We start from the raw sequence: 113,632 nt of genomic DNA on the forward strand, positions 1-113,632 counted from the left end.
AGACCGGGCCGGAGCCCCTTCAGGATCTAGTTGCGCGCTCGCACGCAACGTGCCAGGCTGCTCGTTGCCGCACTCGTCGGCCCCCTGAGCCCCATAAGCCCCACCGGCCCCATGGACGCCCCGGTGGCCCCGGCCCGTGGAGAAACCTCTTGTTCCCGTCCGACCCGTCCCCCTGGCAGGCCTCCGCCGCGTGCGCCGGCCTCTCCCCCTCCGTCGTCTTCGCCCGTCGGCCCAAGGACGCGGCCCCGGCGCTGCGGGCCTGCGCCGACTGCCCCGTCCGCCGCGAGTGCGAGGCGGCCGTGGCCCCGGCCGAGAGCTACTTCGACGGCGTCTGCGCGGGCCGCCTGTGGCGCAACGGCCGCCCGGCGGACGCCCAGCGCGTCGCGAAGGCGGTCGCACTGGCGGGGAGTCGCCACCGTGGCTGACCTCACCGACCGCACGAAGGGCACCGACCGCGCGAACGCCGCCGGCGGCACGAACGTCACCGTCGCGCCCGTGCTGCGGGACATCGCCCTCTGGGCCGCCTCCCTCGTACGGCAGTTCCCCGAGCTGTCCGAGGAGCTCGCCCCCGGGCGGCGCTCCCCCACCGGCACCGCCCCCGCCGCCCCGCACCCCGGCCGCGACGAGCTCATCCGCGAGGAGCGGCGCGAGGCCCTGCTGCTCGAACAGCGGCACGGCCTCTCCGTTCCCGGGCACGGCGCCGCCCCGATCCGGCTCCACATCTCCGACGCCATCCGGGACATCACCGACGGCGTGGTGGAGCTGGAGGAGGCGGTCTGCGCCCGGCTCGCCCTGCCCCGGCCGCCCCGCGCCGGGGTGATCGAGCGGCTGCGGCGGATCGTCGGCCTGCTCGACGCCGTCTCCGCCCACCCGGTCCTCGCCCGGCACGTGCGGGACGAGATCCGGCGGATGGCCCGCCGGTGCGCCCGGACCCTCGGTGACGCGGAGACGATCGTCCGGGTCTCGGGGCGCTGCCCGTGGTGCGACTCGGTGTCGCTGCGGGCCTTCCCCGACCGGCGCGCGGTCCTGTGCGTGAACCCGGCGTGCGTGTGCACGGACCCGGCGTGCGGCTGTCAGGACGACCCCGCGTACCGGCATCTGTGGCCCGAGGACGCGTGGGCCGGACTGACGGAGGCGTCGGGGACCCGCGCCGAGGAGATCGAGGCGGCGATGGACGACACGAAGGAGACCTCGTGCTGAGCTCACCCGCGATGCCGGGACTTCCCCCGCTGCCCGCGCTGATCCCCGGGCCGCTCGCCGCCGAGGAGGCGGGGGTCGCCCCCGCGACGATCCGCAAGTGGGTCCAGCTGGGACACCTGCGGGCCGCGGGCAAGGCGGGTCGCGCCCAGCTGTTCCGCCTGGAGGACGTCTTCGCGGCGGAGCGGCTGGCCCGCCGCCGTACCCGTACGGCCTGATCGTTCGTCACGGAAGCCCTCCACCCGAGCGCCCCGAGTCCGGATCCGGACTCGGGGCGCTTCGTCATGCCGTGAGGAAGGCGCAGAGGGAGCGGACCAGGGCGTCGGCGAAGCGTTCGCGCACCGGCTCGGCGACACGGTCGAGGGAGAGGTACGGGTTGAGGTCCTCCAGCTCGACGAGGAGCAGTTCGCCGCCGGGGGCGCGGCAGGCGTCGACGCGCTGGACCCCGTGGTCGAGGGTGTTCCAGTCGACGAGGCGGCGCGCGAAGGCGAGGTCGTCCTCGGTGGGCTCGTACGGCTCCAGGACCCAGCGGCGTTCGGGGTCGGGGGCGTACAGGGCGTACTGGAAGAGGTCGTCGACGAAGTAGAAGGAGACCTCGTACCGGAAGTCGATGCGGGGCTGGACGAGGAGCTCGCCGTAGGTGAGGCCGGCGAGCTCCTCGTACGGGAGGAAACGTAGTCCTATGGAGTCCGCCCCGGCCTTGGGCTTCACCGCGTACTCCCCGGCGGCGGGCAGCCGGTGGAGGTCCTCGGGGCGGTCGGCGGTGGGGATGACGGGGTAACCGGCGGCGGTGAGGTCGAGCAGGTACTGCTTTCCGGCCATGTCACCACGGCCGTGGAGCGGGTTGTAGACGCGGGTGCCGAGGGCCAGGGCCCGCTCGCGGAACGCCTCGTACTCCTTCTGGTACGCGAGCACCGGGCCGCTGTTGCGCACGACGACGGCGTCGAAGCCCTCCATGAGGGCGGCGGCGTCGAGCGGGTGGCAGAGGGCGAGGGCGAAGTCCTCGCGCAGCCGCGCGGCGAGGTGGATGTCCTCGTCGCCGTAGCGCCGCCCCCTGGCCGGGTAGGTCAGGTCGGTCACGTAGAGCAGGCGGGGGCGGTCGGCGGGCACGGGGGCTCCCTCGGTCGGGTGACGGTCAACCTATCGGCCGGTTGGTGCGCGGACGGATGCGGATCCCCGCCCGTTCTAGTTGCGTGCGCGCACGATCGCTGTCACAGTTGGTGCAGCGGCGGAGCTGCGCCCCCAGGACGGGACGCGGCTCCGCCGTCCGCCGTCCGGGCGCGCTGCCGCGCCCCGCCCCCTCCCGCCGGAGCGCCCCGGGCGGCTCCCCGTCCCGCCATCCCTCCCCTCACCCGAGGAGAACCGTCATGACCACTCCCCCGAGTGCGTTCCCGGACGTCGAGAAGCTGGTCGTCGACGTCCTCAAGGCCGACCCCGCCCTGGCCGGCGCGACCATCGCGGTCAACGCGCCGACCGGCTTCGACGGCACCCAGAGCGCGGTCCTGGTGAACCGCCGCGGCGGCGCCTGGATCGGCGACCTGCACCTCGACATGCCGCTGATCGAGTTCGAGGTGTACGGGCCGAGCAAGAACGCCGCCCACCTCCTCGCCAACGGCGCCCGCCGGGCCCTGCTCGCCACCATCGGCAAGCAGATCGGCGCCGGCAACGTCGTCCAGGACGTGGAGGAGCAGGACGGGCCGCGCTGGCTGCCCGACTACCTGTACCGGGGCGCCAACCGCTACCTCTGCGTCATCCGCCTCTCCCTGAGCGTCTTCTAGACGCCCCCCGAGCGCCCTTCGGACCCCGCTCGGTCCCCCAGACCAGGCCCTGCCGTCCGGCGGGGCCTTTGCCGTACCCGGGTCCCACGCCCGGGGCGGCGCCCTCACCCCATCACAAGGAGAAATCCACCATGGCAGGAAACAACTCGGCCGAGATCCGCGTCGCAGGCAGCGGCAAGCTCTACGTGGCCGCCGCCGGCGCCGCCGCCCCGACCACCTTCGGGACCGACGCCGCGGCCGACTGGACCGGCGCGGGCTGGAAGGACCTCGGCTTCACGACCGGCGACGGCGTGACCTTCGCCAAGAAGGACAAGCTGGAGCCGATCGACTCCTGGCAGTCGGTCTCCCCGGTGCACTTCATCTACTCCAGCCGTGACCTCTCGCTGAAGTTCTCCATGCTCCAGTTCAACGAGCTGACGCTGCCCTTCTTCATGGGCGGCGGCAAGGTCGAGGCCGAGCCGGCCGCGGCCACGGAGACCTACAAGTACGAGATCGCCGAGCGTCCGTTCGCGGACGTGCGCGCCCTCGGCCTGGAGTTCACCGACGTCAAGGCCGGTGGCGCCACCGCGGTCACCTACCGCTTCATCATCCCGCGCGGCCAGGTCACCGCGTCCGACGACATCAAGCTGGCCCGCAAGGCCGCGTCCCAGCTGGGGGTGACCTTCACGGCCATGTCGCAGGGCGACGGCAAGCCGCTGGCGACCTTCCTCATGAAGGACAGCCAGTACGGCACCGCCGCCGTCTGATCCCTCTCCACCCGGGGCGGGACGGCCGGCCGCCGTCCCGCCCCACCCTTCTCCTCTTCTTCTCACCCGAACAAGGAGTACGCGTCACCATGGCCCGTTTCGACGTCAACGCCGCCCGCGCCCAGCGACAGGAGGCCCACGGCCGCAAGTGGTCCTTCGAGCTGGACGGCGAGTCCTACACCCTTCCGACGGAGCTGAGCCGCGCCACCGCCAAGGGGCTGCGCAAGCTCGACGACAACGACGTCGACGGCCTGCTCGCGCTCCTGATGGGTGAGGAGCAGTTCAGCCGCTTCGAACAGCACGACGTCACCATGCAGGACATCGCCGCCATCCTGGAGGCCTACGGCAAGGAGACCGGGCTCGGCCTGGGGGAAGACTGAGCCTCGTCGCGTTCGTCGAAGAACACGCCGAGGCCCTCGAGGCCGACTTCATCCGCTACTACGGGCTCGATCTCCTCGACTGGCACCGCGAGGAGCTCTCCAGCCGGCGGGTGCTGGCTCTGATCAAGCACCTGCCACGGGACAGCGCCCTGCAGCGCGAGCTCCACGGCGAGGCCGCGGAGTGGTCGGTCACCGACCACCTGCTCGCGGCGACGGTGGACCATCTGGCGGTCGCCAACTGGATGTTCCAGTGCGTCAACGCGTCCGAGGACGGTGACCAGCCCGATCCGCCCCAGCCCGTTCCCCGGCCGGTCGCCAAGGACGAGGACCGGGACGGGGACGAGGAGACCGGGGAGCAGGACGAGCGCGACCCCGGAACGGAGACCCCCGAGATCTCCCCCGGGCAGCTCGCCCGGTTCTTCGGCTGAAGCCACCTCCCCGCGGCCCCCGGAGCCCGTTCCCGTCAGGGAGCGGACTCCGGGGGCGCTTCCTGTGCTCACGGGGCCCGTTCCCGTCAGGGAGCGGACTCCGGGGGCGCTTCCTGTGCTCGCCCGGAGGTCAGCTCATCCTCCAGGGCCCTGGCCCGATCGGAGAGCCGGCGCCCCCGGCCCGCGCGTGATTCCGGGTCGGCAGGCTCGCCGCCCCGGCGGTCGCCGCCGTGGGTGGACTGGGCGGGCACCCCGAGGGGCGGCACGATAGGGCGGCCGCCCTTGCCGCGGACCACCTTCCGTACCGGCTGGGCGTTCCTGCGGGTACGGCTCTCCTGCGCGGTGACGAGGACGTCCGGCTCCGCATCGGGCGCCGGCTCCTTCTGGTGCTCGGGCTCGGGCTCCCTGTGGTGCTCGGGCGCGGCGTCCTTGTGGTGCTCGGGCTCGGCTTCCCGGTCGCGTTCGGGGTCGGGGGCGGATGCCGGGTCGGGGTCGGATGCCGGGTCGCGTTCGGGTTCGGGTGCCGGTTCGGGTTCGGGCCGCTGTTCGAACAGCTCGCGTTCCCTGCGTACGCGGTCCTCGGCCTCGACGACGGAGGCCGGCGGTTCGAGGAGACGGGCGAAGGGCAGCGGGATGACCCGGGCGCCGTCCTGTCCGCCGTCCGCGCGGCGCTGGGGGCGGCGGACTCCACGCGCGTCACCCTGGCCCTGCGTGTAGGCGTCGGCCACACGCCGCTCGTACTCCCTGCGGATGCGCGGGAGTTCGCCCGACACCGCCTCGGCCCAGCCGGAGGTGAAGGCGGTCGTCTCGCGGCGGTCCATCTCGTCCCTCGGCATCACGACGAGGTCCTCGGTGGCGTATCCGTGGACGAGGACGAGCTCGGAGAGGCGTGCGAAGAGATGCGGCAGATCGGGGTGGGACGCGAGCCAGTCGACGACTCGCTCCCGCCGGTCGGCTTCCGGCTCGGTGTCCATGCGTCAGTACTGCCTTCCAGCCCCCTGGGGTCCCCGCGCGCCCCTCGCGCCCCTGGTCCCCCGGAGTGGTCGGCCCGAGGAACGCGTCCTCCAGGTTACCCGGTCGAACAGAAGCCCCGATCAGCCGCCAACCCGTTCGGGAAACCGGCCAGAAGACACGCCGTCAGATGTTTCCCGCTCGACAAACACCGAACAGGTGTTCCACACTCTGTTCGCACAGTAGTTCGAACACGTGGTGCCCCCGCTCCTCACTCCGCGGCGCCGCCACGCACGCACGGGCAAGCAACCGGAAGGCAGGCGTCCATGACTCAGCAGGCCGAGGCATCGCGACCGCACATCTCGCTCCAGGACCGCCTCCGCCAGCTCCTCGACGGACCCGTCGCCCTCGACAAGAGAGCGCTGCTCGGCACGCTGTACGCCGAGGTCACCCGCTGCGAGACCCTCGCGTACGCGGCCGGCTGGAACGACGCCCTCGCGGCGGCACGGCGCGGATCCCGCCGGGACGAGGGCGCCTAGCCGCGCCCGCTGCCCTCAGACGAAGGAGCCCCTGCCGGGACCGGCGGGGGCTTTTCGGCGCTTGGCCCTCACGGGCCGGAAGCGGAGCAACTCATGGCAAAGAGCCTCGACGACCTCTCCAAAGAGATCACCGACCTCACGGATGTCCTCCTCAAAGCCACCACGGAGGTCACTCACAAGGTCCCCAACCCGACCCCGGACGAAGCGGAGAAGGAGAAGACCCCCTTCGTCGACGGCACGTCAACGGTCTCCAAGCTCAAGAAATCCCTTATCGGCGAAGCCCCCAGGATCCTCACGGAGGAGAACGCGGCGCCGTTCATCAAGGAGATCACCGACATCCACGAGGAGGTGGTGAAGGCCCCTCTGACGGAGTGGCTCGAAGCCGCCGGCCTCGACGGCGTGGCGGCCGGCGTCGAGAAGATCTACGAGGGGAAGGACAACTGGTGGACCTACTTCATCGCCGCCTTCATCGGCCTCGCCGTCCCGGCCATCGGCCTCCTCCTCGTCTCCAAGTTCACCGACTGGTCCCGTTTTCTCCAGTCGAAGATCTTCAACGGACAGGCGTACGCCCGTAACGAGGGCGGCACGTGGAGCCGGCAGGACGTCCAGGCCGTCACCGACCGTGAGACCAGGGTCTTCAACGGCGGCGGAATCGGCGCCATCCCGACCGAGGAAAGCCTCAGCGGCGTCCGCCAGGAACTCGAGAAGCTGATCGAGAAGATCACGGTCTTCAACCGCAAGGCCGGCGGGTTCCGCACCAAGTTCAACAAGATGCCTTCGGCGCGCGCGATCAAGCAGTCGGCCAAGGGGATCGAGGCCATCGCCGACGCTCTCGACAGGGTCACCATCGCGGACGTCGGGGCGATGGCCACGAAGGCCGACGAGCTCAAGAAGGCCATGGCGGACTTCAAGCCCGGCAAGATCCCCCAGGACCTCCAGACGACCCGAACCGAGACCCGAAACCTCGGCAGGACCGTCGACGAGCTGAAGGCCTCGTTCCAGAAGCTCAAGGACGAGGCCGTTCTCGTCACCAGGGTCCTCGCCTGACCCCCACCCACCACGAAAGGAGGTAACCCATGTCTCTCGTCAGAAACCTGAAGAACGCGTCCACCTCGCTCGGTAGCTTCAAGACCCAGGCCTCCACCGCCGGCACCTCGGTCAAGAAGGTCGGCGACGCCGGCAGGTCGGCGTCGGGGCAGCTCAAGACGCTCCGTACCAACGCCCAGGGCTCCACCACCCAGCTCAAGAACCTGAAGACCGCGTCGGACCAGGCCGAGCGCGCCATGAAGAAGGCCGGCGACACCGCCCAGTCGGCCGGCGGCAAGCTGTCCAAGTACGAGTCCGGCGCCGGCAAGGCGGCCAAGGGCCAGGACAAGCTCAACAAGTCCATGAAGGGCAACTTCCTGGTCCGCCTGCTCGAACTCTTCATGCCGCTCATCGAGGCGATCGTCGACATGGCGCTTCGCTCGAAGACGATGCAGACGGTCCTGAAGAAGGCGTTCAGCGCGATCAAGAGCGTGATCAGTTCCGTCATGAAGGCCGTCGGGCCGATCATGAAGAAGGCCGGCGACCTGATCAAGTCGGTCTGGAACGGCATCAAGAAGGCCATCTCCACCGTGGTCAAGGCCGTCGCCACCGTCATCAAGACCTACGTGAAGATCTGGAAGACGGTCATCACCACGGTCATGAAGGCGATCAGGACCGTGATCAGCTCGGTCTGGAACGGCATCAAGGCCGTCATCACGCCGGTGGTCAACTGGATCAAGAGCGCGATCCCGAAGGCCTTCAGCGCCGTCAAGGACAAGATGTCGTCCGTCTGGAACGGCCTCAAGGACATCGCGTCCCGGGCGTTCGACGGCATCAAGAGCGGGGTGAAGGGCCCGATCAACGCCGTCATCGGCCTCATCAACTCGATGATCGGCAGCCTCAACCGCGTCAAGGTGAGCGTCCCCGGCTGGGTCCCGGTCGTCGGCGGCAAGACCTTCGGCGTCAACCTGCCGACCATCCCCATGCTCGCCACCGGCGGTGTCGTCATGCCCCGCACCGGCGGTGTCCCGGCGATCCTCGCCGAGGCCGGCGAGGCCGAGGCCGTCCTGCCGCTCTCCAAGCTGGACCGGCTGCTCGCCACCACCGCCCGCCGTGCCCGTACGGCGGGCGGCCCCCAGGCGGCCGGTGCCGGAGCCGGAGCCGGGCTGCACATCGAGCACTACCACGCGGCCCGCAACAGTGACCCGCACACCACCGCCGCCGCGCTCATGTACCTCGTGAAGGCGCGTGGAGCACGCGTATGAGTACCGCGCTCGCCGCCTCTCCGAACTTCCGGGTGGCCCTCGCGCCGATGGCCGGCCTGCGGCAGGGGCTGGGCGGAGCGAGCAGTTCGCTGAAGAGCCTCCGCGAGGGCGTCCAGCGGGCGTCGACCGGTGTCGGCGCCCTCGCCACCGCCTCCCGTGACGCCGGAACCACCCTCCGCGCCCTCGGTCAGAACGCCTCCGGCGCCGCCACAGCCATGACCAGGATCCGCCGCTCCACCGCCCCCGCGGGCGTCAGGCGGATCGGCGCCGCCGCCGGCAAGTCCCGTACCGCCGTCCGCAGGATCGGGACCGGCGCCGGAGCCGTCGTCGGCATGCTCCTGCCGCTGCTGCCCGTCACGGACGTCATCACCGGACTGATGGGCACCTTCGGCACCGTCATGACCATCGCCTCGGTCGCCATGACAGGCGTCAACGTCGCCATGCGGGCCAACCCGCTCGGCTTCCTCGTCGGCCTGATCGTGCCCATCGCCGCGTACCTGATCGAACTGGCCGTCAACTCCGAGACCGGGCAGCGGATCATCCGGCAGGTCCTCCAGCAGGCCCTCAAGGGCTTCCAGTCGGTCTGGAAGTTCATCCAGCCGTTCATGAAGCTCCTCGGCGAGGCCGTGGGCACGTACGTCAAGGCGTACCTGACCGTCTTCAGGACCGCGCTCAGGATCGTCGGATCGGCCATCGGCGGGATCTCGAAGATCGGCTCCGCGGTCCGCTCCGCCAGCAACGCGCTGCGCGGCATCGCCTCCCGCACCATCGGTGGCATCAAGAGCGCCGTCCAGCCGGTCCTGCGCTGGATCACCGACAAGATCCCCGGCTTCTTCCGGACCGCCAAGGACGCGGTGAGCAGGTCGCTGCGCGGCATCGGCGACCTGATCAAGGGCGCGCTGAGCGCCGTGCTCGGCGTGGTCAAGGGACCGGTCAACGGTCTCATCGCCTTCGCCAACTGGATCATCGACGGGCTCAACAAGCTCAGCTTCGAGATCCCGCTCACCGGCAAGAAGTTCGGCGTCGAACTGGACAAGCTCCCCCTGCTCGCCGAGGGCGGCATCGTCTCCCCCGGCACCGCGGACGACTACCGCATCGACTCGCTCTCGCAGCTGGAGAACCGCCGCGTCCCGGCCCTCACCGAGCCGCTGCCACGGCCGCACCGCATCCGGGACTTCCACGAGGAGCCCGGCGCCGGTCCCCGGTCGACGGCCGAGGACCTGCTCTTCCTCGCGACCGCCCACCGCTGACCGGCGCCCCCGGCGACCCCCGCCCCCGGCCGACGGCCGACCGCTCGGAACCGACCGCGCACCGTCGGCCGCACACCGCCGACCGCCCGGAACCGATCCGCGCACCGCCGGCCGCACACCGTCAACCGCCCGGGGCCGATCCGCGCACCGCCGACCGCCCACAGCCTGACCGCCGACCGCCGACCCCATCCCAAGTGAGGTGACGGCCCCATGGCCGAGACCACGACCCCGTACGCCGGAAACTCCTACCTCGCCGACCTCGCGCCCGGCTCGCTCATCACCCAGGACGGGCAGATGCAGTGGGCCGGGCTCCTCATAGGCCCCGGCACCCCCTTCGCCGTCGACAAGTCCGGCCTGTCGGGCTGGGAGGACCTGCCCGAGTACGACTCCTCCGACGCCGACCGGCCCACCTCCCACGGCGCCTGGCCGGGCGCCCGGTACGCCAAGCCGCGCAAGGTCGGCGGCACGATCGTGCTGATGCCGGAGTACGGCGGCACCGCGGGTGCCGTCCGCGCCCTGCGGCAGTCGCTCGCCCTCCTCGACGAGGAGCGGTGGCTCACCGTCCGGCTGCACGGCGAGCTCCTCACCGTCCGCGCCCGCATCGCCCAGCGCGTGGTCCCGGCCGACCAGGGCTTCGCCACCCAGGGCAGCTCCCGCATGTCGGTCCAGTGGCTGGCCACCGACCCGCGCCGGTACGCCGTCAACGAGCAGGTCGCCACGACCACTCCCCCGCAGCCGGAGTCCGGCCTCACCTGGCCGCTGACCTGGCCGCTCACCTGGGGCCAGGCCAAGAGCACCGGTGACGCCGTCGTCGAGAACACCGGTTCGGCCCCGGTCCACCCGGTCATCGTCTTCCGCGGCCCGTGCTCCATGCCGACCGTCACCGAGCGGGTCAGCCGGCGCCGGCTGCGGTACGCGATCGACCTGACCGCCGGTGACGAACTCACCGTCGACACGCGCGCGGGCACGGTCATGCTCAACAACTCCGCCTCCCGCCTGCACACCGCGATGGCCGACTCCACCCCGGAAGAGCTGTTCGTGCTCGACCCCGGTCGCACCGACCTGTCCTTCCGCCCCGAAGAGGGCACCGAGGACGCGCTGATGACCGTGCGCTGGCGCAGCGCCGAGTGGTGACCGGGACGCGCCGACCGTCCCCCGCCGGCCGCGCGGCGCCCTCGGGCGCCGGTGGTCGGCGGCTCCTCCCCGCCGACCACCCCGATCCGACCCCTCCCGGAGAGGCGACCCCATGACCGTACGCGCCGCTTGGCTCCAGTCCACCGGCCAGACCCGTGACGACACCCGCCTGACCCTCGCCGCCCTGCTGACGCCCAGCGGCCAGAGTGCCGAGGAGACCCCGCTCCGCTCGCGCGCGGGCATCGTGCCGGGTGGTTTCGTCCTGACCGGCAGCGCGCCCATGCAGGTCACCATCGGCACAGGCCGCGCGATCGTCCAGGGCAACGACACCGCCCAGGGCGCCTACCTCGTCGCGGCCACCGCGCCGGAGAGCTTCACGCTCGCGGACGGCGACCCGCAGTACGACCGCGTCGACCTGATCGAACTGGCCGTGTTGGACGACGTCTACGACCGTACGGGCACCACCGAGGCGGTCGTACGGGTGGTCAAGGGCACCCCCCAGGTCACGCCCGCCGTCCCGCCGACCGGGCCGGGCAGCACGATCCCGCTCTACACGGTCCGGGTACCGAAGGGCACCTCGGCCGGCACCGGCGGCATCGCCTGGGCCACCGCCGTCACCACCACGCACTGGCCGGTCGTCGCGCTCGGCGGCATCATGCCGGCCAGCGGCTTCAAGGGCGCCTACGTCGGCCAGTACCGGGACACGGCGGGCCTCCTCCAGCGCTGGGACGGCACGACCTGGGTCTCGTACCCCAAGGCCCTCGGCGGCATCGCCCCCAGCACCACGGCCGCCGGCGGCTACACCGGCCAGTACCGGGACAACGGAGGCGGACTGCAGCGCTGGAACGGGTCCGCCTGGCAGTACGTCCAGGGCGCCTCGACCCTGCTGCTCAGCGCCACGCAGTGGCTGACCACCCAGGCCCAGAGCATCGCCCCCAACACCTGGACCGTACTCAGCCTGCCCACCGTCGAGGTCGACGACGCCGCCGCCTGGACCTCGAACACGACGTACATCGTGCCGCGCACCGGCTGGTGGCGGGTCTCCGCGCACGCCACCTGGGCCAACGACGCCCAGACCGGCATGCGCGGCGCCCGCGTCATGGTCTCCGGCGCCGGACAGTCCCGGCTGACCTGGCTCACCCCCGCCGGCAACGGCGCCGTCTCCGTGGGCGGCGGCGGCGTGCTCAGGCTCGTGGCCGGCGAGACCCTCCAGCTGGCCGGCTTCCACAACCACAGCGCGGCGATCAAGACCCTCGGCGGCTCGGGCTACGCCTGCAACCTCACCGCCGAGTGGGTCAGGTCCTGACGCCCCCGACCGCCGAACCGTCCCTCGACCCCTCGAACGGAGAAACCCCATGAACCTGCGCAGCAGCTGGGTCGCCGAGACCGGCCAGACCCGCGAGGACACCCGGCTCACCCAGACCGGTGTCACCACCATGACCAACCCCGTCCAGGTCCGCTCCGGCGTCCTGCCCGGCTCCTACGGCGGCCAGTACCGGCTCTCCGGCTTCTGGACCTTCGGCTCCGCCGCCATGTCGGCGACCGTCTCCGAGGGCCGGGCCGTCATCCAGGGCGAGATCTCCGAAGGGGTCTTCCCGGTGACGCTGACGGCCTCCGAGGTCGTGACCTTCGCGCCGGGCAACGCCCAGTACAGCCGCATCGACCTGCTCGTCCTGAAGATCTACGACAGGCTCTACGACGGCGGGCAGCGCAGCGAGGCCACCATCGAGATCATCCAGGGCGCGGCCGCGCAGGACCCGAAGGCCCCGGCGGTCCCGCCGCGCTCCCTCCCGCTGTACGAGGTGACCGTCCCCGCCGGTGCCAGCGCGGGCAACGGCGGCATCCCCTGGAACAGCTCGCTCAAGGACCTGCGCACCCCGGTCGTCGCCCTCGGCGGCATCCTCCCGGTCGAGGGCGCGTCCCTGCCGGGCGCCTACCCCGGCCAGTACCAGGACGCGGGCGGCGCGCTCCAGCGCTGGGACGGCGGCGCCTGGGTCTCGTACCCGGCGGCGCTCGGCGGCATCATCCCGTCCTCCGCGTCCACCACACCGGCCAGCTACACCGGCCAGTACCGCGACTCGTCCGACGGACGGTTCCAGCGCTGGAACGGTTCCGCCTGGGTCCCGGCGGTGCCGGGCCCTTACTTCGTGGACAACCGTGACTACGGCGACACCACGTCGACCACGTACACGTCGACGCTCGCGGGCCGCACCAACAACCCGCTCTCGCTCTCCTTCGTCGCCCCGCCGTCGAAGGCGGTCGTCATCGGCTTCGGCTGCAAGATGAAGTCGCTGAGCCCCGACCACTACGCGTTCATGGCGCTCCGGCTCACCCAGGGCGCCAACGTCATCAGCGACCTCGAGGACGACTACGCGGTGCTCGCCGCCAGCCAGCACATGGTCTCGGTGTCCACCATGACCCGCCAGTCGGGCCTGACTCCCGGGGCGACGTACACGCTCACGGCCTACTTCCGGGTCATCGTCAACAACCTCGGTCTCAAGGCCGGTTTCGACAACACGTTCATCAGGGTCGACCCGCTGCCGTAGTCCGGCCCCCTTACGACAGGAGAAGAACCATGGCATTGCGCAGCGGCTGGCTTCCGCCGACCGGGCAGACCCGTGTCACCACCCGTCTCACCGCCCACGGCGCCACCACCCCGGTCAACCCGATGGCCTCGCGCTCCGGCATCCTGCCCGGCACGGCCGACGGCAAGTACCGGGTCGGCGGCCTCTGGCTGAGCGGCAGCGGCCCCATGAGCGCGACCGTCTACGCCGGGCGCGCCGTCGTCCAGGGCCCGAACGCCCAGGGCGCCTACCCCGTCACCCTCGACGCGGACACCGTCCTCACCTTCGGCGACGGCGATCCGATCAACCCGCGCGTCGACCTCGTCGTCCTGCGCGTGTACGACGACGAGTTCGACAACCTGACCAGGAGCGAAGCCGCCCTGGAGATCATCAAGGGCGAGCCGAAGGCACAGCCGACCGTCCCGAACGCACCCCCGCTCTCCCTGCCCCTCTTCTCCATCAGGGTGGAGAAGTCGGCCTCGGCCGGCACCGGCGGCATCGCCTGGGCGGGCGGGGCCGTCACCGACCTTCGGACCACCCTCGTCGGCGTGGGCGGCATCCTGCCCGTCTACAACAACGCCGGTGTGCCCGGCTCCTACCCCGGCCAGTACCAGGACAACGACAACGCCCACTGCCTCCAGCGCTGGGACGGCAACGGCTGGATGTCCTACCCGAAGGAGATCGGCGGCATAGCCCCCGCCGGCACGGTCTCCACCGGCGGCTACACCGGCCAGTTCCGCGAGCACAACGGCACCCTCCAGCGGTGGAACGGCAACTCCTGGGCCAACTACCAGCCGCCGGTGGAGGTGGAGACCGCCACCAGTGGCGTGACCCCGCTGACCGGCTGGACGGTGGTGGCGTTCTCCGCCCGACGCACCCGGGGCCTCGCGACCGTCCTCGTCACCGTCACCCGCAACGGCGCCACCGTCAACGTCGACAGCGCCGGCAACATCGCCGACGAGCCGCTGTGCACCCTGCCCGCCGGATGGCGGCCGGCCATCGACTTCGAGGCCTCCGCCTGCGACGGCTTCGGCGACGGCGGCGCTTACATCTCGCCCAGCGGACAGGTCAACCTGCGCACCTGGTCGTCCAACGGCGCCCTCGTGGCCGGCCGGAACATCCGCGTCTCCGCGACCTACGTCCTGTAAGGGGGCTGCTGCATGGCACTCGACACGCCCTACCGGGCCATCTTCTGCGACCTCGTGAGCGACACGACCCTCGACATCCTGCCGCTGCGGGACGTCTCGTTCGAGGACTACATCGGCCGGGCCGGCTCCCTGTCCGGCACCGTCCCCGTCCCCGACCGCGCCATCGCCGAACGGGCCCACAAGATCAAGCCGGGCCGCACCACCGTCTATCTGGAGCGCGGCGGAGACCTGTGGTGGGGCGGCATCGTCTGGACCACCAACCTGCAGTCCAGTGACCGGGGCGTGGTGACCCTGGGCATCCAGGCCTCCACCTTCGACTCGTACGCGAGCCGACGGCGTATCCGCACGGACGAGTTCGAGACCCGGTTCACCCAGCCGACCGACCAGTTCGTCATCGCCCGCAGCCTCTGGAAGAGCCTGTCGGACGGCCTCGGCCACAGCACGATCGACGTCGGTGACGGGACGGAGGAGTCCGGCGTCCTGCGGACGGCCTCCTGGCGGTACGGCGACGAGACCGTCTACCAGGAGGCGCTGGACCAGCTCGGCGCCCAGGAGAAGGGCTTCGAGTACCAGATCCTGGTGTACCGCGACCCGGCCGACGGCAAGCGAATCCGCCAGCTCCGGCTCGGTTCGCCCATCCGCACCGGCGCCACCGACATGATCTTCGACCGGCCCGGCGCGATCCTGTCGTACTCCCTTCCGGACGACGCCACCCGCGGCGGGACCGTCGCCCTGGCCCGCGGCGCCTCGACCAACAGCAACGCCGGCGCCGAGTCCCGGCCGACCGTGTCCGACCTCGCCTGGCCGAGGCCGCCGCTCCCGGACCTCTGGCCCCAGCTCGACCTGTCCTCGGACCACAACGACGTCAGCGACAAGGCCACGCTGAACTCGCTCGCCCAGGCCGCCGTCGACGGGGAGGCGGGCCACGTGCAGATCCCCGAGATCAGCATCCGGCTCGGCGGGATCGTCCCCCCGGCGCTCCTCGGGCGCACCGCCCGTGTCCGCATCACCGACGAATGGCATCCGACGGGCCTCGACGCCCGCTACCGCATCGTCGGCGTCAAGGTCCGGCCGGCCGAGCGAGGCCGCCCCGACACCGCCGAACTCGCACTCGAGGGGGCCTGATGGCACTGCTGCCCGAGGACATCGTCGACCGGCTGATCCAGATGGAGCGCCGGATCCAGGCGTTGTCCACAGCGGTCAACACCCGTCCTCCCTTCAACGAGATCCGTCCCGACCGGCCCTCCGGCAAGCCGGTCATCCGGATCTACGACGGCTACAACCACGAGCTGTTCGCCGACGACATGGCGACCGGCGGCCTCGCCAGGCCGTGGCTCCAGCTGATGCCGCCGGTGGACCACCTCAAGGAGGCGAAGTGGCCGTCCACCACGAGCACGACCTTCACCGCCATCGCCCAGTCCTTCAATCCGGTCTGGCAGCCCAAGATGCGGCTCGCGATGTACACGAGGGTGTCCAGCGGCGCGGCCGGCCAGGTGAAGGTCATGGTCGACGGCCAGCAGTTCGGCCCGACCGTCACCGCCGGGCAGACCTTCGACCACACCGGTCTGCTCCCGGTCGACCTGGCGACCAAGTTCGGCAAGGTGATGACCGTCGAGATCCACGCCGTGGTCACCAGTGGCACGGGCACGGTCTACGCCCAGCCCGTCAGCATGTACGGCACCCAGACCTGAGCCCGCGAGGAGCACACACCGTGAACATCGACCCCACCCAGCCCTGGGGCCTGGTCATCGACTACGCCGGGCGCGCCACCGTCACCGAGAACGGCCACACCCTCTCCGTACGCGTCTACGACAACGGCCTCGGATACGCCCTGGAGCGGGATCCCTTCACCGGCCAGTACCCGTCGGTGTACGTGAGCGCGGAGTTCGCCAGGACCGGCGCGGGTGACGCCACCCTGCGCGGCTTCGGCCTGGCCGTCGTCGAGGCGAGGGACGGCGTTCCCGCCGTGGCCGACCCGACCGCCGTCCAGCGGGCCGTCGCCGCCGCGCTCGCCGACTTCGAGGCCCGCCGCGCGGCCTACGCCTCGCTCTGCGCCACCTGGGACCCGGGCGACGAGCCCGCCACGGAGCCCGAGCCGGAAGACCAGCCGGGCCCGAGCCCGGCCACGGCCCCGAGCGCGACGAGCGCGACGAGCCCGACCCCGAACCCGACGAGCCCGGCCCCGAACCCGTAACCCCGCCGCGGCCCCCGTCCCCGCCGCCCCGCCCGCCCCGTACGCCCGCCCCCGCGCGGGCCTTTTTCATGTCCGGAGGACATCAGATGGCCACTCCCCTCCCCGCGGACCGGCTCGTCGCCGCGCTCCGCGCCGAAGGCGTCACCGTCGTCGAACACCCCGGCTGGCGCTCCCACCACCGCAACCACACCGGCGCCTGGGGCCCGGTCACCGGCGTGATGATCCACCACACCGTCAGCACCGGCACCGCCTCCTCCGTCGAGCTCTGCTTCAACGGCTACGACGGCCTGCCAGGACCGCTCTGCCACGGCGTCATCGCCAAGGACGGCACCGTCCACCTCGTCGGCAACGGCCGCGCCAACCACGCCGGCGCCGGCGACCCGTCCGTCCTCCAGGCCGTGATCACCGAGACGTACGGCGACCGGCCCCCGGCGCCGCGCGTCCACCAGGGCAGCCCCGGAACCGTCGACGGCAACTCCCGCTTCTACGGCTTCGAGTGCGTCAACCTCGGCAACGGCCGCGACCCCTGGCCGGCCGCCCAGCTCGACGCCGTCGAACGGGTGTCCGCCGCCCTGTGCCGGGCCCACGGCTGGGGCGCCAGGTCCGTCATCGGCCACCTGGAGTGGTCCGACTGGAAGAGCGACCCCAGGGGCTTCGGCATGCCGGACCTCCGCGGCCGCGTCCAGACCCGGCTCGCCAAGGCCCCCGCCAGGAACACCCCGGGCAGCGGCAAACCGGCCGCGCCCCGCCTCCAGCCGTTCCCTGGCACCTCGTTCTTCCGCAAGGAGACGAGCTCCCCGGTCATCACGGCCATGGGCCGCCGTCTCGTCGCCGAGGGCTGCTCCGCGTACGCGGTCGGCCCCGGCCCCCGCTGGAGCGAGGCCGACCGGCTCGGCTACGCGAAGTGGCAGCGCAAGCTCGGCTTCCGCGGCTCCGACGCGGACGGCATCCCCGGCGCCGCCTCCTGGAGCGCGCTGAAGGTCCCGTACACGAAGTCCCCGTAACTCCCACAGGAAGGCGAACGTCCCGATGTCCGACGCCGCCAAACGCACGGCCCGCACCGTCCTCCAGTCCGCCGTCGGCATCGCCGTCGTGCTCCCCGCCGTCGTCGACGCCTCCGGCATCCCCGCGACCCTCCCCTGGGTCGCCGGGGCGCTGGTCGTCGCCGGTGGTCTCACCCGGGTGATGGCCCTCGACGCGGTGCAGCAGCTGCTGCCGTCCTGGCTCCGCAGCACCCCCGCGCAGGGCGGTGCCGATGACCGAGTCTGACCCGAACGACCCCGTGGCCGTCGCCCTCGAACTGGAACGGCTCCGCGGCACCCTGGAGGCCGGCTTCGCCCGCGTCGACGGCGCGCTCGCGCTGCTCGTCCAGCGCAGCGACCAGTCCGACCGCCAGCTCGCCGACCACGAGGCCCGTCTCGACGCACTGGAACGCGGCCGCTGGCCGCTGACCAGCATCCTCGCGCTCGCCGCGAGCGCCGGAGCGCTCGTCGCCGTGTGGGAGCTGACCGCCAGGTGATCCCCTGGTGATTCCCTGGTGATCCCCTGGTGAGCGAACGCCGAAGGGCGGCCACCCCATGGGGTGACCGCCCTTCGGTCTCGCACTACTTACTGGTTGTACGGACCGTAGTCGTAGTCCTCCAGCGGAACGGCCTGGCCGGAGCCCGAGCCGAACGGCGAGTAGTCGATGTCGTCGTAGCCGACGGCCGAGTACATCGCGGCCTTGGCCTCTTCGGTCGGCTCGACCCGGATGTTGCGGTAACGGGACAGACCCGTACCGGCCGGGATGAGCTTACCGATGATGACGTTCTCCTTGAGGCCGATGAGGCTGTCGGACTTGGCGTTGATCGCCGCATCCGTCAGGACTCGGGTCGTCTCCTGGAAGGAGGCGGCCGACAGCCAGGATTCCGTCGCCAGCGAGGCCTTGGTGATACCCATCAGCTGCGGACGGCCGGAGGCGGGGTGACCGCCCTCGGTGACCACACGACGGTTCTCGGTCTCGAACTTCGAGCGCTCGACGAGCTCGCCCGGCAGCAGCTCCGCGTCGCCGGACTCGATGATCGTCACACGGCGCAGCATCTGCCGGATGATGATCTCGATGTGCTTGTCGTGGATCGACACGCCCTGCGAGTTGTAGACCTTCTGGACCTCGGCGACCAGGTGGATCTGGACCGCGCGCTGACCCAGGATCCGCAGCACGTCGTGCGGGTTGGTGGCACCCACGGTGAGCTTCTGGCCCACCTCGACGTGGTCGCCCTCGCCCACGAGCAGACGGGCCCGCTTCGAGATCGGGAACGCCGTCTCGTCGGAGCCGTCGTCCGGGGTGACGACGAGCTTCTTGGTCTTCTCGGTCTCCTCGATACGGACGCGGCCGGCCGCCTCCGAGATCGGGGCGACACCCTTGGGCTGACGAGCCTCGAAGAGCTCGACGACACGGGGCAGACCCTGGGTGATGTCGTCACCGGCCACACCACCGGTGTGGAAGGTACGCATCGTCAGCTGGGTACCGGGCTCACCGATGGACTGGGCGGCGATGATGCCGACCGCCTCACCGATGTCGACGAGCTTGCCGGTGGCGAGCGAACGGCCGTAGCAGAACGCACAGGTACCGACGGCGGACTCACAGGTCAGGACCGAACGGGTCTTGACCTCCTCGACGCCCGCGTTGAGGAGGGCGTCGATGAGCACGTCACCCAGGTCGACGTTGGCCGGCGCGATGACCTTGCCGTCGATGACGACGTCCTCGGCGAGCATCCGGGCGTACACGGAGGTCTCGACGTCGTCCGTCTTGCGCAGGACACCGTCGGCGCCGCGCTCGGCGATCCGCAGCTTCAGACCGCGCTCGGTGCCGCAGTCCTCCTCGCGGATGATCACGTCCTGCGAGACGTCCACCAGACGACGGGTCAGGTAACCCGAGTCGGCGGTACGCAGGGCGGTGTCCGCCAGACCCTTACGGGCACCGTGCGTGGAGATGAAGTACTCCAGGACGGTGAGGCCCTCACGGAAGGACGCCTTGATGGGACGCGGGATCGTCTCGTTCTTGGCGTTCGACACCAGACCACGCATACCCGCGATCTGACGCATCTGCATCATGTTTCCTCGGGCACCCGAGTCGACCATCATGAAGATGGGGTTCGTCTTCGGGAAGTTCGCGTTCATCGCCTCGGCGACCTCGTTGGTCGCCTTGGTCCAGATCGCGATGAGCTCCTGAGTGCGCTCTTCCTTGGTGATCAGACCGCGCTCGTACTGCTTCTGGACCTTCTCGTCCTGCTCCTCGTAGCCCTTGACGATGGCCTTCTTGGCCTCGGGCACGACGACGTCGGAGATGGCCACGGTGACACCGGACCGGGTCGCCCAGTAGAAGCCCGCCGCCTTCAGGTTGTCGAGCGTCGCCGCCACGATGACCTTGGGGTAGCGCTCGGCGAGGTCGTTGACGATCTCGGAGAGCTGCTTCTTGCCGACGGAGTAGTCGACGAACGGGTAGTCCTCGGGCAGCAGCTCGTTGAAGAGCGCGCGGCCCAGCGAGGTGCGCAGACGGAACGAGTCACCCTGCTGCCACTCCGGCTCGCCCTCCTCCGTGACCGGGGGGACCCAGCCACGCGGAGCGACGGTGCCCACGGGGAAGCGGATGTCGATCTGCGACTGCAGCGCGAGCTCGCCGGCGTCGAACGCCATGATCGCCTCGGCCGTGGAGCCGAACGCGCGGCCCTCGCCCTTGGTGTCACGGAGCTCACCGTCGGTGGTCAGGAAGAACAGACCGAGGACCATGTCCTGGGTCGGCATCGTGACCGGACGGCCGTCGGCGGGCTTCAGGATGTTGTTCGAGGACAGCATCAGGATGCGGGCCTCGGCCTGCGCCTCCGCGGAGAGCGGAAGGTGCACGGCCATCTGGTCACCGTCGAAGTCCGCGTTGAACGCGGTGCAGACGAGCGGGTGGATCTGGATGGCCTTGCCCTCGACCAGCTGGGGCTCGAAGGCCTGGATGCCGAGGCGGTGCAGCGTGGGCGCACGGTTCAGCAGGACCGGGTGCTCGGCGATGACCTCTTCGAGGACGTCGTACACGACCGTGCGGCCGCGCTCGACCATCCGCTTGGCGCTCTTGATGTTCTGCGCGTGGTTCAGGTCGACCAGGCGCTTCATCACGAACGGCTTGAAGAGCTCCAGCGCCATGGCCTTGGGCAGACCGCACTGGTGCAGCTTCAGCTGCGGACCGACGACGATGACGGAACGCGCGGAGTAGTCCACACGCTTGCCGAGCAGGTTCTGGCGGAATCGGCCCTGCTTGCCCTTCAGCATGTCGCTGAGGGACTTCAGGGGACGGTTACCGGGACCGGTCACCGGACGACCACGACGACCGTTGTCGAAGAGGGCGTCCACGGCCTCCTGAAGCATGCGCTTCTCGTTGTTCACGATGATCTCGGGCGCGCCGAGGTCGAGAAGTCGCTTCAGACGGTTGTTGCGGTTGATCACGCGGCGGTACAGGTCGTTCAGGTCGGAGGTCGCGAAGCGGCCACCGTCCAGCTGCACCATCGGACGCAGGTCCGGCGGGATGACCGGCACGCAGTCGAGAACCATGCCCTTGGGGCTGTTCGCGGTCTGCAGGAACGCGGAGACGACCTTGAGGCGCTTGAGCGCACGGGTCTTCTTCTGGCCCTTGCCGGTGCGGATGATCTCGCGGAGCCTCTCGGCCTCCTCCTCGAGATCGAACGACTCGAGGCGCTTCTGCAGAGCGGCCGCACCCATCGAACCGTCGAAGTACATGCCGAAGCGGTCACGCAGTTCGCGGTAGAGGAGCTCGTCGCCCTCCAGGTCCTGGACCTTGAGGTTCTTGAAGCGCGACCAGACCTCGTCCAGACGGTCGATCTCGCGCTGCGCACGGTCGCGCAGCTGCTTCATCTCACGCTCGGCGCCCTCGCGCACCTTGCGGCGCACATCGGCCTTCGCGCCCTCGGCCTCCAGCTCGCCGAGGTCGTTCTCGAGCTTCTTGGCGCGGGCCTCCAGGTCGGAGTCGCGACGGTTCTCGATCTGCTGACGCTCGACGGAGACGTGCGCCTCCAGCGAGGGCAGGTCACGCGTACGACGCTCGTCGTCGACGTACGTGATCATGTACGCCGCGAAGTAGATGACCTTCTCGAGGTCCTTCGGGGCGAGGTCGAGCAGGTAGCCAAGACGCGACGGGACGCCCTTGAAGTACCAGATGTGGGTGACGGGAGCGGCGAGCTCGATGTGGCCCATCCGCTCACGGCGCACCTTCGCGCGGGTGACCTCGACGCCACACCGCTCACAGATGATGCCCTTGAAGCGGACACGCTTGTACTTGCCGCAGTAGCACTCCCAGTCCCGGGTCGGACCGAAGATCTTCTCGCAGAAGAGTCCGTCCTTCTCGGGCTTGAGCGTGCGGTAGTTGATGGTCTCCGGCTTCTTGACCTCGCCGTGGCTCCACTGACGGATGTCGTCAGCGGTGGCCAGACCGATCCGGAGCTCGTCGAAGAAGTTGACGTCGAGCACTATGCGTCAATCCCTCTCAGGGTTGTAAGGCTTGGGGTCTGATACGGGGGTCCTGGGGCCGGCGGGGGGACCGTGACTGGTCCCCCCGGCCGGACTCCCGTCAGACCTCTTCGACGCTGCTCGGCTCGCGCCGGGACAGGTCGATGCCGAGCTCCTCCGCTGCGCGGAAGACGTCCTCGTCGGTGTCGCGCATCTCGATGGACATGCCGTCCGAGGACAGCACCTCCACGTTGAGGCACAGGGACTGCATCTCCTTGATGAGCACCTTGAAGGACTCGGGGATGCCGGGCTCAGGGATGTTCTCGCCCTTGACGATGGCCTCGTAGACCTTCACGCGGCCGGTCACATCGTCGGACTTGATCGTCAGCAGCTCCTGGAGGGCGTACGCGGCGCCGTATGCCTCCAGCGCCCACACCTCCATCTCACCGAAGCGCTGGCCACCGAACTGGGCCTTACCACCCAGCGGCTGCTGGGTGATCATCGAGTACGGACCGGTCGAACGCGCGTGGAGCTTGTCGTCGACCAGGTGGTGGAGCTTGAGGATGTACATGTAACCGACCGAGATCGGTTCCGGGAACGGCTCGCCGGAGCGGCCGTCGAACAGCCTCGCCTTACCGGTCGGGAGCACCATGCGCTCGCCGTCGCGGTTCGGGATGGTGTGGTTCAGCAGACCCGCGAGCTCGTCCTCACGCGCACCGTCGAAGACGGGGGTGGCGACGTTGGTGCCCGGGGCGACCTGGTCGGCGCCGATCGCCTGGAGGCGCTGCGCCCACTCGTCCGCGAGGCCGGAGACGTCCCAGCCGCGGCTGGCGAGCCAGCCGAGGTGGATCTCCAGGACCTGTCCCGGGTTCATTCGGGACGGGACACCCAGCGGGTTGAGGATGATGTCGACCGGGGTGCCGTCCTCGAGGAACGGCATGTCCTCGATGGGCAGGATCTTGGAGATGACGCCCTTGTTGCCGTGACGACCGGCGAGCTTGTCACCGTCGGTGATCTTGCGCTTCTGGGCGACGTAGACGCGGACCAGCTGGTTCACGCCCGGGGGAAGCTCGTCGCCCTCCTCGCGGTCGAAGACGCGGACGCCGATGATCTTGCCGATCTCGCCGTGCGGCACCTTCAGCGAGGTGTCACGGACCTCACGGGCCTTCTCACCGAAGATCGCGCGGAGCAGGCGCTCCTCCGGGGTCAGCTCGGTCTCGCCCTTGGGCGTGACCTTGCCGACGAGGATGTCGCCGGCGACGACCTCGGCACCGATACGGATGATGCCGCGCTCGTCGAGGTCGGCGAGGACCTCCTCGGAGACGTTCGGGATGTCCCGGGTGATCTCCTCCGGGCCGAGCTTGGTGTCACGGGCGTCGACCTCGTGCTCCTCGATGTGGATCGAGGAGAGGACGTCGTCCTGCACGAGGCGCTGCGACAGGATGATCGCGTCCTCGTAGTTGTGACCCTCCCACGGCATGAACGCCACGAGCAGGTTCTTGCCGAGGGCCATCTCGCCGTCTTCGGTGGCGGGACCGTCGGCGAGGACCTGGCCCTCGATGACGCGGTCGCCCTCGTCCACGACGACCTTCTGGTTCACAGAGGTGCCCTGGTTGGAGCGGGAGAACTTGTGCAGGCGGTACGTGATGTACGTGCCGTCGTCGTTGGCGACCGTGATGTAGTCGGCCGACAGCTCCTGGACGACACCGTCCTTCTCGGCCTTGAGCACGTCACCGGCGTCGGTGGCGCAGCGGTACTCCATGCCGGTGCCGACGAGCGGGGCCTCCGACTTGATGAGCGGCACCGCCTGCCGCATCATGTTCGCGCCCATGAGGGCGCGGTTGGCGTCGTCGTGCTCGAGGAACGGGATCATGGCGGTCGCGACCGACACCATCTGGCGCGGCGAGACGTCCATGTAGTCGACCTCGGACGGCAGGACGTAGTCGACCTCGCCGCCACGCTTGCGCACCAGGACGCGGTTCTCGGTGAGCCGCATGTCGTCGTTGAGCGCGGCGTTGGCCTGCGCGATGACGAAGCGGTCCTCCTCGTCGGCGGTGACGTAGTCGACCTCGTCGGTGACCTGGCCGTCGATGACCTTGCGGTACGGCGTCTCGATGAAGCCGAACGCGTTGACGCGGCCGTACGAGGCGAGCGAACCGATCAGACCGATGTTCGGGCCTTCGGGGGTCTCGATCGGGCACATGCGTCCGTAGTGGGACGGGTGCACGTCTCGGACCTCGAAGCCGGCCCGCTCACGGGACAGACCACCAGGGCCCAGCGCCGAGAGACGACGCTTGTGCGTCAGACCCGACAGCGGGTTGTTCTGGTCCATGAACTGGGACAGCTGGCTGGTGCCGAAGAACTCCTTGATGGAGGCGACGACCGGCCGGATGTTGATCAGGGTCTGCGGCGTGATCGCCTCGACGTCCTGGGTGGTCATGCGCTCGCGCACGACGCGCTCCATACGAGCCAGACCCGTGCGGACCTGGTTCTGGATGAGCTCGCCGACGTTGCGCAGACGACGGTTGCCGAAGTGGTCGATGTCGTCGGTCTCGACGACGATCTCGTTGCCGTTCTCGCCGATCGTCTCGGTCTCGCCCGCGTGGAGCTTGACCAGGTACTTGATCGTGGCGATGACGTCGTCGGTGGTGAGCACGCCGGCGTCCAGCGGCTCGTCGGCGCCGAGCTTCTTGTTCACCTTGTAGCGGCCGACCTTGGCGAGGTCGTAGCGCTTCGGGTTGAAGTAGAGGTTCTCGAGCAGCGTCTGAGCGGCCTCACGGGTCGGCGGCTCGCCCGGACGGAGCTTGCGGTAGATGTCGAGCAGCGCGTCGTCCTGGCCCTGGGTGTGGTCCTTCTCCAGGGTGGCGCGCATGGACTCGTACTCGCCGAACTCCTGCAGGATCTGCTCGGTGGTCCAGCCGAGAGCCTTGAGGAGGACGGTGACGGACTGCTTGCGCTTGCGGTCGATGCGGACACCGACCAGGTCGCGCTTGTCGATCTCCATCTCCAGCCAGGCACCCCGGGACGGGATGATCTTGGCGGAGAAGATGTCCTTGTCGGACGTCTTGTCGATGGAGGAGTCGAAGTAGACACCCGGCGAACGGACCAGCTGCGACACCACGACACGCTCGGTGCCGTTGATGACGAAGGTGCCCTTGTTCGTCATGAGCGGGAAATCGCCCATGAAGACGGTCTGGGACTTGATCTCGCCGGTCTCGTTGTTGGTGAACTCGGCGGTGACGAAGAGCGGGGCGCCGTACGTGAAGTCACGGTCCTTGCACTCGTCGATCGAGTTCTTCGGCGGCTCGAAGCGGTGGTCGCGGAAGGTCAGCGACATCGACCCGGAGAAGTCCTCGATCGGCGAGATCTCCTCGAAGATCTCTTCCAGGCCGGACTTCGTGGGGACGTCCTGTCCCGACTCAAGGGCAGCCTCGACGCGAGCCTTCCAGGCGGCGTTGCCGAGCAGCCAGTCAAAACTCTCGGTCTGCAGCGCGAGGAGGTTCGGAACCTCGAGGGGCTCCTTGATCTTTGCAAAGGAGATGCGCAGCGGGGCGGTGCTTGCGCCGTTGTTCGTATTGGTCGAGGCGTTGCGCGAGGCGGCCAAGAGGGGGTCCTTCCGAGGGCTCGGACTCACTACGCGCGTACCGGTCCCCTGCATCGCTTCACGGCAGACTTTTCCTGACATGACCGAAAGGCCAGTTCAGACGGGGTCGGTCCACGAAGCGGATGCGAAGGTATGCCCCTGGTGACGGGCAGGGGGCAGCTAACAGGCAGCGCAAAGGGTCAGTGTAGCCACTTGGCTCACTGATGTCCAGGGCGAGTTCCTCGCGACCCTCGTTGCTCTCAACTCCGCGCTACTCGCGCCGTGCGGCGCACCTCGATACTGCCCGTTCAGTCGTCGATCCATGCCTCGGAAACGGATCGTTGTGACGACGCGTCCTGAGAATTGCGCGCTGCGTGCGGTTCGTCAAGGCCCCCCGGTGTGCGGGGCGCACGGCGAAGATCACCATACTCCGCTCCCCGCGGCCCCCAGGGGCCCCGCCACGCCCTTCCCGGGGAACGCCGAGAGGCGACCACCCACAAGGGTGATCGCCTCTCGGTGCTCCCGCGTTACACGGGGGCAGGAGTCAGCTCAGCGAGCCGAAACGGTCTTACTTGACCGTGACGGAGGCGCCGGCGGCCTTGAGGGACTCGGCAGCCTTCTCGGCGGCCTCCTTCGCGACCTTCTCGAGGACCGGCTTCGGGGTGCCGTCGACGAGGTCCTTGGCCTCCTTGAGGCCCAGGGAGGTGAGCTCGCGCACGACCTTGATGACCTGGATCTTCTTGTCGCCGGCACCCTCGAGGATGACGTCGAACTCGTCCTGCTCCTCGACGGCCTCGGCACCGGCGGCCGGGGCGCCCGGGCCGGCAACGGCGACGGCCGCGGCGGCGGTGACGTCGAACTTGTCCTCGAACGCCTTCACGAACTCGGAGAGCTCGATGAGGGTCATCTCCTCGAACTGGGCGAGGAGGTCGTCCTGAGAGAGCTTCGCCATGATGGGCGATCCTTCCACTAATTCGGCAGGTGCCGGATGTATGTAGAGGCGGGCGTAACGGCCCGCTGTGACCCGCGCACTAGGCGGCGCGGATCAATGCGCGAGCCGAGTTACTCGGCACCGCCCTGCTCGGCGAGCTTGACGCGAAGCGCCTCCGCGGTGCGGACGAACTTCGACGGCAGCGCCTGGAAGAGCGAGGCAGCCTGAGACTGCTTGCCCTTGAACGCGCCGGCCAGCTTGCTGAGCAGAACCTCACGGGACTCGAGGTCCGCGAGCTTCTTGATCTCATCGGCGGAGAGCGCCTTGCCGTCAAGGACACCGCCCTTGATGATGAGATTCGGGTTCTCCTTGGCGAAGTCACGCAGGCTCTTCGCCGACTCCACCGGGTCACCGGTGATGAAGGCGACCGCGGTCGGACCAGCGAAGTGCTCGTCCAGCGCGGTGATCCCGGCCTGGTTGGCCGCAATCTTGGTCAGCGTGTTCTTCACCACGGCGTACTGGGCGTTCTCACCGAGCGAACGACGCAGCGTCTTGAGCTGCGCCACGGTGAGACCCCGGTACTCGGTCAGCACAGCGGCGTTCGAGCTGCGGAACTGGTCCTCAAGCTCGGCTACCGCGGCAGCCTTGTCGGGCCTTGCCATAGAGCGTCGGCCTCCTTCCGGGTGATGAGGACCGCTCAGAAGGGGCTGACAAAACAAAACGCCCCGGCGCAAGCGCTCGGGGCTCAGCTCAACCGCATCACGAAGATCCGGGAACTCTTCCACAAACACCTGCGCGGGTCGTTCGCGTCTCAGCGAATCCTTCGGCCACCGCACCCTGGGGGCGCAGTAACGACCAGCGGTCTTTGGCTTCTGTGGAAGAGTACGTGACCGTGTCGGCAAAGGGCAAATCAGGCCTTCCCGAGGCCCTTCAGCATCTCGAAGAGGTCCAGCGTGTCCTTGGCCGGCGGCGCCTGGACGGCGGCCTGGGTGCCGTAGTCGCTGTAGTCGGCCCGGATCTGCATCGTGCCCTCGGCCATCGTCATGCCGATGTCCATGCGCGCCGGGTAGCCGTCCTCGTTGACCCAGACCTCGGTGTCGTAGCCCTTGAGGCCCGCCTTCTTCACGTTGGCGATGAGGGTGTCGTAGTCCTCCTTGGAGAGCGCCTTGGAGGTGTTGTTGGCCTGGAGCATCTGCTCGAAGGTCAGCGTGCCCTTGTAGTGCTGCGTCTCCATGCCGTTGATCTTCTCGGCGCCGACGTGCTTGAGGTTCGGGGAGTCGAGGAGCAGCGCGAGCTGCTGGGCCGGGTCCTGGTTCATGCTGTCCAGGCCGCCGGTCAGCTGCTTCTGGAGTGCCTTGTCGCCGGAGGCGTCCGCGGCGGCCTTCAGGTCCAGCTTCATCCAGCGCTTGCCGTCCATCTCGGCGGCCTGCTTCACGCCCATGTCCATGTACATGACGTTGTCGAGCATCACCATGCGCATCTGCTCGGGGGCGCCGGAAGCGGCCGCGCCGCTCAGCATGGAGCCCTTCATGGTGATGTCCATCACCGCGGGGTCCCAGCCCTGGACGCCGGTCAGCTCGGCGGTGCCCGAGTCCGCCCCGGCCCCGGACATGCTCATCGTCATCCTGACCTTGGCGGCCTTGGCCGCGGAGGTCTTCTCGTACGCGGCCTGGATGACCTTCGTGACGTCGCCCGGGCTCTGGGTCTTCGGGGCGTCGGACGCCTTGCCCGTGCCGTCCTGACAGCCCGCGACACCCAGCGAGAGTGCCATCGCCGTGACGGCGACGCCCGCGCGCTTCCCTGCTGACCTGTTCATGAGAGTTCCCCACCCCTTGATCGACGTCTTCGCTCTCCCTGCACCGTAACAAGGAACAGGCCCCCGCCTCTCCGAGGAGAGGCGGGGGCCTGTCGACCACTCAGTGAACCGATGGGGTTCAGACCGCGGCCGGGTCCTCCTCGACGAGGAGGTTGCGGGTGCGGTTGGAGTCCAGCGGGATGCCGGGGCCCATCGTCGTCGTCAGGGTCGCCTTCTTGATGTAGCGGCCCTTGGCGGCGGACGGCTTCAGACGGAGGATCTCGTCCAGAGCCGCGGCGTAGTTCTCGACCAGCTTCGTCTCGTCGAAGGAGACCTTGCCGATGATGAAGTGCAGGTTCGAGTGCTTGTCGACGCGGAACTCGATCTTGCCGCCCTTGATGTCGTTGACAGCCTTCGCGACATCGGGGGTGACGGTGCCGACCTTGGGGTTCGGCATGAGACCACGCGGGCCGAGGACGCGGCCGAGGCGGCCGACCTTGCCCATGAGGTCCGGGGTGGCCACCACGGCGTCGAACTCGTTCAGGCGGTTGCCCTTGGAGATCTCGTCGATGAGCTCGTCGGAGCCGACGATGTCGGCGCCGGCGGCGATCGCGGCCTCGGCACGGTCACCGGTCGCGAAGACCAGGACCCGGGCGGTCTTACCGGTGCCGTGCGGGAGGTTCACGGTGCCGCGGACCATCTGGTCGGCCTTGCGCGGGTCGACACCCAGGCGGAAGGCGACCTCGACGGTGCCGTCGAACTTCGTGGTGGCGGTGTCCTTGGCGAGACGGACGGCCTCGAGGGGGGCGTAGTTCCGCTCCCGGTCGATCTTGGCGTCCGCGCTGCGGAGAGCCTTGCTGCGCTTCACTTCTGCTCCTGTTGGTTCAGGTACGGAGTCGTGGTGCGGGCCGCGCCGGCCCTACCACTAGGTCACGAGGGGGGTGATCAGCCCTCGACCGTGATGCCCATGGAACGGGCGGTGCCGGCGATGATCTTCGACGCGGCGTCGAGGTCGTTGGCGTTCAGGTCGGGGAGCTTGACCGTGGCGATCTCGCGGACCTGGGCGGCCGTGAGCTTCGCGACCTTGGTCTTGTGCGGCTCGCCGGAGCCCTTGTCCACACCCGCGGCCTTGAGGATCAGCTTGGCGGCCGGCGGAGTCTTGGTGATGAAGGTGAAGGAGCGGTCGTCGTAGACCGTGATCTCCACCGGCACGACCATGCCACGCTGCGACTCGGTCGCGGCGTTGTAGGCCTTGCAGAACTCCATGATGTTGACGCCGTGCTGGCCCAGTGCGGGACCGACCGGCGGGGCCGGGTTCGCCGCACCGGCGTTGATCTGGAGCTTGATAAGCCCCGTGACCTTCTTCTTCTTGGGAGGCATTGCTCTCTCCGGGTCCTAGTGAGAGTGTTCAGCCCGCCGTCCGGTCATCCGGATGGAGGCATACCGCACAACGATAACGGGTATAGGCGCGCGGCTAAAAACCGAGCAGGTCAGAGCAGCTGCGAGAGCCACTCTGACCTGGTCGGAAACCTATGAGATCAGTTCTTCTGGATCTGGTCGAAGCTGAGCTCGACCGGGGTCTCGCGACCGAAGATCTCGACGAGGCCCTTGACCTTCTTCGAGTCGGGGTTGATCTCGTTGATCGTGGCCTGGAGGGTCGCGAAGGGACCGTCCGTGACCGTGACCGAGTCGCCGACCTCGAAGTCCAGGACCTGGACCTCCAGCTTGCGGGACGGAGCCGGCTTGCCCTCGGCCTCGGCGGCCTCGCGGGCGGCCTTCTCCTCGGCCTCCGGGGCGAGCATCTTGACGATCTCGTCCAGGGTCAGCGGGTACGGGTCGTAGGCGTTGCCCACGAAGCCGGTGACGCCGGGGGTGTTGCGGACGACGCCCCAGGACTCGTTCGTCAGGTCCATGCGGACGAGAACGTAGCCGGGAAGCTTGTTCTGCTTGACGTTCTTCCGCTCGCCGCCCTTGATCTGGACGATCTCTTCCTCGGGGACCTCGGCCTGGTAGATGAAGTCCTCGACGTTGAGCGAGACGGCGCGCTGCTCGAGGTTCGCCTTCACGCGCTTCTCGTAGCCCGCGTAGGTGTGGATGACGTACCACTCGCCGGGGAGGGTGCGCAGCTCCTCGCGGAGCGCGGCGACCGGGTCGACCGGGGCGGCCGGCTCGGCCTCTTCCTCGGTCTCGTCGTCGGCGTCCTCGACGTCGGCGGTCTCGACGGTCTCGTCCTCGTCGCTCTCGGCGGCGTCGACGGTCTCGTCCTCGTCGCTCTCGGCGGCGTCGACGTCCTCGTCGGTCTCCTGCTCGTCCTCGTCCTCGACGTGGACGGCGGCTTCCTCGGCGGCGTCGCCGGCAACGTCGTCAGCAGCGTCCGCCTGGTCCTCGTCGGCCGCCTCGACGATGTCCTGCTCGTCCTCGACGGACTCGGACTCGAAGGCGTCGTTCAGGTTCGCGTCAGACACGGTGGCTGCTTCTTCCTGCGATACAGATGGGGTGGAACAAAAAGTCAGCCGAAGACGTACTTGACTGCTTCCTGGAAGCCATAGTCAATCACGGTGACAAGGCCGATCATGATGACGACGAAGATGATCACCACAGTGGTGTACGTCGACAGCTGGCTGCGCGTGGGCCAGACGACCTTGCGGAGCTCGGCGACGATCTGGCGGTAGAAGAGCGCGAGACGGCCCAGAGGGCCCTTCTTTCCGCGCTTGCCGCCCTTGCGGGACTTCTTCTTCTCGGCCTCGTCATCGGCATCAGGCATGTCGATGGAGCCTACGGCGTCCGTCACGATCTCTCACCTGATTCCGGGTCGGCCGTGCCGCGCCCGGGTGGAGCCGCACGGCGGTGCAATGAAGTACGTACATGCGCACAACACCTGGCGGTGTGTGTAGCAGGGCCGGAGGGACTTGAACCCCCAACCGCCGGTTTTGGAGACCGGTGCTCTACCAATTGAGCTACGACCCTTTGTTGGTGTCCCCAACCTACCGCATCGTGAGATGTGGTCGGTGCGGGCCAACGAGCAGTGAGCATACGTGGTCAGAGGGCTTCACGTCGAACAGAAACCACGGGCGACCTCCCGTCGGACGCGCGTACGACCGGGAATGACCGTTCCTGTCCGGTCCGTGAAACCTGTGTGTCGGGCCCTGAGGCGGTCTGGGACGATGGGCCGTATGAGCGCTGCTACCCCTCCCACCGAGCGTCGGGTCTCCGCCCGCGTCGGTGCGATCTCCGAGTCCGCCACCCTCGCCGTCGACGCCAAGGCCAAGGCCCTCAAGGCCGCCGGGCGCCCGGTGATCGGTTTCGGCGCGGGTGAGCCCGACTTCCCGACTCCGGACTACATCGTCGACGCGGCCATCGAGGCCTGCAAGAACCCCAAGTTCCACCGCTACACGCCCGCCGGCGGCCTCCCCGAGCTGAAGGCCGCCATCGCCGCCAAGACGCTCCGCGACTCCGGCTACGAGGTCGACGCCTCCCAGGTCCTGGTGACCAACGGCGGCAAGCAGGCGATCTACGAGGCCTTCGCCGCGATCCTCGACCCGGGCGACGAGGTCATCGTCCCGGCGCCGTACTGGACGACGTACCCCGAGTCGATCCGTCTCGCGGGCGGTGTCCCGGTGGAGGTCGTGGCCGACGAGACCACCGGCTACCGGGTCTCGGTGGAGCAGCTGGAGGCGGCGCGTACGGAGAGGACCAAGGTCGTCCTCTTCGTCTCCCCGTCGAACCCGACCGGCGCCGTCTACAGCGAGGCCGAGACCGAGGCGATCGGCCGCTGGGCCGTCGAGCACGGTCTGTGGGTGCTGACGGACGAGATCTACGAGCACCTGGTGTACGGCGACGCGTCCGCGGTCTCGCTGCCGTCGGTCATGCCGGAGCTGCGCGACAAGTGCATCGTCGTCAACGGTGTCGCCAAGACGTACGCGATGACCGGCTGGCGCGTGGGATGGATCATCGGCCCGAAGGACGTCGTGAAGGCCGCGACCAACCTGCAGTCGCACGCCACGTCCAACGTGAGCAACGTGGCGCAGATGGCCGCGCTCGCCGCCGTGTCGGGCAACCTGGACGCGGTCGCCGAGATGGGCCGCGCCTTCGACCGGCGCCGCCAGACGATCGTGCGGATGCTCAACGAGATCGACGGCGTGTTCTGCCCCAACCCGGAGGGCGCGTTCTACGTGTACCCGTCGGTGAAGGCGCTGCTCGGCAAGGAGATCCGCGGCAAGCGCCCGCAGACCTCGGTCGAGCTCGCGGCCCTGATCCTGGACGAGGCCGAGGTCGCGGTCGTCCCGGGTGAGGCCTTCGGCACGCCGGGCTACCTGCGTCTGTCGTACGCGCTGGGTGACGAGGACCTGGTGGAGGGCGTGTCCCGGATGCAGAAGCTGCTCGCCGAGGCCACCGTCTGATCGACGGCCCCGTGCCCTGCGGGCCCCCGGTTCTTCGGAGCCGGGGGCCCGTTTTTGCGTTCTAGCGAGGTCCCGATCGGGGAAACCGGGTGTCCTGCTCCGTTCGGGTGCGGCAGGATCGATCGATGCTGGCCTCTTCAGGGGGACACCCCCCGTACCCCCCGCACGGACACCGCGACATCAGCCTGCTGCCCAAGGCGCATCTGCATCTGCACTTCACCGGTTCGATGCGGCCCACGACGCTCATCGAGCTGGCCGACAAGTACGGTGTGCACCTTCCCGAGGCGCTGAGCAGCGGTACGCCTCCGAAGCTGCGGGCGACCGACGAGCGCGGCTGGTTCCGCTTCCAGCGGCTCTACGACATCGCCCGCTCCTGCCTGCGGACGCCCGAGGACATCCAGCGGCTGGTGCGCGAGGCGGCCGAGGAGGACGTCAGGGACGGTTCCGGGTGGCTGGAGATCCAGGTCGACCCCACCTCGTACGCGCCGCATCTCGGCGGGCTCATCCCGGCCCTGGAGGTCATCCTCGACGCGGTGGAGTCGGCGGCGCGGGAGACCGGGCTCGGGATGCGGGTGCTGGTCGCGGCGAACCGGATGAAGCACCCCCTGGAGGCGCGGACGCTCGCCCGGCTCGCGGTGCGGTTCGCGGACCGGGGCGTGGTGGGCTTCGGACTCTCCAACGACGAACGGCGGGGCCTGGCCCGGGACTTCGACCGGGCCTTCGCCATCGCGCGGGACGGCGGCCTCCTCGCGGCCCCGCACGGCGGCGAGCTGGCGGGTCCCGCGTCCGTACGCGACTGCCTGGACGATCTGCGGGCGACACGGGTGGGGCACGGGGTGCGGTCGGCGGAGGACCCGCGGCTGCTGCGGAAGCTCGCGGAGCGGGGTGTGACCTGCGAGGTCTGCCCGGCGTCCAATGTGGCGCTCGGGGTGTACGAGAAGCACGAGGACGTGCCGCTGCGGACCCTCTTCGAGGCGGGGGTGCCGATGGCGCTCGGCGCGGACGACCCGCTGCTCTTCGGCTCGCGGCTGGCCGACCAGTACGAGATCGCGCGCCGGCACCACGGGTTCACGGACGCGGAGCTGGCGGAGCTGGCACGGCAGTCGGTGCGCGGCTCGGCGGCCCCGGAGGGCGTACGGACGAAGCTGCTCGCGGGGATCGACGACTGGATCGCCGGCTGAGTATCCCGGGCGGCGCGCGGGCGTGGCGCCCTAGAGGGCCACGCCCACCGTGACGGGCTCGTTGACCAGGGTGATCCCGAAGGCCTCCCGGACCCCCGCGACGACCTCGCGGGCGAGCGCGAGCAGGTCCTCGGTGGTCGCCTCGCCCCGGTTGGTGAGGGCGAGCGTGTGCTTGGTGGAGATCCGCGCGGGCCCGGAGCCGTACCCCTTGGTGAATCCGGCCCTGTCGATCAGCCAGGCGGCGGAGGTCTTGGTGAAGCCGTCGCCGGCGGGGAAGGCCGGCGGGGTGACGTCCGCGCCGAGCCGCTCGGTCACGCGCGCGTGGAAGGCGGCGTACTCCTCGTCCGTGAGGATCGGGTTGGTGAAGAACGACCCGGCGGACCAGGTGTCGTGGTCCTCGGGGTCCAGGACCATGCCCTTGCCGGCGCGCAGCCGCAGGACGGTCTCGCGGGCCCGTGCGAGCGGCACCCGGTCCCCCGCCTCGACACCGAGGGCGCGCGCGGTCTCCGGGTACTTGATCGGCGCCGACATCCCGTCCGCGTCCTCGAGCTCGAAGCGGACCCGCAGCACCACGTACCGCTCGGGGTGGTCCTTGAAGAGGCTGTGCCGGTACGAGAAGGCGCACTCGGCGTTGGTGAGGGTGACCGTCTCGTCGGCGCGCCGGTCGTAGGCGACGACCTCGGTCACGGTGGCGGAGACGTCCTGCCCGTACGCGCCGACGTTCTGGATCGGGGTCGCGCCGGCCGAGCCGGGAATGCCGGCGAGGCACTCGATCCCGGCGAGCCCGGCCTCGACGGTCCGGGCGACGGCGTCCGTCCAGACCTCGCCGGCGGCGAGTTCGAGGCGGGTCCCGTCGAGGGAGAAGCCGGTGGTGGCGATCCGCAGCGCGGTGCCGTCGAAGCCCTTGTCCCCGATGACCAGGTTGGATCCGCCGCCGATGACGAGCAGCGGCGTCCCCGAGGCGTCGGCCTCGCGGACCGCGGCGACGACCTCGTCGTCGGTGGTGGCGGTGACCAGCCGAGCGGCGGGACCGCCGAGGCGGAAGGTGGTCAGGGGGGCGAGGGGGGCGTCGTGGAGAAGCTGCACGGGCCCAAGGGTACGTTCCCACCGCGGCTGGAAGGTCTCACCCGCGGTGGGAACACCGGCCGTCAGGCGAGCCGGACCACGGCCCGGCTCATCCCCAGCACCTTCTGCCCGGCGCACATCGCGGTGAGGTCCACCCGCACCCGCTGGTCGTCCAGCTTGGCGGCGACCTTGGCGCTGACCTCCACGAGGGCGCCCTCGTCGTCGTCGGGGACGACGACCGGCTTGGTGAAGCGGACGCCGTACTCGACGACGGCGGCGGGGTCGCCGGTCCAGTCGGTGACGACGCGGATCGCCTCGGCCATGGTGAACATGCCGTGGGCGATGACGTCGGGGAGGCCGACCTCCACCGCGAACCTCTCGTTCCAGTGGATGGGGTTGAAGTCCCCGGAGGCGCCGGCGTACCGGACGAGCGTGGCGCGCGTCACGGGGAAGGTCTGCGCGGGCAGTTCGGTGCCGACCTCGACCTCGTCGTAGCTGATCTTCGCGGTCATGGTCAGGCCCCCTCGGGTGCGCGGGAGACGAGCTTGGTCCAGGCGGTGACGACGTGCTCGCCGGAGGCGTCGTGGACCTCGCCGCGGATGTCCACGATGTCGTTGCCGGCGAGGGACTTGATCGCCTCGATGGTGGAGGTGACCGAGAGCCGGTCGCCGGCGTGTACGGGCCGGGTGTAGGCGAACTTCTGGTCGCCGTGGACGACCCGGCTGTAGTCGAGGCCCAGCTGCGGGTCCTCGATGACCGCTCCGGCCGCCTTGAACGTGATGGCGAACACGAAGGTGGGCGGGGCGATCACCTCGGGGTGGCCGAGCGCCTTGGCCGCCTCGGTGTCGGTGTACGCGGGATTGGCGTCCCCGATCGCCTCGGCGAACTCGCGGATCTTCTCGCGGCCGACCTCGTAGGGCGGGGTGGGCGGATAGGTCCGGCCCACGAAGGACTGGTCGAGCGCCATGGACTCGATACCTCCTGGATCTGTTGCCGACAAACGACACGAGGCCGCCCCCGAATGGGGACGGCCTCGTGTACGAGCCTGGTTAACGCGTCTCGCGGTGCGCGGTGTGCGAGTTGCAGCGAGGGCAGTGCTTCTTCATCTCAAGACGGTCCGGGTTGTTACGCCGGTTCTTCTTGGTGATGTAGTTCCGCTCCTTGCACTCCACGCAGGCCAGCGTGATCTTCGGGCGGACGTCGGTGGCAGCCACGTGAGTGCTCCTTGGACGGACGGTGGACGGATGAACGCATAAAAGAGTAGCCGATCGAAGGACCGACCCCACAATCGGCTACCGTGTGTAGCGGTGACCGGACTTGAACCGGTGACACAGCGATTATGAGCCGCTTGCTCTACCGACTGAGCTACACCGCTTTGATGATCCGGATCCCGTCCGAGGACGGGTTCCTTCTCACCAGAGCCCCAATACGGAATCGAACCGTAGACCTTCTCCTTACCATGGAGACGCTCTACCGACTGAGCTATTGGGGCGAGCGAGGAAGACATTACACGGTCTCCGGCCCATCACCCAAATCCGTTTCGCGGCCCCCGTGCGACGGTCCTCACCAGGGGTCACGTACGCCACTCGTGGCCTCATCGGTACGACTATTGCGCTCCTCCTCGAAGCTCGCGGCGAGCGCCCCTAGGCTCGGCCCCCACGCTTCGTGATCTTGATCTTGAGGAGCCTTGAGGAGCCCCGATGTCAGCCGAAAGCAAGCAGCCCCAGCCGCCCGACGACGGGGCCGCCACCACCGCCGACTCGACCTCGCTCCTGCTCTCCCACGCGCGGCTCACCGACGGACGGACCGTGGACGTCCGGCTCGTCGGCGGCCGGATCGAGGCCGTCGGCACGGCCGGGAGCCTGGCCGCCGTGGGCGCGCGCGTGGACCTGGCCGGCTATCTGCTGCTGCCCGCCGCCGCCGAGCCCCACGCCCACGCCGACACGGCGCTGTCCGCCGACTCCCCCGGCCCCGTCTCGTACGCGCCGGAGGACGTGCAGCGCCGCGCCACCGAGGCCGCGCTGCTCCAGCTCGGCCACGGCGCGACCGCGCTCCGCGCGCACGTGCGGATCGGTGACGTGCACGCGCTCGGGCCGCTCGAAGCGGTGCTCCAGGCCCGCCGCTCGCTGCGCGGCCTCGCCGACCTGACCGCCGTGGCCGTGCCCCGGCTGCTCACCGGGGTGGCCGGCGCGGACGGTCTCGCGATGCTGCGGGACGCGGTGAAGATGGGCGCGGGGGTGGTCGGCGGCTGTCCGGACCTCGACCCGGACCCGGCCGGCTACGTGGAGGCGGTCCTGGAGGTCGCGGCCGAGCACGGGGTGCCGGTCGACCTGCACACCGACGGGGACGACCCGGCCCGGCTGGCGCGGCTGGCGGCGATGGCCGGGGGGCTGCGGCCCGGGGTGACGATCGGTCCGTGCGCGGGGCTCGGCGGGCTCCCCGCCGACGCGGTGCGCAGGGCGGCGGACCAGCTGGCGGCGGCCGGGGTGACGGTGGTGTGCCTCCCGCAGGGCGGCTGTGGCGGTACGGAACGGCGCGGGGCGGCGCCCGTACGGCTGCTGCGGGCCGCCGGGGTGCGGGTCGCGGCGGGCAGCGGGGCGCTGCGGGACGTGTCCAACCCGGTGGGGCGGGGGGACCCGCTGGAGGCCGCGTACCTGCTGGCCTCGCTCGGCGGGCTGCCGGCCGAGGAGGCGTACGCGGCGGTGAGCGCGGAGGCGCGGGACGTGATGGGGCTGCCGGAGGTGCGGGTCGAGGCCGGCTTCCCGGCGGAGCTGCTTGCGGTGCGCGGTGAGCGTCTGTCGGGCGTGCTGTCCCTCGCGTACAGCCGGATCGTGGTGCACCGGGGGCGGGTGGTGGCGCGGACGAGCGCGGTGCGGGAGTACTGCGACTCGGCGGCGGCGCTCGATCTGCCGCGGCAGGCGCGTCCGGAGCGTCCGCCGGAGCCGGGGAGCCCTCCGGCCGGTCCCGTCGTACGGTCGTGAGTATGCGCATCGTCATCGCTGGAGGACACGGACAGATCGCCCTGCGCCTGGAGAGGCTGCTGTCGGCGGGCGGGCACGAGGTCGCGGGGATCATCCGCGACCCGGGACAGGGCGGAGACCTGAGGGACGCGGGGGCCGAGCCCGTGGTCCTGGACCTGGAGTCGGCGTCGGTGGAGATGGTCGCGGCGGTCCTCCAGGGCGCCGACGCGGCCGTCTTCGCGGCGGGCGCGGGGCCGGGCAGCGGCGCGGACCGCAAGGACACGGTGGACCGCGCGGCGGCGGTGCTCTTCGCGGACGCCGCGGAACGGGCGGGCGTGCGGCGCTACGTCGTCGTGTCGTCGATGGGCGCGGACGCGTCCCACCCGGGCGACGAGATCTTCGACGCGTACCTCCGCGCCAAGGGGTCCGCCGACGACGAGGTCCGCGCGCGGACGGCGCTGGACTGGACGATCCTGCGCCCGGGCACGCTGACGAACGACGCGGGGACGGGCATGGTCCGGCTCGAGGCCCGCACGGGCCGCGGCCCGGTCCCCCGCGACGACGTGGCGGCGACCCTCGCGGAGATCCTCGACACCCCGGCGACGGCCGGCCTCACCCTGGAACTGATCGCGGGTTCGACCCCGCTGTCGGTCGCGGTGAAGGACGTGGCCGGAAACTGACCCCCGGAAACGAGGAAAGGTCCCCGGTGCAAGCACCGGGGACCTTTCGTATCGCGTGGCGACGCCAGGATTCGAACCTGGGTAGGCTAAGCCGACGGATTTACAGTCCGCTCCCATTGGCCACTCGGGCACATCGCCATGAGATCGCTGCCGTGGAGCCGCTTTTCGGCGGTGTTCCGTGGCAACGACGTAAACGATACCTGATCCCCGGGGGTGGTTCGCCACCGGATTGATCAGCGGTCGGGGCCCTGGCACACCCCCTAGGCTTTGCGCTGTACCCCAAGCATCCGAGCAAGGAGCCACGAGTCATGGCCGACTCCAGTTTCGACATCGTCTCCAAGGTCGAGCGGCAGGAGGTCGACAACGCCCTCAACCAGGCCGTGAAGGAGATCTCCCAGCGCTACGACTTCAAGGGGACCAACGCCTCGATCTCCTGGTCCGGCGAGAAGATCCTGATGCAGGCGAACGGCGAGGAGCGTGTCCTGGCCATCCTCGACATCTTCCAGACCAAGCTGATCAAGCGGGGGATCTCGCTGAAGTCGCTGGACGTCGAGGGCGATCCGCAGCTGTCCGGCAAGGAGTACAAGCTCTTCGCGTCGGTCACCGAGGGCATCTCGCAGGAGAACGCCAAGAAGGTCGCGAAGACCATCCGGGACGAGGGCCCCAAGGGCGTCAAGGCGCAGGTGCAGGGCGACGAGCTGCGGGTCAGCTCGAAGAGCCGGGACGACCTGCAGGCCGTCCAGACGCTGCTCAAGGGCAAGGACTTCGACTTCGCGATCCAGTTCGTGAACTACCGCTGACCCGGCCGCCCGGTCGACGCTCGCGTCCGAATACCGCCAGCCCGTGGCTCGGCGGCCCCGCACACTGGAACGTGGAAGGCCCGTGCGGGGAGAGGAACCAGCCATGACCGTGTACGCGTACGTCGACGGCCCCCTGGGCGAGATGCTGCTCGTCGGGCAGCTCGCCGGAGGGGGCCGTGCCGTGCTGCGCTCGCTGTCCCTGCCGGGGCAGAAGGGGGCCGTCGCGGTCGAGGACGGCTGGGCGTCGGCGCCCGGGGCGTTCGACGAGGTCGCCGGGCAGTTGGGTGAGTACTTCGCCGGACGCCGGGACCGGTTCGACCTGCCCCTCGCGAGCGACGTCGGGACCCTGTTCCAGCGGCGCGTCTGGGGGGCCGTCGAGGAGATCCCGTACGGCACGACCGTCTCGTACGGGGAGATCGCGCGGCGGGTCGGTTCCTCCGGCGCCGGGGTCCGGGCCGTGGGGACGGCGATCGGGCGCAATCCGCTGCTTCTGGTGCGTCCCTGTCACCGGGTGATCGGGGCCGACGGGAGTCTGCGCGGGTACGCCGCCGGGCTCGACCGGAAGGAGCGGCTCCTCGCCCTCGAAGGGGTCCTCGTGTGACCGAGGGGCTCTTTCCCCGCGAGCGGGCCGAGATCGCCCCCGGCGCCGTGCACGTGCCCGCGTGGCTCCCGTTCGCTCGGCAGCGGGAGCTGGTGGAGGACTGCCGGGAGTGGGGGCGCGGACCCGTGCCGTACCGGCGGACCGTGCTGCCCGGCGGGGGTGTCATGTCGGTGCGGACGCTGTGCCTGGGCCGGCAGTGGGTGCCGTACCGCTATCTCGACACCGTGGGCGTCGAACTGCCCGACCGGCTCGTGGCCCTGGGCCGGGAGGCGCTCGTGGAGGCGTACGGCGACGACGGCGGTTTCACCCCCGACACCGCGCTCGTGAACTTCTACGCGCCGGGGGCGCGGATGGGCATGCACCAGGACCGGGAGGAGCGTTCGGGCGCGCCGGTGGTGTCGCTGAGCCTCGGGGACCGGTGTGTGTTCCGCTTCGGGAACGAGGAGAACCGGGGGCGGCCGTACCAGGACGTCGAGCTGGCGTCCGGCGATCTCTTCGTCTTCGGCGGGGCCTCGCGGTGGGTTCATCACGGGGTGCCCAAGGTGTATCCGGGGACGGCCGAACCGGCGCTCGGCCTCGTCGGACGCCTCAACATCACGCTGCGGGAGACCGGGCTCTAGGCTGCCGCGCATGAGTCCAGAGTTGCGCCGGTCCCTCGGTGTCTTCGACGCGGTCGTGATCGGCCTCGGCGCCATGGTGGGGGCCGGGATCTTCGTCGCGCTCGGGCCCGCCGCCGGGGCGGCCGGGTCGGGGCGCGGGGTGCTCGGGGCGCTCGCGGTCGCCGCCGTCGTCGCGTACTGCAACGCGATGGCGTCGGCCCGGCTCGCGGCCCGCCACCCCAGCTCCGGCGGCACCTACGTGTACGGTCGCGAACGCCTCGGGTCCTTCTGGGGCTATCTGGCCGGCTGGGCCTTCGTGGTGGGCAAGACGGCCTCGTGCGCGGCGATGGCCCTGACGGTCGGGGCGTACGTGTGGCCGGGGCACGCGCACACGGTGGCGGTGGCCGCCGTGGTGGCCCTGACCGCCGTCAACTACGGGGGAGTTCAGAAGTCGGCGCTGCTCACGCGGGTCATCGTGGCCCTGGTCCTCGCCGTCCTCGCCGCCGTCTGCGTGGTGTCCCTCGGGGCCGGTGGGACGGTGCCGCTCGCGTCCGGGGACGAGCTCACGGCGGGCGGTGTGCTCCAGGCCGCGGGTTTGCTCTTCTTCGCATTCGCGGGGTACGCGCGGATCGCCACGCTCGGCGAGGAGGTCCGTGATCCGGCCCGGACGATCCCCCGGGCGGTGCCGGTGGCGCTCGGGATCGCCCTCGTCGTGTACGTGCTCGTCGCGGTGAGCGTGCTGACCGTCCTCGGTCCCGCGGCCCTCGCCGCCTCCCCCGTCCCGCTCGTCGACGCGGCCCGCGCGGCGGGCGCCGCCTGGCTCGTACCGGTGGTGACCGCGGGCGCGGCGGTCGCCGCGCTCGGCTCGCTGCTGTCACTGATCCTCGGGGTGTCCCGCACGACCCTCGCGATGGCGCGGGACGGGTACCTGCCGACCGCGCTCGCCGCCGTGCACCCCCGCTTCCAGGTGCCGCACCGGGCGGAGCTGGCGGTGGGCGCGGTGGTGGCCGTGGTGGCGGCGACGGCGGACGTACGGGACGCGATCGGCTTCTCGTCGTTCGGGGTGCTCGTCTACTACGGGATCGCGAACGCCTCCGCGTGGACCCTGGGCGGGCGGGCCCGGCCGCTCGCCGCGCTCGGTCTCGCCGGGTGCGGGGCGCTCGCGTTCGCGCTGCCGCTGGGGTCGGTCCTGGCGGGGGCGGGGGTCGTCGCGGTCGGCGTGGTGGCGTGGGCCGTCGGTCGAGGACGGCCTGTGCCTCCCGGGGCCTGACCGACGGGCGGACCTCCCGGGGCCTGACCGAGGGGCGGACCCTAGCGGCCCGCGTACCCGTGTGCCTCGTCCGTGGGGACGATGTCCTTGCCGAGGGGCAGCAGGGACACCGGGATCAGCTTGAAGTTCGCGATGCCCAGCGGGATGCCGATGATCGTGATGCACAGGGCGATGCCGGTGGTGATGTGGCCGAGGGCGAGCCACCAGCCGGCGAGGATCAGCCACAGGACGTTGCCGATGAGGGAGGGGGCGCCCGCGTCGCGGCGGTCGACGACCGTGTGCCCGAAGGGCCACAGGGCGTAGATCCCGATGCGGAACGCGGCGAGCCCGAAGGGGATGCCGATGATCGTGATGCAGAGCAGGGCGCCCGCGAGCATGTAGCCCAGGAACATCCAGAATCCGCACAGGATCAGCCAAATGACGTTGAGGATCGTCTTCACGGGCGGTGACCTGCCATCTGTTCGAGCCGGGCGATGCGCTCGGCCATCGGCGGATGGGTGGAGAACATCCTGGACATGCCCTGACCGGGCCGGAACGGGTTCGCGATCATCATGTGGCTCGCGGTCTCGATCCGGGGCTCCGCGGGCAGCGGCAGTTGCTTGGTGCCTGCGTCCAGCTTCCGCAGGGCGCTGGCCAGGGCGAGCGGGTCGCCGGTGAGCTGGGCGCCCGAGGCGTCGGCCTCGTACTCGCGGGAGCGGGAGATGGCGAGCTGGATGACCGAGGCGGCGACGGGGCCGAGGATCATGATCAGGAGCATCCCGAGCAGTCCGGGGCCGTCGTCGTCGTTGGAGCGGCCGACGGGGATCAGCCAGGCGAAGTTGACCAGGAACAGGATCACGGAGGCCAGCGCTCCGGCGACCGAGGAGATGAGGATGTCCCGGTTGTAGACGTGGCTGAGCTCATGGCCGATGACCCCGCGCAGCTCCCGCTCGTCGAGGAGGGCGAGGATGCCCTCGGTGCAGCAGACGGCGGCGTTGCGCGGATTCCGGCCGGTCGCGAAGGCGTTCGGCGCCTGGGTCGGCGAGATGTAGAGCCGGGGCATGGGCTGGCGCGCCTGCGTGGAGAGCTCCCGCACCAGCCGGTAGAGCGCGGGCGCCTCGAACTCGCTGACCGGACGGGCGCGCATGGCCCGCAGTGCCAGCTTGTCGCTGTTCCAGTACGCGTACGCGTTGGTGCCGAGCGCCACGAGGACCGCGACGAGCAGCCCCGTACGTCCGAAGAAGCTGCCGATGACGATGATGAGGGCGGAGAGCCCTCCGAGGAGTACGGCGGTCCTCAGCCCGTTGTGCCGGCGGTGCACGGTACGCCCTCCAAGTCGTGCGGCAGGGGAACCCTTCGCTGCGTGGTCGTCCACTGGTCCAGTGGACCCTTCCGTACTGGTCAACGCCAGGCGGGAGGTTCGGGTTCCCCCGGCCGCACCGGGGGCGCTGTGCGCCGTTCGGGTCGGAGGGGTGTCGGAGGGGCTGCCGGAGGGCTCGGAGAGGGGGCTGAGAGAGGGGCTGTCAGCGGCGGGCGGCAGCGGCCGCTGTCAGAAGAGGCTGTTCGCGGCGAAGCGGAGGGCGAACTGCGGGTAGCCCGAAAGGACGGCTGCGGCGGCGGCGGTCAGCGCGATCGCCAGCGTGATCGGCACGGGGGTCCTGCGGGCGGCCCGCGCCGTCGGCTTCTCGGCGGTCCCTTCCGGCGCCCGGAACAGCACGGCCGTCCAGCGGAGGTAGTAGTACAGGGCGATCACGACGTTGATGCCCATGATCACGGCCAGCCAGCCGAGGCCCGCGTCGACGGCCGCCGAGAAGACGGTCACCTTGGCGAAGAGGCCGATGACGCCCGGGGGCAGGCCGGCCAGGTTCAGCAGGAAGAAGGCGAGCGCGAGGGCGGCGGCGGGACTCGTCGCGTACAGGCCGCGGTAGTCCGCGATCCGGTTCCCGGGGTGGCGGCGCGCGACGAGCGCGACCACCGCGAACGCGCCGAGGTTCACCACGGCGTACATCAGGGCGTACGCGACGGTGGCGCCGATCTGGTCGTCGCTGGAGTACGCGGCGGCGGCGATCGGCACCAGGAGGTAGCCCGCCTGGGCGACGGAGGACCAGGCGAGCAGCCGGACCGCGCTCCACGCGCGCGTGGAGACCTGGCGCAGGGCGGCGACGTTGCCCGCGGTCATGGTGAGCGCGGCGAGGACGGCGAGCGCCGGGCCCCACACGTCCGCGTACGACGGGAACGCGACGACCGTCACCAGGATGAGCCCGGTGAAGCCGACGGCCTTGCCGACCACCGAGAGGTACGCGGCGACGGGCAGCGGGGCGCCGACGTACGTGTCGGGCACCCAGAAGTGGAAGGGGACGGCGGCCGTCTTGAAGGCGAAGCCGACGAGGGTGAGGGCCACGCCCGCCTCGGCGAGCGTCTGGAGCTGGCCGGGGACGTCGTCGAGGCGCTGGGCGAGCTCCGTGAGGTGGAGGGTGCCGGTCGCCGCGTACACGAAGCTGGCCCCGAGGAGGGTGACGGCGGTCGCGGTCACGGAGGAGAGGAAGAACTTGAGCGCCGCCTCCCCCGACCGGCGGTCACCGCGCTTGAGGCCGACGAGCGCGAAGGCGGGCAGCGAGGCCACCTCCAGGGCGACGACGAGGGTCGCGAGGTCGCGGGAGGCGGGCAGCAGGGCGGCGCCCGCGGCCGAGGACAGCAGCAGGAACCAGAACTCGCCGGCCGGCAGTTTCTCCGGGGCCCCTGTCGGCGTGCCGCGCCCGAGCGGGCCGCTCGTCTCGGTGAGCGAGAGCAGCGCCGTCAGGAGCGCGCCGCCGAGGACGAGCAGCTGGATGACCAGGGTGAAGTGGTCGGCGGTGTAGCTGCACGCCCTGACCTGGGTGTCCGCGGTGAGGCAGAAGGTGGAGCGGTCGCCGGCCCGCAGGGGCACGAGGAGGGCGAGGGCGGCGACGAGGCCGCCGATCGCGGTCCAGCCGAGGAGCCGCTTGCGCTCCTCGGGGACGAACAGGTCGGCGACGAGGACGACGAGGGCGATCACGGCCGTCAGGGTGGGGGGCGCGATCGTGAGCCAGTCGACGGACTGGACGAGCGACGTCACTGGGTGCCTCCGGCGAGGAGCTTCTGGACGGCCGGGTCGGTGAGGCCGAGGAGGACGGCGGGCCAGAGTCCGGCGAGGACGGTGAGGGCGACGAGCGGGGTCCAGGCGGCGAACTCGTACCCCTGGATGTCGGCGATCGGCGTCTCCCCGGCGGGTCGGGGGCCGCCCATGCAGACACGGCGGACGACGAGGAGGAGGTACGCGGCGGTGAGGAGGGTGCCGAAGGCGCCGATCGCCATGAAGGTGAGGAAGGCGGGGCGGCTGAGGCCCTCGGCCGGCTCGAACGCGCCGAACAGGGCCAGCATCTCGCCCCAGAAGCCGGCCAGGCCCGGCAGGCCGAGGGAGGCGACGGCGGCGAAGGCGAGGAACGCGCCGAGGCGGGGAGCGCGACCGTAGAGGGCGGCGCCCGTGGCGCCCGCGAGGGTGTCGAGGTCGGCGGTGCCGTACCGGTCCTTGACCGCGCCGACCAGGAAGAAGAGAAGCCCGGTGACGAGGCCGTGGGCGACGTTGGCGAAGAGGGCGCCGTTGACCCCGGTGGGGGTCATGGTGGCGATGCCGAGGAGGACGAAGCCCATGTGGCCGACGGAGGAGTACGCGATGAGGCGCTTGAGGTCGCCCTTGTTGCCGGGCCTGGCGAGGGCGAGGCAGGCGAGCGATCCGTAGATGATCCCGGCGACGGCGAAGGCGCCGAGGTACGGGGCGAAGGTCCGCATGCCGTCGGGGGTGACCGGCAGCAGGATCCGGACGAAGCCGTAGGTGCCCATCTTGAGCAGGACACCGGCGAGGAGGACCGAGCCGACGGTCGGGGCGGCGGTGTGGGCGTCCGGGAGCCAGCTGTGCAGCGGCCACATCGGGGTCTTCACCGCGAGTCCGATCCCGATCGCGAGAACGGCGATGACCTGCACGGACGTGGTCAGTCCACGGCCGTTGTCAGCGGCGAGTGCCACCATGTCGAACGTGCCCGCCTTCACACCGATGAGGAGCAGGCCGAGCAGCATGACGACGGAGCCGAGCAGCGTGTAGAGGATGAACTTCCAGGCGGCGGCCTGCCTGCCCTCGCCGCCCCAGCGGGTGATGAGGAAGTACATCGGGATGAGGACCATCTCGAAGGCCAGGAAGAACAGGACGAGGTCGAGGACGGCGAAGGTGGCGAGGGTGCCGGACTCCAGGACGAGGAGGAGCGCGACGAAGCCCTTGGGGGACGTGCCCGGAGCCCGCGGCGTCAGCCGCTGATGTTGCTCCGTGAAGTAGCTGTACAGCGCGCAGAGGAAGCTCAGGAGCGCGGTGAGGACGAGGAGGGGGAGGGAAATGCCGTCGACACCGAGGTGGATGCGCACGTCGAGTGCCCTGATCCAGCTGATGTCCGTCGTGGCCTGCATCCTCGACGGCTGGTCGTGGTCGAAACCGAGGGTGAGGACGATCGCGGCGAGGAGGGTCACGCCGGTCACGGTCACACCGTGGCGGAGCACGGCCTGGTCCGGGGACTTCCCCTTCAGCCCGGGCGGGGCCGGGAGGAGCGCGGCGGCCGCGCCGAGAAGCGGCCCGGCCACGATGAACGCGAGAAGGAACTGCATCACGGATTCGCTGATATCGATCACGGCTCACGCTCCGGCGACGGCGTTGGCGAGGGCGACTGCGGCGATCACCAGGACGACGGAGCCGGCGAGCAGGGCGCTCAGGTAGGTCTGGACGTTGCCGGTCTGGGCGCGGCGGACGAGCCAGCCGAGCCCCTTGGCGGAATCGGCCGCGGCCCGGACGTAGGTGTCGACGACCTCGCGGTCCAGGAAGCGGACCAGGGAGGCGGCGGCGAGGACGGGCCGGACGAACGCCGTCCGGTAGACGGCGTCCAGGTGGAAGCCGTCACCGGCGGGGCCGTGAAGCGGCCCGAGGAGTACGCGGCCGGGGTCGGCCGGGTCCTCCGCCGGGTGCGGCAGGCGCAGCGCCTCCGCCTCCACCAGGCCCGCGTCGGCGTCAGGGTGGGCGACGTGGGGCGCGGGGGCGGCGACCGGGGTCCTGGCGGCGAGGGCGCGCCAGACGGCATAGGTGACGGCCGCTCCGGCGGCGGCGAGGCCCGTGCCCACGACGGCGGTGGTGACGGTCGGGGTGAGGGCGTGGCCGTCGAACCAGTCGTCGAGGTACGTGACGGTCAGACCGAAGCCGAGGGAGGGGATCGCGAGGACCCACAGGACGGTGGTCATGGCGAGCGGCTGGCGGCCGTGCTCCGGGGCTTCGGCGCCCCGGCCGCGGAAGGTCCGCAGCCAGAGGCGGAGCGCGTAGGCGGCGGTGAGCAGCGCGGTCAGCAGGCCCGCGACGATGACGGTCCAGCCGGCCCCCGCGGGGGCGACGGTCCGGTCCCCCAGCGCGGTGTGCTCGGCGGCCACGAGGACGGCCTCCTTGGAGAAGAAGCCGGCGAAGGGCGGGATCGCGGCGAGCGCGAGGAGGGCGACGGTCATCGTCCAGTACGCGTCGGGGATGCGCTTGGCGAGGCCGCTCATGCGGGACATGGCGGTCAGCGAGTTCGTCCCGGCGGCGTGGATGACGGCGCCGGCGGCGAGGAAGAGCAGCGCCTTGAACGCGGCGTGCGAGACGAGGTGGAAGACGGCGGCCCCCCGGTCGCCGACGGCGAGGGCACCGGCCATGTAGCCGAGCTGGCCGATCGTCGAGTAGGCGAGGACCCGTTTGATGTCGTCCTGGGCGAGCGCGGCGAGCGCCGAGCCGACCATCGTGACCGCGGCCATCACGGCGAGCACGGTCATCGCGGCGCCGGAGGCGGCGAAGACGGGCAGCAGCCGGGCCGTGAAGTAGATACCGGCGGCGACCATCGTCGCCGCGTGGATGAGCGCGGAGACGGGGGTGGGGCCGGCCATGGCGTCGGGGAGCCAGGTGTGCAGGGGGAACTGCGCCGACTTGCCCGCCACACCGGCGAGCAGCAGCAGCGCGATGAGGGTGGGGTGGTCGAGGCCGCCGCCGGCGACGGCGCCGAGGACGCCCGTGATCCGGAAGGTGCCCGCGTCGGCGGCGAGCGCGAAGAGACCGATGAGGAAGGGGACGTCGCCGAGCTTGGTGACGAGGAAGGCCTTCAGGGAGGCGGCCCGCGCCTCGGGGGTCTCCCAGTAGTGGCCGACGAGGAAGTACGAGCAGATGCCCATGATCTCCCAGCCGACCAGGAGCACCATCAGGTCGCCGGAGTAGACGACGAGCAGCATCGCGGAGGTGAAGAGGGAGACGAGCGCGGCGTACGAGGGGTAGCGGGGGTCCTCGCGGAGGTAGCCGGTCGAGTAGATCTGCACACAGGTCGCGACGACGCCGACGAGGACGGCGACGAGGGCCGCGAAGCCGTCGATGTGGAGGGCCAGGTCGATGGGGACCGAGCCGGTGGGGGTGAGCTGGGTGGCGGCGTCGATCGCCTTGCCTCCGCCCTGCCGGGCGGCGACCCACACGGCCAGGACGGCGGCGGCGAGCGTCGGCAGCACGGCGAGCGGGCGGACGAGGCCCGGCGCGGTGCGGCCGAGCAGGAGTCCGGCGACGGAGCCGAGGAACGGCAGGAGGGGGACGAGGACGGCGAGGGTCGTGGTGGTCACGCGGTGGCCTCGGCCTTCTCGCCTGTAGGCGTGTCGCCGGCGGACGTGTCCTGTGCGGGCATGTCGTCTGCGGACGGGTCTTCTGCGGTGTCACGGAGGCGGTCGACGTCCGCGGTGCCCTTGTTGCGGTGGACCATCAGGACGATCGCGAGACCGATGCCGATCTCCGCCGCGGCGATCGCGATGATGAAGAGGGTGAGGGCCTGGCCGGCGTGGAGGGTGTCGCGGAGCCAGACGTCGAACGCGACCAGGTTGAGGTTGACGGCGTTGAGCATCAGCTCGACGGACATCAGGACCAGGATCGCGTTGCGGCGGGCGAGGACGCCGTACACGCCGATGGCGAAGAGGAGGGCGGCGAGGACGGCCGGGTAGGCGAGATGCATCAGCGCTCCCCCTCCTTCTTCTTCCGGGAGAGCACGATGGCGCCGACGAGGGCCGCCAGGAGGAGGACGGACAGCGCCTCGAACGGCAGCACCCAGTGCCGGAACAGGATCGCGCCGGTCACCTCGGTGGAGCCCTGCACGGCTCCGTCCAGGTCGATCCAGGTCGTACGGAACGCGTCGACGACGACCCAGACGAGCGCGGCCGCGGCGGCCAGGGCGACCGCGAGGGCGACGGGCCGGTTGCGGGAGTCGGCGTCCGGGGAGCGGCCGATGGGGGCCTTGGTGAGCATGAGGCCGAAGAGGAGGAGGACGACGACGGAGCCCACGTAGATCAGGACCTGGACCCAGGCGATGAACTCGGCGGTCAGGAGCAGGTACTCCACGGCGAGTCCACCGAGCGCCACGACCAGCCAGAGCGCGGCGTGGACGAGCTGGCGGGTGGTGACCGTGACGAGGGCCGCGCCGAGGGTGACGAGGCCGACGAGGACGAAGGCGATCTCGACGCCGGTCGGGGAGAGGAAGCCGTGGGTCTGCTGTGCTGCGGCGGCGAGGGTCACTGCTGCTCCTCCGGGGCCTCGGCCTGGGCGGCTGCGGTGGCGGCGGCCCGGGCCTCCGCCTCGGCCTGGGCGGCTGCGGCGGCCGCGGCCTTCTCGGCGGCCTTGCGGGCCGCCGCGATCTCCTTCGGTTCCTCGGCCGCCGGGTCGAGCGCGGGCGGTTCCGGGACCGTCCACATCCACTCGCGGAGCTTGTCGCGCTCGTGGGTGAGCTCGTGGATGTCGGTCTCCGCGTACTCGAACTCGGGCGACCAGAACAGCGCGTCGAACGGGCAGACCTCGATGCAGATACCGCAGTACATGCAGAGCGAGAAGTCGATGGCGAAGCGGTCGAGGACGTTCCGGCTGCGCTCGCGGCCGCCGGGGGCGGCAGCCGGCACCGTCTCCTTGTGGGAGTCGATGTAGATGCACCAGTCGGGGCACTCGCGGGCGCAGAGCATGCAGACCGTGCAGTTCTCCTCGAACAGCCCGATGACCCCGCGGGTGCGGGGCGGCAGCTCGGGCTGGACGTCCGGGTACTGCGCGGTGACGGTCCTCCTCGTCATCGTGCGGAGGGTGACGGCGAGGCCCTTGGCGAGGCCGGAGCCGGGGATCGGAGCCATCTAGTTGATCGCCACCTTCACGATGCCGGTCAGCGCGATCTGCGCGAGGGCGAGCGGGACGAGCGTCGTCCAGGCCAGCTTCTGGAGCTGGTCCTCCCGCAGGCGCGGGTAGCTCACCCGCAGCCAGATCACGACGAACGCGAGGACGGCGGTCTTGAGGAGGGTCCAGACCCAGCCGAGACCGTCCGCGCCGAGAGGGCCGTGCCATCCGCCGAGGAACAGGACGGTGGTGAGACCGCAGAGCACGACGATGCCGGCGTACTCGGCGAGCAGGAAGAGGGCGAAGCGGAGACCGGTGTACTCGGTGTACGCGCCGAAGATGATCTCCGAGTCGGCGACCGGCATGTCGAACGGGGGCCGTTGGAGCTCCGCGAGGCCCGCCACGAAGAAGACGAGGGCGCCGACGATCTGCCAGGGCACCCACCACCACGCGAAGGCGTCGAGGATGCCGGGGAGGGAGACGGTGCCGGCGGCCATGGCGACGGAGGCGGCGGCGAGGAGCATCGGGAGTTCGTACGCGAGGAGCTGCGCGGCGGTACGGAGGCCGCCGAGCAGCGAGAACTTGTTCGCGGACGCCCAGCCGGCCATGAGGCTGCCGAGGACGCCGACGCCCATCACGGCCAGCACGAAGAAGATGCCCGCGTCGACGACCTGGCCGACGGCCCCTTCGCTCGGGCCGATCGGGATCGCGACGAGGACGAGGAGGTACGGGAGGAGGGCGACGGCCGGCGCGAGCTGGAAGACCCGGCGGTCGGCGTCCTTCGGAACCACGTCCTCCTTCTGCGCGAACTTCACGCCGTCGGCGACGAGCTGGGCCCAGCCGTGGAAACCACCGGCGTACATGGGGCCGAGGCGGCCCTGCATGTGTGCCATGACCTTGTGCTCGGTCTGGCCGACGACGAGGGGCAGCACGAGGAAGACGGCGAAGACGACGAGCAGCCGGAGGGCGACGTCGAGTACGTCGTTCACGCGGGATCGCCTCCGGCGGGGGTGGTGGGTTCGGTGCCGTTGCCCTGCGGGGCGGGGCCGTGCGGGGCGGGGCCCCGGGGGGCGGGCGGGTCGTCGGGCTCTGCGGGCTCGGATGCCGGTTCCTCGGCCTGCGGTCCGGGGCCGGGCTCGTCCGGGGTGTCCGGGGTGTCCGGGGTCGGCCGGGTATCCGGTTCGGCCGGGGCCTCCGGGGGCTCCGGGGTCGGCCCGGCCGTCGGCCCGGCCGGGGTCTCCGGCGTCGGCGCGGCCGTCGGCTCTGGCGTCGGCTTAGCCGTCGGCTCCGGCTCAGGCGTCCTCGGCTCCTCGTCGAAGGCCGGGCGGGCGTGGTGCCAGGGGGCGTCCGAGCTGCGGGTACGCGAACGGGCCGGACCGGCGGACGGCTCCGCAGCCGCGTCGGCAGCGGCGGGCGACTGGCTCGCCGAGCCGTCGGACGCCGAGCGCGAGCGGCGGGGCCGGGACGCGGGGGCCCCGGCGCCCGGCGTGGCCGGTTCCGGGGTCGGCCGGGACGCGGGGGCCCCGGCGCCCGGCGTGGCCGGTTCCGGGGTCGGCCGGGACGCGGGGGCCTCGGCGCGAGTCGTGCCCGGTTGCGGCGTCGGCCGGGTTGCCGGGGCCCCGGCGCCCGGCGTGCCCGGTTCCGACGCCGCGTCGGCAGCAGCGGGCGGCCGGGACGCCGAGGCTCCGGCGCCCGGCGTGCCCGGTTCCGGCGTCGGCCGGTTCGTCAGGGTGCCGGCGCCCGGCGTGCCCGGTTCCGGCGTCGGCCGGTTCGTCAGGGTGCCGGCGCCCGGCGTACCCGGTTCCGGGGGCGCCTCCGGGGTGGGCGGTCGGCTCGTCGAGCCCTCCGGTGCCGAGCGGGTGCGGCGGGGCGTCGGGGGGGCGGTGGGGGCGTCCGGTGCGGGGGTCTGGCTCGCCGAGCCCTCTCCCACCGAGCGGGTGCGGCGGACCGGGCGGTCGCCTGTCGCCGCTCGGGCCGGGCGGTCTCCCGTCGCTCGGGCCGGGCGGGTCGGGGCCGGGGGGAGCTGACCCTTCAGGGGGCCCCACTCGTTGGGGTCCGGGACGCCCGGGGGGAGCATCTGGCGGCGCTTCGGGCCGCCGCCGTCGTGCGACTCGCCCGGTTCCTTCGCACCCGGCCACGCCTTGGCGACCCGGGCCGCCAGGACGAAGTCCTTGCGGAGCGGGTGGCCCTCGAAGTTCTCCGGGAGGAGGAGGGGGACGAGGTGCGGGTGGCCCGTGAAGTCCACGCCGAACATCTCGTGGGTCTCGCGCTCGTGCCACCCCGCGCCCGCGTACACCCCGATCGCCGTGGGGAGGGCGGGGGCGGAGTGCGGCACCGTCGTACGGAGGAGGAGGCGGCGCGGCCTGCCCTCCGCGAGCGCCACGACGTGCGCGCAGACCCGGAAGCCCGTGCCCGGCTCGTCGACCGCGCTCAGCCAGTCGAAGTACGTGCAGCCCAGTGCGTCGCGGGCGGTGGTGAGCGCCGCGATCCAGGACGCCGGCGGGACGTCGACGGTCAGCAGGTCGTAGGCCCGCTCGGCCGTCGCCTCCTCGCCGAAGACGTCCGTGACGGAGTCGGGGAGCGTGTCGTAGGCGGTCATGCCGTGCCCTCCGGCCGCGGGACCAGGGGGCTGGTCAGCTGGGAGACCGAGGCGGCCGTCGCGTAGCGGTCCGCCAGGCTCTCCCGCGCGATCTTCTCCTGGAGCTTGAGGATGCCCTGGAGGAGCGCCTCGGGGCGGGGCGGGCAGCCGGGAACGTAGACGTCGACCGGGATGATCTGGTCGACGCCCTTGGTCACCGCGTACGAGTCCCAGTAGGGGCCGCCGCAGTTCGAGCAGGCGCCGAAGGAGATGACGTACTTCGGTTCCGGCATCTGCTCGTACAGGCGCTTCACCGCCGGCGCCATCTTGTCCGTCACCGTGCCCGAGACGATCATCAGGTCGGCCTGGCGGGGGCCCGGCGCGAAGGGGATGACGCCGAGGCGGATGAAGTCGTGCCGGGCCATCGACGCGGCGATGAACTCGATCGCGCAGCAGGCGAGCCCGAAGTTGAAGACCCACAGGCTGTAGCGGCGGCCCCAGTTCAGGACCACCTTCATCGGCTCGGGGGCCAGACGGGCGAGCGGCCCCAGCGTGGGAGCGGGCAGGGGTGTCACATCCATGCCAGGACGCCCTTCTTGTACGCGTAGAGCAGCCCCACGGCCAGGAAGCCGAGGAAGACGAACATCTCGACCAGGGTCGTGGCGCCGTATCCGGGCGCCGCGAAGACCGTGGCCCAGGGGAAGAGGAAGATCGAGTCGACGGCGAAGACGACGTAGAGGAAGGCGTACACGTAGTAGCGGACCTGGGTGTGCGCCCAGCCCTCCCCCACGGGGTCGACACCGCACTCGTAGGTGAGGAGTTTCTCGGGCGTCGGCACGACGGGCCGCAGCAGCCGGCCCGCGCCGAACGCCACGGCGACGAAGAGCACGCCGACGGCGGCGAGCAGGCCGACGACGGAGTACGTCTGGAAGTAGTCCGCCGCGTCGGCCGCGACAACGGTCGGTTCCCGCACGTCCGCCCCTCGGTCTCGGTGTCTCATGAGTCACTTCTGTACGGACGCGAGTCTAGGCCCTGCTAAAGGGACCGTAAGCAGTCGCGTGGGCGCTGCCGGTGGGGATATCCCCCCTGCCGCTCACCCACCTCCCCCATGGCGTCGCACGGTGCCCGACCGGCAGTCTGGGGAGCATGACCGCTGATCTTGACTCCGCCGGGGCCTCCGGCTCCACCGTCGCCCCGCATCCGCCCCGGCGTACCGCCTACGGCAAGGAGACCTGGAAGGAGATCGCCTTCCTCCTCTCCAACCTGTTCACGGCCGTGGTCGGCTTCGTCTACGCGGTGGTGAGCGTGGTCCTCGGCGTGGGGCTCTCGGTCACCGTGATCGGTCTTCCGCTGCTCGCCCTCGGCCTCGGCGGCGCCCGCCTGATCGGCCGGTCGGAGCGGGCGCGGGCGCGCGGGCTGCTCGGGGTCGAGGTCGCGGAGCCGTCCCCGCTGCCCTCGCGGGGCGGTTTCTTCGGCTGGCTGTGGTCCAGGCTGAAGGACCCGGTGGCGTGGCGGACGCAGTTGTACGGGCTGATCCGGCTGCCCTGGGGGATCGTGACCTTCACGGTCGGCCTCGTCTCGCTGGTCCTGCTCTGGCCCGTGCTGCCCTTCATCTCCCGGCACCTGGCCGGCGCCGACCGGGGCATGGTCCGGGGCCTCCTGTCGCCCTCCGACGAGCTGGAGCGGCGGATCGCCGAGCTGGAGTCGGACCGGGGCGTGGTCGTGGACACCGCCGCGGCGGACCTGCGGCGCATCGAGCGGGACCTGCACGACGGGGCGCAGGCCCGGCTCGTCGCCCTGGCGATGGGGCTCGGCCTGGCGAAGGAGAAGCTCCTCGACGACCCGGACGCGGCCGCGGTCATGGTCGACGAGGCGCACGGCGAGGTGAAGCTCGCGCTCCAGGAGCTGCGGGACCTCGCGCGGGGCATCCACCCGGCGGTCCTCACCGACCGGGGGCTGAGTGCCGCGCTCTCCTCCGTCTCGGCGCGCTGCACGGTGCCGGTGAAGGTGACGGTGGACCTGACGGAGCGGCCGGCGGAGGCCATCGAGGGCATCGCGTACTTCACGGTGTCGGAGCTGCTCCAGAACGTGTCCAAGCACGCGCGTGCCCGGTCCGCGTCCGTGGAGGTGTGGCGGGCGAAGGACCGGCTGCTGCTCCAGGTACGGGACGACGGGGCGGGCGGGGCGCGCTTCGACGGCGGTACGGGGCTCGCGGGGCTCGCGGAACGGCTCGGCTCGGTGGACGGGCTCCTCGTCCTGGACTCGCCGGAAGGCGGCCCGACGACGGTCACGGCGGAACTGCCGTGGCGGTCGCGACAGGAGCGGTGACGGCCGGAGCGGTGCCGGCCGGGTGGGTGACGGCCGGGACGGTGACCGCCGAGGCGGTGGCTGCCCGGCGGTGGCGCGAACGGCGGTGGCTGGCCGGCAGTGGCGCGGTCGGCGGTGGCGCGGACGGCCTGATCCGGCCGTCCTCGCGGGCGGCCCTCACGCCCCCCGTAGGCCGCCGGTAGGGAAAACCCCCGGCCATAGACGCCCACCCGCCTCATGGTCCGGCCGGCCCCGGGACGGAATTCTGGAACACGTACGCACCTCACTCACCGAAGGACCCCCGCCATGGCCTCCGCCCGACTTCCCGCCGCGATCCGCGCGCCGTTCGAGGCCCGCACCTGGCGCGCCCTCCTCCATGTGCTCATCGGGCTGCCGCTGAGCGTCTGCTGGTTCGCGCTCTCCGTCGCCTTCGTCTCGGCCGGGGCCGGGCTGCTCATCACCTTCCTCGGCGTGCCGATCCTGGCCGGGGCGCTTGCCATGTGCCGGGGCTTCGGCGCGGTGGAACGGGCGCGGGCGCGCGCGCTGCTCGACTTCGACGTGCGGGCCCCGGAGCCGGTGCGGGGCAAGACCGGTGGGGCGTTCTCGTGGATGGGGGCCATGTTGAAGAGCGGGGCGTCGTGGCGGCACCTGCTGTACGCGGTGGTGCACATGCCGTGGGCGGTGTTCTCGTTCTCCGTGACGGTGGCGTTCTGGTCGTGGGGCTGGGGCCTCTTCACGTATCCGCTGTGGCGGTGGGTGTTCCCCGCTTACCTGGGGCAGGACGGGATCCAGCTGTACGGGGACGGTTCCCGCGACCTGTACCTCGACTCCCCCTTCGAGGTCGCCGTGACCAGTCTGGTCGGGCTGCTGTTCGTGCTGATGGGGCCGTGGCTGCTGCGCGGTTTCGTCGCCGTCGACCGGCTCCTGGTCTCCGGGCTCCTCGGTCCCTCGCGGCTCGCCACCCGGGTGACGGAGCTGGAGTCGGACCGGGGCATGGTCGTCGACACCGCCGCGGCCGACCTGCGGCGCATCGAGCGGGACCTGCACGACGGGGCGCAGGCGCGGCTGGCCGCGCTCGCCATGGACCTGGGTCTCGCGAAGGAGAAGCTGGCGGAGGACCCGCAGGCGGCGGCGGTGCTCGTCGGCGAGGCGCACGGCGAGGTGAAGCTCGCGCTCCAGGAGCTGCGGGACCTGGCCCGGGGCATCCACCCGGCCGTCCTCACCGACCGGGGGCTCGACGCGGCGCTGTCGGCGGTGGCCTCCCGGTGCGCGGTGCCGGTGTCGGTGGACGTGGACCTGCCGGCCAGGCCGGTCCCGGCGATCGAGGGCATCGCGTACTTCACGGTCTCGGAGCTGCTGCGGAACGTGACGGCGCACGCGAGGGCGCGGCGGGCGTGGGTGGACGTGTGGCGGACGGGCGACCGGCTGATGCTCCAGGTGCGGGACGACGGGGTGGGCGGGGCGGAGCCGGTGGCGGGGCGGAGTCTGGCGGGGCTCGCGGAGCGGGTAGGGGCGGTGGACGGGGTGCTCGCGGTGGACTCGCCGTCGGGGGGGCCGACGACGGTGACGGCGGAGCTGCCCTGGCGCTCCTGACGGCACCGGTGGGGAGCGGAGGGGGACGTCCCTGTCGGGGCGCCCCCCTCCCCGCCTTCCGCGTGTCCCGGGCGGGCGTCCCCCTGTGCGTGTCCCGGTCTGGGCGTCCCTCCAGGCCGTCCCGCCGGGGCGACCCACTCCGTGCGTCGCGGTCGGGCGCCCCTTCCGGGCTGCCCCGGGCGGAGCATCGCTCACCGGGCGTCCCGTCGGGGCATTGCTCACCGGTGGGGGCCGCGCAGTGCCATGCTGGTGGCCGCATCCGGCGATACGAAACATGGGGGCTGTGCGGCGTGGGTGGGCAAGACGGTGCGGTGCGGGTGGTCATCGCGGAGGACTCGGTGCTGCTCAGGGAGGGCCTGACCCGGCTCCTGACGGATCTGGGGCATGACGTCGTCGCCGGGGTCGGGGACGGGGAGGCGCTCGTCAAGACGGTGGCGGAGCTGGCGGACGAGGGCGCGTTGCCGGACGTCGTCGTGGCGGACGTGCGGATGCCGCCGACGCACACGGACGAGGGCGTGCGCGCGGCGGTGCGGCTGCGCAAGGAGTATCCGGGGCTGGGGGTCCTGGTCCTCTCGCAGTACGTGGAGGAGCAGTACGCCACCGAACTCCTCGCCGGTTCGAGCCGGGGTGTGGGGTACCTGCTGAAGGACCGGGTCGCGGAGGTCCGCGAGTTCGTGGACGCGGTCGTGCGGGTCGCCGGGGGCGGTACGGCCCTGGATCCGGAGGTCGTGCAGCAGCTGCTGGGCCGGAGCCGTCAGCAGGACGTGCTGGCGAACCTGACGCCGCGCGAGCGGGAGGTCCTCGGTCTGATGGCGGAGGGCCGGACGAACTCGGCGATCGCGAAGGCGCTGGTGGTGAGCGACGGCGCGGTGGAGAAGCACATCAGCAACATTTTCCTGAAGCTGGGTCTTTCCCCGAGTGACGGCGATCATCGACGGGTACTCGCAGTGTTGACGTATCTGCGGTCCTGATGGTCTGACACTCTGCCAGGTACCACTGTCCGGTACCGCCGCCGGGTACCGCTCGAAGCCCCGGACCCACGGGATGGGACGGAATCCGACATTCCGGAACCTTCGGGTGGCGACAGAACGTGACGATCCAGGGCAAGAGGGCGTCTCAAAAAGAAGTCCATGATGCGAGAAGTCCCGGGAGGGCCCGCCCTGCCGTCGTAGGGTGGGCCACGGGGACGGACGGTGATCGGCCGACCGCGCCCCGAGCTCTCTCCCGCCTCCGGCGGAGAGTCCCCTTGCCGCGAGGGAGGTCCAGTTCAGTGACCAGTCAGGTCGACAGCGAGGCCGGTGAGGCCCTGCTCGGGGAGCAGCGCAGCGCCCCGGCGAAGCCCCATGAGGGCGCCGGGAAGGAAGTGCGCCGTCTCGACCGCGTGATCATCCGTTTCGCGGGTGACTCCGGTGACGGTATGCAACTGACGGGTGACCGTTTCACCTCGGAGACGGCGTCCTTCGGGAACGACCTCTCCACGCTGCCGAACTTCCCGGCCGAGATCCGGGCGCCCGCCGGCACCCTGCCGGGTGTCTCGTCCTTCCAGCTCCACTTCGCCGACCACGACATCCTGACCCCGGGCGACGCCCCGAACGTGCTGGTCGCGATGAACCCGGCCGCCCTCAAGGCCAACCTCGGGGACGTGCCACGCGGCGGCGAGATCATCGTCAACACCGACGAGTTCGCGCCCCGGGCGATGAAGAAGATCGGCTGGGACGTCTCCCCCCTCGAAGACGGCTCCCTCGACGGCTACCGGGTCCACCCGGTGCCGCTGACCACCCTGACGGTGGAGGCGCTCAAGGAGTTCGGTCTCTCCCGGAAGGAGGCCGAGCGCTCCAAGAACATGTTCGCGCTCGGGCTGCTGTCCTGGATGTACCACCGGCCGACCGAGGGGACCGAGGCCTTCCTGCGGAGCAAGTTCGCGAAGAAGCCGCAGATCGCCGAGGCCAACGTGGCCGCCTTCCGGGCCGGCTGGAACTTCGGCGAGACCACCGAGGACTTCGCCGTCTCCTACGAGATCGCCCCCGCGACCACGGCCTTCCCCACCGGCACCTACCGGAACATCTCGGGGAACCTGGCCCTGTCGTACGGGCTGATCGCGGCGGGCCGCCAGGCCGACCTGCCGCTCTACCTGGGCTCGTACCCGATCACCCCCGCCTCGGACATCCTGCACGAGCTGAGCCGGCACAAGAACTTCGGTGTGCGCACCTTCCAGGCCGAGGACGAGATCGCGGGCATCGGCGCCGCGCTCGGCGCGGCCTTCGGCGGGGCGCTGGCGGTGACCACCACCTCCGGGCCCGGTGTGGCGCTCAAGTCCGAGACGATCGGGCTCGCGGTCTCCCTGGAGCTGCCGCTGCTGATCGTCGACATCCAGCGCGGCGGCCCGTCGACGGGTCTGCCGACCAAGACCGAGCAGGCCGACCTCCTCCAGGCCATGTACGGCCGCAACGGCGAGGCGCCGGTGCCGGTCGTCGCGCCGAGAACGCCCGCCGACTGTTTCGACGCGGCGATCGAGGCGGCCCGGATCGCGCTCACGTACCGCACTCCGGTCTTCCTGCTCTCCGACGGCTACCTCGCCAACGGCTCCGAGCCCTGGCGCGTCCCGCAGGTCGAGGAGCTGCCCGACCTGCGGACGCTGTTCGCCACCGGACCGAACCACACGCTCGACGACGGCACCGAGGTCTTCTGGCCGTACAAGCGCGACCCGGAGACCCTCGCCCGCCCGTGGGCCGTGCCCGGCACGCCCGGTCTCGAGCACCGCATCGGCGGTATCGAGAAGCAGGACGGCACCGGCAACATCTCGTACGACCCCGCCAACCACGAGTTCATGGTCCGCACCCGGCAGGCCAAGATCGACGGCATCGACGTCCCCGACATCGAGGTCGACGACCCGGACGGCGAAGCGGACACCCTGGTCCTCGGCTGGGGCTCCACCTACGGGCCGATCACGGCGGCCGTCCGCCGCATCCGCAGGGCGGGCGGGCACATCGCCCAGGCCCATCTGCGGCACCTCAACCCCTTCCCGAAGAACCTCGGCGAGGTCCTGGGGCGGTACGGGAAGGTCATCGTCCCCGAGATGAACCTCGGGCAGCTCTCCACCCTCGTCCGGGCGAAGTACCTCGTCGACGCCCGCAGCCACACCCAGGTCAACGGCATGCCGTTCAAGGCAGAGCAGCTCGCCGCCGTCCTCAAGGAGGCCATCGATGCCTGAGCCCACGGAGACGCTGCTGAGCCTGGTGCCCAAGGCCGAGGGCCGGCAGTCCATGAAGGACTTCAAGTCCGACCAGGAGGTCCGCTGGTGTCCGGGCTGCGGTGACTACGCGGTCCTCGCCGCCGTCCAGGGCTTCATGCCCGACCTGGGCCTGGCGAAGGAGAACATCGTCTTCGTCTCCGGCATCGGCTGCTCCTCCCGCTTCCCGTACTACATGAACACCTACGGGATGCACTCCATCCACGGCCGCGCCCCGGCCATCGCCACCGGTCTCGCCACCTCCCGCCGTGACCTGTCGGTATGGGTCGTCACGGGTGACGGCGACGCGCTCTCCATCGGCGGCAACCACCTCATCCACGCCCTGCGCCGGAACGTCAACCTGAAGATCCTGCTCTTCAACAACCGGATCTACGGGCTGACCAAGGGGCAGTACTCGCCCACCTCCGAGGTCGGCAAGATCACCAAGTCGACGCCGATGGGCTCGCTCGACGCGCCCTTCAACCCGGTGTCGCTGGCGCTCGGGGCGGAGGCCTCGTTCGTGGCCCGTACGGTCGACTCCGACCGCAAGCACCTCACCGAGGTGCTGCGGCAGGCCGCCGACCACGACGGCACGGCGCTCGTCGAGATCTACCAGAACTGCAACATCTTCAACGACGGCGCCTTCGAGGTCCTCAAGGACAAGGACCAGGCCAAGGAGGCGGTCATCCGCCTCACGCACGGGCAGCCGATCCGCTTCGGCGCCGAGGACGAGAAGGGCGTCGTCCGCGACCCGGTGACCGGCGACCTCCAGGTCGTCACGGTCACCCCGGAGAACACCTCGCGGATCCTCGTCCACGACGCCCACGCGGCCACCCCCACCACCGCCTTCGCGCTCTCCCGGCTCGCCGACCCGGACACCCTCCACCAGACCCCCATCGGGGTGTTCCGTTCGGTGGAGCGGCCGGTGTACGACACGCTGATGGCGGACCAGCTGGAGACGGCGGTCGAGCGGTACGGCAAGGGCGACCTCGGCCGGCTCCTCGCGGGGAACGACACCTGGACGGTCGTCGGCTGACAGCCGGACGGAGGGGCCCGGTCCGCACACCTCGGCGGACCGGGCCCCTTCGTCATGTCCCGGCGGCCGCCGCCTTGTCGAACTCGCCCAGGAACCGGGGCACTCCGCCCTTCACCTGCCAGAGGAAGAGCCCGATGATCGCCGCGACGCTGCTGTCCCGGCTGGCGGCCGAGTACTGGCGGACGAGCCCCTGGTACGGGGTCTGGCGCAGGCTGTTCGCCACCCCGGCCGCCAGCGACTCCGCGTTGTTCGCGACCGCCGTGCCGAGCGCCTGGACCGTCCAGCCGACCGCGTCGAACACCTCCGTGGCGTACGGCTCCACCGGCGTCGTCCGGGTGAGCCCCCACCGCTTCCGGTACGCGGCGGTGAAGTCCTTCGCCGCGGGGACGCCGTCGGGGTCGGCGAACGCCGTGCCGAAGTACCAGCCCTCGGCCGCCGGCCCCGCGAGCCGGAGGAAGTCCGGGTGGAGCGCGGCCTCGGTGCCGCCCCGGGGCCCCTCGTACCCCTGGTCGCGCAGCGCTTCGGCACAGAGCGCGGCCCGGCGCGGTGAGGTCCCCACGTACATGACGCCCTGCGGATCGGTGGCGAGCGCGGCCCGAACGGCCGGGCCGAAGTCCTCGCTGTCGGCCTCGACGGGATGGGAGGTCGCCACCCCGCCGAGGCTCTGCGCGGGCGGGGTGGCCTTGATGCTCCTGACCGCGAACCAGGTGTCCCGGCCGCCGTCGCGGTCCTCCACGAGCGCGGTCCTGACGGCCTCGTGCTCGGAGAGGTAGCGCATGAAGGGCACGATCAGGGAGTCGGGCGAGGCACGCGGCTCGAAGTAGGTGCGTCTCATGGTCTGCCCCGGCACCGTGGTGCCGGTCGGCACCGAGGCGAGGACGCTGATCAACGGGACCGCGCGGTCGACGAGTTCGGCCACGGCGGCGATGACGCTCTTCTCCGTCGTCGGGCCGAGGACACCGATCAGGTTCTCGTCCTTCAGCAGGGTGCGGGTGGCGGCCGTGGCACGGGCCGCGTCCCCGCCGTCGTCCGCGACGCGCAGGACGAGGTCGAAGGAACGGTCCCGGCGGGCGTTGTGCGCCTCCACCGCCACCCTGGCCCCGCGTTCCTGAGCCCGGCCGTACACCTTCAGGGGACCGCTCAGGTCGGTCAGCAGCCCGAGCGTGTACGCGGGGAGCGGCGCCCCCGTCCCGCCACCGGTCCCGCCGAGCGTGCCCACGCCCGTGCCTCCGGGCGTCCGGCTCATGAGCCAGGCGGTCAGGCCGCCCGCGCCGGCCAGGGCGGCCGCCGAGCCGGCCACCAGCAACCCGCGCCGCGAGAGGTTCCTCGGCGGCTCGGGACGTACGAGCATCGTCGGTTCGGGGACCGGCAGGTCGAGGACCCGTGCGGAACGCTGGGCGATGAGCGCGGGCAGGCCCGACGGCAGCCAGTCGCCCGCCGGGGCGTCGGCCTCTCCCAGCGCGGCCCGCACCCGCGCCGCCGTGGGCCGGGCCGCGGGATCCTTCGCCAGACAGGCCCTGACCAGGGGCAGGATCGTGTCCGGCACCTCGGCGAGGTCGGGTTCCTCGTGGACGGTCCGGTAGACGACGGCGGCCACCCCGCCCGTACCGAAGGGGCGTTCCCCCGTCAGCGCGTACGCGAGGACGCAGCCGAGCGAGAACACGTCGCTGGCGGGGCCGACCTCGCCCGCCCCCGCGGCCCGCGCCTGCTCGGGGGCGAGGAAGCCGGGGGTGCCGATCATGGCGTCGGTGGCGGTCAGCGCGGTCGCCCCGGCGGAGCGGGCGATGCCGAAGTCGATCAGCCGGGGACCGTCGAGGGCGAGCAGGACGTTGCCGGGCTTGACGTCCCGGTGGACGAGTCCGGCCTCGTGCATGCCGGCGAGCGCGGACGCGAGCCGGGCGCCCAGGGCCCGGACGGTCGGCTCGGGCAGGGCTCCGTGCAGGGCGACGGCCTCGGCGAGGGAGGGCCCCGGCACGTACTCGGTCGCCAGCCACGGCTCCCGGGCCTCCGGGTCGGCGCCCAGGACACGGACGACCCAGCGTCCGGTGATCCGCTCGGCGGCGCGGGCCTCGCGGCGGAACCGCTCCCGGAATCCCGGGTCGGCCGCGTGCTCGACGCGGATGAGCTTCAGCGCGGCGAGGGCCCCGCCGCCGGACCGGGCGAGGTACACCACGCCCATGCCGCCGGCGCCGAGGCGGCCGAGGAGCCGGTAGCCCGCGATCGAGGAGGGGTCGCCCCTGCGCAGTGGCTGCACGTCCGGCCTACTGCTTCGTCTTGTCGGCGGGCTTGTTCGCGGGCAGGACGGGCGCGGGGCCGATCAGCCGGTAGGCGCCGTTCTGCACGGCGTGCACGAAGGTGCCGCCGTTGGTGAGGTCTCCGTTCTCGTCGAAGGTGTACCCGCCCATGACTCCGGTGTACTTCTGCTTCCGCAGCGCCGCCCAGAGCCCCTTGCGGGCGGGTGCGCGGCCCGCTTTCGCGTTCCGCGCGAGCTGCTCCATGGCCATGGTGACGACGTCGTACGACTCCCCCGTGTAGTACGCGGGGGCCGCCCCGAACCGCTCGCGGTACGCGGCGACGAAGCCGGCGGCCTCCTTGCGGGCGACGGAGTCGAGGACGGGGGCGCCGAAGAACCAGCCCTCCGCGTCGGCGCCCGCGTCCTTCAGGAACGCGGGTCCGAAGGCGTGCTGACCGGCGAACCGGGGCCCGGTGAAGCGGAGTTCGTTGAGGGCGCGGGCGGCGAGGACGGCGGTCTCGCGGACTCCGCAGTGGACGTAGGCGTCCATGCCGGCGTCGATCATCTCGCCGAGGACCGTGCGGTAGTCCCGCGCGGCCGCCGGGACGACCCGGTAGTGGGGTGTGAGCCCGGCCTGCCCGAAGGCGAACTGGGCGCCCCGGACGAGCAGCCAGCCGTACTGGTCGTCGGTGCGGTCCTGGAGGACCCCGGGTCTGCGGACGGCCGACAGGAGCGTGACGGCGTAGGCGAGGTGCATCCCGGCGTAGGGGTGGTGCGGGATCGCCCGCAGGACGGTCGTGTTCGGGGCGCTTCCCTTGTCCCGGACGGTGAGGAGGTTGAACCCGGCGGAGACCGTGATCAGGGGGAGGCCGGACTCCTCGAAGGCGGGGAGGGCGGCCTGTCCGACGCCGTCGGATGTGGGGCCGAGGACGGCGAGGACACCGGGGTCGGTCGTGAGCCTGCGGGCCGATGCGAGGGCCGTCGCGCGGTCGCCGCGGTCGTCGGAGACCTTCAGTTCGAGCGTGTACGGCTTGTCCTTGCGGGCGTTGAACCGCTCGACGGCGAGGCGCGCGCCCCGCTCCTGGGCGAGGCCGATCTCCTTGTCGGGTCCCGAGAGGTCGGCGAGGACGCCGATCTTCCAGGTGGTGCGGGGCGGAGCGGGCTTCTTGCCGTCGGTGCCGGTGTCGTCGTCCCCGAACCCCGCCCACGCGGCGACGGACCCGCCGCCGACGGCGAGGGCGGCGGCGCCGGAGGCCAGCAGCAGGAAGCCCCGGCGGCTGCGCTTCGGCTCCTCCGCCGTTCCCCCGCCCGCCCGGGTGGCGTCGATCTCGGGGAGGGCGAGCATCCGGGCGGAGCGCTCGGCGATGGTACGGACGACGGGGTCGGGCAGCCAGTCGGCGGCGGTGGCGGGGGTGTCCTCGGTGAGCCGGACGCCGATCTCCGCGGCGGTGGGCCGGGCGGCCGGGTCCTTGGCGAGACAGCCGCGGACGAGGTCCAGGAGCCCCGCCGGCACGCCCGCCAGGTCGGGTTCGTCGTGGACGGTCCGGTACATCAGGGCGTCCACGGCCCCGGTGCCGAAGGGCGGCCGGCCGGTCGCCGCGTACGCGAGGAGGCAGCCCAGTGAGAAGACGTCGGCGGGCGGGCCGATGGCGTCGGTGCGGGCCTCGGCCTGCTCGGGGGCGAGGAAGCCGGGGGTGCCGACGACCATGTCGGTGGCCGTGAGGGCGGTCTCGCCGGTGACGCGGGCGATGCCGAAGTCGATGAGGCGGGGGCCGTCGACGGCGAGGAGGACGTTCCCCGGCTTGACGTCCCGGTGCACGAGTCCGGCCGCGTGGACGGCGGCGAGGGCGCGGGCGACGGCCCAGCCGATGAGGCGGACGCTCCGCTCGGGCAGCGGGCCGTGGGCGGCGACGGCCTCGCCGAGGGAGGGACCGGGGACGAAGGCGGTGGCCATCCACGGTTCGGGGGCGTCCGGGTCGGCGCCGGTGACGGGGACGGCCCAGGGGCTGGACACCCGGCGGGCGGCCTCCACCTCACGGCGGAACCGGGCCCGGAAGTCGGGCTGGTCGGCCTGGTCGGCGTGGGTGACCTTGACGGCGGCGAGCTCGCCGTTCTCCGTACGGCCCAGGTAGACGACACCCATCCCACCGGCCCCGAGCCGTCCGAGCAGCCGGTAGCCGGCGAGGGAGGACGGGTCGGAGGGCAGCAGCGCCTGGAGGTCACCGGGCTGGGCCGGGGGCCGGGGACCGGGCCGGGGCGCGGGGCCGGACGCGGGCGCGGGGGGCGCCGGCTCGGACGGGAGGCGGGGGTCGGGCCGGGAGCCGGGGTCGTGGTCCGGGCGGGGCGGCGTCGGCTCGCTCATGACTGGGCCTCCAGCTGGTCCTTGGCGCGTTCGATCATCGTGACGAGGGCCTGCACCTGGCCGGTGACCGTACTGACCGTGGTACTGGTCTGCTCCTCGCTGTAGCCCGGTGCGCCCTTGACGACGGCGGCGACGGTGACCTGGCCGATCCGGGACTGGTACCAGCCGTAGAACTGGTCCCCCTTCACGGCGTCGTTGTGGTAGACCCCGCGCTCACCGAGCGAGTCCGTGGCCGTGAAGTTGCCGCCGACACCGAAGGGGTTGCCGATGGAGACGAGGCTGGAGACGCGTTCCCCGTCGCGGAGCTTCTGGTCGGGGCAGCGGAGCGCCTCCTCCAGGGTTCCGGCCATCTCCCAGTCCGCGTCCGCCTCGGTGCGGTGCACGGTGACGGTGGCGGCGACCCGGAGGTTGCCGCGGGCGCCGCCGGCGGGGATCTCGCTGTAGGCGGTGACGCTGTAGAGGACGGTGGAGGGTCTGGTGCCCGTGCCCCAGGAGCAGTCGGCGCCGAGGACGGGCCAGTAGGCGGGGTCGCTGAGGTGCGGGGTGCGCTTGACGTAGTCCGGGCCCCAGGCGTCGGGCCCCGCGACGACCGCGAGGGCGATGCGCTCGGCGTCGGCCTCGGTCTTCGGCGCGCGCTTCGGGTCGGGGACGAAGTCGAGGGCGGTCGGCGCGGCGGTCGGGGTGGGGGCCGTCGTGGGCGGGGCGCCGGCCGAGGCGCTCGTACTCCCCTTGCCTCCCTTGCCGTCGGGGCTCTTCCCGTCGTCGTCCCCGCCCGCGCATCCGGTCGTGATCAGCCCGCCCACCAGTACGGCGCAGCAGGCGCGCAGCAGTCTCCGGTCCCCGTATGCCACAGTTCCCCCACGGTCCCTCACGGCCCCCGAACAGTGAGCAGATCGTACGGCTCGGCGCCGACAACTCGCCCCGGTTACCGCATCATTGGGACCGATCCGTGGCACGCTCGCGACGTTCGCCGTCGTACCGTGCGCGGGCCTCCTCCACCGCCCCGACCTGGCGCTCCGTCCAGCGGGCCAGCTCCCAGACCTGGCGGGCGGCCTCCACGCCCAGGCCGGTGAGGGTGTAGTCGACGCGGGGCGGGATGACGGGCTTGGCGTCGCGGTGGACGAAGCCGTCGCGCTCCAGGGTCCGGAGGGTCTGGGCGAGCATCTTCTCGCTGACGCCGCCGATGTGGCGGCGGAGCTCGCTGAAGCGGTACGGGCGCTCCAGGAGGGCCGCGAGGATCAGGACGCCCCAGCGGCTGGTGACGTGCTCCAGGACGAGCCGTGAGGGGCACATCGGTTCGTTGACGTCGGCTTTCGCGGGCTGCGCACTTACCTCCATGCCAGTACCTTACTTCAAAGTGAGTACTTTCGAAAGGTTAGCGCCTGTCGTACGGTGAGTGCCGGTGAGCCCCTCAGCCACCGCACCGCCCCGACGCACCCCACGGAAGGAAGCACCATGAGCATCGTCGTCACCGGAGCCACCGGAGCACTCGGCCGTCTCGTCATCGACGCCCTCCTCACCGGCACCCCCGCCGGCCCCGTACCCGCCGAGTCCGTCGTCGCCGTCGTGCGGGACAAGGAGAAGGCCGCCGACCTCGCGGAGCGCGGTGTCGAGCTGCGGATCGCCGACTACAGCCGTCCCGAGACCCTGGCGGGCGCCTTCGAGGCCGGCGACCGGGTGCTCCTGATCTCGGGCAGCGAGGTCGGGCAGCGCGTCGCCCAGCACGCCGCCGTGATCGACGCGGCCAAGGCGGCGGGCGTGGCCCAGCTCGCGTACACCGGGGTCCTCGGCGGCGACGAGGCGGACTTCGACCTGGCCGCCGAGCACAAGGAGACCGAGCGGCTGATCCTCGCCTCCGGCCTGCCGTACACCCTCCTGCGCAACGGCTGGTACTCCGAGAACTACACCGCCAACCTCGCCCCCGTCCTGGCCCACGGCGCCGTCGTCTCCAACGCGGGCGAGGGCAGGGTCGCCTCCGCCGCCCGCGCCGACTACGCCGCCGCCGCGGCCGCCGTGCTGACCGGCCCGGCGGAGGAGCACCTGGGCAGGACGTACGAGCTGAGCGGCGACACGGACTGGTCGTTCGCCGAGTACGCGGCCGAGGTCGCCGCGCGGTCCGGCCGGGAGATCGCGTACGACAGCGTCCCCGCCGAGACCCACCTCGCGATCCTCACCGGCGCCGGGGTCCCGCGGCCCTTCGCCGAGATCCTGGTCGACGTCGACCGGGCCGTCGAGCGCGGCGCGCTCGCCCGGCGGACCGGCGACCTTGCCCGGCTGATCGGCCGCCCGACCACCCCGATCGGCGCCTCGATCGGGGAAGCCCTGGCCTCCGCCTGAGCCGTCATGACCGTATTGCGGTACGGACATGACAACCCGCCCCGTGCGGCGCTACCGTCGACGGGACAGCGCGGCGCGGGGCAGGAGGTCCGGTGAAGACGGAGAGCACGGAGAGCACGGAACGAGCAGGATTGCTCTACGGGATCGGCGCCTACGGCATGTGGGGGCTGGTTCCGCTCTTCTGGCCGCTCCTCAAGCCCGCCGGGGCGATGGAGATCCTCGCCCACCGGATGGTGTGGTCCCTGGCCTTCGTCGGCCTCGCCCTGCTCGCCCTGCGTCGCTGGGGCTGGATGCGCGAGCTCGTCCGCAGCCCGCGCAAGCTCGGACTGATCACCCTCGCCGCCGCCGTCATCACCGTGAACTGGGGCCTCTACATCTGGTCCGTCAACACCGGGCACGTCGTCGAGGCCTCCCTCGGCTACTTCATCAACCCGCTCGTCACTATCGCCCTCGGCGTCCTCGTCCTCCAGGAACGGCTGCGCCCCGCGCAGTGGACGGCGGTCGGCATCGGCTTCGCCGCCGTCCTCGTCCTCGCGATCGGGTACGGGCAGCCGCCCTGGATCTCCCTCACCCTCGCCTTCTCCTTCGCCCTCTACGGTCTCGTGAAGAAGAAGGTCAACATCGGCGGCCTCGAATCGCTCGCCGCCGAGACCGCCGTCCAGTTCCTGCCCGCCCTCGCCTACCTCGTCTGGCTGGGCTCCCGGGACACCCTCGCCTTCGGCGGCCACGGCGCCGGCCACACGACCCTGCTCGCCGCCACCGGCATCGTCACGGCGGTCCCGCTCGTCTGCTTCGGAGCGGCGGCGATCCGCGTACCCCTGTCGACGCTCGGCCTGCTCCAGTACCTGGCGCCGACCTTCCAGTTCCTGCTCGGGATCCTCTACTTCCACGAGGAGATGCCGCCCGAGCGGTGGGCCGGCTTCTCCCTCGTCTGGCTGGCCCTGACCCTCCTCACCTGGGACGCCCTGCGCTCGGCCCACCGCAGCCGGGCGGCGGTCGAGGCGGCGAAGGCGTCCGCCGAGGCGGGCGCGCCCGTCCCGCCCGTGGCCGGACACGCCGACGGGGACACCGGGACCACGCCGCTTTCCACCCCTTCGGCGCAGTCGGGGCGCTGACCGGGAGCGGGTGGGGCCGGGCCGTAGTTACGTCGGGAGTCCAGGCCCCTCGCACGGACGGGGCCCTCCCGAGCGGAGTGATGGCTCCATGGCGCAGCCCCTCGCCCTCTCGGTCGACTTCGGCAAGGGATTCACGGACGCCTGGTCCGCCGTCGCCGAGTTCGTACCGAAGTTCATCGGTTTCCTCGCGATCCTGCTCATCGGCTGGTTCGTCGCGAAGATGATCGCCAAGGTCGCCGACCGGCTGCTGCGCCGCGTCGGCTTCGAGCGCATGGCCGAGCGCAGCGGCGTCGCGAACGCCCTCAAGGGATCGAAGTACGACGCCACCGGCATCATCGCCAAGATCCTCTACTACGCGGTCCTGCTGATCGCCCTCCAGCTGGCCTTCGGGGTCTTCGGGCCGAACCCGGTCAGCGTCATGATCAACGGCATCGTCGCCTGGCTGCCGAAGGCGATCGTCGCCTGTGTCATCGTCGTCGTCGCCATGGCGATCGCCCGGGCGGTGCGGGACATCGTGGGCGGCGCGCTGAGCCAGACGTCCTACGGCAAGGTCCTCGCCACGGCGGCCTGGGCCTTCATCGTCGGCCTCGGCGTGATCGCCGCGCTGAGCCAGGCGGGCATCGCGACCTCGGTGACCGGGCCGGTGCTCACGGCCGTCCTCGCGACGATCGCGGGTGTCGTGATCGTCGGCGTCGGCGGTGGCCTCGTCACCCCGATGCGGGGGCGCTGGGAGCGCTGGCTCTCGGCGGCCGAGGCGGAGACCGGGCGGGCGAAGGACCAGGTCGCGGCCTACCAGAGGGGCCGCGAGGACGCCCGCGGCGGGATGCCTGCGGCGCAGGAGCGAACGGCGCGGAGCGAGGGCCGGGAGGGCATGCGGCGGGACGAGGGCCAGGAGCGCCGCCCGGGCCAGGAACCTCCGATGGACCCGATGTAGTCCGGTGCGGGCCGGGGCCTCCGATGGACCCGACGCGGTCCGTGCGGGCCGGGCCTCCGTTGGGTCCGGCGCGGCCGAACTCACACGCCCAGGAGGTCGTGTTCCCGGATCAGCCAGCAGACGGCCGTCAGACGCAGGGTCGCGAAGTCGTGGCCGACGGGTTCGGTCCAGTCGACCTCGGTCAGCCAGTCGGTGAACCCGAGGACGTAGTCGGCGAGTTCCTCCCGCCGGACGGTCCTGCCCTCCGGTCCCCACTGGCCGGGGACCAGCGCGTCGCACACGGCGGCCGCGTGCTGGTCGACGGCGGCCACGAGCCCCGGCTCGAAGGTGAACTCCGAGAGCCGGGGCATGTACGTGGCCACCACATCGATCAGCGGGCAGCCGGGCGAAAAGTTCATCCCTCCACATTAGGGGCGGGCGCGGGCGTTCAGACCGTGACCTTCGTCGCAGCCCCGGGGACGATCGGGACGCCCTCGACGGGCTCCTTCCGGCCCGGCGTCTGCGGCGATCCGCCGGCCCCCTTCCGTACCCCCGTCGCCGTGATCACGGCCCCGAGGGCGACCATGACCAGCGGGACGACGAGCGCCGCGCGGAAGCCGGCGAGCCCGCCGCCGGCGAGCCCGTACACCGCGGTCACCGCCGCGATGCCGACCGCCGAGCCGAACTGGGTGGCCGTCGTGAGCAGTCCGCCGGCGAGCCCCTGCTCCTCCTCCGCGATCCCGTCCGTACCGGCGATGGTGAGCGGTCCGTACGCCAGGGCGAACGCGAGGCCGGTCAGGAACAGCGTCGGGAGCATGGCCGCGTAGGACCAGTCCGGGCCGACCGGCAGGAACAGCGCGTACGAGACGACGGCGAGGACGAAGCCGCCGAGGATGACCTTGGCGTTGCCGTACCGGGCCACGAGCCGTGGCGTCAGGGTCGGCGCGAGGACCGCGTCGATGCCCATGACCAGCAGGGCGAGCGCCGTCTGGAGGGACGACCAGCCGCGCAGCTCCTGGAGGTAGAGGGTGGCCATGAACTGGAAGCCGAAGAAGGAGCCGACGAAGAGCAGGGCGCCGAGGTCGGCGCGGACGAGCGCGGCCTGCCGGAGGATGCCGAGGCGGACGAGCGGGGTGGCGGCCCGGCGCTCGACGGCGACGAAGACACCGGCGAGGAGGAGGCCGACGGCGAGCGCGGCGACCGTGAGCCGCCAGCCGTCGAAGCCGTGCTCCAGGCGCACGATGCCGTACGCGAGGAGGAGCATCGCCCCGGCGGCGGTGAGCGCTCCGCCCAGGTCGAAGCCGCCCTTGACGCGGGCCGGGCGGGGCTCCTTCGGGATCAGGACGATCGCGGCCGCCAGGATCGCGGCGGCGAGCAGGACCGGGGCGAAGAAGACCCAGCGCCAGCCGAGTTGGGTGAGCAGCCCGCCGATGACGAGGCCGAGCGAGAAGCCGCCGGCGGCGGTGCCGGCGAAGACAAGGAGGGCCTTGTTGCGCTGGGGGCCCTCCTCGTAGGACGTGGTGATGATCGACAGGGCGGCCGGGGTCATGAAGGCGGCGGCGACGCCCGTCACGAAGCGGGCCAGGATGAGGGTCCAGCCCTGGTCGGCGAGGCCGCCGAGGCCGGAGAAGAGCAGGAAGACGGTGAGCCAGGCGAGGAGCATCCGGCGGCGTCCGAGGAGGTCGGCGGCGCGGCCGCCGAGGAGGGTGAAGCCGGCGTAGCCGAGGACGTACGCGGACATGACCCAGGCGGCGGTGCCGGTGCCGAGGCCGAGGTCGGCGCGGAGGGTGGGGACGGCGACGGCGAGCATGGCGACGTCGATGCCTTCGAGGAAGATCGTCCCGGAGAGGACGAGTAGCAGACTCCAGGCGCGTAGGGACACAACTGTCTCCAGGGCAGGGTGGTTTGGGGTGGCCGGTTACCGAGCCGGTTACCGAGCCGGGGGTCGGTTCCCTCTTGTAACCATCTGCATCCTGCGGGAGGATCGGGTGCCATGGAAGAAGGCACTTTGAAGGAACCGAGTCACTGCGCGGGAACCTATGGAACCGAAGGGGACCCCGACCCCTTCCAGTGGGACACCCGGGAGGACTGCGAGGTGCGCCAGATCCTCGACCGGGTCGCCGACAAGTGGTCCCTCCTCGTCATCGCCCTCCTCGACCGCCGGGTCCTGCGCTTCACGGAGCTCAAGCGCGAGATCGACGGCGTGAGTCAGCGCATGCTGACCGTGACCCTGCGCCAGCTGGAGCGCGACGGCCTGGTGAAGCGCACGGTCCATCCGACGGTCCCGCCGCGCGTGGACTACGAACTCACCCCCCTGGGCGGCACCCTGCACACCACGATCCGCTCCCTGGTCACCTGGACCGAGCAGCACCAGAACGAGATCGCGGCGGCCCGGGAGACGTACGACGCGAAGGAGTCGGCGTCCGTCTGAGGCCGCGATAACCGGTGGTCCTCGCCGGGGACTTCGCCCACCCTGGGGTCCATGGAAGAACCGAAGTACCGGATCCGTGCGCTCCACACCGCGCGCACGGTCACCGTCTACCAGGCGTACCCGCCCGCGATCGGTCTGCCCGCGGCGCGCGAGGGCCGTTTTCCGGCCGCCTGGAAGCGGGACCGGATGACCTGGATCAAGCCGTCGTTCCTCTGGATGATGTACCGCTCCGGCTGGGGGACGAAGGAGGGCCAGGAGACCGTCCTCGCCGTGGAGATCACCCGCGAGGGCTTCGAGTGGGCCCTGCGGAACGCCTGTCTCTCGCACTACGTCCGCGGTTTCCACGCCGATCGGGCGGCGTGGAAAGGGGTGTTGGGGCGGGCTCCCGCGCGCGTGCAGTGGGACCCGGAGCGGGATCCGGGGCTTCGGGCGCTCCCGTTCCGCTCGCTCCAGCTCGGGCTCGCGGGCGAGGCGGCGCGGCGGTACGCGGACGAGTGGACCGTGTCCGTCGCCGACGTCACCCCCCTCGCGCACCGCGTCCGCGACCTCGTCCGGGCCGAGGGGCCGGAGGCCGCCCGGCGGCTGCTGCCCCGCGAGGAGCCGTACCCGGAGCCGGCCGGACTCCTGGACCACCTGCGCGAGCGGACAGGATGGGCGTCGCCGGAACCGGACGACAGCAGTCCCGAAAGCATTCGTCCGATGAGCGAACACACCTGACCGGTTTCCGCTCTTGACGTAAAGTCAAACTTGCACTGAACATTCAGCACGCACAACAGAACACCTGAACAACTGAACACCGCACACGCACTCGTACAGCTCCAGCGCCTCGTGGCACTCACGCCCGAGGCGTCTCGCACGTTCCGTCCCATCCCCGTTCGGAATCCGGAGCCCCCACAGATGAACATCTCCGTACCCAGACGCGTCACCGCGGCCGCCGCCCTCGCGGCGCTCGCCCTCGGCGGACTCACCGGCACCAGTGCCTCGGCGAGCCCGACCGCTGCCGCCGCCGCGCCCGACATCCCGCTCGCCAACGTCAAGCAGCACTTGACGGACCTCCAGTCGATCGCCACCGCCAACGGCGGCAACCGCGCCCACGGCCGTACCGGCTACAAGGCGTCCATCGACTTCGTGAAGGCCAAGCTGGACGCCGCCGGCTACACCACCACGATCCAGCAGTTCACCTCCAACAGCGCCGTCGGCTACAACCTGATAGCCGACTGGCCCGGCGGCGACCCGAACCAGGTCCTGATGGCCGGGGCGCACCTCGACTCGGTCTCCTCCGGCGCCGGCATCAACGACAACGGCTCCGGCTCCGCCGCGGTCCTGGAGACCGCCCTCGCCGTGGCCCGCGCCGGCTACCAGCCGTCCAAGCACCTGCGCTTCGGCTGGTGGGGCGCGGAGGAACTCGGCCTGGTCGGCTCGAAGTACTACGTGAGCCAGCTGCCCACGACGGAGCGCGCGAAGGTCTCCGGCTACCTGAACTTCGACATGATCGGCTCGCCCAACCCGGGCTACTTCGTCTACGACGACGACCCGGCGATCGAGACGACGTTCAAGAACTACTTCGCGGGTCTCGGCGTCCCCACGGAGATCGAGACGGAGGGCGACGGCCGCTCGGACCATGCCTCGTTCAAGAACGTCGGCATCCCCGTCGGCGGTCTCTTCACGGGCGCGAGCCGGGTCAAGACCAGTGCCCAGGTGTCCAAGTGGGGCGGTACGGCCACGGCCTTCGACCGCTGCTACCACTCGTCCTGCGACACGACGGCGAACATCAACGACACCGCCCTCGACCGCAACAGCGACGCGATCGCGCACGCCATCTGGACGCTGTCCGGCTCCACCACCCCGCCGCCCACCGGCAAGGTCTTCGAGAACACGGCCGACGTGGCCATCCCGGACAACGGCGCGGCGGTGACCTCGACGGTCAACGTGAGCGGCGTCGCGGGCAACGCGCCCGCCACGCTCAAGGTCGACGTGGACATCGTCCACACCTACCGCGGTGACCTCGTCGTCGACCTCGTCGCCCCCGACGGCTCGGTCTACAGCCTGAGCAACCGCTCCGGCGGCAGCGCCGACAACATCAAGGCCACCTACACCGTGAACGCCTCCAGCGAGGTCGCCAACGGTGCCTGGAAGCTCCGCGCCCAGGACAGGGCCTCGGCCGACACCGGTTACATCAGCGGCTTCAAGCTGACGTTCCCGTAACCGCGCGAAGAACTCCCGGGTGGGTCGGTGACCATCGCCCCCGACCCGCCCGGGGTCCCAACCCGGTTGCTACCGACCGGCGTTCGCCGCTTCGACCAGCGCGTCCTTCGTGACCGCGCCGACGTAGACCTTGCCGTCGTCGGTGAGGAGCGCGTTCACCAGCTTCGTCGTGAAGAGGGTGCCAGAGCCGAACTTCCCGCTGACCTTGTCGCCGAGGGAGTCCAGGAGCCCCTGGAACTCCTTCGGCGCCTCGTCGGTCCTGGGCGCCGGCGCCCCGGTGTCGAGCTTCGCGATCGTCGTCCAGCCCTCGCCGATGACGTTGAAGCCCTCCCCGAGGTCGCCGAAGCCCTTCTCCAGGTCGCCGAGGCCCTTCTCGAACTCCTCGGGGAGCTTCTCCCCGCCCGCGCCCTTCTCGGCGCCGCCCTCCGTGACCTTCGCGCCCGCCGGGGCCTTGAAGGTGAACTCGGAGGCGGCCGGCCTGGCGAAGTCGACCTTCGTGTAGCCCGCGTCGACGACCGGCTTGCCGCCCTCCACCGAGGCGAGGGTGAACTTCAGCGGGGTGCCGTTCGCCGCGTCCACGGCGATCTTCACCGACTCGACCGTCGAACCGGCTTGCTTCGGCTTGATCACCAGCTGGTACGCGTCCCGGCCGGCCACCTTGGCCGTACCGCCGACGGTGATCGACGTGGTGTCGCCCGCCGCCTTCAGGACCTCGTCCGCGAGTTCCTTCGGCGTGGTCGGGACGTCCTTGTCCTCCGGGGCTCCGGCGCCCTCCGGGGCCTTCTCGTGGAAGGCCTCGTTCGACTTGCTGTCGTACGCCCAGACGTCGGCGCCGTTGTGGATCAGGCTGTACTCGTCGGAGCCGTCGAGCAGGGTCAGCCGCTGACGCTCGGGGCCGTCGGCCGCCACGCGCAGCGTGTGCGTGCCCGAGACGAGCTCGGTGAGCCTGGCCGAGGGGTCGGCGGACGAGCCGCCACCGCCGCCGCCGAGGCCGGGCATCAGGCTGCCGAAGGCCGGCAGCCCCAGGTCGGTGGAGATCCTGAACGTGCCGGACAGGGTCTGGGTGTCCGACGCCGCGATCTTCTCGATGAGCTGCTGGGCCGTGATCTCCGGCAGGTCGGGGTCTCCGGACGCCGCCAGCGCCGGGACGAGGCCGATGGTCGCCGCGGCCACTCCTGCCACCGCGACCGGGACGATGAACCGGCTCGCCTTACGGGTCTCTGCCATGGTCTCCGCTACCTCCGTGGTCGATGACTCCATCTCACCAAAACGGCGGTACGAAAACGTCAGCCCCCGGGATCAACCTCACGTACTGCTTCGGGATGACCCGACCCTGAGAACCGCTCACCCGCGCGGTGGACAGGACCCGTCGCGGGCGCGTCCGGCCGCGCGGCAGCCGCGCGGGTGGACCGCCGGCCGGGTGTCAGCCCGCGCGGTGGACCACCGCGTCGCACAGCTCCGCGAGGGCCGCCTTCGCGTACCCGTCGGGCAGCGGCGCGAGCAGGGCGCGGGCCTCCTCCGCGTACCGCACGGTGTCCCGGCGGGCCTGCTCCAGGGCGGGGTGGGCGCGCAGCCGGCGCAGGGTCTCGGCGTGCCGCCCGTCGTCGCTGAGGTCGCCGTCGACGAGGGCGACGAGCTCCAGGTCCTCCGGGCGCCCGTGGGCGGCCGCGGCGGCCCTCAGGTGGAGGACGGGCAGGGTGGGGACGCCCTCGCGGAGGTCGGTGCCGGGGGTCTTGCCGGACTCGTGGGAGTCGGAGGCGATGTCGAGGACGTCGTCGGCGAGCTGGAAGGCGACACCGAGCCGCTCGCCGTACTGGGTGAGGGTGTCGACGACGCTCTCGTCGGCGCCGGCCATCATGGCGCCGAAGCGGCAGGAGACGGCGACGAGCGAGCCGGTCTTGCCGCCGAGGACGTCGAGGTAGTGGGCGACGGGGTCGTGGCCGTCGCCGGGGCCCGCGGTCTCCAGGATCTGCCCGGTCACGAGCCGTTCGAACGCCTCGGACTGGATCCGTACGGCCTCGGGGCCGAGGTCCGCGAGGGTGTGCGAGGCGCGGGCGAAGAGGAAGTCACCCGTGAGGACGGCGATCGAGTTGCCCCAGCGGGTGTTGGCGCTGGGGACCCCGCGCCGGACGTCGGCCGCGTCCATGACGTCGTCGTGGTACAGCGTGGCCAGGTGAGTGAGCTCGACGACGACGGCGGAGGGCACGACGCCCGGCGCGTAGGGGTCTCCGAACTGCGCGGCGAGCATCACGAGCAGGGGCCGGAAGCGCTTGCCGCCCGCGATGACGAGGTGCTGCGCGGCCTCCGTGATGAAGGGGACATCGCTCTTGGTGGCGTCCAGGAGGCCCGCCTCCACAGCCGCCAACCCGGTCTGGACATCGGCCTCAAGAGCCTGGTCCCGCACGCTAAGACCGAACGGCCCGACGACGGTCACGAGGAGGTCTCCTGTCTGCTGACGCCTGCTGACGATCACACGGACCGCTCCGGTGGACCGTTGAAGATCACACGGATTGTCGATGTGTCGCTGGATTCACTCAAGCCAGCGTATCCGGTCACCTTTCGATCACCGTGGGCGCCTTCCCGTCACCCCCGGTATGTTCGTGATCAGCTCATAGGGCCAGGAGTAGGCGCTTTGTCCCGAACAGCGATCGACGGCGACCCGAAGGAAGCCGGGAGGTGACCGAGGTGAAGATCCGTACCGACTTCCCGTACGAGACCCGGCACGACGACGTGCGGATCCCGCTGCCGGACGGCACGCGGCTGTACGCGCGCGTGTGGCGCCCGCTCACCGACGAGCCCGTACCGGCGCTCCTGGAGTACCTGCCCTACCGCCTCACCGACTGGACCGCGCCCCGCGACCGGCAGCGCCACCCCTGGTACGCGGGGCACGGCTACGCCTCCGTACGCGTCGACGTCCGCGGCCACGGCAACAGCGAGGGCCTGCCCGGCGACGAGTACGACGCCGTGGAGCTCGCGGACGGCGTGGCCGTCGTGCACTGGCTCGCCGAGCAGCCCTGGTGCACCGGCCGGGTCGGCATGTTCGGCATCTCCTGGGGCGGCTGCAACGCGCTCCAGATCGCCGCCCTCGCCCCCGAACCGCTCAAGGCGGTCGTCACCGTCTGCTCCACCGACGACCGCTACGACAACGACGTCCACTACATGGGCGGCTCCGTCCTCGCCGTCGACATGCACGCCTTCGCCGCCACCATGCTCGCCTTCGTCTGCCGCCCGCCCGACCCGCGTCACGTGGGCGAGGAGTGGCGCGCCATGTGGCTGAGACGCCTGGAGGCCGTGGAACCGTTCCTCCACACCTGGCTCGCCCACCAGACCCGGGACGCCTACTGGAAGCACGGCAGCGTCTGCGAGGACTACTCCGCGATCAAGGCCGCCGTCCTCGCCGTCGGCGGCTGGCACGACCCGTACCGGGACACCGTCCTGCGCCTCGCCCAGCACCTCCCCCAGGACCGGGTGCGCGGGATCATCGGCCCCTGGTCCCACCAGTACCCGGACCGCGGCCTGCCGCCCGGGCCCGCCATCGGCTTCCTCCAGGAGACCCTGCGCTGGTGGGACCACCACCTCAAGGGCGTCGAGAACGACGTCATGGCCGAGCCGCTGCTGCGTTCCTGGATCAGCGAGTCGCACCTCCCGGCCACCGTGTACGAGGAGCTGCCGGGCCGCTGGGTCGCCGACCCCGCCTGGCCGTCCCCGCACGTCACCCCCGTCACGTACGCCTTCCAGGGCGCGCCCGTCGTGGTCGACTCGCCCCAGCAGACCGGGCTCGACGCGGGCCGCTTCTTCCCCTTCGGCAACGACGCCGACCTGCCGCCCGACCAGCGCGCCGAGGACGCCCACTCGGCCTGCTTCGACTTCGCGGTCCCCGAGGACGGCCCCGCGATCGAGATCCTCGGCCGGCCGACCGTGACCCTCGCCGTGCGCGCGGCCGCCCCCACCGGTCAGGTCATCGCCCGGCTCTGCGACATCGCCCCCGACGGTTCCTCCACCCTCGTCACCCGGGGCGCGCTGAACTTCTCCGCCCGCTACGGCCGCGACCGGGCCGTGGAGGCCCAGATCGGCGAGACGGAGAGCCTCGTCGTCGAACTGAACGGCATCGGGCACAGCTTCCCGCCGGGCCACCGGGTCCGCCTCGCCGTCTCCTCCACGTACTGGCCGTGGATCTGGCCCCAGCCGGACGCGGCGGGCTTCACCCTCGACCCGGCGGGTTCCTCCCTCACTCTGCCGGTCCGCCGCCCCACCGAGGACGCGGTCACCTGGGAGGAGCCGGAGCAGTCCGAGCCTCTGGGCGTGGTCGTCCCCGCCACCCTGGAGGAGCCCCGCCCGGAGCGGCTGGTGGTCAGGGACGTGGCGAAGGGCGAATGGACCCTGGAGGTCGACCCGAGGTACGGCGGTACGCGGGTCTACCCGGACGGCCTGGAGTTCACCGAGGACACCGTGGAGACGTACACGATCGACGAGAGCGGCCCCCTGTCCGCCCGTACGCTCTCGGAGTGGGCGATCCGGCTGCACCGGCCGGAGGACGCCTGGGACGTCACCGTGGACACGCGCTCGGAGATCACCTGCGACGCGAACGCCTTCCTCACCACGAACGAGGTGGTGTGCAAGGAGGGCGACGAGGTCGTCTTCCACCGCACGTGGGAGCGGCGGATCCCGCGCACGGCGGGCTGAGTAAGCGAGAGGCGCCCGTATCGGGACCGGTACGGGCGCCTCTCACGTCCGCCTACGCGCTCGCGTCGGCCTTGCGGCGACGGGCGACGACCATCGCGCCGGCGCCGAGGGCGACGGCCGCGCCGGCCGCGAGGCCGAGCCGGGTGAGGTTCTCGTTCGCCCCGGTGGCGGCGAGGGTGCCGGTCACCGGCGTCCGCGACGAGCCGCCCTGCTGGGTGGTGTTGCCGTTGCCGCCGGTGGAGACGGTCGGCGCCGGGGTGGGCGTCGCGGTGGTCTGCGACGGGGTGGGCTCGGGGGTAGGCTCCGGCTTCGGCTTGTCGGTCTTGGCGGCGAGGATGCCGAACCGGGCGTCCACGAACTCCTCACCGAGTCCGCAGGAGCCGTCGTTGTTCTCGTACTCGCCGTAGGCGAAGGCCACGCCGTTGCCGACGGGTGCGTCGGCGGCGACCGTGAGACGCAGCTTCACGTCGTAGTGGGCGCCCTTGGCGAGCTTGCCGACCTCGATGGACTCGAACTCCTCGCTGACCGGCGTCCACTCCAGGTTGTCGGCGGAGGACCACTCGACCGGGATGAGCCCGTCGACGAAGCCCGTCTCCTCGTCGAGGACCTCCTCCGCGCCGGGAAGCCGCGCGGCGTTAGTGAAGACGTCGACCGCGTCCATGGTGCGGTCGGAGGTGTTAGTGACGCGCAGCGAGAAGATGGCGGACTGGCCGGCGGTGACCGTCTTCGGGCCGCTCAGCGCGACCTCCAGGCCCGGGTCCTCGTCGCAGTCCCCGCCGATCTCCTCGAAGAACGCCAGCTCCTCCTTGGCCGCGGCGAGGTCCTCGGCGGCGGCCTCCTTCACCTTCCTGGTGGGGGTGACGAGGCGGTCTGCGGCGGCGACGGCCTCGTTCAGGTCGCCCTCGGCCCCGGTGACGGCGGTGGCGGCGGCCCCTGCGGCGGTCTCGGCGAGCCCGGCGGCCTCCTTCGCCCCGACGACCGCGGCGGCGGCGTCCGCCTTCTGCTGCTCGGTGGCCTCGGGGAGGAGAAGGAGGTCCTTCTCCGCCTGCACGGCCGCGGCGAGCGCCTCGTCGGCGGCGGTCTTCTCGGCGTCTGCGGCCTCGGCGGCGGCCTTCGCCTCGGTGACGGCCTTCCGGAGGGCGTGGTCGGGCTTGTCCAGCGCCTCACGCGCCTTCGTGGCCTGGTCGAACGCGACGACGGCCTCGTCGTACTCCTTCTGAGCCAGCGCGACGGCCGCCCTCAGCTCATCGAGCGAGGGCTTCTCGAAGTCGTCCTCGTCCGACGGCGGCTTCTGCGTCGACGCCGGCGACGGCTTGGTGTCGGCGAACGCGGGCGCGGCTGAGAGGAGCAGGACCGGGGTGGTCACGGCGGCGGCCACGGCGGTCGCGAGAATGCGACGAATCTTCACAGTGCGGGACCTTTTTCCTGGTCAGGGAGAAGTGAGAACGTGCGGACGCGCGCCTGCGGCGACTTCACGCGGCGCGATACCACCGTGATCGTATGACCGCGGACACCCCCGCGGGAGCCCTGTTCCCGCGGCCCGGATACGGGGTTGATCCTCCCCGCGTACGCAATGCGCGCGAAGCGGGACAGTTGCCCACGGAGGACCCGCTTTCCGTGTGATCCATGTCATCCGCGCCCGGCGGCCCGCCCCGTAACGTGTCCCCCACACACCTGGAAAGCGAGGCACGCACCGATGTCCGAGCACAGCCCGCTCGACCTGGCCGAGGGCGATCCCTTCGGCCCGCACAACCTCCCGTACGGCGTCTTCTCCACCGCCGACGAGCCCGACCGGCGCCGTCTCGGTGTCCGGATCGGCGGGCACGTGCTGGACGCGGGTGCCGCGGCGCACGCGCTCGGCTCCCCGTACGCGGCGCTCCTCGCCCAGCCGAGCCTGAACCCGCTGCTCGCGGCGGGGCGGACGGCCTGGCGTGACGTGCGCCGGGCGCTGACGGCCTGGGTGACGGTGCCCGCGCACCGGGCGGACGTCGAGCCGCTGCTGTACCCGCTGGCCGAGGTGACGCTGCACCTGCCGTACGAGGTCGCGGACTACGTCGACTTCTACGCGAGCGAGCACCACGCGACGAACGTGGGCCGCATCTTCCGGCCCGACGGCGACGCGCTCACCCCCAACTGGAAGCACCTGCCGATCGGTTACCACGGCCGGGCGGGCACGGTCGTGGTCTCGGGCACCGACGTCGTCCGTCCTTCGGGGCAGCGCAAGGCGCCGACGGACCCGGCCCCCGTCTTCGGCCCCTCGGTCAAGCTGGACATCGAGGCGGAGGTCGGTTTCCTCGTCGGCACCCCGTCGGACCTCGGCCGTCCGGTGCCGCTGGCCGACTTCCGGGAGCACGTCTTCGGCCTCACCCTGCTCAACGACTGGTCGGCGCGGGACGTGCAGGCCTGGGAGTACGTGCCGCTCGGCCCGTTCCTGGGGAAGTCGTTCCAGACCTCGGTGTCGGCGTGGGTGACGCCCCTGGAGGCCCTGGACGCGGCCAGGACCGCTCCGCCCGCGCGGGACCTCCCGCTGCTGCCGTACCTGGACGACGCGGCCGAGGAGGAGCCGGGCGGCTTCGACCTGCGGATCACCGTGGAGATCAACGGCGAGGTGGTGGCGGAGCCGCCGTTCTCCACCATGTACTGGACGGCCGCGCAGCAGCTCGCGCACATGACGGTGAACGGCGCCTCGCTGCGCACGGGTGACCTGTACGGCTCCGGGACGGTGTCCGGACCCGAGGTCGGCCAGCGCGGTTCGCTCCTGGAGCTCACCTGGAACGGCCGGGACGCCCTCGAACTGGCCGGTGGCAAGCGCACCTTCCTGGAGGACGGCGACGAGGTCACCCTCACCGCCTGGGCCCCCGGCCCGGACGGCACACGGGTGGCACTCGGCGAGGTCCGGGGCCGGATCGTGCCCTCCGCCTGACCTTCGGGGAACGTGCGGCGGCGCTCTCCCCCCAATGGGTCACCCCGCGTGCGGCGCCCCCCTGGGGCGGCCGATGCTGCTGGAGGTGGCGGGATCAGGGGAGAGCCCGCCGACGTCCGGCGCCCCGCTCCGGGGCGCCCCTCCCGAGGAGCAGACCCACATGTCCGCACGACCCCGCCCCTTCATAGCCGCGCTCGCTCTGGCCGCCGCCGGATCGCTGGCCCTGGGGGCCGCCCCGGCGGTCTCGGCCGCCCCCGTCGCGAAGCCGGTCACCGACTTCCCGCACCCGGACCTCAAGAAGACGTACGACGCCACGGTGAAGTACAGGTCGGAGCAGAAGGCCATCGCCGACGGCTTCCTGCGCACCGACGACTGCGTCGAGGACCCGGAGCTCGGCGGCATGGGCTACCACTACGTCAACCCGGCGAACCTCGGCTCCACCGACCCGACGAAGCCGGCCGCGGTGCTGTACGAGGAGGACCACAAGACGGGCAAGCGCGAGCTGGTCGCGGTCGAGTGGGTCGTTCCCGACCCGAACGAGAACCTGCCCAGGCCGCAGCTCTTCGGCCGCGGCTTCGACGGGCGGTTCGACTTCCCGCCGCTGGGACCCCACTACTCGCTCCACGCGTGGATCTTCAAGAAGAACCCGAAGGGCGTCTTCGCCCCGTACAACCCGCGGGTGCACTGCACCCCCTGCCCTGAGGACCACCCGAAGGCGTAGGCGTACGACGAAGGGCCCGGCCTCCGCGCACGGAGACCGGGCCCTCTGCCGTACCCCCGCTACCGGACGAACACGCTCGCCTGGTTCGCCAGGTCCAGGAAGTACTGCGGCGCGACGCCGAGCACCAGCGTGACGACGACGCCCGCCATGATGGCGACGGTCGTCAGGGCCGAGGGCACGGCGACCGTCGGGCCGTCCGCCTTCGGCTCGCTGAAGAACATGAGCACGATCACCCGGATGTAGAAGAAGGCGGCGATCGCCGAGGAGATGACGCCGACCACGACGAGGGCGCCCGCGCCGCCGTCCGCCGCCGCCTTGAAGACCGCGAACTTGCCCGAGAACCCGGAGGTCAGCGGGATGCCGGCGAAGGCGAGCAGGAAGACCGCGAAGACCGCCGCGACGAGCGGCGAACGACGCCCGAGACCCGCCCACTTGGACAGGTGGGTGGCCTCGCCGCCCGCGTCCCTGACCAGGGTGACGACGGCGAAGGCGCCGATCGTCACGAAGGAGTACGCGCCGAGGTAGAACAGGACCGACGAGATCCCGCTGGGCGTGGCCGCGATGACACCGGCCAGCAGGAAGCCCGCGTGCGCGATGGACGAGTACGCGAGGAGCCGCTTGATGTCGGTCTGGGTGATGGCGATGATCGCGCCGCCCAGCATGGTGACGACGGCGACGCCCCACATGACGGGCCGCCAGTCCCAGGTGAGACCGGGCAGCACCACGTACAGCAGGCGGAGCAGCGCGCCGAACGCGGCGACCTTGGTCGCGGCTGCCATGAAGCCGGTGACCGGGGTCGGCGCGCCCTGGTAGACGTCCGGGGTCCACATGTGGAACGGCACGGCGCCGACCTTGAAGAGGAGCCCCATGAGGACCATGGCGAAGCCGATGAGCAGCAGTGCGTCGTTGCCCATGGTGTCGGCGAGCGCCGGGTTCACGGAGGTGACCGAGCCGTCGACGACGTCGGCGATGGTGGCGTACGAGACGGAGCCCGCGTAGCCGTAGAGCAGAGCGATGCCGAAGAGCAGGAAGGCCGAGGAGAAGGCGCCGAGCAGGAAGTACTTGAGGGCCGCCTCCTGGGACATCAGGCGCTTGCGGCGCGCGACGGCGCAGAGCAGGTACAGCGGGAGGGAGAAGACCTCCAGGGCGACGAAGAGCGTCAGGAGGTCGTTGGCGGCCGGGAAGACCAGCATGCCGGCGATGGCGAAGAGCGCCAGCGGGAAGACCTCGGTGGTGGTGAACCCCGCCTTGACGGCGGCCTTCTCGTGGTCGCTGCCGGGGACGGCGGCGGCCTCGGCCGCGAAGGAGTCGACCCTGTGGCCGTGGTCGGCCGGGTCGAGCCTGCGCTCGGCGAAGGTGAAGATCGCGACGACCGAGGCGAGGAGGATGGTGCCCTGGAGGAAGAGGGCGGGTCCGTCGACGGCGATGGCGCCCATGGCCGCGATCTGGGCCTTGGTGGAGCCGTAGCCGCCGGCCGCCAGGCCGACGATCGCGGCGAAGGCGGCGACGAGCGCCACCACGCTGAGGAACAGCTGGCTGTGGTAGCGGGCCCTGCGGGGCACGAAGGCCTCGACGAGGACGCTGAGGATCGCGGCGCCGATCACGATGAGTACCGGTGAGAGCTGGGTGTACTCGATGTGGGGCGCCGGGATCTTGTTCAGCGGCTCGGCGGCCGTCGTCCACAGGCTGTGGACGGGGGATGCGACGACGGAAGTGCTCACTTGGCCGCCTCCACGTTCTGGGGCGCAGAGGGCTGGGGGTCCTTCTGCTGGACGTCGGACATGGTGTGCCGCACCGCCGGGTTGACGACGTCCGTCAGCGGCTTCGGGAAGACCCCGAGGAAGATCAGGACGGCGATCAGCGGGACGACCACCGCCAGTTCACGCGGCCGCAGGTCGGGCAGCGTCCGCACCTCCTCCTTCACCGGCCCGGTCATCGTCCGCTGGTACAGGACGAGGGTGTAGAGCGCGGCGAGGACGATGCCGGTGGTGGCGATGACGCCGGCCACGGGGTAGCGGGCGTAGGTGCCGACCAGGACCAGGAACTCGCTGACGAACGGCGCGAGTCCGGGCAGCGACAGGGTCGCGAGGCCGCCGATGAGGAAGGTGCCGGCGAGCACCGGGGCGACCTTCTGCACCCCGCCGTAGTCGGCGATGAGCCGCGAGCCGCGCCGGGAGATCAGGAAGCCGGCGACGAGCATCAGCGCGGCCGTCGAGATGCCGTGGTTGACCATGTAGAGCGTGGCACCGGACTGGCCCTGGCTGGTCATCGCGAAGATGCCCAGGATGATGAAGCCGAAGTGCGAGATCGACGCGTACGCCACCAGGCGCTTGATGTCCCGCTGGCCGACCGCGACCAGCGCCCCGTACACGATGCTGATGAGTGCGAGGACGATGATCGCGGGGGTGGCCCACTTCGAGGCCTCGGGGAAGAGCCCGAGGCAGAAGCGGAGCATCGCGAAGGTGCCGACCTTGTCGACGACGGCGGTGATGAGGACGGCGACCGGGGCGGTCGCCTCCCCCATCGCGTTCGGCAGCCAGGTGTGCAGCGGCCAGAGCGGCGCCTTCACCGCGAAGGCGAAGAAGAAGCCGAGGAAGAGCAGCCGCTCGGTGTTGGTCGCCATCTCCAGGGAGCCGTCGGCGCGCGCCGCCGCGATCTCCGTGAGCGAGAAGTTCCCCGCGACCACGTAGAGCCCGATGACGGCTGCCAGCATGATCAGGCCGCCGACCAGGTTGTACAGGAGGAACTTGACCGCCGCGTAGGAGCGCTGGGCCGCCGCGTTCTCGTCGGAGCCCGCGTGGGCGCGGTCGCCGAAGCCGCCGATGAGGAAGTACATCGGGATGAGCATGGCTTCGAACAGGATGTAGAAGAGGAAGACGTCGGTGGCCTCGAAGGAGAGGATCACCATCGCCTCGACCATGAGGATCAGGGCGAAGAAGCCCTGGGTCGGGCGCCACCGCTTGGAGGTGGTCTCCAGGGGGTCGGCGTCGTGCCAGCCCGCGAGGACGATGAACGGGATCAGCAGCGCGGTGAGCGCGATCAGCGCCACTCCGATGCCGTCCACGCCGAGTTCGTACCGGACCCCGAAGTCCTTGATCCAGGAGTGGGATTCGGTCAGCTGGTAACGCTCGCCGCCGGGCTCGAACCGTACGAAGACGACGGCGGCGAGTCCCAGCGTGGCGAGGGAGATCAGCAGCGCCAGCCATTTGGCGGCGGTGCGGCGGGCGGCGGGGACGGCGGCGGTGAGGATGGCACCGACCGCCGGAACCGCTGCCGTCACGGTAAGGAGCGGGAAGGACATGTTGGTTACACCGCCCTCATCAGCAGGGTCGCGGCGATCAGCACCGCAGTACCTCCGAACATGGAGACCGCGTACGAGCGGGCGTAGCCGTTCTGGAGCTTGCGCAGCCAGCCGGAGAGCCCGCCGACGGAGGCCGCGGTGCCGTTGACCACGCCGTCGACGAGGCTGTGGTCGACGTAGACCAGGGAGCGGGTCAGGTGGGTGCCGCCGCGGACGAAGACGACGTGGTTGAAGTCGTCCTGGAGCAGGTCGCGGCGGGCGGCCCGGGTGAGCAGCGAGCCGCGCGGGGCGACCACCGGGACGGGCCTGCGCCCGTACTGGAGGTAGGCGAGGCCGACGCCGATCACCATGACGGCGACGGTGGCGGAGGTGACGGCGGCGGCGCTGATCGGCGGGTGGCCGTGCGCGTAGCCGGTGACGGGTTCGAGCCAGTGCACGAACCGGTCGCCGACGCCGAAGATGCCGCCCGCGAAGACCGACCCGAAGGCCAGCAGGATCATCGGGATCGTCATGGACTTCGGGGACTCGTGCGGGTGCGGCTCGTGTCCCTCGGCGTCGGGCTGCCAGCGCTTCTCGCCGAAGAAGGTCATGAGCATCACGCGGGTCATGTAGTACGCGGTGATGGCCGCGCCGAGCAGGGTGACCGAGCCGAGGATCCAGCCCTGGGTGCCGCCCTTGGCGAAGGCCGCCTCGATGATCATGTCCTTGGAGAAGAAGCCGGACAGGCCGGGGAAGCCGATGATCGCGAGGTAGCCGAGGCCGAAGGTGACGAAGGTGACCGGCATGTACCTCCGCAGGCCGCCGTACCTCCGCATGTCGACCTCGTCGTTCATGCCGTGCATGACCGAACCGGCGCCGAGGAACAGTCCGGCCTTGAAGAAGCCGTGGGTCACCAGGTGCATGATCGCGAAGACGTAGCCGATGGGGCCGAGTCCGGCCGCCAGGATCATGTAGCCGATCTGCGACATCGTCGATCCGGCGAGCGCCTTCTTGATGTCGTCCTTGGCGCAACCGACGATCGCACCGAAGAGGAGCGTGACGGCGCCGACCACGACGACCACCGTCTGGGCGTCCGGGGCGGCGTTGAAGATGTCCGCGGAGCGGACGATCAGATAGACGCCGGCGGTCACCATCGTGGCCGCGTGGATGAGGGCCGAGACCGGGGTCGGGCCCTCCATCGCGTCCCCGAGCCAGGACTGCAGCGGCACCTGGGCCGACTTGCCGCAGGCGGCGAGCAGCAGCATCAGACCGATCGCGGTCAGCGTGCCCTGGGACGTCTCGCCGACCGCCCCGAGCACCGGCCCGAAGGCGAAGGTGCCGAAGGTGGTGAACATGATCATGATGGCGATGGAGAGGCCCATGTCGCCGACCCGGTTGACCAGGAAGGCCTTCTTCGCGGCGGTGGCCGCGCTGGGCTTGTGCTGCCAGAAGCCGATCAGGAGGTACGAGGCGAGGCCGACGCCCTCCCAGCCGAAGTACAGCAGCAGGTAGTTGTCGGCGAGGACGAGCAGCAGCATCGCCGCGACGAACAGGTTGAGATAGCCGAAGAAGCGGCGGCGGCGCTCGTCGTGCTCCATGTAACCGATGGAGTACACGTGGATGAGCGTGCCGACTCCGCTGATCAGCAGGACGAACGTCATCGACAGCTGGTCGAGCTGGAAGGCGATGTCCGCCTGGAAGCCCTCCACGGGGATCCAGGAGAAGAGCCGCTGGTGCAGGGCACGGTCCTCGGCGCCCTTGCCGAGCATGTCGGCGAAGAGGGCCAGGCCCAGGGCGAAGGAGACGGCCGCGAACAGCGTGCCGATCCAGTGCCCGATCTTGTCGAGCCGCCGTCCGCCGCAGAGCAGGACGGCCGCGCCGAGCAGGGGTGCCCCGACGAGCAGCGCGATGAGATTTTCCACGGTCAGCCCCTCACAGCTTCATCAGGCTTGCGTCGTCGACCGAGGCCGAGTGGCGGGCACGGAAGACGGACACGATGATCGCGAGCCCGACGACGACCTCCGCGGCGGCGACGACCATCGTGAAGAACGCGATGATCTGGCCGTCGAGGTTTCCGTGCATACGGGAGAAGGCGACGAACGCGAGGTTGCAGGCGTTGAGCATCAGCTCGACGCACATGAAGACCACGATCGCGTTGCGCCGGATCAGCACCCCGGCCGCACCGATGGTGAACAGCAGGGCGGCGAGGTACAGGTAGTTGACGGGATTCACCGGGTGGCCTCCTCTTCGTCCCGGTCCCGGCCGAGCCGCTCCTCGGAGCGCTGCTCCAGGGCCTTGAGGTCGGCGAGGGCCTCGGTGGACACGTCCCGGACCTGGCCCCGCTTGCGCAGGGTCTGCATGACGGTGAGCTCCGACGGGGTGCCGTCGGGCAGCAGTCCGGCGATGTCCACCGCGTTGTGCCGGGCGTACACACCCGGAGCCGGGAGCGGCGGGAGGTGCTTGCCTTCCCGTACGCGCTGCTCGGCCAGCTCGCGCTGGGTGCGGGCCCGCTCGGTGCGCTCGCGGTGGGTGAGCACCATCGCGCCGACGGCGGCGGTGATGAGGAGCGCTCCGGTCATCTCGAAGGCGAAGACGTACTTGGTGAAGATGAGGGCAGCGAGACCCTCGACGTTTCCGCCGTACGCGCCGTTGGCGGCACCCAGGCCGGCGAACTCCGTCAGCGACGCGTTCCCGATTCCGGCGGCGAGCAGGATGCCGAAGCCGAGACCGCAGGCGGCGGCCCACCAGCGCTGGCCCTTGAGGGTCTCCTTCAGCGAGTCCGCGGCGGTGACACCGACCAGCATGACGACGAAGAGGAAGAGCATCATGATCGCGCCGGTGTAGACGACGATCTGGACGATGCCGAGGAAGTACGCCCCGTTGGCCAGGTAGAAGACCGCCAGGATGATCATGGTCCCGGCGAGGCAGAGCGCCGAGTGGACGGCCCGCCTCATCAGGATCGTGCACAGGGCGCCGATGACGGCGACGGTGCCGAGGACCCAGAACTGAAAGGCCTCACCCGAAGAGGTCGCGTACGCGGCGAGGTTCGCGCTCATGCGTCCACCCCCTCCTCCGCGCCCGTCTCTCCCTTGGACACGGCGACCTGGCGGACCGTGTCGGGCGCGGCCTCGGTGACCAGCCCCCGGTAGTAGTCCTGCTCGGTCATGCCGGGGAAGATCGCGTGCGGCGTGTCGACCATGGTGTCCTCGAGTCCCGCGAGGAGCTGCTCCTTGGTGTAGATCAGGTTCGCGCGGGAGGAGTCGGCCAGCTCGAACTCGTTGGTCATCGTCAGGGCCCGCGTGGGGCAGGCCTCGATGCACAGCCCGCACAGGATGCAGCGGGCGTAGTTGATCTGGTAGACGCGGCCGTAGCGCTCGCCGGGCGAGTAGCGCTCCTCGTCCGTGTTCTCCGCGCCCTCCACGTAGATGGCGTCGGCGGGACAGGCCCAGGCGCACAGCTCGCAGCCGACGCACTTCTCCAGGCCGTCGGGGTGACGGTTGAGCTGGTGCCGGCCGTGGAAGCGGGGCGCCGTCGTCTTCTGCTGCTCCGGGTACTGCTCGGTCAGCCGCTTCTTGAACATGGCCTTGAAGGTCACGCCGAAGCCGGCCACCGGATTCTGGAAGTCAGACACCGTCCGTCTCCTTTCCATCACTCGCAGTAGCGGTATCGGGGGCGCCACTGACAACGAGGTCCCGGTCCCGTCGCGGCGTGCGCCGGGGCACGGGCGCCAGGGACTGTCCGGGCTTGGGCGGTACGGGGAAGCCGCCGGCCATCGGGTCGAAGGCGGGCTCGTCCTCGGGCCCGGCCGCCGCCGCCTTCGCCTTCCGGTCACGGAAGACGTCGACGACGAAGGAGAGCAGCAGCAGTCCGAGGACGGCCCCGGCGACGTACAGGACGATGTTGGTGAAGGCGATGTTCTCGTTCCGCAGGGCCCTGACGGTGGCGACCAGCATGAGCCAGACCACGGAGACCGGGATGAGGACCTTCCAGCCGAGCTTCATCAGCTGGTCGTAGCGGACGCGGGGCAGGGTGCCGCGCAGCCAGATGAAGAAGAAGAGCAGCAGCTGCACCTTGAGGACGAACCAGAGCATGGGCCACCAGCCGTGGTTGGCGCCCTCCCAGAAGGTGGAGACCGGGTACGGGGCCCGCCAGCCACCCAGGAAGAGGGTCACCGACACGGCCGAGACCGTCACCATGTTCACGTACTCGGCGAGCATGAACATCGCGAACTTGATGGACGAGTACTCGGTGTTGAAGCCGCCGACGAGGTCGCCCTCGGACTCCGGCATGTCGAAGGGGGCGCGGTTCGTCTCGCCGACCATCGTGACGATGTAGATGATGAACGACACCGGCAGCAGGATCACGAACCAGCGGTCCGCCTGCGCCTCGACGATCGCCGAGGTCGACATCGACCCGGAGTAGAGGAAGACGGAGGCGAAGGCCGCGCCCATGGCGATCTCGTACGAGATCATCTGCGCGCAGGAGCGGAGGCCGCCGAGCAGCGGGTACGTGGAGCCGGACGACCAGCCGGCGAGGACGATGCCGTAGATGCCGACGGACGCGACCGCGAGGACGTACAGCATCGCGATCGGCAGGTCGGTGAGCTGCATCGCGGTGCGGTGGCCGAAGATCGAGACCTCGTTGCCGGCCGGACCGAAGGGGATCACGGCGATCGCCATAAACGCGGGGATCGCGGCAACGATCGGGGCGAGGACGTAGACGACCTTGTCGGCCTTCTTGACGATCACGTCCTCCTTGAGCATCAGCTTGATGCCGTCCGCGAGGGACTGGAGGAGGCCCCAGGGGCCGTGCCGGTTGGGGCCGACGCGCAGCTGCATCCAGGCGACGACCTTGCGCTCCCACACGATGGAGAAGAGCACGGTGATCATCAGGAAGGCGAAGCAGAAGACGGCCTTGATCAGGACGAGCCACCAGGGGTCCGTGCCGAACATGGACAGGTCTTCGGCGGCGAGCACGGTGTTCATGCCTGGACCTCCGTCGGGGTGACCGCGCCGATGCGGACCAGGTCGCCGGGCTGGGCGCCGGTGTCGGAGAGGACTCCGCGGCCCGCCGAGTTCAGCGGGACCCAGACGACCCGGTCGGGCATCTCCGTGACCTGGAGCGGGAAGGCGACCGAGCCGGCGGGTCCGGTGACCTCCAGGACGTCGCCGTCCTTGACGCCGGTGTCGGCGGCGGTGGCGGCGGAGAGCCGGGCGACGGCCGCGTGCCGGGTCCCGGCGAGGGCGGTGTCGCCCTCCTGGAGCCGGCCCAGGTCGAGCAGGAGCCGGTGTCCGGCGAGGACGGCCTCGCCCTCGCCGGCGCGGGGCGCGGGCCGGCCGGGTTCGACGGGCTCGGACGCCCGCTGCCCGGTCCAGCCGCCGAGCCGGTCCAGCTCCCGCCGTACGGCCCTGAGGTCGGGCAGGGCCAGGTGGACGTCGAGGGCGTCGGCGAGCATGTGGAGCACGCGCGCGTCGCCCGGCGCGACGGGCCGGGTCATCTGCTCGGGCTTGAGCGCGGCCTCGAAGAGCCGGGCCCTGCCCTCCCAGTTGAGGAAGGTGCCGGCCTTCTCGGCGACGGCGGCGACCGGGAGGACGACGTCGGCGCGGGAGGTGACCTCGCTGGGCCGCAGCTCCAGGGAGACCACGAAGGCCGCGTCGAGGGCCTCACGCGCGCGCGTCGGGTCGGGCAGGTCCGCGACCTCGACGCCGGCGACGAGCAGCGCGCCGAGTTCGCCGGTGGCGGCGGCCTCGATCATCTGGCCGGTGTCGCGTCCGTAGCGGTGCGGGAGTTCACGGACACCCCAGGCGGCGGCGACCTCCTCACGCGCGCGGGGGTGGGTCGCGGGCCGTCCGCCGGGCAGCAGCGCCGGGAGCGCTCCGGCCTCGACGGCTCCGCGTTCGCCCGCGCGGCGCGGGATCCACACGAGCCGGGCGCCGGTGGCGGCCGCGGCGCGCAGGGCGGAGGTGAGGGCGCCGGGGACGGCCGCGAGCCGTTCGCCGACGACGATGACGGAACCCTCTTCGCGCAGGGCCTGGGCGGCGGCGAGGCCGTCGCCCTCCAGTCCGACCCGTGAGGTGAGCGCGTCGAGCCACTCGGTCTCGGTGCCGGGGGCGGCGGGCAGCAGCGTGCCGCCGGCCTTCTCCAGGCCCCGGGTCGCGAAGGCGGCGACGGCGTACGTCCGCTGGCCCTTCTTCCGCCAGGCCTTGCGCAGCCGCAGGAAGACGCCGGGGGCCTCCTCCTCGGACTCCAGGCCGGCGAGGAGGACGGCCGGGGCGGCTTCCAGCGAGGTGTAGGTGACACCACCACCGTCCAGGTCGCGGCCGCGTCCGGCGACGGCGGAGGCCAGGAAGTCGGCCTCCTCGCCGGAGTGGACCCGGGCCCGGAAGTCGATGTCGTTGGTGTCGAGGGCGACCCGGGCGAACTTGGCGTACGCGTAGGAGTCCTCGACGGTCAGCCGGCCTCCGGTGAGGACACCGGTGCGGCCGCGGACCAGGCCGTTGGCGGCGGCCTCCAGGGCCTCCGGCCAGGACGCGGCCTCCAGCTCACCGGTCCCGGGGTTCCGGACGAGGGGGGTGGTGAGCCGGTCGCGCTGCTGGGCGTACCGGAAGCCGAAGCGGCCCTTGTCGCAGATCCACTCCTCGTTGACCTCCGGGTCCTCGGCGGCGAGCCGCCGCATGACCTTGCCGCGCCGGTGGTCGGTGCGGGTGGCGCAGCCGCCTGCGCAGTGCTCGCACACGGACGGCGAGGACACCAGGTCGAAGGGGCGGGAGCGGAAGCGGTAGGCGGCCGAGGTGAGGGCGCCGACCGGGCAGATCTGGATGGTGTTGCCGGAGAAGTACGACTCGAAGGGGTCGCCGTCGCCGATGCCGACCTGTTGGAGCGCGCCGCGCTCGATCAGTTCGATCATCGGGTCGCCCGCGACCTGGTTGGAGAAGCGGGTGCAGCGGGCGCAGAGCACGCACCGCTCGCGGTCGAGCAGCACCTGGGTGGAGAGCGGGACCGGCTTCTCGTACGTCCGCTTGACGCCCTCGAAGCGGGACTCGGCCTGCCCGTGGGACATGGCCTGGTTCTGCAGGGGGCACTCGCCGCCCTTGTCGCAGACGGGGCAGTCCAGCGGGTGGTTGATGAGCAGCAGTTCCATCACGCCGTGCTGGGCCTTCTCGGCGACCGGGCTGGTCAGCTGCGACTTCACCACCATGCCGTCGGTGCAGGTGATGGTGCAGGAGGCCATCGGCTTGCGCTGGCCCTCGACCTCGACGATGCACTGGCGGCAGGCGCCCGCGGGGTCGAGGAGCGGGTGGTCGCAGAAGCGCGGGATCTCGATGCCGAGCTGTTCGGCGGCGCGGATGACCAGCGTCCCCTTGGGGACGGAGATCTCGGCGCCGTCGATGGTCAGCGTGACGAGATCCTCGGGGGGGAGGGCGGCTTCGCCGCCGGCCGGGTTGGACGTGGTCACCGTCATGCCGTCACCTCCTTGTGGTTGTCCGCCCAGGCGGTCGACTTGGCGGGGTCGAAGGGGCAGCCCCGGCCGGTGATGTGCTGCTCGTACTCCGCGCGGAAGTACTTCAGCGAGGAGAAGATCGGCGAGGCGGCGCCGTCGCCGAGGGCGCAGAACGACTTGCCGTTGATGTTGTCGGCGATGTCGTTGAGCTTGTCCAGGTCGGACATCCGCCCGCGCCCGGCCTCGATGTCGCGGAGCAGCTGGACGAGCCAGTAGGTGCCCTCGCGGCAGGGGGTGCACTTGCCGCAGGACTCGTGGGCGTAGAACTCGGTCCAGCGGGTGACGGCCCGGACGACGCAGGTGGTCTCGTCGAAGCACTGGAGTGCCTTGGTGCCGAGCATGGATCCGGCGGCGCCGACGCCCTCGTAGTCGAGGGGCACGTCGAGGTGCTCGTCGGTGAACATGGGGGTGGAGGAGCCGCCGGGGGTCCAGAACTTGAGGCGGTGGCCGGGGCGCATGCCGCCGCTCATGTCGAGGAGCTGGCGCAGGGTGATCCCGAGGGGTGCCTCGTACTGGCCGGGCGAGGTGACGTGCCCGCTGAGCGAGTAGAGCGTGAAGCCCGGGGACTTCTCGCTCCCCATCGACGTGAACCATTCCTTGCCGCGCTGGAGGATCGCGGGAACGGACGCGATGGACTCGACGTTGTTCACGACGGTGGGGCAGGCGTACAGACCGGCGACCGCGGGGAAGGGCGGGCGCAGCCGGGGCTGGCCGCGGCGCCCTTCGAGCGAGTCGAGGAGCGCGGTCTCCTCACCGCAGATGTACGCGCCGGCGCCGGCGTGCACGGTGAGTTCGAGGTCGAGTCCGCTGCCGAGGACGTTCGTGCCGAGGTAGCCGGCCGCGTAGGCCTCCCGGACGGCCTCGTGCAGGCGCCGCAGGACGGGGACGACCTCGCCGCGCAGGTAGATGAAGGCGTGGTTCGACCGGATCGCGTAGCAGGCGATCACGATGCCCTCGATGAGGGAGTGCGGGTTGGCGAAGAGGAGCGGGATGTCCTTGCAGGTGCCGGGCTCGGACTCGTCGGCGTTGACGACGAGGTAGTGCGGCTTGCCGTCGCCCTGCGGGATGAACTGCCACTTCATGCCGGTGGGGAAGCCGGCGCCGCCGCGGCCGCGGAGGCCGGATTCCTTGACGTACGCGATGAGGTCGTCGGGGCTCATCGCGAGGGCCCGCCTGAGGCCCTGGTACCCGTCGTGGCGTTCGTAGGTCTCCAGGGTCCAGGAGTCGGGCTGGTCCCAGAAGGCGGACAGGACGGGCGCGAGAAGCTTCTCGGGGCTGCTGTTGTTGATCTCGGCGGCCAAGGTCATCACTCCCCCTCCTGACCGGAGGACTCACCGCGCGGGTGGACGATTCGGTGGGACGGGTTCTCGCCCTTGGCCAGGCGCAGGCCGACGAGGGACGCGGGGCCCGCGCCGCCGGTGGCCTCGACGGCGCCGGGGCGCTCGTCGGGGAAGCCGGCCAGGATGCGGGCGGTCTCCTTGAAGGTGCAGAGCGGGGCGCCGCGGGTGGGTTCGACGGTTCGTCCGGCCCGCAGGTCGTCCACCATCTTCTTGGCGGACTCGGGGGTCTGGTTGTCGAAGAACTCCCAGTTGACCATCACGACGGGCGCGAAGTCGCAGGCCGCGTTGCACTCGATGTGCTCGAGGGTGATCTTGCCGTCCTCGGTCGTCTCGTTGTTGCCGACGGCCAGGTGCTGCTTGAGCTCCTCGAAGATGGCGTCGCCGCCCATGACCGCGCAGAGCGTGTTGGTGCAGACGCCGACCTGGTAGTCGCCGGAGGGCTTGCGCCGGTACATCGAGTAGAAGGTGGCGACGGCGGTGACCTCGGCGGTGGTGAGGCCGAGCGTGTCGGCGCAGAACTGCATACCGGTACGGGTCACATGCCCCTCCTCCGACTGCACGAGGTGCAGCATCGGCAGGAGCGCGGAGCGGGAGTCCGGGTAGCGGGCGATGATCTCCCCCGCGTCCGCGGCCAGCCGGGCGTGGACCTCGGCCGGGTACGCGGGGGCGGGGAGCTGGGGCATGCCCAGGCTGATCTGGTCGGTCATCGGTCGACGCCTCCCATCACGGGGTCGATGGAGGCGACGGCGACGATGACGTCGGCGACCTGGCCGCCCTCGCACATCGCGGCCATGGCCTGGAGGTTGGTGAAGGACGGGTCCCGGTAGTGGACCCGGAAGGGGCGGGTGCCGCCGTCGGAGACGACGTGCACGCCGAGCTCGCCCTTGGGTGACTCGACGGCCGCGTAGGCCTGCCCGGCGGGGACCCGGAAGCCCTCGGTGACCAGCTTGAAGTGGTGGATCAGGGCCTCCATGGAGGTGCCCATGATCTTCGCGATGTGGTCGGTGGAGTTGCCGAGGCCGTCGGCGCCGAGCGCGAGCTGCGCGGGCCAGGCGATCTTCTTGTCGGCGACCATGACCGGGCCCGGCTCCAGGCGGTCGAGGCACTGTTCGACGATCCGGAGGGACTGCCGCATCTCCTCCAGGCGGACGAGGAACCGTCCGTAGGAGTCGCAGGTGTCGGCGGTCGGGACCTCGAAGTCGTAGTTCTCGTAGCCGCAGTACGGGTCGGTCTTGCGCAGGTCGTGCGGGAGGCCCGCCGAGCGCAGGATCGGGCCGGTGGCGCCGAGGGCCATGCAGCCGGTGAGGTCGAGGTAGCCGACATCCTGCATACGGGCCTTGAAGATGGGGTTGCCGGTGGCGAGCTTGTCGTACTCCGGCAGGTTCTTCTTCATGGTCTTCACGAACTCGCGCACGGCGTCGACGGCGCCGGGCGGAAGGTCCTGGGCGAGGCCGCCGGGGCGGATGAACGCGTGGTTCATGCGCAGGCCGGTGATCAGCTCGAACAGGTCCAGGATCATCTCGCGGTCCCGGAAGCCGTAGATCATGATCGTGGTGGCGCCGAGCTCCATGCCGCCGGTGGCGATGCACACCAGGTGGGAGGAGAGCCGGTTGAGCTCCATGAGCAGGACCCGGATGACGCTCGCCCGGTCCGGGATCCCGTCGGTGATGCCGAGCAGCTTCTCCACGCCCAGGCAGTACGCCGCCTCGTTGTAGAACGGGGTGAGGTAGTCCATGCGCGTGACGAAGGTGGTGCCCTGCGTCCAGGTCCGGTACTCGAGGTTCTTCTCGATGCCGGTGTGGAGGTAGCCGATGCCGCAGCGGGCCTCGGTGACGGTCTCGCCGTCGATCTCCAGGATGAGCCGGAGCACGCCGTGGGTGGAGGGGTGCTGGGGGCCCATGTTGACGATGATGCGTTCGTCGTCGGCCTTGGCGGCGGACTGGACGACCTCTTCCCAGTCGCCACCGGTCACCGTGTAGACGGTGCCTTCTGTCGTCTCTCGGGGAGACGCGTGGGAAGTGCTCACGAGTACGACCTCCGCTGGTCCGGAGCCGGGATCTGGGCGCCCTTGTACTCGACGGCGATGCCGCCGAGGGGGTAGTCCTTGCGCTGCGGGTGGCCCTGCCAGTCGTCCGGCATCATGATCCGGGTGAGGGCGGGGTGGCCGTCGAAGACGATGCCGAAGAAGTCGTACGCCTCGCGCTCGTGCCAGTCGTTCGTCGGGTAGACGGCGACGAGGGACGGGATCCGCGGGTCGGCGTCGGGGGCCGAGACCTCCAGGCGGATCAGCCGGCCGTGGGTGAGCGAGCGCAGGTGGTAGACGGCGTGCAGCTCGCGGCCCTTGTCCCCGGGGTAGTGGACGCCGGAGACGCCGGTGCAGAGCTCGAAGCGGAGCGCCGGGTCGTCGCGCAGGGTGCGGGCCACGCGGACGAGGTGCTCGCGCTCGATGTGGAAGGTGAGCTCGTCGCGGTCGACGACCGTCCTCTCGATGGCGTTGTCCGGGAGCAGGCCCTGCTCCTCGAGGGCGCCCTCGAGTTCGTCGGCGACCTCGTCGAACCAGCCGCCGTAGGGGCGGGTGGCCGGGCCGGGGAGCCGGATCGAGCGGACGAGGCCGCCGTAGCCGGAGGTGTCGGCGCCGCTCTGGGCGCCGAACATGCCCCGCTGGACCCGGACCTCCTCGCCGTGGTCCCCGCGCTGACCGGGCAGGTTCTGCTCGCTCAGCTCCTTGTCGGGGTTCGGGGTTTCGTCACCCTTCGGGGTTTCGTCGCTCACCGGAGCAGACCCTTCATCTCGATCGTCGGCAGCGCCTTGAGCGCCGCCTCCTCCGCCTCGCGAGCCGCCTCCTCGGCGTTCACGCCGAGCTTGGAGGTCTGGATCTTCTGGTGGAGTTTGAGGATCGCGTCGATCAGCATCTCCGGGCGCGGCGGACAGCCGGGCAGGTAGATGTCGACCGGCACGATGTGGTCGACGCCCTGGACGATCGCGTAGTTGTTGAACATGCCGCCCGAGGAGGCGCAGACGCCCATGGAGATGACCCACTTGGGGTTGGGCATCTGGTCGTAGACCTGCCTCAGGACGGGTGCCATCTTCTGGCTGACCCGGCCGGCCACGATCATCAGGTCGGCCTGGCGCGGCGAGCCGCGGAAGACCTCCATGCCGAAGCGGGCCAGGTCGTACCGGCCGGCTCCGGTGGTCATCATCTCGATGGCGCAGCAGGCGAGGCCGAAGGTCGCGGGGAACACGGACGCCTTGCGCACCCAGCCCGCGGCCTGTTCGACCGTCGTCAGCAGAAAGCCGCTCGGGAGTTTCTCTTCGAGTCCCATAGGTGCCCCTCAGCCCCTCAGTCCCATTCCAGGCCGCCGCGACGCCACACGTAGGCGTAGGCGACGAAGACGGTGAGCACGAAGAGCAGCATCTCCACGAGCCCGAAAAGCCCCAGGGCGTCGAAGGTGACGGCCCAGGGGTAGAGGAAGACGATCTCGATGTCGAAGACGATGAAGAGCATCGCCGTCAGGTAGTACTTGATCGGGAAGCGGCCGCCTCCGGCGGGAGTGGGCGTCGGCTCGATGCCGCACTCGTACGCCTCAAGTTTTGCCCTGTTGTACCGCTTTGGGCCGATAAGCGTGGCCATGACCACGGAGAAGATCGCAAACCCCGCACCCAGGGCACCGAGCACGAGGACGGGCGCGTACGCATTCACGCTCCTCGCTCCTTCCAGTCGTCCTTGACCGTTGGACCGCACGGCCGGAGTGAAAGATCGCCCCCATGTGAGGCAGTTCACAAGCCCGGCTGCCCCGCATCTTATGCCTGCCCCTCTGTGATCTGCGACACGGGGTGCGCCAACGAGTTTGTGATCTCCACCACCTGACGAAGGATCATGAAGTCGGATGAGCGGTGATCTTGTTGCGCGAAGCGCCCAGGTGATCACCAGATGTGACATCCGGACCGGAAATCGCTGATCGGAGGGGGTGCCGCTCTATCAAGCCGTGGCCCATACAAGCAAATTGGCGATGGACGCGTCACGGTGATAAAGCGACCGCTCGTCGCCCGGTCGAGGGGCGTCGTGGACGAGGGTGGACACGTGCGCGCTTTCACGAGCGTTCGTGAGACGCCGGTGTGACCTGCATCACGCCGTCAGGTCTTCGAAAAAGCGGGGCTTGGCCAAGGGTGCCAAGAGGTGGTAAGGGTCGGGCAATTCGGGCGTTTCAATGAAAACCCGTGATCAAGGGCCAGTTACGCCATGCCCGTTTTGCCCGTTACGGCGTCAATAAGGGCCCCACGGAAGCGGATTAGAAGCTTCCGAACGTAACTGTGGCGCAACCCACCTTTCTTGAAGGGAACCGTGTAGCCCTGATAGCGGTTGTACCCATGTCCCACACCGCTCACATACCCAGCCACCGGAAGCCCCGCCGCAGCGCCTCGAAGCTCGCGCTGCGCGCCGGAGTCGCCGGTGGCGTCCTCGGCGCCATCGCGGTGGCCGGTGCTGCCGGGCCGGCGAATGCCGAGCCGGTGACCGAGACCATCGAAATGCCCACCCTGGGCTCCCTGGAGACCGGCGCCGGTCTCGCCAGCGCCGTCGCCGCCTCCGCCGAGGCCTCCCACCAGGAGGCGCTCGACCAGAGCCTCCTGGCGCAGGAGAACGCGGCACTGCAGAAGGCCGCCAAGGAAGCCAAGCAGGCCAAGGCCGAGGCGGACCGCAAGGCCGCGGCCGAGCGTGCCGAGAAGGCCCGCCTCCAGGCCGAGCAGGAGCGCCAGGAAGCGGAGGCGCGCGCCTCCCGCGACCGTGCGCGCACCCAGCTCGTCACCACCTCCGCGAGCTCCTCCGACGACAACGGCTCCTCGTCGTCCTCCGACAGCGGCTCGTCGTCCTCGGACAGCGGCTCCTCGTCCGACTCCGGCGACACCGAGACGCAGGCCCCCTCCGGCTCCGCCGCCGCGATCGTGGCCTTCGCCCGCGCCCAGGTCGGCGACGCCTACGTGCGGGGCGGCACCGGCCCCAACTCCTGGGACTGCTCGGGTCTCGTCCAGGCCGCCTACCGCGAGGCCGGCATCGACCTGCCCCGCATCTCCAGCGACCAGTCCAGCATGGGCACCTCCGTCTCCCTGAGCGACCTCCAGCCGGGCGACATCCTGTACTGGGGCAGCCGCAGCGGCTCGTACCACGTCGCCATCTACGTGGGCGGCGGCAACTACGTCGGCGCGCAGAACACGTCGACCGGCGTCGTCCAGCGCTCCCTCGACTGGGACACCCCGTCGGGCGCCGTGCGCATCCTCTGATCCTTCCCGCCTTCACGGCGAAGGGCCGTCACTCCTCGGGGGAGGGACGGCCCTTCGGCGTTCGTACGGCCGGGGGTCAGGACTTGGGGGCGACCTTGGACAGGCCGTTGATGATGCGGTCCATGGCGTCGCCGCCCGTCGGGTCGGTGAGGTTCGCCAGCATCTTCAGCGTGAACTTCATCAGGAGCGGGTGGGTCAGGCCGCGCTGGGCGGCGATCTTCATGATCTTCGGGTTGCCGATGAGCTTCACGAAGGCACGGCCGAGCGTGTAGTAGCCGCCGTAGGTGTCCTTGAGGACCTGCGGGTAGTTGCGCAGGGCCAGTTCGCGCTGGGCGGGAGTGGCGCGGGCGTGGGCCTGGACGATGACGTCGGCCGCGATCTGGCCGGACTCCATGGCGTACGCGATGCCCTCGCCGTTGAACGGGTTGACCAGGCCGCCCGCGTCACCCACCAGGAGCAGGCCCTTGGTGTAGTGCGGCTGGCGGTTGAAGGCCATCGGGAGGGCCGCGCCGCGGATCGGGGTCGTCATGTTGTCCGGGGTGAAGCCCCAGTCCTCCGGCATCGAGGCGCACCAGGCCTTGAGCACCTCGCGCCAGTCCAGCTCCTTGAACGCCGACGACGAGTCGAGGATGCCGAGGCCGACGTTGGAGGTGCCGTCGCCCATGCCGAAGATCCAGCCGTAGCCGGGCAGGAGACGGTCCTGCGCGCCGCGCCGGTCCCACAGCTCCAGCCAGGACTCCAGGTAGTCGTCCTCGTGCCGCGGGGTGGTGAAGTAGGTGCGGACGGCGACGCCCATCGGCCGGTCCTCGCGCCGGTGCAGGCCCATGGCGAGGGAGAGCCGGGTGGAGTTGCCGTCGGCGGCGACGACGAGCGGGGCGTGGAAGGTGACCTCGCGCTTCTCCTCGCCGAGCTTGGCGTGGACGCCGGTGATCCGGCCCGTACGGTCGTCGACGACCGGGGCGCCGACGTTGCAGCGCTCGTACAGGCGGGCGCCGGCCTTCTGGGCCTGGCGGGCCAGCTGCTCGTCGAAGTCGTCGCGCTTGCGGACGAGTCCGTAGTCCGGGTACGAGGCGAGTTCCGGCCAGTCGAGCTCCAGGCGGACGCCGCCGCCGATGATCCGCAGGCCCTTGTTCCGCAGCCAGCCGGCCTCTTCGGAGATGTCGATGCCCATGGAGACGAGCTGCTTGGTGGCGCGGGGGGTGAGGCCGTCGCCGCAGACCTTCTCACGGGGGAACGCGGTCTTCTCCAGGAGCAGGACGTCGAGTCCCGCCTTGGCCAGGTAGTACGCGGTGGTGGAACCGGCCGGGCCTGCCCCGACGACGATCACATCTGCGGTGTGCTCGGAGAGGGGCTGCTCGGTCACGGCGGAGTCTCCCGAAGGTTCGGCGATGAGGACGTATCGCAGTCTATGGGTGGCGGCCGCGCCGGGACCGGAGGGTCACCACCGGGGGCATGAGCCGGCGGCCCGCACGGGCGTCGGCGGCTCCGGCCTGTACGTCAGGTGACCGTCAGGCCTTGAAGCCGCGGTGGAGGGCGACGATCCCACCGGTCAGGTTCCGCCACGCCACCTTCGACCAGCCGGCCTTCTGGAGCATGCCCGCCAGGGTCGGCTGGTCCGGCCAGGACTGGATGGACTCGGCGAGGTACACGTACGCGTCCGGGTTGGACGACACGGCACGGGCCACCGGCGGCAGCGCGCGCATCAGGTACTCCTCGTACACCGTGCGGAACGGCGCCCAGGTCGGGTGCGAGAACTCGGAGATGACGACCCGGCCGCCGGGCTTCGTCACCCGGAACAGCTCACGCAGGGCCTGCTCGGTGTCCTGGATGTTGCGCAGCCCGAAGGAGATGGTGACGGCGTCGAAGACGTCGTCGCGGAACGGCAGCTTCGTACCGTCGCCGGCCGTGAACGGCATCCACGGGTGCCGCTGCTTGCCGACGCGGAGCATGCCGATCGAGAAGTCGCAGGGCACGACGTACGCCCCCGCGCGGGCGAACGGCTGCGAGGACGTCGCCGTACCGGCGGCCAGGTCCAGGATCTTCTGCGCGGGGCGCGCGTCGACGGCCTTGGCGACCTCCTTGCGCCAGCGCCGGTCCTGGCCCAGGGAGAGCACGTCGTTGGTGAGGTCGTAGTTCGCCGCCACGTCGTCGAACATCGAGGCGACTTCGTGCGGCTGCTTGTCCAGGGTGGCGCGGGTCACTGGCGTTCGGCCTCGCAGAATCGGGGTACGGGCGGGCTCACCCATTGTCTCAGCACCCCTCCCGGCCCGGCCGTCAGGGCGCGCTCAGCGGGCGCGGTGGACCAGGCGGCCGCCGAGGACCGTGGCGACGCAGGTCGACGGGCCGAGGCGGACCAGGGCCGCCCGGTCGGGCACGTCGAAGACGGCGAAACGCGCGGGGCCTCCCGCCACGAGGCGGGGCAGCAGCACCAGCGGCTCCGGCGAGAAGGACGGCGGTCCCGGGAGCCTCTCCGGGCGGCGGCCGACCGCGAGACCGACCCGGCGCACCGCGTCCACGGCGGCCCGGGCGCGCAGTTCACCGGCCACGGCCACCGTCCCGTGGGCGAGCAGCCGCTGCACCCCGCGGCGCGCGGAGGCGCCGCGCCGGGAGGGGTCGGCCCGGAAGATCCGCTGCGCCCGCTCCCCGGTGATCGGCTCGGTGCCGAAGCCCGCGGCCTCCCGGGGGTCCGGGTGGTACATGCCCTCCAGGAGTTCGGGCGCGAACGGGTTGAGGAGCCCGGGAGTGAGGATGCCCGGCCACTCCCGCACCCGCGCCTCGGGGTGGGCGGCGGCCAGTTCCTCGTACGGGCCGACGGCGGCGACGAGGGCGCCGTCGACCAGGACGGCGGTCCCGGGCGTCGCCTCGGCGACGTGGAGGGTCAGCACCGGCGGGTCAGTTGGCGTCGAGGAGCTTCAGCTCCGGGTGGGCCGTGCCCCCCTCGATCGCGACGGACGAGATGTGCGAGACGACGCGCTCGTCGACCGGGTCGTTCGCCGGGTCGTCGTGGACGAGGAGGTGCTCGTACGTGGTCGCGCGCTGCGCCGGGACGCGGCCCGCCTTCCGGATCAGGTCGATGATCTCCATGCGGTTGGAGCGGTGCCTGGCACCGGCCGAGGAGACGACGTTCTCCTCCAGCATGATCGAGCCCAGGTCGTCGGCGCCGTAGTGCAGCGACAGCTGGCCGGCCTCCTTGCCGACGGTCAGCCACGAGCCCTGGATGTGGGCGATGTTGTCCATGAAGAGCCGCGCGACCGCGATCATCCGCAGGTACTCGAAGATCGTCGCCTGCGTGCGGCCCTTGAGGTGGTTGTTCTCGGGCTGGTACGTGTACGGGATGAAGGCCCGGAAGCCGCCCGTCCGGTCCTGCACGTCCCGGATCATGCGCAGGTGCTCGATCCGCTCGGCGTTGGTCTCGCCGGTGCCCATCAGCATGGTGGAGGTCGACTCGACGCCCAGCCCGTGGGCGATCTCCATGATCTCCAGCCAGCGCTCGCCGCTCTCCTTGAGCGGGGCGATGGCCTTGCGCGGCCGTGCGGGCAGCAGCTCCGCGCCGGCGCCCGCGAAGGAGTCGAGCCCGGCGGCGTGGATGCGGGTGATCGCCTCCTCGACGGAGACACCGGAGATGCGGGCCATGTGCTCGACCTCGGAGGCGCCGAGGGAGTGGATGACCAGCTGCGGGAAGGCCTGCTTGATGGCGGCGAAGTGCTCCTCGTAGTACTCGACGCCGTAGTCCGGGTGGTGGCCGCCCTGGAACATGATCTGGGTGCCGCCGAGCTCCACGGTCTCCGCGCAGCGGCGCAGGATGTCGTCGAGGTCGCGGGTCCAGCCCTTCTTGGTGTCCTTCGGCGCCGCGTAGAAGGCGCAGAACTTGCACGCCGTCACGCAGACGTTCGTGTAGTTGATGTTCCGCTCGATGATGTACGTCGCGATGTGCTCGGTCCCCGCGTACCGGCGGCGGCGCGCGGCGTCGGCGGCGGCGCCGAGGGCGTGCAGGGGCGCCGAGCGGTAGAGGTCGAGCGCCTCCTCGGGGGAGATCCGGCCACCCGCGGCAGCGCGGTCGAGAACGGCTGCGACATCAAAAGACGTGAGTTCGGCCTTCTCGGTCACCGGGTGTGTCCCTTTCGGAGGGGTTCTTGCAGACCGAACCAGCGTACGCCAGGGCTCCTCGCGGCTTCCGCTGGGTGGCGTAGGGGGACGCGACGCCGAGGCGGGCGCGCGGACCCGAATGCCCGACAGCGGGCCCGGCCGACGGATAGCGGATCCGAATGCCGGACAGCGGGCCCGGCCGACGGATAGCGGATCCGAATGCCGGACAGCGGGCCCGGCCGACGGATAGCGGATCCGAATGCCGGATAGCGGGCCCGAATGCCGGATGTACGACGCCGGGATTGCCGTGCGGGGACGCGGCGGCGAATTCGTGAGACCTAACGGGAGGCCGGCGGAAGGAGTTCGACCGTGACGTCCCCGGGGAAGCCGGTCGTGGGGCCGGTGCGGCGGGCGAACTCACGGACTCCGGCGAGCTGCTCGGGCCCGAAGCGGAAGTCGAGCGTGCGGAAGTACCGCTCCAGGAGTTCCGCGTCGAACGTCTCCCAGCGGGCGGCCTGCTCGGCGACCTTGGCGACCTCTTCGAGGGAGAGGTCGCGCGAGGCCAGGAACGCCTGGTGCACCTCGTGGACCGTCTCCGGTTCGCGCGCCAGGAAGTCCTTGCGCGCCGCCCACACGGCGAAGACGAACGGCAGGCCCGTCCACTCCTTCCACATGAGCCCGAGGTCGTGGACCTGGAGGCCGAGCCGGGGCGCGTCGTGCAGGGAGGCGCGGAGCGCGGCGTCGCCGATGAGGACGGCCGCCTCGGCCTCCTGCATCATCACGCCGAGGTCAGGGGGGCAGGTGTAGTAGGCCGGCGCGACCCCGTACCGCTCGGAGAGCAGCAGCTGGGCGAGGCGTACGGACGTACGGGAGGTGGAGCCGAGCGCGACCCGCGCCCCGTCCAGGTCCTCCAGAGGCCGCTGCGAGACGATCACGCAGGACATGACGGGCCCGTCGCAGCCGACGGCGATGTCCGGGAGGGCCACGAGGTCCTTCGCGTTGCGCAGGTACTCGACGAGGGTGATGGGGCCGATGTCGAGATCGCCCCGGACGAGCCGCTCACTGAGCTTCTCGGGGGTGTCCTTCGTCAGCTCCAGATCGAGGAGCGTTCCGGTTCTCGCCAGGCCCCAGTAGAGGGGGAGGCAGTTCAGGAACTGGATGTGCCCGACGCGGGGCCGGCTGCGCTGCTGCTCGTCGGTTGCCTTGTCCACATAGTGAGGCTAGACCCGTCTCGTCCCGTGGGTCCCGGCGGGGCTCGCGCGTCAGTGCGGGGAGCGAGATCAAACCTGTGGGTGGCGTGATCTTTCGCTCTTTCGCCCCGAGCGTCCTGCGTGCTAGGCTCGTCGCAAGTTGCAGTTTGGTTTCCCTTGCAGTACAGAGCCTGCGGAGCATGTAACCCGCAGGCTTTTGTAGTTTTCAGACTTCTTTGCAGGTTCTGGAGCAGGGCAACCCTTTGGCCCAAGGAGGGCTTATGGCTACCGGAACCGTCAAGTGGTTCAACGCTGAAAAGGGCTTCGGCTTCATCGCCCAGGACGGCGGCGGCCCGGATGTCTTCGTCCACTACTCCGCGATCAACGCGAACGGCTTCCGTTCGCTCGAGGAGAACCAGCTCGTGACCTTCGACGTCACGCAGGGCCCCAAGGGCCCGCAGGCGGAGAACGTCTCCCCGGCCTAAGGTGCCCGGGTCGGCGGAAAAGCACGACTAGAGCAGTACCCAAGGAGCCCCGCTCCGTGCCCCCGGGCACGAGCGGGGCTCCTGCCCTTTTGGGGCGCTTCCCGGCCCTGACGGGTGTTGCTGGGCCTCTCAGCAGTTCGGGATGACGGTCCCGTCGTTGTCGCGGGCCTCGTCGTTGCCCCAGCGGGGCAGGTAGTACGCGGAGACGTACGCCCCGTATCCGTTCTTCCCCGCGTAGACCGTGTCCAGGTCGGTCTTCAGCCACCAGTGGTTGTAGTTGCCGGAGGCGTCGCGGATCTCCTGGCCCCATACCTTGCAGTAGACGTAGTTGGTGCCCGCGTTCAGGACGCCCTGCGGGGAGGTGGTGCTCGCCTGCGCGTAGCCGGTGGCGGGGCGAAGGTGTCGACCCAGTACTTTCCGCCGCCCCCGCCGGAGCAGCCGTTGTCACTGGTCAGGGACTTGGAGCCGTAGGAGCCCGGGTACGGCGCGAGGGAGGCTCCGTTGATGACGATCGGCTGGCCTACGCCGTTGTAGAGCTGCTCGTAGTGGATGTGGGCGCCGGAGCTGTTGCCGGTGCTGCCGGTGGTGCCGATCTGCTGGCCCTGGGAGACCGCGGCACCGTGGGCCACCGAGTAGGCGTTGAGGTGGAAGTAGGACGTCTTCCAGCCGCCGCCGTGCTCGATCACGATGTAGTTGCCGGCGCCGGACGGCTGGGAGTAGCGGTAGGCGGTGCCGGACGCCGAGGCGAGGACCGGGGCGCCCGCGGTCGTACCGCCGTCGGAGCGGACGAAGTCAAGGGCCTGGCGGACCTCCGCCGAGTGGTGGCTGTAGGTCCAGGTCTGGCCGCACGGGTAGGGCGCCTTGAAGAGGGGCGCCGCCTGGGCGGGGTGCTGGTGACGAGCGCGGTGAGCAGGCCCGCGACGAGCGCGAGCAGGGTGCCGAGGGGGGATCCGGGCACGCATGCATCCTCCGGGTACCGAGACGGGACAAGGGTCGACGCGCGTTGAACGGACCACAGCGTGCCGGAAGATCGCGTGTCGCAGTAGACCGCGAGGACCACACCCCGACGGGGCCGTTTACGTAGTCTGGACACATGACCGAACGGAAGCCACCCGGAGTCAGCTTCGAGTCGTTCGTGGACAAGCAGATCCGCGAGGCCGCGGAACGGGGTGAGTTCAGCGGCCTGTCGGGCTTCGGCAAGCCGCTGCCCGACGACTCGGCCCCGTACGACGAGCTGTGGTGGATCAAGGGCAAGATGCACCGCGAGGGCGCGTCCGTGCTGCCACCCTCGCTGGCCCTGCGCAAGGAGGCCGAGGACGCGGAGGCGGCGGTGGCCGCGGCCGTCTCGGAGAGCCAGGTCCGCCGCCTGCTCGGCGAGATCAACATCAAGATCGCCGAAGCCCTCCTCCGCCCGCCGGCGGGGCCGCCGCTGAACCTGCGGCCGTTCGACGTGGAGGCGATGGTGGAGACCTGGCGGAAGAAGCGGGCGTAGCCCCGGAGCACCACCGGAACCGTCGGCCGAAGCCGCCGAGAAGCCGTCGAAACCGTTGCCGTTGCCGTTGCCGGAAGGAGCCCCCATGAACAGCGCCGGTCTGCTCGTCGACTCGTTCGCCCGGGTCCGCGAGGCCGTCCACGAGGCCGTGGACGGCCTCACCGAGGACCAGCTCGCCGTACGGATCGATCCCGACGCCAACTCGATCGCCTGGCTCGTCTGGCACCTCACCCGCATCCAGGACGATCACCTCGCGGGCGCCTTCGGCAGGGACCAGATGTGGGACACGGACGGTTGGCGGGACCGCTTCGGGCTCCCGTTCCCCACGGCGGCGACGGGCTACGGCCAGTCGCGCGCCCAGGCCGGGAAGGTCCGCGCCCCGGCCGAGCTGCTGCTCGGCTACCACGACGCCGTGCACGCCCGTACGGAGGAGCTCGTCGGCGCGGTCACGAACGCGGACCTGGAACGGGTCGTCGACACCACCTGGGACCCACCGGTCACCCTGGGCGTCCGCCTGGTGTCGGTGATCGCGGACGACCTGCAGCACGCCGGGCAGGCGGCGTACGTACGGGGCGTGGTGGAACGGCGGTGACGCCGGGCGGGGGTGGCTGATAGCCTCCGGCCGATCTTGACGAGAGGCGATGTCCCGGTTGGGGGGCACCACCGGCCGCCTCAGCCCCAGGGGGAGGCCCTTCCATGGACCATCGCGTTCGCATACCCGTTTCCCGTCGGCGTCTCCGTCTCGGCGCGGCGGCACTCGTCGCACTCGCCGTCACGGCCGGGACTCCGGGTCCGCCCGCCGTCGCCGCGCCGCCCACGAGCGTCACCGCCACCGCGGCCACCACCACCGCCACCGCCGTGTACCCGCGCCAGGCGGATCTGTGGAGCCTGGGCACCACCGGCTTCCTCACCTGGCCGGCGGAGGGATTCGAACCGGCCCGCTGGACCCGGCTCTCGGACGGTGCCGTGACCACGTTCCCCGTCGGCCACACGGTCTTCGGCTCCCGCGACTCCGACATCGTGATCGACGAGGCGGACCGTACGGTCGCGCTCAGGGACATGGCTGCGGGCACGGAGCTGTTCCGGCTCGACCTGACGCAGTCCGGCCCGGACAGCCGGGTCGCGGGCGCCGTGCGCTCGACCCTCTTCGTCTCCGCCTCCAACGGGCTCGGCGGCGAGAGCCTCCGCCTGTACACCCCGGTCAACGGCCTGCCGTCGTCCCGGTCCGTGAGCGGGCTGCCCACGGACGCCACCGGACTGTGGGTCCGCGGCGTCGCCGGTGACAGCGCCCTGGTCTCCTACCGGACCGGCTCGGGCAGCCACTGGGCACTCCTCGACCTCAAGACCGCCGCCGTGACCTCCCGCCAGGCGGCCCCGAACCTCCAGGACGCGTCCGTGTCCTCGACCTACGTCGCCTGGACCGAGCAGTCCAGCGGCGGGAGCGCCACCGTGGTGGCCCTGAACCGCGCCACCGGCAAGGTCCAGCGCATCCCGCTCGCCGCGCAGGACCGGGTGGTCCTCGGCCTGGTCGGGAACTGGGTGACGTACGGCCAGATCGACGGGCTGCGTGCCTACGAGCCCAGCCCGCTCCTCGCGCTCACCGCCCGCGACCTGAACACCGGCACGACCCGCAAGCTCCTCGACCACGTCGTCTCGGACATCGACGGGCCCGGCGGGACGAACGGCGTCCACGGCGGCACGTCCGCCCAGGGCCAGGGCCTGTACCGGATCGCCCCGGGGACGGGCGGAGTGCCGGTGGCCACGCTCCTCGCACCCAGCGGCGAACCGACCAAGGTCGAGCTGCTCGGGCACAGCATTCCGGCGACGATCGACCTGAGCCGCGGACGGAGCTTCGACCTGAAGTGGCGGCTGTCGCGCATCAACGTCGAGATGACCCTCACCCTGCGCAACACCCGCACCGGCGACACCAAGGTCGAGACCATCCACCCGCTCTCGGAGCAGGCCACTGACTTCACCTACGCCCCCTACCTGTGGCAGGGCGACGTCGGCTGGCCGGGCGAGCCGGACCGTTCCACGGGCGCGCCGGCCGGCCCGTACACCTGGCGGATCGACGCCAAGCCGCTCAACGGCATCGGCCCGACGCTGACGAAGACCGGCTCCTTCACGGCGGTCCGCGGCAAGCAGCAGCCGCACGACTTCGACAACGACGGCGCGCCGGACCTGCTCATGCGGGACACCACGGGCCGGCTGCTGCTCGCCGACACCTTCCGCAGCAGGGACTCGGGCAGCGGCTACGAGGTCTTCCAGGAGCACCACTTCAAGGTCGTCGGGCACGGCTTCGGGATCTACGACAAGATCGAGGCCACCGGCGACCTCGGCGGCTCCGGCGTCGGCGACTTCGTCGCCCGCGACAGGTCCGGGGTGCTGTGGCTGTACAAGGGCCGCGGCGACCACACCTTCAGCACGCGCATCCGCGTCGGCGGCGGCTGGGGCACGTACCACCGGCTCACCGGCGGCAGCGACCTGACCGGCGACGGCCGCGCCGACCTCGTCGCCGCCGACAAGGCCGGGGTGCTGTGGCTGCACCGGGGCACCGGCCGGGACACCGCGCCGTTCGCCGCCCGGGTCCGGATCGGCGGCGGGTGGGGCGTGTACGACCAGCTCACCGCGGTAGGCAATTTCGCCGGAGGCCCGGCCGGGGACCTGGTCGCCCGGGACCGAGCCGGCGTCCTTTGGCTCTACCTCGGCAAGGGCGACGGCACCTTCGCGCCCCGGACCCGGATCGGCGGCGGCTGGGGCGGCTACGGCCGGCTGGTCGGGATCGGGGACGCCGACCGGGACGGGCGCCCCGACCTGTACGCCGAAGGGTCCCTCTACCGGGCGACGGGCGACTGGGCGGCGCCGCTGCGGCCTCGCGAGGAGACCTCGCCGTACCACTTCTGGACCTCGCCCGTCACGTACAACCACGTCATCTGACGCGACGCCGGGGCGGGTGGGACGCCGGGACGAGAGCTGAGCACAACCCTCCGGCCCGATCAGGAGTCGAACGGAACGGCGCTCGCACTATCGGGCGTCGTTTCGATTCCCGTGGGGGGAACCTTGAACTCCGTACGTCGCACGACCCGTCGCCGTCTCTCCGCCGCGATCACCACCGTCCTCGCCGTCACGCTCGGCGCGGGGGCCCTGGCCCTGCCGGCCTCCGCCTCCACCTCCGCCGTGACGGCGGAGACGGAGCCCGGGGCCGCGGTGGGTACGGTCCTGCCGTTCCCCAGGGACGCGAGCCTCCTGGCGGCCGGCAGCACCGGCTTCCTGAGCGGTTCGTGGGAGAACGGGAAGGTGTGGACCCGGTACGCGGACGGGTCGACGACCGCACTCGGTACCGGGGTGGTCGACTCCACCGGGTCGGACGTGGTCGTCACCGGGGACGGGCAGTACATGCACGGCTCCAAGGTCGTGCGGCTCCACGACATGGCCGCCGGCACGTCCGTCGCGATCGACCTCGCCGCGCTGGGGGCCACCTACATGCAGGCCGTGTCCCGGGACTCGGTCCTGGCCAAGGTGACGCGCGCGGACCGCACCGCGGAGGTGCGTCTCATCACCCGCACCGGCGCCGCCGTCACGCAGAAGACGGTCACCGGCCTCCCCGCCGGGGCCTGGGGCATCGACGCCACTCCCGCGCGTGACGGCTCCGTCCTCCTCGGCTACTACATGAGGAGCGAAGAAGGCGGTCCGGTCGAAGGCGCCTTCTCCGTGGTGGACCTCGCCACCGCCTCCGCGGTCTCCACCCACGCGACCACTGCGCCGTACACGTACATGAACAACGAGTTCAGCGCGTTCTCCGCGACGCATCTGGCCTGGTCGGAGTGGGAGGGCAACTCCGTGCAGAGAATCGTCACCGCGGACCGTGCCACCGGTACGGAGTCCCGGATCGACCTCGGCTACGGAGAGGCGCTCACGGCCGGTCTGCTGGGCTCGTGGGTGATGTACGCGACCCCGACGAACCTCGAAGGGAACGGGACCGGCGGCAGCCCGAGCAACGTCCCGTTCATGGCGAAGTCCCTGACGTCGGACGAGTCGGTCAAACTGCTCGACTACACCGGACGGGTCCAGCCCGGCCCCGACGGCACGCTGCTCGCGCGCGGCGGCACCGTCGAGAAGGGCGAGGGCCTGTATCGGATCTCGCTCGGCGCCGACGGCAGGCCGATCGCGGAACTGGTCGCCTCCACCGGTGAGCCGACCCAGCTCGTCTACCTCGGCTCGCTGACCCCGCAAACGCTCGACCTGGACTCCCCCGGCGCCCGCCTGACGTGGAAGCTGTCCCGGATGAACGCCGACATCGACCTCACCGTCACCAACCTCCGCACCGGCAAGTCCTTCTCGAAGAAGGCGTCGCTCTACACCGAGTCCGCCGGCAGCCCGTATCTCTGCGGGGGCAACACCGTCTGCGTCTCCTGGGCGGAGATCGCCGCCGAATCCGAGATGGGCAAGGACGCCCACGTCGGCGCGTACGAATGGAAGTTCAAGGCCACCCCGCAGAACGGCGTCGGACCGGCCGTCGAGGCCTCCGGGAGCTTCACGGCCGTCAAGACGTCCGCCCCGCACGACATCAAGGACAACGGCACCCCGGACCTGCTGGCCCGGGACGCCCAGGGCGTGCTGTGGTGGACGGACACCGCGTACGACGCCGGCCGGAAGAGTCTCGTCGCGAACGGCGGGCGCGTCCGGGTCGGCGGTGGCTGGCAGGCCTACGATCGGATCGAGGCCGTCGGCGACATCGTCAGCCGTGGCTCCGCCGACTTCGTCGCCCGGGACCGGGACGGCGTGCTCTGGCTGTACACCGGGGCCGGTTTCGGACACGACAGGATCCTCGCGCCCCGTACGCGGATCGGCGGCGGCTGGAACACGTACTCCCGGTTCACCGGCGGCAGCGACCTCACCGGCGACGGCCGCCCCGACCTCGTCGCCACCGACAAGGCCGGTGACCTGTGGCTCCACAAGAGCACCGGCAGCCCCACCGCTCCCTTCGCCGCGCGGAAGAAGATCGGGTACGGCTGGGGGATCTACAACCAGATCACCGTCACGGGGAACATCGGCGGCAACCCGACCGGTGACCTCGTCGCCCGCGACAAGGACGGCGTCCTCTGGACGTACCTCGGCAAGGGCGACGGCACGTTCGCGCCGCGTACGAGGATCGGCGGCGGCTGGGGCGCGTACACCGACACCGTCGGCATCGGCGACGGCGACAAGGACGGCCGCCCCGACCTGTACGCGTACGGGCCGGGCGGCGCCGCCTACTTCTACCCCGGTACGGGTGACTACAAGGCGCCCTTCGGGAGCCGGGTGTCCAGTGGGGCCCTGCTCGGCGACGGCGTCTCGTACAACGGCACCTACTGACACCGCACGCCTGTACGGAAGTTCGGCCCCTTTCCGGTACAACCCCCCGCGCCGATCAAGAGTCTGATCGAAGGACGCACGCACGTTCGCGCGCCGTTCGCAGATCATGGGGGATCTCTTGAGCTCAGCACGCACCTGGGAGCTGAACCAAGCCGCTCGACGGTGTCGGACCGGACCTCACGAAGTGCGGCGCCTTCAAGGTCGTTTGCAAAACCGGCCTGCACGACCACACGAGCAACGGCAGCCGGGACCTGCCGACCCGCGACGCCTCGGGCCGGTTGTTCCGCGACGACACCGTCAGGTACTCGTACGGCTCGGAGGTCTACTCGGCCGGGCGCAAGCAGATCGGCACCGGCCGGCAGATCTACAACCAGCCGGAGTCCGTCGGCAACATCGCGGGCGGTCCGGCCGCGGACGTCGTCGCGCGCGACAAGGACGGCGTCCTCTGGGAGTACCTGGGCAAGGGCGACGGCACATTCGCGCCGCGCACGAGGATCGGCTCCGGCTGGAACGCGTACAACAAGATCACCGGCGGCAGCGACCTCACGGGCGACGGCTGCCCCGACCTCCTCGCCACCGACACCTCCGGCGTCCTGTGGCTCTACAAGAGCACCGGCAACTATCTGGCGCCCTTCGCCGCCCGCGTCCGGGTCGGCGGCGGCTGGGGGATCTACAACCAGATCACCGCCGTCGGCGACATCGCGGGCAGCACGGCCGGCGATCTCGTCGCCCGCGACACCACCGACGTCCTCTGGCTCTACCAGGGCACCGGCACGGGCGCCTTCGCGGGCCGCGTCAGGATCGGCGGCGGCTGGGGCTCCTTCAGCCACCTCGT

105 protein-coding genes, 4 tRNA genes and 1 pseudogene (1 of these 110 only partly in view) are annotated in these 113,632 nt (G+C 71.1%); 50 read left to right on the forward strand and 60 right to left on the reverse strand.

What is annotated here, in order from left to right:
- The first annotated feature begins 149 nt into the window (after positions 1-149).
- From ACFWV2_RS04620 to ACFWV2_RS04630, 3 genes are read left to right on the forward strand one after another with little or no spacing between them, the layout of a single operon-like run.
- Positions 150-425 (forward strand): WhiB family transcriptional regulator, encoded by a 276-nt coding sequence (locus tag ACFWV2_RS04620; protein ID WP_360785332.1) that lies wholly within the window; start codon positions 150-152, stop codon positions 423-425.
- Positions 418-1,200 (forward strand): hypothetical protein, encoded by a 783-nt coding sequence (locus ACFWV2_RS04625; protein ID WP_384401601.1) that lies wholly within the window; start codon positions 418-420, stop codon positions 1,198-1,200. The genes ACFWV2_RS04620 and ACFWV2_RS04625 overlap by 8 nt, the downstream gene beginning before the upstream one ends.
- Positions 1,201-1,211: 11 nt before the next feature.
- Positions 1,212-1,415, forward strand: a complete 204-nt coding sequence (locus ACFWV2_RS04630; protein WP_384402460.1) for a hypothetical protein — start codon at positions 1,212-1,214, stop codon at positions 1,413-1,415.
- Between the two features lie 64 nt (positions 1,416-1,479).
- Here the strand turns inward: ACFWV2_RS04630 and ACFWV2_RS04635 are convergent, their stop codons facing one another.
- Positions 1,480-2,307: a hypothetical protein gene (locus ACFWV2_RS04635; protein WP_384401605.1), complete on the reverse strand. Its 828-nt coding sequence runs from the start codon at positions 2,305-2,307 to the stop codon at positions 1,480-1,482.
- A gap of 257 nt (positions 2,308-2,564) precedes the next feature.
- On the opposite strand from ACFWV2_RS04635, the gene ACFWV2_RS04640 reads away from it, so the two are divergent.
- The 4 genes from ACFWV2_RS04640 to ACFWV2_RS04655 all read left to right on the forward strand — a co-directional run bounded on the left by ACFWV2_RS04640 (position 2,565) and on the right by ACFWV2_RS04655 (position 4,529).
- Complete coding sequence (locus ACFWV2_RS04640) at positions 2,565-2,975, forward strand: hypothetical protein (protein ID WP_384401608.1); 411 nt, start codon at positions 2,565-2,567, stop codon at positions 2,973-2,975.
- 131 nt (positions 2,976-3,106) lie between these two features.
- Entirely contained in the window at positions 3,107-3,721 is a 615-nt protein-coding gene (locus ACFWV2_RS04645; RefSeq protein WP_384401611.1) for a phage tail protein, read from the forward strand.
- An 89-nt stretch (positions 3,722-3,810) separates the two neighbouring features.
- Positions 3,811-4,101, forward strand: a complete 291-nt coding sequence (locus tag ACFWV2_RS04650; RefSeq protein ID WP_189831634.1) for a hypothetical protein — start codon at positions 3,811-3,813, stop codon at positions 4,099-4,101.
- Between the two features lie 113 nt (positions 4,102-4,214).
- A complete protein-coding gene (locus tag ACFWV2_RS04655) occupies positions 4,215-4,529 on the forward strand; it encodes a hypothetical protein (protein WP_384402463.1) in 315 nt (104 codons plus the stop codon).
- An 86-nt stretch (positions 4,530-4,615) separates the two neighbouring features.
- Here ACFWV2_RS04655 and ACFWV2_RS04660 read toward each other — a convergent pair whose 3' ends face one another.
- The gene (locus ACFWV2_RS04660) at positions 4,616-5,503 is read right to left on the reverse strand and encodes a hypothetical protein (RefSeq protein WP_384401614.1); all 888 of its coding nucleotides are present in this window, start codon (positions 5,501-5,503) and stop codon (positions 4,616-4,618) included.
- A 303-nt stretch (positions 5,504-5,806) separates the two neighbouring features.
- Between ACFWV2_RS04660 and ACFWV2_RS04665 the strand changes: the two genes are divergently transcribed.
- From ACFWV2_RS04665 to ACFWV2_RS04730, 14 genes are all read left to right on the forward strand, one after another.
- Positions 5,807-6,019, forward strand: coding sequence for a hypothetical protein (locus ACFWV2_RS04665; RefSeq protein WP_384401617.1), 213 nt, complete (start codon positions 5,807-5,809; stop codon positions 6,017-6,019).
- A gap of 93 nt (positions 6,020-6,112) precedes the next feature.
- Positions 6,113-7,066, forward strand: coding sequence for a hypothetical protein (locus tag ACFWV2_RS04670; RefSeq protein ID WP_384401620.1), 954 nt, complete (start codon positions 6,113-6,115; stop codon positions 7,064-7,066).
- 29 nt (positions 7,067-7,095) lie between these two features.
- Positions 7,096-8,310 (forward strand): phage tail protein, encoded by a 1,215-nt coding sequence (locus tag ACFWV2_RS04675; RefSeq protein ID WP_384401623.1) that lies wholly within the window; start codon positions 7,096-7,098, stop codon positions 8,308-8,310.
- On the forward strand, positions 8,307-9,560 hold the full coding sequence (locus ACFWV2_RS04680; protein ID WP_384401626.1) for a tape-measure protein: 1,254 nt from the start codon (positions 8,307-8,309) through the stop codon (positions 9,558-9,560). Before ACFWV2_RS04675 ends, ACFWV2_RS04680 begins: the two co-directional genes overlap by 4 nt.
- Before the next feature lie 210 nt (positions 9,561-9,770).
- Positions 9,771-10,694 carry a phage distal tail protein gene (locus ACFWV2_RS04685; RefSeq protein ID WP_384401630.1) on the forward strand — a complete coding sequence of 308 codons (924 nt, stop codon included), beginning with the start codon at positions 9,771-9,773 and terminating at the stop codon, positions 10,692-10,694.
- Positions 10,695-10,806: 112 nt separating this feature from the next.
- On the forward strand, positions 10,807-12,000 hold the full coding sequence (locus ACFWV2_RS04690) for a hypothetical protein (RefSeq protein WP_384401633.1): 1,194 nt from the start codon (positions 10,807-10,809) through the stop codon (positions 11,998-12,000).
- A 49-nt stretch (positions 12,001-12,049) separates the two neighbouring features.
- Positions 12,050-13,240, forward strand: a complete 1,191-nt coding sequence (locus ACFWV2_RS04695) for a hypothetical protein (protein WP_384401636.1) — start codon at positions 12,050-12,052, stop codon at positions 13,238-13,240.
- A gap of 29 nt (positions 13,241-13,269) precedes the next feature.
- Entirely contained in the window at positions 13,270-14,406 is a 1,137-nt protein-coding gene (locus ACFWV2_RS04700) for a hypothetical protein (protein WP_384401639.1), read from the forward strand.
- A 12-nt stretch (positions 14,407-14,418) separates the two neighbouring features.
- Complete coding sequence (locus ACFWV2_RS04705; RefSeq protein WP_384401642.1) at positions 14,419-15,531, forward strand: hypothetical protein; 1,113 nt, start codon at positions 14,419-14,421, stop codon at positions 15,529-15,531.
- Positions 15,531-16,097, forward strand: a complete 567-nt coding sequence (locus ACFWV2_RS04710) for a hypothetical protein (protein WP_384401644.1) — start codon at positions 15,531-15,533, stop codon at positions 16,095-16,097. The genes ACFWV2_RS04705 and ACFWV2_RS04710 overlap by 1 nt, the downstream gene beginning before the upstream one ends.
- Positions 16,098-16,117: 20 nt before the next feature.
- The gene (locus tag ACFWV2_RS04715) at positions 16,118-16,600 is read left to right on the forward strand and encodes an ATP-binding protein (RefSeq protein ID WP_384401647.1); all 483 of its coding nucleotides are present in this window, start codon (positions 16,118-16,120) and stop codon (positions 16,598-16,600) included.
- An 86-nt stretch (positions 16,601-16,686) separates the two neighbouring features.
- On the forward strand, positions 16,687-17,604 hold the full coding sequence (locus ACFWV2_RS04720) for a peptidoglycan-binding protein (RefSeq protein WP_384401650.1): 918 nt from the start codon (positions 16,687-16,689) through the stop codon (positions 17,602-17,604).
- A 25-nt stretch (positions 17,605-17,629) separates the two neighbouring features.
- Complete coding sequence (locus ACFWV2_RS04725) at positions 17,630-17,869, forward strand: hypothetical protein (RefSeq protein ID WP_384401653.1); 240 nt, start codon at positions 17,630-17,632, stop codon at positions 17,867-17,869.
- Entirely contained in the window at positions 17,856-18,119 is a 264-nt protein-coding gene (locus tag ACFWV2_RS04730; RefSeq protein WP_360785300.1) for a hypothetical protein, read from the forward strand. The genes ACFWV2_RS04725 and ACFWV2_RS04730 overlap by 14 nt, the downstream gene beginning before the upstream one ends.
- Positions 18,120-18,208: 89 nt before the next feature.
- On the opposite strand, the gene ACFWV2_RS04735 is transcribed toward ACFWV2_RS04730, so the two are convergent.
- The 10 genes from ACFWV2_RS04735 to ACFWV2_RS04780 all read right to left on the reverse strand — a co-directional run bounded on the left by ACFWV2_RS04735 (position 18,209) and on the right by ACFWV2_RS04780 (position 31,363).
- Entirely contained in the window at positions 18,209-22,108 is a 3,900-nt protein-coding gene (locus ACFWV2_RS04735) for a DNA-directed RNA polymerase subunit beta' (RefSeq protein WP_384401656.1), read from the reverse strand.
- A 100-nt stretch (positions 22,109-22,208) separates the two neighbouring features.
- On the reverse strand, positions 22,209-25,691 hold the full coding sequence (rpoB, locus tag ACFWV2_RS04740; RefSeq protein ID WP_360785297.1) for a DNA-directed RNA polymerase subunit beta: 3,483 nt from the start codon (positions 25,689-25,691) through the stop codon (positions 22,209-22,211).
- A 547-nt stretch (positions 25,692-26,238) separates the two neighbouring features.
- On the reverse strand, positions 26,239-26,622 hold the full coding sequence (gene rplL / locus ACFWV2_RS04745; RefSeq protein ID WP_030213912.1) for a 50S ribosomal protein L7/L12: 384 nt from the start codon (positions 26,620-26,622) through the stop codon (positions 26,239-26,241).
- A 110-nt stretch (positions 26,623-26,732) separates the two neighbouring features.
- On the reverse strand, positions 26,733-27,263 hold the full coding sequence (rplJ, locus tag ACFWV2_RS04750; RefSeq protein ID WP_053646191.1) for a 50S ribosomal protein L10: 531 nt from the start codon (positions 27,261-27,263) through the stop codon (positions 26,733-26,735).
- Between the two features lie 248 nt (positions 27,264-27,511).
- Complete coding sequence (locus tag ACFWV2_RS04755) at positions 27,512-28,417, reverse strand: hypothetical protein (RefSeq protein WP_384401661.1); 906 nt, start codon at positions 28,415-28,417, stop codon at positions 27,512-27,514.
- Between the two features lie 118 nt (positions 28,418-28,535).
- A complete protein-coding gene (gene rplA, locus ACFWV2_RS04760) occupies positions 28,536-29,264 on the reverse strand; it encodes a 50S ribosomal protein L1 (protein WP_188269125.1) in 729 nt (242 codons plus the stop codon).
- Positions 29,265-29,341: 77 nt separating this feature from the next.
- Complete coding sequence (gene rplK / locus ACFWV2_RS04765; RefSeq protein WP_315891551.1) at positions 29,342-29,776, reverse strand: 50S ribosomal protein L11; 435 nt, start codon at positions 29,774-29,776, stop codon at positions 29,342-29,344.
- A 158-nt stretch (positions 29,777-29,934) separates the two neighbouring features.
- Complete coding sequence (gene nusG / locus ACFWV2_RS04770; RefSeq protein ID WP_384401666.1) at positions 29,935-30,861, reverse strand: transcription termination/antitermination protein NusG; 927 nt, start codon at positions 30,859-30,861, stop codon at positions 29,935-29,937.
- A gap of 44 nt (positions 30,862-30,905) precedes the next feature.
- A complete protein-coding gene (secE, locus tag ACFWV2_RS04775; protein ID WP_055599927.1) occupies positions 30,906-31,187 on the reverse strand; it encodes a preprotein translocase subunit SecE in 282 nt (93 codons plus the stop codon).
- Positions 31,188-31,290: 103 nt separating this feature from the next.
- A tRNA-Trp gene (locus tag ACFWV2_RS04780) sits at positions 31,291-31,363 on the reverse strand.
- A gap of 206 nt (positions 31,364-31,569) precedes the next feature.
- Between ACFWV2_RS04780 and ACFWV2_RS04785 the strand changes: the two genes are divergently transcribed.
- Positions 31,570-32,796: a pyridoxal phosphate-dependent aminotransferase gene (locus tag ACFWV2_RS04785; protein ID WP_384401669.1), complete on the forward strand. Its 1,227-nt coding sequence runs from the start codon at positions 31,570-31,572 to the stop codon at positions 32,794-32,796.
- Positions 32,797-32,921: 125 nt separating this feature from the next.
- The gene (locus tag ACFWV2_RS04790; protein ID WP_384401672.1) at positions 32,922-33,977 is read left to right on the forward strand and encodes an adenosine deaminase; all 1,056 of its coding nucleotides are present in this window, start codon (positions 32,922-32,924) and stop codon (positions 33,975-33,977) included.
- Between the two features lie 30 nt (positions 33,978-34,007).
- Here ACFWV2_RS04790 and ACFWV2_RS04795 read toward each other — a convergent pair whose 3' ends face one another.
- From ACFWV2_RS04795 to ACFWV2_RS04820, 6 genes are all read right to left on the reverse strand, one after another.
- Complete coding sequence (locus tag ACFWV2_RS04795; RefSeq protein WP_384401675.1) at positions 34,008-35,063, reverse strand: UDP-N-acetylmuramate dehydrogenase; 1,056 nt, start codon at positions 35,061-35,063, stop codon at positions 34,008-34,010.
- A 62-nt stretch (positions 35,064-35,125) separates the two neighbouring features.
- The gene (locus ACFWV2_RS04800; protein WP_384401678.1) at positions 35,126-35,554 is read right to left on the reverse strand and encodes a MaoC family dehydratase; all 429 of its coding nucleotides are present in this window, start codon (positions 35,552-35,554) and stop codon (positions 35,126-35,128) included.
- Between the two features lie 2 nt (positions 35,555-35,556).
- Entirely contained in the window at positions 35,557-36,009 is a 453-nt protein-coding gene (locus ACFWV2_RS04805; protein ID WP_384401680.1) for a MaoC family dehydratase N-terminal domain-containing protein, read from the reverse strand.
- Between the two features lie 82 nt (positions 36,010-36,091).
- Positions 36,092-36,256 carry a 50S ribosomal protein L33 gene (gene rpmG / locus ACFWV2_RS04810; RefSeq protein WP_003956487.1) on the reverse strand — a complete coding sequence of 55 codons (165 nt, stop codon included), beginning with the start codon at positions 36,254-36,256 and terminating at the stop codon, positions 36,092-36,094.
- 88 nt (positions 36,257-36,344) lie between these two features.
- A tRNA-Met gene (locus ACFWV2_RS04815) sits at positions 36,345-36,417 on the reverse strand.
- Between the two features lie 44 nt (positions 36,418-36,461).
- Positions 36,462-36,534: transfer RNA gene (locus ACFWV2_RS04820), tRNA-Thr, on the reverse strand.
- A gap of 208 nt (positions 36,535-36,742) precedes the next feature.
- On the opposite strand from ACFWV2_RS04820, the gene ACFWV2_RS04825 reads away from it, so the two are divergent.
- Together ACFWV2_RS04825 and ACFWV2_RS04830 are read left to right on the forward strand one after the other, a co-directional pair.
- Entirely contained in the window at positions 36,743-38,023 is a 1,281-nt protein-coding gene (locus tag ACFWV2_RS04825; RefSeq protein ID WP_384401683.1) for an amidohydrolase family protein, read from the forward strand.
- A gap of 2 nt (positions 38,024-38,025) precedes the next feature.
- The gene (locus ACFWV2_RS04830; RefSeq protein ID WP_384401686.1) at positions 38,026-38,682 is read left to right on the forward strand and encodes an NAD(P)H-binding protein; all 657 of its coding nucleotides are present in this window, start codon (positions 38,026-38,028) and stop codon (positions 38,680-38,682) included.
- Between the two features lie 56 nt (positions 38,683-38,738).
- Here ACFWV2_RS04830 and ACFWV2_RS04835 read toward each other — a convergent pair.
- Positions 38,739-38,820: transfer RNA gene (locus tag ACFWV2_RS04835), tRNA-Tyr, on the reverse strand.
- A 170-nt stretch (positions 38,821-38,990) separates the two neighbouring features.
- Here ACFWV2_RS04835 and ACFWV2_RS04840 point away from each other — a divergent pair.
- The 4 genes from ACFWV2_RS04840 (at position 38,991) to ACFWV2_RS04855 (ending at position 41,952) form a co-directional block, all read left to right on the forward strand.
- Positions 38,991-39,482, forward strand: coding sequence for a YajQ family cyclic di-GMP-binding protein (locus ACFWV2_RS04840; RefSeq protein WP_384401689.1), 492 nt, complete (start codon positions 38,991-38,993; stop codon positions 39,480-39,482).
- A 103-nt stretch (positions 39,483-39,585) separates the two neighbouring features.
- Entirely contained in the window at positions 39,586-40,083 is a 498-nt protein-coding gene (locus tag ACFWV2_RS04845) for a methylated-DNA--[protein]-cysteine S-methyltransferase (RefSeq protein WP_384401692.1), read from the forward strand.
- The gene (locus ACFWV2_RS04850; RefSeq protein WP_384401695.1) at positions 40,080-40,703 is read left to right on the forward strand and encodes an alpha-ketoglutarate-dependent dioxygenase AlkB family protein; all 624 of its coding nucleotides are present in this window, start codon (positions 40,080-40,082) and stop codon (positions 40,701-40,703) included. Before ACFWV2_RS04845 ends, ACFWV2_RS04850 begins: the two co-directional genes overlap by 4 nt.
- A 10-nt stretch (positions 40,704-40,713) precedes the next feature.
- The gene (locus ACFWV2_RS04855) at positions 40,714-41,952 is read left to right on the forward strand and encodes an APC family permease (RefSeq protein ID WP_384401697.1); all 1,239 of its coding nucleotides are present in this window, start codon (positions 40,714-40,716) and stop codon (positions 41,950-41,952) included.
- Positions 41,953-41,993: 41 nt separating this feature from the next.
- On the opposite strand, the gene ACFWV2_RS04860 is transcribed toward ACFWV2_RS04855, so the two are convergent.
- The 12 genes from ACFWV2_RS04860 to ACFWV2_RS04915 all read right to left on the reverse strand — a co-directional run bounded on the left by ACFWV2_RS04860 (position 41,994) and on the right by ACFWV2_RS04915 (position 53,703).
- Entirely contained in the window at positions 41,994-42,392 is a 399-nt protein-coding gene (locus ACFWV2_RS04860; RefSeq protein ID WP_384401700.1) for a YccF domain-containing protein, read from the reverse strand.
- A complete protein-coding gene (gene htpX, locus ACFWV2_RS04865; protein WP_360785236.1) occupies positions 42,389-43,252 on the reverse strand; it encodes a zinc metalloprotease HtpX in 864 nt (287 codons plus the stop codon). Before htpX ends, ACFWV2_RS04860 begins: the two co-directional genes overlap by 4 nt.
- A gap of 228 nt (positions 43,253-43,480) precedes the next feature.
- Positions 43,481-45,025, reverse strand: a complete 1,545-nt coding sequence (locus ACFWV2_RS04870) for an NADH-quinone oxidoreductase subunit N (protein WP_384401704.1) — start codon at positions 45,023-45,025, stop codon at positions 43,481-43,483.
- Complete coding sequence (locus ACFWV2_RS04875; protein WP_384401707.1) at positions 45,022-46,623, reverse strand: NuoM family protein; 1,602 nt, start codon at positions 46,621-46,623, stop codon at positions 45,022-45,024. The genes ACFWV2_RS04870 and ACFWV2_RS04875 overlap by 4 nt, the downstream gene beginning before the upstream one ends.
- A gap of 3 nt (positions 46,624-46,626) precedes the next feature.
- Positions 46,627-48,606, reverse strand: coding sequence for an NADH-quinone oxidoreductase subunit L (locus ACFWV2_RS04880; RefSeq protein ID WP_384401709.1), 1,980 nt, complete (start codon positions 48,604-48,606; stop codon positions 46,627-46,629).
- The gene (gene nuoK, locus ACFWV2_RS04885; RefSeq protein WP_384401712.1) at positions 48,603-48,989 is read right to left on the reverse strand and encodes an NADH-quinone oxidoreductase subunit NuoK; all 387 of its coding nucleotides are present in this window, start codon (positions 48,987-48,989) and stop codon (positions 48,603-48,605) included. Before nuoK (ACFWV2_RS04885) ends, ACFWV2_RS04880 begins: the two co-directional genes overlap by 4 nt.
- Positions 48,989-49,546, reverse strand: a complete 558-nt coding sequence (locus tag ACFWV2_RS04890) for an NADH-quinone oxidoreductase subunit J (RefSeq protein ID WP_384401715.1) — start codon at positions 49,544-49,546, stop codon at positions 48,989-48,991. Before ACFWV2_RS04890 ends, nuoK (ACFWV2_RS04885) begins: the two co-directional genes overlap by 1 nt.
- A complete protein-coding gene (locus ACFWV2_RS04895) occupies positions 49,543-50,145 on the reverse strand; it encodes a NuoI/complex I 23 kDa subunit family protein (RefSeq protein WP_384401718.1) in 603 nt (200 codons plus the stop codon). Before ACFWV2_RS04895 ends, ACFWV2_RS04890 begins: the two co-directional genes overlap by 4 nt.
- Positions 50,146-51,114: a complex I subunit 1 family protein gene (locus tag ACFWV2_RS04900; protein WP_360785225.1), complete on the reverse strand. Its 969-nt coding sequence runs from the start codon at positions 51,112-51,114 to the stop codon at positions 50,146-50,148.
- On the reverse strand, positions 51,111-52,724 hold the full coding sequence (locus ACFWV2_RS04905; protein ID WP_384401721.1) for an NADH-quinone oxidoreductase subunit C: 1,614 nt from the start codon (positions 52,722-52,724) through the stop codon (positions 51,111-51,113). Before ACFWV2_RS04905 ends, ACFWV2_RS04900 begins: the two co-directional genes overlap by 4 nt.
- Positions 52,721-53,284 carry an NADH-quinone oxidoreductase subunit B family protein gene (locus tag ACFWV2_RS04910; protein ID WP_360785222.1) on the reverse strand — a complete coding sequence of 188 codons (564 nt, stop codon included), beginning with the start codon at positions 53,282-53,284 and terminating at the stop codon, positions 52,721-52,723. The genes ACFWV2_RS04905 and ACFWV2_RS04910 overlap by 4 nt, the downstream gene beginning before the upstream one ends.
- Positions 53,275-53,703, reverse strand: coding sequence for an NADH-quinone oxidoreductase subunit A (locus tag ACFWV2_RS04915; protein WP_384401724.1), 429 nt, complete (start codon positions 53,701-53,703; stop codon positions 53,275-53,277). Before ACFWV2_RS04915 ends, ACFWV2_RS04910 begins: the two co-directional genes overlap by 10 nt.
- Positions 53,704-53,849: 146 nt before the next feature.
- Between ACFWV2_RS04915 and ACFWV2_RS04920 the strand changes: the two genes are divergently transcribed.
- The 5 genes from ACFWV2_RS04920 (at position 53,850) to ACFWV2_RS04940 (ending at position 60,868) form a co-directional block, all read left to right on the forward strand.
- On the forward strand, positions 53,850-55,031 hold the full coding sequence (locus ACFWV2_RS04920) for a sensor histidine kinase (protein WP_384401727.1): 1,182 nt from the start codon (positions 53,850-53,852) through the stop codon (positions 55,029-55,031).
- 285 nt (positions 55,032-55,316) lie between these two features.
- Positions 55,317-56,603, forward strand: coding sequence for a sensor histidine kinase (locus tag ACFWV2_RS04925; protein WP_384401730.1), 1,287 nt, complete (start codon positions 55,317-55,319; stop codon positions 56,601-56,603).
- A 311-nt stretch (positions 56,604-56,914) separates the two neighbouring features.
- Complete coding sequence (locus ACFWV2_RS04930; protein ID WP_384402466.1) at positions 56,915-57,574, forward strand: LuxR C-terminal-related transcriptional regulator; 660 nt, start codon at positions 56,915-56,917, stop codon at positions 57,572-57,574.
- A 299-nt stretch (positions 57,575-57,873) separates the two neighbouring features.
- On the forward strand, positions 57,874-59,814 hold the full coding sequence (locus ACFWV2_RS04935) for a 2-oxoacid:acceptor oxidoreductase subunit alpha (RefSeq protein ID WP_384401733.1): 1,941 nt from the start codon (positions 57,874-57,876) through the stop codon (positions 59,812-59,814).
- On the forward strand, positions 59,807-60,868 hold the full coding sequence (locus ACFWV2_RS04940; protein ID WP_384401736.1) for a 2-oxoacid:ferredoxin oxidoreductase subunit beta: 1,062 nt from the start codon (positions 59,807-59,809) through the stop codon (positions 60,866-60,868). The genes ACFWV2_RS04935 and ACFWV2_RS04940 overlap by 8 nt, the downstream gene beginning before the upstream one ends.
- Positions 60,869-60,920: 52 nt before the next feature.
- Here ACFWV2_RS04940 and ACFWV2_RS04945 read toward each other — a convergent pair whose 3' ends face one another.
- The 4 genes from ACFWV2_RS04945 to ACFWV2_RS04960 form a co-directional block, all read right to left on the reverse strand.
- Positions 60,921-63,122 carry a bifunctional serine/threonine-protein kinase/ABC transporter substrate-binding protein gene (locus ACFWV2_RS04945; protein ID WP_384401739.1) on the reverse strand — a complete coding sequence of 734 codons (2,202 nt, stop codon included), beginning with the start codon at positions 63,120-63,122 and terminating at the stop codon, positions 60,921-60,923.
- Positions 63,123-63,129: 7 nt separating this feature from the next.
- Complete coding sequence (locus ACFWV2_RS04950; RefSeq protein ID WP_384401742.1) at positions 63,130-65,463, reverse strand: bifunctional serine/threonine-protein kinase/ABC transporter substrate-binding protein; 2,334 nt, start codon at positions 65,461-65,463, stop codon at positions 63,130-63,132.
- Complete coding sequence (locus ACFWV2_RS04955) at positions 65,460-66,314, reverse strand: hypothetical protein (protein WP_384401746.1); 855 nt, start codon at positions 66,312-66,314, stop codon at positions 65,460-65,462. The genes ACFWV2_RS04950 and ACFWV2_RS04955 overlap by 4 nt, the downstream gene beginning before the upstream one ends.
- Before the next feature lie 82 nt (positions 66,315-66,396).
- Positions 66,397-66,801 (reverse strand): winged helix-turn-helix transcriptional regulator, encoded by a 405-nt coding sequence (locus ACFWV2_RS04960; RefSeq protein WP_384401749.1) that lies wholly within the window; start codon positions 66,799-66,801, stop codon positions 66,397-66,399.
- A gap of 117 nt (positions 66,802-66,918) precedes the next feature.
- Between ACFWV2_RS04960 and ACFWV2_RS04965 the strand changes: the two genes are divergently transcribed.
- From ACFWV2_RS04965 to ACFWV2_RS04975, 3 genes are all read left to right on the forward strand, one after another.
- Positions 66,919-67,800, forward strand: a complete 882-nt coding sequence (locus tag ACFWV2_RS04965) for an NmrA family NAD(P)-binding protein (RefSeq protein WP_384401752.1) — start codon at positions 66,919-66,921, stop codon at positions 67,798-67,800.
- Positions 67,801-67,958: 158 nt separating this feature from the next.
- Entirely contained in the window at positions 67,959-68,915 is a 957-nt protein-coding gene (gene rarD / locus ACFWV2_RS04970) for an EamA family transporter RarD (protein WP_384402469.1), read from the forward strand.
- Positions 68,916-69,003: 88 nt separating this feature from the next.
- A complete protein-coding gene (locus tag ACFWV2_RS04975) occupies positions 69,004-69,849 on the forward strand; it encodes a hypothetical protein (RefSeq protein ID WP_384401755.1) in 846 nt (281 codons plus the stop codon).
- An 80-nt stretch (positions 69,850-69,929) separates the two neighbouring features.
- Here the strand turns inward: ACFWV2_RS04975 and ACFWV2_RS04980 are convergent, their stop codons facing one another.
- Both ACFWV2_RS04980 and ACFWV2_RS04985 read right to left on the reverse strand, forming a co-directional pair.
- Positions 69,930-70,247: a DUF6401 family natural product biosynthesis protein gene (locus ACFWV2_RS04980; RefSeq protein WP_384401758.1), complete on the reverse strand. Its 318-nt coding sequence runs from the start codon at positions 70,245-70,247 to the stop codon at positions 69,930-69,932.
- 29 nt (positions 70,248-70,276) lie between these two features.
- Entirely contained in the window at positions 70,277-71,710 is a 1,434-nt protein-coding gene (locus tag ACFWV2_RS04985) for an MFS transporter (RefSeq protein WP_384401761.1), read from the reverse strand.
- A 111-nt stretch (positions 71,711-71,821) separates the two neighbouring features.
- Between ACFWV2_RS04985 and ACFWV2_RS04990 the strand changes: the two genes are divergently transcribed.
- From ACFWV2_RS04990 to ACFWV2_RS05000, 3 genes are all read left to right on the forward strand, one after another.
- Complete coding sequence (locus tag ACFWV2_RS04990; RefSeq protein ID WP_384401763.1) at positions 71,822-72,259, forward strand: winged helix-turn-helix transcriptional regulator; 438 nt, start codon at positions 71,822-71,824, stop codon at positions 72,257-72,259.
- A 51-nt stretch (positions 72,260-72,310) separates the two neighbouring features.
- On the forward strand, positions 72,311-72,976 hold the full coding sequence (locus ACFWV2_RS04995) for a DUF4291 domain-containing protein (protein WP_384401766.1): 666 nt from the start codon (positions 72,311-72,313) through the stop codon (positions 72,974-72,976).
- A gap of 180 nt (positions 72,977-73,156) precedes the next feature.
- Complete coding sequence (locus ACFWV2_RS05000; RefSeq protein ID WP_384401770.1) at positions 73,157-74,464, forward strand: M28 family peptidase; 1,308 nt, start codon at positions 73,157-73,159, stop codon at positions 74,462-74,464.
- A gap of 69 nt (positions 74,465-74,533) precedes the next feature.
- Here ACFWV2_RS05000 and ACFWV2_RS05005 read toward each other — a convergent pair whose 3' ends face one another.
- Together ACFWV2_RS05005 and ACFWV2_RS05010 are read right to left on the reverse strand one after the other, a co-directional pair.
- A complete protein-coding gene (locus ACFWV2_RS05005; RefSeq protein WP_384401773.1) occupies positions 74,534-75,691 on the reverse strand; it encodes an outer membrane lipoprotein carrier protein LolA in 1,158 nt (385 codons plus the stop codon).
- A gap of 196 nt (positions 75,692-75,887) precedes the next feature.
- Positions 75,888-76,898, reverse strand: coding sequence for a polyprenyl synthetase family protein (locus ACFWV2_RS05010; RefSeq protein WP_384401776.1), 1,011 nt, complete (start codon positions 76,896-76,898; stop codon positions 75,888-75,890).
- A 251-nt stretch (positions 76,899-77,149) separates the two neighbouring features.
- Between ACFWV2_RS05010 and ACFWV2_RS05015 the strand changes: the two genes are divergently transcribed.
- Positions 77,150-79,147: a CocE/NonD family hydrolase gene (locus tag ACFWV2_RS05015; RefSeq protein WP_384402472.1), complete on the forward strand. Its 1,998-nt coding sequence runs from the start codon at positions 77,150-77,152 to the stop codon at positions 79,145-79,147.
- Between the two features lie 52 nt (positions 79,148-79,199).
- On the opposite strand, the gene ACFWV2_RS05020 is transcribed toward ACFWV2_RS05015, so the two are convergent.
- Positions 79,200-80,555, reverse strand: coding sequence for a peptidase (locus tag ACFWV2_RS05020; protein WP_384401779.1), 1,356 nt, complete (start codon positions 80,553-80,555; stop codon positions 79,200-79,202).
- 288 nt (positions 80,556-80,843) lie between these two features.
- On the opposite strand from ACFWV2_RS05020, the gene fahA reads away from it, so the two are divergent.
- A complete protein-coding gene (gene fahA / locus ACFWV2_RS05025; protein ID WP_384401782.1) occupies positions 80,844-82,070 on the forward strand; it encodes a fumarylacetoacetase in 1,227 nt (408 codons plus the stop codon).
- A gap of 160 nt (positions 82,071-82,230) precedes the next feature.
- Positions 82,231-82,791 (forward strand): hypothetical protein, encoded by a 561-nt coding sequence (locus tag ACFWV2_RS05030; protein ID WP_384401785.1) that lies wholly within the window; start codon positions 82,231-82,233, stop codon positions 82,789-82,791.
- 59 nt (positions 82,792-82,850) lie between these two features.
- On the opposite strand, the gene nuoN is transcribed toward ACFWV2_RS05030, so the two are convergent.
- From nuoN to ACFWV2_RS05100, 14 genes are read right to left on the reverse strand one after another with little or no spacing between them, the layout of a single operon-like run.
- Positions 82,851-84,512, reverse strand: coding sequence for an NADH-quinone oxidoreductase subunit NuoN (gene nuoN, locus ACFWV2_RS05035; RefSeq protein ID WP_384401788.1), 1,662 nt, complete (start codon positions 84,510-84,512; stop codon positions 82,851-82,853).
- On the reverse strand, positions 84,509-86,092 hold the full coding sequence (locus tag ACFWV2_RS05040) for an NADH-quinone oxidoreductase subunit M (protein ID WP_384401791.1): 1,584 nt from the start codon (positions 86,090-86,092) through the stop codon (positions 84,509-84,511). The genes nuoN and ACFWV2_RS05040 overlap by 4 nt, the downstream gene beginning before the upstream one ends.
- A gap of 5 nt (positions 86,093-86,097) precedes the next feature.
- Entirely contained in the window at positions 86,098-87,993 is a 1,896-nt protein-coding gene (gene nuoL, locus ACFWV2_RS05045) for an NADH-quinone oxidoreductase subunit L (RefSeq protein ID WP_384401794.1), read from the reverse strand.
- Between the two features lie 10 nt (positions 87,994-88,003).
- Complete coding sequence (gene nuoK / locus ACFWV2_RS05050) at positions 88,004-88,303, reverse strand: NADH-quinone oxidoreductase subunit NuoK (RefSeq protein WP_030214504.1); 300 nt, start codon at positions 88,301-88,303, stop codon at positions 88,004-88,006.
- Positions 88,300-89,127 (reverse strand): NADH-quinone oxidoreductase subunit J, encoded by an 828-nt coding sequence (locus ACFWV2_RS05055; protein WP_360785169.1) that lies wholly within the window; start codon positions 89,125-89,127, stop codon positions 88,300-88,302. The genes nuoK (ACFWV2_RS05050) and ACFWV2_RS05055 overlap by 4 nt, the downstream gene beginning before the upstream one ends.
- Positions 89,124-89,702, reverse strand: coding sequence for an NADH-quinone oxidoreductase subunit NuoI (gene nuoI, locus ACFWV2_RS05060; protein ID WP_384401797.1), 579 nt, complete (start codon positions 89,700-89,702; stop codon positions 89,124-89,126). The genes ACFWV2_RS05055 and nuoI overlap by 4 nt, the downstream gene beginning before the upstream one ends.
- The gene (gene nuoH / locus ACFWV2_RS05065; RefSeq protein ID WP_384401800.1) at positions 89,695-91,056 is read right to left on the reverse strand and encodes an NADH-quinone oxidoreductase subunit NuoH; all 1,362 of its coding nucleotides are present in this window, start codon (positions 91,054-91,056) and stop codon (positions 89,695-89,697) included. Before nuoH ends, nuoI begins: the two co-directional genes overlap by 8 nt.
- The gene (locus tag ACFWV2_RS05070; RefSeq protein ID WP_384401803.1) at positions 91,053-93,533 is read right to left on the reverse strand and encodes an NADH-quinone oxidoreductase subunit G; all 2,481 of its coding nucleotides are present in this window, start codon (positions 93,531-93,533) and stop codon (positions 91,053-91,055) included. The genes nuoH and ACFWV2_RS05070 overlap by 4 nt, the downstream gene beginning before the upstream one ends.
- The gene (nuoF, locus tag ACFWV2_RS05075; RefSeq protein ID WP_384401806.1) at positions 93,530-94,879 is read right to left on the reverse strand and encodes an NADH-quinone oxidoreductase subunit NuoF; all 1,350 of its coding nucleotides are present in this window, start codon (positions 94,877-94,879) and stop codon (positions 93,530-93,532) included. The genes ACFWV2_RS05070 and nuoF overlap by 4 nt, the downstream gene beginning before the upstream one ends.
- On the reverse strand, positions 94,879-95,619 hold the full coding sequence (nuoE, locus tag ACFWV2_RS05080) for an NADH-quinone oxidoreductase subunit NuoE (RefSeq protein ID WP_384401809.1): 741 nt from the start codon (positions 95,617-95,619) through the stop codon (positions 94,879-94,881). The genes nuoF and nuoE overlap by 1 nt, the downstream gene beginning before the upstream one ends.
- Complete coding sequence (locus tag ACFWV2_RS05085; protein ID WP_384401812.1) at positions 95,616-96,938, reverse strand: NADH-quinone oxidoreductase subunit D; 1,323 nt, start codon at positions 96,936-96,938, stop codon at positions 95,616-95,618. Before ACFWV2_RS05085 ends, nuoE begins: the two co-directional genes overlap by 4 nt.
- A complete protein-coding gene (locus ACFWV2_RS05090; RefSeq protein ID WP_360785156.1) occupies positions 96,935-97,684 on the reverse strand; it encodes an NADH-quinone oxidoreductase subunit C in 750 nt (249 codons plus the stop codon). The genes ACFWV2_RS05085 and ACFWV2_RS05090 overlap by 4 nt, the downstream gene beginning before the upstream one ends.
- Entirely contained in the window at positions 97,681-98,235 is a 555-nt protein-coding gene (locus ACFWV2_RS05095) for an NADH-quinone oxidoreductase subunit B family protein (protein ID WP_053743379.1), read from the reverse strand. Before ACFWV2_RS05095 ends, ACFWV2_RS05090 begins: the two co-directional genes overlap by 4 nt.
- Positions 98,236-98,252: 17 nt before the next feature.
- Entirely contained in the window at positions 98,253-98,612 is a 360-nt protein-coding gene (locus tag ACFWV2_RS05100; RefSeq protein WP_019888619.1) for an NADH-quinone oxidoreductase subunit A, read from the reverse strand.
- Positions 98,613-99,280: 668 nt separating this feature from the next.
- On the opposite strand from ACFWV2_RS05100, the gene ACFWV2_RS05105 reads away from it, so the two are divergent.
- Positions 99,281-100,189, forward strand: a complete 909-nt coding sequence (locus tag ACFWV2_RS05105; RefSeq protein WP_384401816.1) for a C40 family peptidase — start codon at positions 99,281-99,283, stop codon at positions 100,187-100,189.
- Between the two features lie 76 nt (positions 100,190-100,265).
- Here the strand turns inward: ACFWV2_RS05105 and ACFWV2_RS05110 are convergent, their stop codons facing one another.
- From ACFWV2_RS05110 to ACFWV2_RS05130, 5 genes are all read right to left on the reverse strand, one after another.
- The gene (locus ACFWV2_RS05110) at positions 100,266-101,552 is read right to left on the reverse strand and encodes a geranylgeranyl reductase family protein (protein WP_384401819.1); all 1,287 of its coding nucleotides are present in this window, start codon (positions 101,550-101,552) and stop codon (positions 100,266-100,268) included.
- A gap of 145 nt (positions 101,553-101,697) precedes the next feature.
- Complete coding sequence (locus ACFWV2_RS05115; protein ID WP_360785149.1) at positions 101,698-102,390, reverse strand: demethylmenaquinone methyltransferase; 693 nt, start codon at positions 102,388-102,390, stop codon at positions 101,698-101,700.
- 84 nt (positions 102,391-102,474) lie between these two features.
- Complete coding sequence (locus ACFWV2_RS05120; RefSeq protein ID WP_384401823.1) at positions 102,475-103,074, reverse strand: hypothetical protein; 600 nt, start codon at positions 103,072-103,074, stop codon at positions 102,475-102,477.
- Positions 103,075-103,081: 7 nt separating this feature from the next.
- Positions 103,082-104,296, reverse strand: a complete 1,215-nt coding sequence (gene mqnC, locus ACFWV2_RS05125) for a cyclic dehypoxanthinyl futalosine synthase (protein WP_384401826.1) — start codon at positions 104,294-104,296, stop codon at positions 103,082-103,084.
- 317 nt (positions 104,297-104,613) lie between these two features.
- Positions 104,614-105,486 (reverse strand): menaquinone biosynthetic enzyme MqnA/MqnD family protein, encoded by an 873-nt coding sequence (locus tag ACFWV2_RS05130; protein ID WP_384401829.1) that lies wholly within the window; start codon positions 105,484-105,486, stop codon positions 104,614-104,616.
- A 260-nt stretch (positions 105,487-105,746) separates the two neighbouring features.
- Between ACFWV2_RS05130 and ACFWV2_RS05135 the strand changes: the two genes are divergently transcribed.
- Positions 105,747-105,950, forward strand: a complete 204-nt coding sequence (locus tag ACFWV2_RS05135) for a cold-shock protein (RefSeq protein WP_015035453.1) — start codon at positions 105,747-105,749, stop codon at positions 105,948-105,950.
- A 129-nt stretch (positions 105,951-106,079) separates the two neighbouring features.
- Here ACFWV2_RS05135 and ACFWV2_RS05140 read toward each other — a convergent pair.
- A pseudogene (locus ACFWV2_RS05140) lies at positions 106,080-106,884 on the reverse strand (M23 family metallopeptidase).
- Between the two features lie 159 nt (positions 106,885-107,043).
- Between ACFWV2_RS05140 and ACFWV2_RS05145 the strand changes: the two are divergent.
- From ACFWV2_RS05145 to ACFWV2_RS05165, 5 genes are all read left to right on the forward strand, one after another.
- On the forward strand, positions 107,044-107,442 hold the full coding sequence (locus tag ACFWV2_RS05145; protein WP_384401832.1) for a DUF1992 domain-containing protein: 399 nt from the start codon (positions 107,044-107,046) through the stop codon (positions 107,440-107,442).
- Positions 107,443-107,527: 85 nt separating this feature from the next.
- Positions 107,528-108,034 (forward strand): DinB family protein, encoded by a 507-nt coding sequence (locus ACFWV2_RS05150; protein WP_384401835.1) that lies wholly within the window; start codon positions 107,528-107,530, stop codon positions 108,032-108,034.
- Between the two features lie 104 nt (positions 108,035-108,138).
- A complete protein-coding gene (locus ACFWV2_RS05155; RefSeq protein ID WP_384401838.1) occupies positions 108,139-110,379 on the forward strand; it encodes an FG-GAP repeat domain-containing protein in 2,241 nt (746 codons plus the stop codon).
- Between the two features lie 123 nt (positions 110,380-110,502).
- The gene (locus ACFWV2_RS05160; protein WP_384401841.1) at positions 110,503-112,797 is read left to right on the forward strand and encodes an FG-GAP repeat domain-containing protein; all 2,295 of its coding nucleotides are present in this window, start codon (positions 110,503-110,505) and stop codon (positions 112,795-112,797) included.
- A 278-nt stretch (positions 112,798-113,075) separates the two neighbouring features.
- On the forward strand, positions 113,076-113,632 hold the 5' portion of the coding sequence (locus tag ACFWV2_RS05165) for an FG-GAP repeat domain-containing protein (RefSeq protein WP_384401844.1). The gene runs 127 nt beyond the window's last position; only the first 557 of its 684 coding nucleotides appear in the window; the start codon lies at positions 113,076-113,078; the stop codon falls past the right edge of the window.

The sequence above is a fragment of the Streptomyces sp. NPDC058671 genome (assembly GCF_042716475.1).
Lineage (GTDB): Bacteria > Actinomycetota > Actinomycetes > Streptomycetales > Streptomycetaceae > Streptomyces.

Bases quoted from the DNA above. Each gene is read 5' to 3' on its own strand.
- ACFWV2_RS04840 (WP_384401689.1), top strand. From the start codon at position 38,991: ATGGCCGACTCCAGTTTCGACATCGTCTCCAAGGTCGAGCGGCAGGAG.
- ACFWV2_RS04645 (WP_384401611.1), top strand. From the start codon at position 3,107: ATGGCAGGAAACAACTCGGCCGAGATCCGCGTCGCAGGCAGCGGCAAG.
- ACFWV2_RS04965 (WP_384401752.1), top strand. From the start codon at position 66,919: ATGAGCATCGTCGTCACCGGAGCCACCGGAGCACTCGGCCGTCTCGTC.
- ACFWV2_RS04680 (WP_384401626.1), top strand. From the start codon at position 8,307: ATGAGTACCGCGCTCGCCGCCTCTCCGAACTTCCGGGTGGCCCTCGCG.
- ACFWV2_RS05155 (WP_384401838.1), top strand. From the start codon at position 108,139: ATGGACCATCGCGTTCGCATACCCGTTTCCCGTCGGCGTCTCCGTCTC.
- ACFWV2_RS04710 (WP_384401644.1), top strand. From the start codon at position 15,531: ATGGCACTGCTGCCCGAGGACATCGTCGACCGGCTGATCCAGATGGAG.
- ACFWV2_RS05055 (WP_360785169.1), bottom strand. From the start codon at position 89,127: ATGAGCGCGAACCTCGCCGCGTACGCGACCTCTTCGGGTGAGGCCTTT.
- ACFWV2_RS05150 (WP_384401835.1), top strand. From the start codon at position 107,528: ATGAACAGCGCCGGTCTGCTCGTCGACTCGTTCGCCCGGGTCCGCGAG.
- rplJ (WP_053646191.1), bottom strand. From the start codon at position 27,263: ATGGCAAGGCCCGACAAGGCTGCCGCGGTAGCCGAGCTTGAGGACCAG.
- ACFWV2_RS04785 (WP_384401669.1), top strand. From the start codon at position 31,570: ATGAGCGCTGCTACCCCTCCCACCGAGCGTCGGGTCTCCGCCCGCGTC.
- ACFWV2_RS04665 (WP_384401617.1), top strand. From the start codon at position 5,807: ATGACTCAGCAGGCCGAGGCATCGCGACCGCACATCTCGCTCCAGGAC.
- ACFWV2_RS04920 (WP_384401727.1), top strand. From the start codon at position 53,850: ATGACCGCTGATCTTGACTCCGCCGGGGCCTCCGGCTCCACCGTCGCC.
- ACFWV2_RS04975 (WP_384401755.1), top strand. From the start codon at position 69,004: ATGGCGCAGCCCCTCGCCCTCTCGGTCGACTTCGGCAAGGGATTCACG.
- ACFWV2_RS04950 (WP_384401742.1), bottom strand. From the start codon at position 65,463: ATGAGCGAGCCGACGCCGCCCCGCCCGGACCACGACCCCGGCTCCCGG.
- nuoH (WP_384401800.1), bottom strand. From the start codon at position 91,056: ATGAACACCGTGCTCGCCGCCGAAGACCTGTCCATGTTCGGCACGGAC.
- ACFWV2_RS05145 (WP_384401832.1), top strand. From the start codon at position 107,044: ATGACCGAACGGAAGCCACCCGGAGTCAGCTTCGAGTCGTTCGTGGAC.
- ACFWV2_RS04630 (WP_384402460.1), top strand. From the start codon at position 1,212: ATGCCGGGACTTCCCCCGCTGCCCGCGCTGATCCCCGGGCCGCTCGCC.
- ACFWV2_RS05005 (WP_384401773.1), bottom strand. From the start codon at position 75,691: ATGGCAGAGACCCGTAAGGCGAGCCGGTTCATCGTCCCGGTCGCGGTG.
- nuoE (WP_384401809.1), bottom strand. From the start codon at position 95,619: ATGACCGACCAGATCAGCCTGGGCATGCCCCAGCTCCCCGCCCCCGCG.
- fahA (WP_384401782.1), top strand. From the start codon at position 80,844: ATGTCCGAGCACAGCCCGCTCGACCTGGCCGAGGGCGATCCCTTCGGC.
- ACFWV2_RS04925 (WP_384401730.1), top strand. From the start codon at position 55,317: ATGGCCTCCGCCCGACTTCCCGCCGCGATCCGCGCGCCGTTCGAGGCC.
- ACFWV2_RS04790 (WP_384401672.1), top strand. From the start codon at position 32,922: ATGCTGGCCTCTTCAGGGGGACACCCCCCGTACCCCCCGCACGGACAC.
- ACFWV2_RS04725 (WP_384401653.1), top strand. From the start codon at position 17,630: ATGTCCGACGCCGCCAAACGCACGGCCCGCACCGTCCTCCAGTCCGCC.
- ACFWV2_RS04910 (WP_360785222.1), bottom strand. From the start codon at position 53,284: ATGGATGTGACACCCCTGCCCGCTCCCACGCTGGGGCCGCTCGCCCGT.
- rplL (WP_030213912.1), bottom strand. From the start codon at position 26,622: ATGGCGAAGCTCTCTCAGGACGACCTCCTCGCCCAGTTCGAGGAGATG.
- ACFWV2_RS04695 (WP_384401636.1), top strand. From the start codon at position 12,050: ATGAACCTGCGCAGCAGCTGGGTCGCCGAGACCGGCCAGACCCGCGAG.
- ACFWV2_RS04640 (WP_384401608.1), top strand. From the start codon at position 2,565: ATGACCACTCCCCCGAGTGCGTTCCCGGACGTCGAGAAGCTGGTCGTC.
- ACFWV2_RS05030 (WP_384401785.1), top strand. From the start codon at position 82,231: ATGTCCGCACGACCCCGCCCCTTCATAGCCGCGCTCGCTCTGGCCGCC.
- ACFWV2_RS04805 (WP_384401680.1), bottom strand. From the start codon at position 36,009: ATGGCGCTCGACCAGTCCTTCGTGGGCCGGACCTATCCGCCCACCCCG.
- nuoF (WP_384401806.1), bottom strand. From the start codon at position 94,879: ATGACCTTGGCCGCCGAGATCAACAACAGCAGCCCCGAGAAGCTTCTC.
- ACFWV2_RS04685 (WP_384401630.1), top strand. From the start codon at position 9,771: ATGGCCGAGACCACGACCCCGTACGCCGGAAACTCCTACCTCGCCGAC.
- ACFWV2_RS04855 (WP_384401697.1), top strand. From the start codon at position 40,714: ATGAGTCCAGAGTTGCGCCGGTCCCTCGGTGTCTTCGACGCGGTCGTG.
- ACFWV2_RS04730 (WP_360785300.1), top strand. From the start codon at position 17,856: ATGACCGAGTCTGACCCGAACGACCCCGTGGCCGTCGCCCTCGAACTG.
- ACFWV2_RS04845 (WP_384401692.1), top strand. From the start codon at position 39,586: ATGACCGTGTACGCGTACGTCGACGGCCCCCTGGGCGAGATGCTGCTC.
- ACFWV2_RS05000 (WP_384401770.1), top strand. From the start codon at position 73,157: ATGAACATCTCCGTACCCAGACGCGTCACCGCGGCCGCCGCCCTCGCG.
- ACFWV2_RS04670 (WP_384401620.1), top strand. From the start codon at position 6,113: ATGGCAAAGAGCCTCGACGACCTCTCCAAAGAGATCACCGACCTCACG.
- ACFWV2_RS04705 (WP_384401642.1), top strand. From the start codon at position 14,419: ATGGCACTCGACACGCCCTACCGGGCCATCTTCTGCGACCTCGTGAGC.
- ACFWV2_RS05095 (WP_053743379.1), bottom strand. From the start codon at position 98,235: ATGGGACTCGAAGAGAAACTCCCGAGCGGCTTTCTGCTGACGACGGTC.
- rplK (WP_315891551.1), bottom strand. From the start codon at position 29,776: ATGCCTCCCAAGAAGAAGAAGGTCACGGGGCTTATCAAGCTCCAGATC.
- ACFWV2_RS04915 (WP_384401724.1), bottom strand. From the start codon at position 53,703: ATGAGACACCGAGACCGAGGGGCGGACGTGCGGGAACCGACCGTTGTC.
- ACFWV2_RS04895 (WP_384401718.1), bottom strand. From the start codon at position 50,145: ATGGCTCCGATCCCCGGCTCCGGCCTCGCCAAGGGCCTCGCCGTCACC.
- ACFWV2_RS04700 (WP_384401639.1), top strand. From the start codon at position 13,270: ATGGCATTGCGCAGCGGCTGGCTTCCGCCGACCGGGCAGACCCGTGTC.
- ACFWV2_RS04980 (WP_384401758.1), bottom strand. From the start codon at position 70,247: ATGAACTTTTCGCCCGGCTGCCCGCTGATCGATGTGGTGGCCACGTAC.
- ACFWV2_RS04755 (WP_384401661.1), bottom strand. From the start codon at position 28,417: ATGAACAGGTCAGCAGGGAAGCGCGCGGGCGTCGCCGTCACGGCGATG.
- ACFWV2_RS04660 (WP_384401614.1), bottom strand. From the start codon at position 5,503: ATGGACACCGAGCCGGAAGCCGACCGGCGGGAGCGAGTCGTCGACTGG.
- ACFWV2_RS05135 (WP_015035453.1), top strand. From the start codon at position 105,747: ATGGCTACCGGAACCGTCAAGTGGTTCAACGCTGAAAAGGGCTTCGGC.
- ACFWV2_RS04675 (WP_384401623.1), top strand. From the start codon at position 7,096: ATGTCTCTCGTCAGAAACCTGAAGAACGCGTCCACCTCGCTCGGTAGC.
- ACFWV2_RS04825 (WP_384401683.1), top strand. From the start codon at position 36,743: ATGTCAGCCGAAAGCAAGCAGCCCCAGCCGCCCGACGACGGGGCCGCC.
- ACFWV2_RS04990 (WP_384401763.1), top strand. From the start codon at position 71,822: ATGGAAGAAGGCACTTTGAAGGAACCGAGTCACTGCGCGGGAACCTAT.
- rarD (WP_384402469.1), top strand. From the start codon at position 67,959: ATGTGGGGGCTGGTTCCGCTCTTCTGGCCGCTCCTCAAGCCCGCCGGG.
- ACFWV2_RS04690 (WP_384401633.1), top strand. From the start codon at position 10,807: ATGACCGTACGCGCCGCTTGGCTCCAGTCCACCGGCCAGACCCGTGAC.
- ACFWV2_RS05040 (WP_384401791.1), bottom strand. From the start codon at position 86,092: ATGTCCTTCCCGCTCCTTACCGTGACGGCAGCGGTTCCGGCGGTCGGT.
- ACFWV2_RS04960 (WP_384401749.1), bottom strand. From the start codon at position 66,801: ATGGAGGTAAGTGCGCAGCCCGCGAAAGCCGACGTCAACGAACCGATG.
- ACFWV2_RS05070 (WP_384401803.1), bottom strand. From the start codon at position 93,533: ATGACGGTGACCACGTCCAACCCGGCCGGCGGCGAAGCCGCCCTCCCC.
- ACFWV2_RS04995 (WP_384401766.1), top strand. From the start codon at position 72,311: ATGGAAGAACCGAAGTACCGGATCCGTGCGCTCCACACCGCGCGCACG.
- ACFWV2_RS04650 (WP_189831634.1), top strand. From the start codon at position 3,811: ATGGCCCGTTTCGACGTCAACGCCGCCCGCGCCCAGCGACAGGAGGCC.
- ACFWV2_RS04720 (WP_384401650.1), top strand. From the start codon at position 16,687: ATGGCCACTCCCCTCCCCGCGGACCGGCTCGTCGCCGCGCTCCGCGCC.
- ACFWV2_RS04830 (WP_384401686.1), top strand. From the start codon at position 38,026: ATGCGCATCGTCATCGCTGGAGGACACGGACAGATCGCCCTGCGCCTG.
- ACFWV2_RS04905 (WP_384401721.1), bottom strand. From the start codon at position 52,724: ATGACCGCCTACGACACGCTCCCCGACTCCGTCACGGACGTCTTCGGC.
- ACFWV2_RS04940 (WP_384401736.1), top strand. From the start codon at position 59,807: ATGCCTGAGCCCACGGAGACGCTGCTGAGCCTGGTGCCCAAGGCCGAG.
- ACFWV2_RS04800 (WP_384401678.1), bottom strand. From the start codon at position 35,554: ATGACCGCGAAGATCAGCTACGACGAGGTCGAGGTCGGCACCGAACTG.
- ACFWV2_RS05105 (WP_384401816.1), top strand. From the start codon at position 99,281: ATGTCCCACACCGCTCACATACCCAGCCACCGGAAGCCCCGCCGCAGC.
- nuoK (WP_384401712.1), bottom strand. From the start codon at position 48,989: ATGCATCTCGCCTACCCGGCCGTCCTCGCCGCCCTCCTCTTCGCCATC.